Annotated in this window: 111 protein-coding genes (2 of these 111 cut by a window edge); 95 read left to right on the plus strand and 16 right to left on the minus strand. The window is 38.9% G+C overall.

The annotated features are described in order from the left end of the window. From purB to KQI66_RS03840, 13 genes are all read left to right on the plus strand, one after another. Positions 1–736, plus strand: the 3' portion of a protein-coding gene (gene purB / locus KQI66_RS03780; RefSeq protein ID WP_216427343.1) for an adenylosuccinate lyase. Its footprint begins 698 nt before the window's first position; the window shows 736 of its 1434 coding nt (coding positions 699–1434); its start codon lies beyond the left edge, outside the window; its stop codon occupies positions 734–736. A gap of 185 nt (positions 737–921) precedes the next feature. Next, positions 922–2196: an adenylosuccinate synthase gene (locus tag KQI66_RS03785; RefSeq protein ID WP_216427344.1), complete on the plus strand. Its 1275-nt coding sequence runs from the start codon at positions 922–924 to the stop codon at positions 2194–2196. 152 nt (positions 2197–2348) lie between these two features. Beyond that, complete coding sequence (locus KQI66_RS03790) at positions 2349–2690, plus strand: cupin domain-containing protein (protein WP_216427345.1); 342 nt, start codon at positions 2349–2351, stop codon at positions 2688–2690. 124 nt (positions 2691–2814) lie between these two features. Continuing rightward, positions 2815–3750 carry an S-layer homology domain-containing protein gene (locus tag KQI66_RS03795; RefSeq protein WP_216427346.1) on the plus strand — a complete coding sequence of 312 codons (936 nt, stop codon included), beginning with the start codon at positions 2815–2817 and terminating at the stop codon, positions 3748–3750. Positions 3751–3958: 208 nt separating this feature from the next. Beyond that, on the plus strand, positions 3959–4576 hold the full coding sequence (gene udk / locus KQI66_RS03800; protein ID WP_216427347.1) for a uridine kinase: 618 nt from the start codon (positions 3959–3961) through the stop codon (positions 4574–4576). A 147-nt stretch (positions 4577–4723) separates the two neighbouring features. Next, positions 4724–6955, plus strand: coding sequence for a DUF5050 domain-containing protein (locus KQI66_RS03805; protein ID WP_216427348.1), 2232 nt, complete (start codon positions 4724–4726; stop codon positions 6953–6955). A gap of 7 nt (positions 6956–6962) precedes the next feature. Further along, entirely contained in the window at positions 6963–7388 is a 426-nt protein-coding gene (tsaE, locus tag KQI66_RS03810) for a tRNA (adenosine(37)-N6)-threonylcarbamoyltransferase complex ATPase subunit type 1 TsaE (protein WP_216427349.1), read from the plus strand. Beyond that, a complete protein-coding gene (tsaB, locus tag KQI66_RS03815; protein ID WP_216427350.1) occupies positions 7388–8101 on the plus strand; it encodes a tRNA (adenosine(37)-N6)-threonylcarbamoyltransferase complex dimerization subunit type 1 TsaB in 714 nt (237 codons plus the stop codon). Before tsaE ends, tsaB begins: the two co-directional genes overlap by 1 nt. Then, positions 8094–8561 (plus strand): ribosomal protein S18-alanine N-acetyltransferase, encoded by a 468-nt coding sequence (rimI, locus tag KQI66_RS03820; RefSeq protein WP_216427351.1) that lies wholly within the window; start codon positions 8094–8096, stop codon positions 8559–8561. Before tsaB ends, rimI begins: the two co-directional genes overlap by 8 nt. 20 nt (positions 8562–8581) lie before the next feature. Further along, positions 8582–10972, plus strand: a complete 2391-nt coding sequence (locus KQI66_RS03825; RefSeq protein WP_330655002.1) for a Lon protease family protein — start codon at positions 8582–8584, stop codon at positions 10970–10972. A gap of 69 nt (positions 10973–11041) precedes the next feature. Next, positions 11042–11692: a YigZ family protein gene (locus tag KQI66_RS03830; RefSeq protein ID WP_216427352.1), complete on the plus strand. Its 651-nt coding sequence runs from the start codon at positions 11042–11044 to the stop codon at positions 11690–11692. A gap of 480 nt (positions 11693–12172) precedes the next feature. Beyond that, entirely contained in the window at positions 12173–13303 is a 1131-nt protein-coding gene (locus tag KQI66_RS03835) for a hypothetical protein (RefSeq protein ID WP_216427353.1), read from the plus strand. Between the two features lie 567 nt (positions 13304–13870). Then, positions 13871–15994 carry a DNA topoisomerase 3 gene (locus KQI66_RS03840; protein WP_216427354.1) on the plus strand — a complete coding sequence of 708 codons (2124 nt, stop codon included), beginning with the start codon at positions 13871–13873 and terminating at the stop codon, positions 15992–15994. A gap of 46 nt (positions 15995–16040) precedes the next feature. On the opposite strand, the gene KQI66_RS03845 is transcribed toward KQI66_RS03840, so the two are convergent. Then, positions 16041–17246, minus strand: coding sequence for a cation diffusion facilitator family transporter (locus KQI66_RS03845; protein WP_216427355.1), 1206 nt, complete (start codon positions 17244–17246; stop codon positions 16041–16043). A 156-nt stretch (positions 17247–17402) separates the two neighbouring features. On the opposite strand from KQI66_RS03845, the gene KQI66_RS03850 reads away from it, so the two are divergent. The 18 genes from KQI66_RS03850 (at position 17403) to KQI66_RS03935 (ending at position 34557) form a co-directional block, all read left to right on the plus strand. Further along, on the plus strand, positions 17403–18140 hold the full coding sequence (locus KQI66_RS03850; protein ID WP_216427356.1) for a DUF6904 family protein: 738 nt from the start codon (positions 17403–17405) through the stop codon (positions 18138–18140). A gap of 139 nt (positions 18141–18279) precedes the next feature. After that, positions 18280–18492 carry an alpha/beta-type small acid-soluble spore protein gene (locus KQI66_RS03855; RefSeq protein WP_216427357.1) on the plus strand — a complete coding sequence of 71 codons (213 nt, stop codon included), beginning with the start codon at positions 18280–18282 and terminating at the stop codon, positions 18490–18492. A 196-nt stretch (positions 18493–18688) separates the two neighbouring features. Beyond that, complete coding sequence (locus KQI66_RS03860; RefSeq protein ID WP_216427358.1) at positions 18689–19135, plus strand: DUF6762 family protein; 447 nt, start codon at positions 18689–18691, stop codon at positions 19133–19135. Continuing rightward, complete coding sequence (locus KQI66_RS03865) at positions 19125–20432, plus strand: hypothetical protein (RefSeq protein WP_216427359.1); 1308 nt, start codon at positions 19125–19127, stop codon at positions 20430–20432. The genes KQI66_RS03860 and KQI66_RS03865 overlap by 11 nt, the downstream gene beginning before the upstream one ends. Positions 20433–20438: 6 nt before the next feature. Continuing rightward, positions 20439–21314: a DNA-3-methyladenine glycosylase family protein gene (locus KQI66_RS03870; RefSeq protein ID WP_216427360.1), complete on the plus strand. Its 876-nt coding sequence runs from the start codon at positions 20439–20441 to the stop codon at positions 21312–21314. Beyond that, positions 21286–21702, plus strand: coding sequence for a hypothetical protein (locus tag KQI66_RS03875; RefSeq protein ID WP_216427361.1), 417 nt, complete (start codon positions 21286–21288; stop codon positions 21700–21702). Before KQI66_RS03870 ends, KQI66_RS03875 begins: the two co-directional genes overlap by 29 nt. A gap of 177 nt (positions 21703–21879) precedes the next feature. Next, entirely contained in the window at positions 21880–23295 is a 1416-nt protein-coding gene (locus KQI66_RS03880; RefSeq protein ID WP_216427362.1) for a sigma-54 interaction domain-containing protein, read from the plus strand. 509 nt (positions 23296–23804) lie between these two features. After that, complete coding sequence (rimP, locus tag KQI66_RS03885) at positions 23805–24275, plus strand: ribosome maturation factor RimP (protein WP_216427363.1); 471 nt, start codon at positions 23805–23807, stop codon at positions 24273–24275. Between the two features lie 46 nt (positions 24276–24321). After that, entirely contained in the window at positions 24322–25512 is a 1191-nt protein-coding gene (gene nusA, locus KQI66_RS03890) for a transcription termination factor NusA (RefSeq protein WP_216427364.1), read from the plus strand. A gap of 24 nt (positions 25513–25536) precedes the next feature. Then, positions 25537–25809, plus strand: a complete 273-nt coding sequence (rnpM, locus tag KQI66_RS03895; protein ID WP_216427365.1) for an RNase P modulator RnpM — start codon at positions 25537–25539, stop codon at positions 25807–25809. Beyond that, positions 25802–26104 carry a L7Ae/L30e/S12e/Gadd45 family ribosomal protein gene (locus KQI66_RS03900; protein WP_216427366.1) on the plus strand — a complete coding sequence of 101 codons (303 nt, stop codon included), beginning with the start codon at positions 25802–25804 and terminating at the stop codon, positions 26102–26104. Before rnpM ends, KQI66_RS03900 begins: the two co-directional genes overlap by 8 nt. Positions 26105–26144: 40 nt before the next feature. Further along, complete coding sequence (gene infB, locus KQI66_RS03905) at positions 26145–28565, plus strand: translation initiation factor IF-2 (RefSeq protein ID WP_216427367.1); 2421 nt, start codon at positions 26145–26147, stop codon at positions 28563–28565. A gap of 23 nt (positions 28566–28588) precedes the next feature. Beyond that, on the plus strand, positions 28589–28969 hold the full coding sequence (rbfA, locus tag KQI66_RS03910; protein WP_216427368.1) for a 30S ribosome-binding factor RbfA: 381 nt from the start codon (positions 28589–28591) through the stop codon (positions 28967–28969). After that, on the plus strand, positions 28962–29918 hold the full coding sequence (locus KQI66_RS03915; RefSeq protein WP_216427369.1) for a DHH family phosphoesterase: 957 nt from the start codon (positions 28962–28964) through the stop codon (positions 29916–29918). The genes rbfA and KQI66_RS03915 overlap by 8 nt, the downstream gene beginning before the upstream one ends. Before the next feature lies 1 nt (position 29919). Next, complete coding sequence (gene truB, locus KQI66_RS03920) at positions 29920–30831, plus strand: tRNA pseudouridine(55) synthase TruB (RefSeq protein ID WP_253287656.1); 912 nt, start codon at positions 29920–29922, stop codon at positions 30829–30831. Between the two features lie 12 nt (positions 30832–30843). Then, the gene (locus KQI66_RS03925; protein ID WP_216427371.1) at positions 30844–31821 is read left to right on the plus strand and encodes a bifunctional riboflavin kinase/FAD synthetase; all 978 of its coding nucleotides are present in this window, start codon (positions 30844–30846) and stop codon (positions 31819–31821) included. Positions 31822–31932: 111 nt separating this feature from the next. Further along, a complete protein-coding gene (gene rpsO, locus KQI66_RS03930; RefSeq protein WP_216427372.1) occupies positions 31933–32199 on the plus strand; it encodes a 30S ribosomal protein S15 in 267 nt (88 codons plus the stop codon). A gap of 246 nt (positions 32200–32445) precedes the next feature. Beyond that, a complete protein-coding gene (locus KQI66_RS03935) occupies positions 32446–34557 on the plus strand; it encodes a polyribonucleotide nucleotidyltransferase (RefSeq protein WP_216427373.1) in 2112 nt (703 codons plus the stop codon). A gap of 77 nt (positions 34558–34634) precedes the next feature. Here the strand turns inward: KQI66_RS03935 and KQI66_RS03940 are convergent, their stop codons facing one another. After that, on the minus strand, positions 34635–35279 hold the full coding sequence (locus KQI66_RS03940) for a YczE/YyaS/YitT family protein (protein WP_216427374.1): 645 nt from the start codon (positions 35277–35279) through the stop codon (positions 34635–34637). Positions 35280–35726: 447 nt separating this feature from the next. On the opposite strand from KQI66_RS03940, the gene miaB reads away from it, so the two are divergent. From miaB to KQI66_RS03980, 8 genes are read left to right on the plus strand one after another with little or no spacing between them, the layout of a single operon-like run. Beyond that, the gene (gene miaB, locus KQI66_RS03945; protein WP_253287657.1) at positions 35727–37163 is read left to right on the plus strand and encodes a tRNA (N6-isopentenyl adenosine(37)-C2)-methylthiotransferase MiaB; all 1437 of its coding nucleotides are present in this window, start codon (positions 35727–35729) and stop codon (positions 37161–37163) included. Between the two features lies 1 nt (position 37164). After that, entirely contained in the window at positions 37165–37557 is a 393-nt protein-coding gene (locus KQI66_RS03950; RefSeq protein ID WP_216427376.1) for a YlbF family regulator, read from the plus strand. A 49-nt stretch (positions 37558–37606) separates the two neighbouring features. After that, entirely contained in the window at positions 37607–40228 is a 2622-nt protein-coding gene (gene mutS, locus KQI66_RS03955; protein WP_216427377.1) for a DNA mismatch repair protein MutS, read from the plus strand. A 30-nt stretch (positions 40229–40258) separates the two neighbouring features. After that, complete coding sequence (gene mutL, locus KQI66_RS03960) at positions 40259–42238, plus strand: DNA mismatch repair endonuclease MutL (protein WP_216427378.1); 1980 nt, start codon at positions 40259–40261, stop codon at positions 42236–42238. Between the two features lie 9 nt (positions 42239–42247). Further along, a complete protein-coding gene (miaA, locus tag KQI66_RS03965) occupies positions 42248–43189 on the plus strand; it encodes a tRNA (adenosine(37)-N6)-dimethylallyltransferase MiaA (protein WP_216427379.1) in 942 nt (313 codons plus the stop codon). Between the two features lie 2 nt (positions 43190–43191). Next, complete coding sequence (locus KQI66_RS03970) at positions 43192–43614, plus strand: GNAT family N-acetyltransferase (RefSeq protein WP_216427380.1); 423 nt, start codon at positions 43192–43194, stop codon at positions 43612–43614. Positions 43615–43649: 35 nt separating this feature from the next. After that, a complete protein-coding gene (locus KQI66_RS03975) occupies positions 43650–44939 on the plus strand; it encodes a methionine gamma-lyase family protein (RefSeq protein ID WP_253287658.1) in 1290 nt (429 codons plus the stop codon). A 13-nt stretch (positions 44940–44952) separates the two neighbouring features. Beyond that, positions 44953–46386, plus strand: a complete 1434-nt coding sequence (locus KQI66_RS03980) for a D-alanyl-D-alanine carboxypeptidase family protein (protein WP_216427381.1) — start codon at positions 44953–44955, stop codon at positions 46384–46386. Positions 46387–46819: 433 nt separating this feature from the next. On the opposite strand, the gene KQI66_RS03985 is transcribed toward KQI66_RS03980, so the two are convergent. Next, entirely contained in the window at positions 46820–49846 is a 3027-nt protein-coding gene (locus KQI66_RS03985) for a PBP1A family penicillin-binding protein (protein ID WP_216427382.1), read from the minus strand. Positions 49847–49979: 133 nt separating this feature from the next. Here KQI66_RS03985 and yunB point away from each other — a divergent pair, with 133 nt between their 5' ends. Beyond that, a complete protein-coding gene (gene yunB, locus KQI66_RS03990; RefSeq protein WP_216427383.1) occupies positions 49980–50621 on the plus strand; it encodes a sporulation protein YunB in 642 nt (213 codons plus the stop codon). A gap of 1 nt (position 50622) precedes the next feature. Here yunB and KQI66_RS03995 read toward each other — a convergent pair whose 3' ends face one another. Next, positions 50623–51093 carry a YbaK/EbsC family protein gene (locus KQI66_RS03995; protein WP_216427384.1) on the minus strand — a complete coding sequence of 157 codons (471 nt, stop codon included), beginning with the start codon at positions 51091–51093 and terminating at the stop codon, positions 50623–50625. Positions 51094–51172: 79 nt separating this feature from the next. Here KQI66_RS03995 and KQI66_RS04000 point away from each other — a divergent pair, with 79 nt between their 5' ends. From KQI66_RS04000 to recN, 11 genes are all read left to right on the plus strand, one after another. Beyond that, entirely contained in the window at positions 51173–51598 is a 426-nt protein-coding gene (locus KQI66_RS04000) for a hypothetical protein (RefSeq protein WP_216427385.1), read from the plus strand. A 156-nt stretch (positions 51599–51754) separates the two neighbouring features. After that, positions 51755–52147 carry an Asp23/Gls24 family envelope stress response protein gene (locus tag KQI66_RS04005; protein WP_216427386.1) on the plus strand — a complete coding sequence of 131 codons (393 nt, stop codon included), beginning with the start codon at positions 51755–51757 and terminating at the stop codon, positions 52145–52147. Positions 52148–52204: 57 nt separating this feature from the next. After that, positions 52205–52705, plus strand: coding sequence for a transcription antitermination factor NusB (nusB, locus tag KQI66_RS04010; RefSeq protein WP_216427387.1), 501 nt, complete (start codon positions 52205–52207; stop codon positions 52703–52705). After that, the gene (gene xseA / locus KQI66_RS04015; RefSeq protein WP_330655006.1) at positions 52689–53930 is read left to right on the plus strand and encodes an exodeoxyribonuclease VII large subunit; all 1242 of its coding nucleotides are present in this window, start codon (positions 52689–52691) and stop codon (positions 53928–53930) included. The genes nusB and xseA overlap by 17 nt, the downstream gene beginning before the upstream one ends. Next, positions 53905–54153, plus strand: a complete 249-nt coding sequence (gene xseB, locus KQI66_RS04020) for an exodeoxyribonuclease VII small subunit (RefSeq protein WP_216427388.1) — start codon at positions 53905–53907, stop codon at positions 54151–54153. Before xseA ends, xseB begins: the two co-directional genes overlap by 26 nt. Beyond that, positions 54153–55037 carry a polyprenyl synthetase family protein gene (locus KQI66_RS04025; protein WP_216427389.1) on the plus strand — a complete coding sequence of 295 codons (885 nt, stop codon included), beginning with the start codon at positions 54153–54155 and terminating at the stop codon, positions 55035–55037. The genes xseB and KQI66_RS04025 overlap by 1 nt, the downstream gene beginning before the upstream one ends. A 26-nt stretch (positions 55038–55063) precedes the next feature. Further along, entirely contained in the window at positions 55064–56947 is a 1884-nt protein-coding gene (gene dxs, locus KQI66_RS04030; protein ID WP_216427390.1) for a 1-deoxy-D-xylulose-5-phosphate synthase, read from the plus strand. Beyond that, on the plus strand, positions 56937–57746 hold the full coding sequence (locus KQI66_RS04035; protein ID WP_216427391.1) for a TlyA family RNA methyltransferase: 810 nt from the start codon (positions 56937–56939) through the stop codon (positions 57744–57746). Before dxs ends, KQI66_RS04035 begins: the two co-directional genes overlap by 11 nt. 12 nt (positions 57747–57758) lie before the next feature. After that, positions 57759–58622, plus strand: coding sequence for an NAD(+)/NADH kinase (locus KQI66_RS04040; RefSeq protein WP_216427392.1), 864 nt, complete (start codon positions 57759–57761; stop codon positions 58620–58622). A gap of 2 nt (positions 58623–58624) precedes the next feature. Beyond that, complete coding sequence (locus KQI66_RS04045) at positions 58625–59077, plus strand: arginine repressor (RefSeq protein ID WP_216427393.1); 453 nt, start codon at positions 58625–58627, stop codon at positions 59075–59077. 14 nt (positions 59078–59091) lie between these two features. Then, positions 59092–60789 carry a DNA repair protein RecN gene (gene recN, locus KQI66_RS04050; protein ID WP_216427394.1) on the plus strand — a complete coding sequence of 566 codons (1698 nt, stop codon included), beginning with the start codon at positions 59092–59094 and terminating at the stop codon, positions 60787–60789. An 82-nt stretch (positions 60790–60871) separates the two neighbouring features. Here recN and KQI66_RS04055 read toward each other — a convergent pair whose 3' ends face one another. Beyond that, on the minus strand, positions 60872–61366 hold the full coding sequence (locus KQI66_RS04055) for a hypothetical protein (protein WP_216427395.1): 495 nt from the start codon (positions 61364–61366) through the stop codon (positions 60872–60874). 197 nt (positions 61367–61563) lie between these two features. Between KQI66_RS04055 and nifS the strand changes: the two genes are divergently transcribed. The 6 genes from nifS to groL all read left to right on the plus strand — a co-directional run bounded on the left by nifS (position 61564) and on the right by groL (position 66259). After that, on the plus strand, positions 61564–62745 hold the full coding sequence (nifS, locus tag KQI66_RS04060) for a cysteine desulfurase NifS (protein ID WP_216427396.1): 1182 nt from the start codon (positions 61564–61566) through the stop codon (positions 62743–62745). A gap of 27 nt (positions 62746–62772) precedes the next feature. Further along, on the plus strand, positions 62773–63213 hold the full coding sequence (nifU, locus tag KQI66_RS04065; protein WP_216427397.1) for a Fe-S cluster assembly scaffold protein NifU: 441 nt from the start codon (positions 62773–62775) through the stop codon (positions 63211–63213). A 68-nt stretch (positions 63214–63281) separates the two neighbouring features. Beyond that, a complete protein-coding gene (locus KQI66_RS04070; RefSeq protein ID WP_216427398.1) occupies positions 63282–63938 on the plus strand; it encodes an HAD family hydrolase in 657 nt (218 codons plus the stop codon). Positions 63939–63950: 12 nt separating this feature from the next. Next, positions 63951–64130, plus strand: a complete 180-nt coding sequence (locus KQI66_RS04075; RefSeq protein ID WP_216427399.1) for a FeoB-associated Cys-rich membrane protein — start codon at positions 63951–63953, stop codon at positions 64128–64130. Positions 64131–64315: 185 nt separating this feature from the next. Then, entirely contained in the window at positions 64316–64603 is a 288-nt protein-coding gene (locus KQI66_RS04080) for a co-chaperone GroES (RefSeq protein ID WP_216427400.1), read from the plus strand. 27 nt (positions 64604–64630) lie between these two features. After that, positions 64631–66259: a chaperonin GroEL gene (groL, locus tag KQI66_RS04085; RefSeq protein WP_216427401.1), complete on the plus strand. Its 1629-nt coding sequence runs from the start codon at positions 64631–64633 to the stop codon at positions 66257–66259. An 89-nt stretch (positions 66260–66348) separates the two neighbouring features. Here the strand turns inward: groL and KQI66_RS04090 are convergent, their stop codons facing one another. Next, positions 66349–67323 (minus strand): D-2-hydroxyacid dehydrogenase, encoded by a 975-nt coding sequence (locus tag KQI66_RS04090; RefSeq protein WP_216427402.1) that lies wholly within the window; start codon positions 67321–67323, stop codon positions 66349–66351. Between the two features lie 139 nt (positions 67324–67462). Between KQI66_RS04090 and KQI66_RS04095 the strand changes: the two genes are divergently transcribed. After that, positions 67463–67657: a hypothetical protein gene (locus KQI66_RS04095; RefSeq protein ID WP_216427403.1), complete on the plus strand. Its 195-nt coding sequence runs from the start codon at positions 67463–67465 to the stop codon at positions 67655–67657. A 24-nt stretch (positions 67658–67681) separates the two neighbouring features. Then, complete coding sequence (locus KQI66_RS04100; protein WP_216427404.1) at positions 67682–68797, plus strand: GNAT family N-acetyltransferase; 1116 nt, start codon at positions 67682–67684, stop codon at positions 68795–68797. 47 nt (positions 68798–68844) lie between these two features. On the opposite strand, the gene KQI66_RS04105 is transcribed toward KQI66_RS04100, so the two are convergent. Further along, positions 68845–69120 carry a hypothetical protein gene (locus tag KQI66_RS04105; protein ID WP_216427405.1) on the minus strand — a complete coding sequence of 92 codons (276 nt, stop codon included), beginning with the start codon at positions 69118–69120 and terminating at the stop codon, positions 68845–68847. Positions 69121–69519: 399 nt separating this feature from the next. On the opposite strand from KQI66_RS04105, the gene carA reads away from it, so the two are divergent. The 13 genes from carA (at position 69520) to KQI66_RS04165 (ending at position 82653) form a co-directional block, all read left to right on the plus strand. After that, positions 69520–70617 (plus strand): glutamine-hydrolyzing carbamoyl-phosphate synthase small subunit, encoded by a 1098-nt coding sequence (gene carA / locus KQI66_RS04110; protein WP_216427406.1) that lies wholly within the window; start codon positions 69520–69522, stop codon positions 70615–70617. Continuing rightward, positions 70610–73792 carry a carbamoyl-phosphate synthase large subunit gene (gene carB, locus KQI66_RS04115; protein ID WP_216427407.1) on the plus strand — a complete coding sequence of 1061 codons (3183 nt, stop codon included), beginning with the start codon at positions 70610–70612 and terminating at the stop codon, positions 73790–73792. Before carA ends, carB begins: the two co-directional genes overlap by 8 nt. 253 nt (positions 73793–74045) lie before the next feature. Beyond that, complete coding sequence (locus KQI66_RS04120; RefSeq protein ID WP_216427408.1) at positions 74046–74834, plus strand: YveK family protein; 789 nt, start codon at positions 74046–74048, stop codon at positions 74832–74834. A 1-nt stretch (position 74835) separates the two neighbouring features. After that, a complete protein-coding gene (locus KQI66_RS04125; RefSeq protein WP_216427409.1) occupies positions 74836–75651 on the plus strand; it encodes a CpsD/CapB family tyrosine-protein kinase in 816 nt (271 codons plus the stop codon). Positions 75652–75664: 13 nt separating this feature from the next. Beyond that, complete coding sequence (locus tag KQI66_RS04130) at positions 75665–76366, plus strand: CpsB/CapC family capsule biosynthesis tyrosine phosphatase (RefSeq protein WP_216427410.1); 702 nt, start codon at positions 75665–75667, stop codon at positions 76364–76366. Beyond that, entirely contained in the window at positions 76350–77087 is a 738-nt protein-coding gene (locus KQI66_RS04135) for a class B sortase (RefSeq protein ID WP_216427411.1), read from the plus strand. Before KQI66_RS04130 ends, KQI66_RS04135 begins: the two co-directional genes overlap by 17 nt. A 29-nt stretch (positions 77088–77116) precedes the next feature. Next, positions 77117–77884, plus strand: a complete 768-nt coding sequence (locus tag KQI66_RS04140; protein ID WP_216427412.1) for a hypothetical protein — start codon at positions 77117–77119, stop codon at positions 77882–77884. A 24-nt stretch (positions 77885–77908) separates the two neighbouring features. Beyond that, a complete protein-coding gene (locus KQI66_RS04145) occupies positions 77909–78925 on the plus strand; it encodes an LCP family protein (RefSeq protein ID WP_216427413.1) in 1017 nt (338 codons plus the stop codon). A 164-nt stretch (positions 78926–79089) separates the two neighbouring features. Then, positions 79090–79854 carry a hypothetical protein gene (locus tag KQI66_RS04150; protein ID WP_253287659.1) on the plus strand — a complete coding sequence of 255 codons (765 nt, stop codon included), beginning with the start codon at positions 79090–79092 and terminating at the stop codon, positions 79852–79854. Between the two features lie 388 nt (positions 79855–80242). Then, positions 80243–81526, plus strand: coding sequence for an O-acetylhomoserine aminocarboxypropyltransferase/cysteine synthase family protein (locus tag KQI66_RS04155; RefSeq protein WP_216427414.1), 1284 nt, complete (start codon positions 80243–80245; stop codon positions 81524–81526). 123 nt (positions 81527–81649) lie between these two features. After that, positions 81650–81775, plus strand: coding sequence for a hypothetical protein (locus KQI66_RS11400; protein WP_256441573.1), 126 nt, complete (start codon positions 81650–81652; stop codon positions 81773–81775). Positions 81776–81778: 3 nt separating this feature from the next. Further along, positions 81779–82336, plus strand: coding sequence for an AzlC family ABC transporter permease (locus tag KQI66_RS04160; RefSeq protein WP_256441575.1), 558 nt, complete (start codon positions 81779–81781; stop codon positions 82334–82336). Then, entirely contained in the window at positions 82333–82653 is a 321-nt protein-coding gene (locus tag KQI66_RS04165) for a branched-chain amino acid transporter permease (protein ID WP_216427415.1), read from the plus strand. Before KQI66_RS04160 ends, KQI66_RS04165 begins: the two co-directional genes overlap by 4 nt. A gap of 41 nt (positions 82654–82694) precedes the next feature. Here the strand turns inward: KQI66_RS04165 and bsh are convergent, their stop codons facing one another. From bsh to KQI66_RS04190, 5 genes are read right to left on the minus strand one after another with little or no spacing between them, the layout of a single operon-like run. Then, the gene (bsh, locus tag KQI66_RS04170) at positions 82695–83669 is read right to left on the minus strand and encodes a choloylglycine hydrolase (RefSeq protein WP_216427416.1); all 975 of its coding nucleotides are present in this window, start codon (positions 83667–83669) and stop codon (positions 82695–82697) included. A gap of 21 nt (positions 83670–83690) precedes the next feature. Further along, entirely contained in the window at positions 83691–84158 is a 468-nt protein-coding gene (locus KQI66_RS04175) for a pyridoxamine 5'-phosphate oxidase family protein (protein ID WP_216427417.1), read from the minus strand. Between the two features lie 5 nt (positions 84159–84163). After that, positions 84164–84808 carry an NUDIX hydrolase gene (locus KQI66_RS04180; RefSeq protein WP_216427418.1) on the minus strand — a complete coding sequence of 215 codons (645 nt, stop codon included), beginning with the start codon at positions 84806–84808 and terminating at the stop codon, positions 84164–84166. A 4-nt stretch (positions 84809–84812) separates the two neighbouring features. Continuing rightward, on the minus strand, positions 84813–85889 hold the full coding sequence (locus KQI66_RS04185) for a tyrosine-type recombinase/integrase (RefSeq protein ID WP_216427419.1): 1077 nt from the start codon (positions 85887–85889) through the stop codon (positions 84813–84815). Continuing rightward, positions 85882–86622, minus strand: a complete 741-nt coding sequence (locus tag KQI66_RS04190) for a tRNA 2-thiocytidine biosynthesis TtcA family protein (RefSeq protein ID WP_216427420.1) — start codon at positions 86620–86622, stop codon at positions 85882–85884. The genes KQI66_RS04185 and KQI66_RS04190 overlap by 8 nt, the downstream gene beginning before the upstream one ends. A gap of 213 nt (positions 86623–86835) precedes the next feature. On the opposite strand from KQI66_RS04190, the gene KQI66_RS04195 reads away from it, so the two are divergent. The 4 genes from KQI66_RS04195 to hisS all read left to right on the plus strand — a co-directional run bounded on the left by KQI66_RS04195 (position 86836) and on the right by hisS (position 92547). Next, on the plus strand, positions 86836–89058 hold the full coding sequence (locus KQI66_RS04195) for a RelA/SpoT family protein (RefSeq protein ID WP_216427421.1): 2223 nt from the start codon (positions 86836–86838) through the stop codon (positions 89056–89058). A gap of 13 nt (positions 89059–89071) precedes the next feature. Beyond that, complete coding sequence (gene dtd / locus KQI66_RS04200; RefSeq protein WP_216427422.1) at positions 89072–89521, plus strand: D-aminoacyl-tRNA deacylase; 450 nt, start codon at positions 89072–89074, stop codon at positions 89519–89521. A gap of 309 nt (positions 89522–89830) precedes the next feature. After that, positions 89831–91267 (plus strand): coproporphyrinogen dehydrogenase HemZ, encoded by a 1437-nt coding sequence (gene hemZ, locus KQI66_RS04205; protein WP_216427423.1) that lies wholly within the window; start codon positions 89831–89833, stop codon positions 91265–91267. A 14-nt stretch (positions 91268–91281) separates the two neighbouring features. Then, positions 91282–92547, plus strand: coding sequence for a histidine--tRNA ligase (gene hisS / locus KQI66_RS04210; protein WP_216427424.1), 1266 nt, complete (start codon positions 91282–91284; stop codon positions 92545–92547). A gap of 41 nt (positions 92548–92588) precedes the next feature. Here the strand turns inward: hisS and KQI66_RS04215 are convergent, their stop codons facing one another. Continuing rightward, positions 92589–93404 (minus strand): VanW family protein, encoded by an 816-nt coding sequence (locus KQI66_RS04215; protein ID WP_216427425.1) that lies wholly within the window; start codon positions 93402–93404, stop codon positions 92589–92591. A gap of 43 nt (positions 93405–93447) precedes the next feature. Beyond that, positions 93448–94143: a 5'-methylthioadenosine/adenosylhomocysteine nucleosidase gene (locus KQI66_RS04220; RefSeq protein ID WP_216427426.1), complete on the minus strand. Its 696-nt coding sequence runs from the start codon at positions 94141–94143 to the stop codon at positions 93448–93450. A gap of 93 nt (positions 94144–94236) precedes the next feature. Here KQI66_RS04220 and KQI66_RS04225 point away from each other — a divergent pair, with 93 nt between their 5' ends. The 4 genes from KQI66_RS04225 to KQI66_RS04240 are packed head-to-tail and all read left to right on the plus strand — an operon-like array spanning position 94237 to position 96882. Further along, positions 94237–94923: a gamma-glutamyl-gamma-aminobutyrate hydrolase family protein gene (locus tag KQI66_RS04225; protein ID WP_216427427.1), complete on the plus strand. Its 687-nt coding sequence runs from the start codon at positions 94237–94239 to the stop codon at positions 94921–94923. Further along, on the plus strand, positions 94924–95727 hold the full coding sequence (locus KQI66_RS04230) for a mechanosensitive ion channel family protein (protein WP_216427428.1): 804 nt from the start codon (positions 94924–94926) through the stop codon (positions 95725–95727). Between the two features lies 1 nt (position 95728). Next, positions 95729–95926, plus strand: coding sequence for a DUF951 domain-containing protein (locus KQI66_RS04235; RefSeq protein WP_253287661.1), 198 nt, complete (start codon positions 95729–95731; stop codon positions 95924–95926). A 14-nt stretch (positions 95927–95940) separates the two neighbouring features. Then, positions 95941–96882: an AEC family transporter gene (locus KQI66_RS04240; protein ID WP_216427430.1), complete on the plus strand. Its 942-nt coding sequence runs from the start codon at positions 95941–95943 to the stop codon at positions 96880–96882. 40 nt (positions 96883–96922) lie between these two features. Here KQI66_RS04240 and KQI66_RS04245 read toward each other — a convergent pair whose 3' ends face one another. Further along, positions 96923–97381, minus strand: a complete 459-nt coding sequence (locus KQI66_RS04245; protein WP_216427431.1) for a YaiI/YqxD family protein — start codon at positions 97379–97381, stop codon at positions 96923–96925. Between the two features lie 50 nt (positions 97382–97431). Beyond that, a complete protein-coding gene (locus KQI66_RS04250) occupies positions 97432–97767 on the minus strand; it encodes a helix-turn-helix domain-containing protein (RefSeq protein ID WP_216427432.1) in 336 nt (111 codons plus the stop codon). A 184-nt stretch (positions 97768–97951) separates the two neighbouring features. Here KQI66_RS04250 and KQI66_RS04255 point away from each other — a divergent pair, with 184 nt between their 5' ends. From KQI66_RS04255 to KQI66_RS04325, 15 genes are all read left to right on the plus strand, one after another. Further along, the gene (locus KQI66_RS04255; RefSeq protein ID WP_216427433.1) at positions 97952–100561 is read left to right on the plus strand and encodes an S-layer homology domain-containing protein; all 2610 of its coding nucleotides are present in this window, start codon (positions 97952–97954) and stop codon (positions 100559–100561) included. Between the two features lie 160 nt (positions 100562–100721). Beyond that, entirely contained in the window at positions 100722–101600 is an 879-nt protein-coding gene (locus KQI66_RS04260; protein WP_216427434.1) for a YicC/YloC family endoribonuclease, read from the plus strand. A gap of 9 nt (positions 101601–101609) precedes the next feature. Continuing rightward, positions 101610–101873: a DUF370 domain-containing protein gene (locus KQI66_RS04265; protein WP_216427435.1), complete on the plus strand. Its 264-nt coding sequence runs from the start codon at positions 101610–101612 to the stop codon at positions 101871–101873. A gap of 2 nt (positions 101874–101875) precedes the next feature. Continuing rightward, the gene (gmk, locus tag KQI66_RS04270; protein ID WP_216427436.1) at positions 101876–102487 is read left to right on the plus strand and encodes a guanylate kinase; all 612 of its coding nucleotides are present in this window, start codon (positions 101876–101878) and stop codon (positions 102485–102487) included. Beyond that, entirely contained in the window at positions 102484–102789 is a 306-nt protein-coding gene (rpoZ, locus tag KQI66_RS04275; RefSeq protein ID WP_216427437.1) for a DNA-directed RNA polymerase subunit omega, read from the plus strand. Before gmk ends, rpoZ begins: the two co-directional genes overlap by 4 nt. 58 nt (positions 102790–102847) lie before the next feature. Further along, positions 102848–105073, plus strand: coding sequence for a replication restart helicase PriA (priA, locus tag KQI66_RS04280; protein ID WP_216427438.1), 2226 nt, complete (start codon positions 102848–102850; stop codon positions 105071–105073). A 205-nt stretch (positions 105074–105278) separates the two neighbouring features. Next, entirely contained in the window at positions 105279–106334 is a 1056-nt protein-coding gene (locus KQI66_RS04285) for a PIN/TRAM domain-containing protein (RefSeq protein ID WP_216427439.1), read from the plus strand. 21 nt (positions 106335–106355) lie between these two features. Beyond that, positions 106356–107051, plus strand: coding sequence for a 2-C-methyl-D-erythritol 4-phosphate cytidylyltransferase (gene ispD, locus KQI66_RS04290; RefSeq protein WP_216427440.1), 696 nt, complete (start codon positions 106356–106358; stop codon positions 107049–107051). A 3-nt stretch (positions 107052–107054) separates the two neighbouring features. Continuing rightward, the gene (rnhA, locus tag KQI66_RS04295; protein ID WP_216427471.1) at positions 107055–107525 is read left to right on the plus strand and encodes a ribonuclease HI; all 471 of its coding nucleotides are present in this window, start codon (positions 107055–107057) and stop codon (positions 107523–107525) included. Positions 107526–107660: 135 nt separating this feature from the next. Next, the gene (locus tag KQI66_RS04300; RefSeq protein ID WP_216427441.1) at positions 107661–107861 is read left to right on the plus strand and encodes a cold-shock protein; all 201 of its coding nucleotides are present in this window, start codon (positions 107661–107663) and stop codon (positions 107859–107861) included. A 239-nt stretch (positions 107862–108100) separates the two neighbouring features. Then, complete coding sequence (locus KQI66_RS04305) at positions 108101–110599, plus strand: ATP-binding cassette domain-containing protein (protein ID WP_216427442.1); 2499 nt, start codon at positions 108101–108103, stop codon at positions 110597–110599. Between the two features lie 28 nt (positions 110600–110627). Beyond that, positions 110628–110957, plus strand: coding sequence for a cupin domain-containing protein (locus KQI66_RS04310; protein WP_216427443.1), 330 nt, complete (start codon positions 110628–110630; stop codon positions 110955–110957). A gap of 270 nt (positions 110958–111227) precedes the next feature. Beyond that, entirely contained in the window at positions 111228–113057 is a 1830-nt protein-coding gene (gene typA, locus KQI66_RS04315; protein WP_216427444.1) for a translational GTPase TypA, read from the plus strand. Between the two features lie 33 nt (positions 113058–113090). Then, positions 113091–114713 (plus strand): putative polysaccharide biosynthesis protein, encoded by a 1623-nt coding sequence (locus KQI66_RS04320; RefSeq protein WP_216427445.1) that lies wholly within the window; start codon positions 113091–113093, stop codon positions 114711–114713. A gap of 14 nt (positions 114714–114727) precedes the next feature. Continuing rightward, positions 114728–115343 carry the 5' portion of a TraX family protein gene (locus KQI66_RS04325; protein WP_216427446.1) on the plus strand. Its footprint extends 140 nt past the window's final position, so only the first 616 of its 756 coding nucleotides appear in the window; its start codon is at positions 114728–114730; the stop codon falls past the right edge of the window.

Genomic DNA, 115343 nt, shown 5'->3' on the forward strand with positions numbered 1-115343 from the left:
GACATATCCGAGAAAGCTTGATTCACAGGTGCTTAATGTACTTTCTTCCATTGCACAGAGTGCATATAAATTCAGCAATGATATAAGACTTTTACAGCATCTTAAGGAAATCGAAGAGCCGTTTGAGAAAAACCAGATTGGTTCATCTGCAATGGCTTATAAGAGAAATCCTATGAGATGTGAGAGAATCGGTTCTCTTTCAAGATATGTTATCGCAGATTCAATCAATCCTGCCGTAACAGCGTCCACACAGTGGTTTGAAAGAACACTTGACGATTCGGCAAACAAGAGAATTTCCGTTCCGGAAGCATTCCTTTGCATAGACGCAGTGCTTATACTTTACAGAAATGTTGTTGACGGACTTGTTGTATATCCTAAGGTAATAAATCAGCACCTTATGAACGAGCTTCCTTTCATGGCTACCGAAAACATAATGATGGATGCTGTTAAAAAAGGCGGAGACAGACAGGAGCTTCACGAAAGAATAAGACAGCATTCCATGGAGGCAGGAAAGCAGGTTAAAATGGAAGGCAAGAAGAACGACCTTCTTGAAAGAATTGCCGCTGACAGTATGTTCGGACTTACTATCGAAGAGCTTAATGCAATTATGGAGCCTAAGAATTTCGTAGGCAGAGCACCCGAGCAGACAAAGGAATTTGTTGAAGGCTATGTAATGCCGGTTCTTGAGGCAAACAAGGACTTAATCAGCGATACTGCGGAAGGTATCAGAGTTTAATATTTGAATTGTAAAGCTGTATTGCGGCAGATATAAATGCCGTAATATGGCTTTTTGTTTTTGTGATAATAATTTTATTTATAGCAAATATAAAAAATAGTTATTTTACTTTTGATATAAGCTGGGCTTATAATAAATCGTAAGTTGATTTCATTATTATATATCAAATAGGAGTGAACTGATAAATGATTAAAGCTATTGTTGGAGCAAACTGGGGAGACGAAGGTAAAGGAAAAATAACTGATATGCTTGCCGCTGAGGCTGATATAGTAATCAGATTTCAGGGCGGAAGCAATGCAGGCCATACAATAATCAATGATTACGGTAAATTTGCACTTCATCAGATGCCTTCGGGTATTTTTAACGAAAATACAGTAAACATCATCGGTACAGGCGTTGCTTTTAACATTCCTTATTTTGTTAAAGAGCTTAATTATATAAAGGAAAGCGGTATCAAAAATCCTAAAATTATGATTTCCGACAGAGTTCAGATATTAATGCCTTATCATGTGGACTTTGATACTTATGAAGAAGCAAGACTTGCCAATAAGCAGTTTGGTTCTACAAAAAGCGGTATAGCTCCTTTTTATTCAGATAAATATGCAAAAACAGGCATTCAGATCTGCGACCTTTTCTATCCTGAAATACTTAAGGAAAGAATTGAAGCAGCTTGCGAAATCAAGAATGTTCTTCTTGAAAATCTCTATCATATGCCTAAACTTGATCCTCAGAAGATTTTTGATGAGGTTATCGGTTATAAGGATATTGTTGAGCCTTATATTGCAAATACAGAGGAATATTTTTTCAAGGCAGTACAGGAAGGCAAGAATATACTTCTTGAAGGCCAGCTCGGTGCTCTTAAGGATCCCGACCACGGTATTTATCCTATGACAACATCTTCATCAACACTTGCCGGCTTTGCTGCAGTAGGAGCAGGACTTCCTCCTCACAAAATCGAAAAGGTTATTACAGTATCAAAGGCATACTCAAGTGCAGTAGGTGCAGGTGCTTTTGTAAGCGAGATTTTCGGCGATGAAGCACAGGAGCTTAGAGTAAGAGGCGGAGATGCCGGAGAATTCGGAGCAACAACAGGCCGTCCGAGAAGAATGGGCTGGTTTGACTGTGTTGCAACACGTTACGGCTGTATGCTCCAGGGAACGACAGATGTTGCTTTCACAGCTATTGACGTACTCGGTTATCTTGATGAAATCAAGGTTTGCGTAGGATATGAAATAGACGGAAAGGTTACAAAGGAATTCCCTGTAACACCTTTACTTGAAAAGGCTAAACCTGTTTATAAAACACTTCCCGGCTGGAAATGCGATATAAGAGGAATTAAGGAATATGATAAGCTTCCTAAAGAGGCGAGAGATTATGTTGAATTTATTGAAAAGGAAATCGGTTTCCCTATAACAATAGTTTCAAACGGTCCTAAGAGAAGCGAAATTATTTATAGATAATTTTATACGATAGACAAGGCAGAAAGCTCAACGAGATTTGGGTTTTCTGCTTTTTTTGTTCCGTATTGATAGAATACGGTTTTTGATGTATAATTATAGTGTATTAATTTATTTAATTACGATAACTTTTTTATACGAAGGGAGAAGAGTTTATGTTAGTAAAAAACGGTGAAGGTATGAAAGAATACACTGTTATCCAGAACGGTGTAGGAGAAATACTCAAGGTTAATAAGTTTGGTCCTGACGAAACAGCAAACAGATGTAAGATGGTAGCAGAACTCTGTCTTGAACCAGGTCAGTGTACAGGTTTACATGCTCATACAACAAATGTGGAGCTTTTCTATATGCTTGAGGGCGAGCTTGTATGTATTGAGGACGGCGAAGAGTTTATTCTTAAACCCGGTGACTGTACATCAACAGCAAACGGTGACAAACACCAGATTATTAACAGAAGTGATAAAGTTGCAAAGGTTCTCGCTGTTGTAATCAACTAAAATAGATATTTGTATGTTTTATGGGGTGATAAAAATTCTGAATGAAAAAAGCAGAAAAGTGCTGGTTTTAGTATTAAGTTTACTTATGATACCGACTCCGGTCTATGCTGAGAACGGAAGTAGTATGGAGATAACAACAAAATGGTACAGTGAAATAGTGAGCGATATGCTTGCGAAGGGAGTTATTTCGGATACGGCAGGATTAGAGGAACCGCTGACAAGAGGAAATATGGCAGATATTTTAATTGCTACCGATAAATTCTCCGGTAGTAGATATGCTGTTAATCCATTTTCAGATTTATCAACAAGAGATAAAGAGTATGACAATATTATTAGATTGTATAATTCTCATGTCTTTGTAGGCTCTGTTGATCAAAACGGCGATCTTGTAGCACAGGCTAATGGTTTATTAACAAGGGAACAGGCAGCCGCATTTATTGTCAGAGCGTTTAATCTTGAAGGTACAACAGAGAATCTAATCTGTAAATTTAAAGATAAACAGGATATATCGGAGTATGCCCTTGAAAATATTTTGATTTGTGAAAAGCTGAATTTAATTTCAGGTTATGAGGACGGCACATTTAAGCCACAAAATAATATAAGCAAGATTGAATTTCTTACTATATTAAATAAGGTGTTTGAATATGGCTTAGATTCTAATGTTAATATACAAAATCTGGAAACAACCTTCTATGATAAATATAAATCATCTGCGGTTGTATTAAATGCGGATTTAGATATAAAAAAGTTTAAGCTGAATTTGGAATTTGAAAATAAATCTGATTTTGTATATTCATATGGTATAGAATTTCAAATAGAAAAATTGGAAGAAGGCAAGTGGATTGTAGTTCCTTTTGAAAAGAGGAAAGACATAGATGATCCCGCATTTTTAATAAATCCAAATGCTAAAAAAACAGATACTGTTTTTCTTGAAGATTATTATAATGAATTAGATAACGGAACATACAGAATTGTATATGCGTTAGACAAGGAGATATACAGTATTAGGAAAACATTTTGCGATGTGGAATTTTGTGCCGCAGAATTTGAAATTCTGTAAAATAAGTCTATGATTGAGGGACGCCGAAACCGGCGTCCCTTTGTATATAGCCTTTTCTTAAAAAAGATGAACTTAATAAACCTTAGCCAATAGCACTGAAGCATTACGCAGCCTTCTTTTTGTCGTTTATGCTGATTTACAGTTTTGGTTTTGAGTGATAATATATAGAGTAAATAAAATGTATGTATCTGTCGAGTGGAGGATAATTATGGACGATATTTGTATAATCGGAATTGCCGGAGGAACGGCATCGGGAAAAACTACTATTGTAAATAAGCTTAAGGATTTTTTTGGAAATGATGTGGAGCTTATCAGCCATGACTGCTACTACAAAGCACATGACGATATGCCATACGAAGAAAGAGCAAAGCTCAATTATGACCACCCATCATCATTTGATACCGATTTAATGATAAAAGATATTATGGATCTTAAGGCAGGAAAAACAATATATCGTCCTGTTTATGATTTCAGTATACATAACAGAGTTCCGGAAACGGTTGAGGTTCAGCCTAAAAAAGTAATACTTATCGAAGGTATACTTATATTTGAAAATAAAGAGTTAAGAGATTTAATGGATATAAAGATTTTCGTTGATACAGATGCTGATGAAAGACTTATGCGAAGAATAATAAGGGATATGGAGTTCCGCGGAAGAACTATTGAATCAATTCTTACACAGTATAAGGAAACCGTTAAGCCTATGCATGAGGAGTTTGTCGAGCCTTCAAAAAAATATGCCGATATTATAATTCCAAGAGGCGGAGAAAATGTAGCGGCTATGTCGATACTTAAAGGTCATCTTAACATTATGTTAAATAAATAAGGATTTTGAAACGTCATAGGCTTTGGCTTATGGCGTTTTCTTAAAGTATCATTAATAATTTTCATATAATTTGACGATGAACTTTAGCAATGCTATACTAATAAAATACGGCAGTATTGAAAAAATATTAATTTAAAGGTGATACTAATGGATAACGAAAAAGATGAAAAGTTTTTAAATGACATTGGTTCAAATGATGATGAAAGTGCTGTTGAAGCCGAAAATTCTTCATCAAATGATGAATCAACGGAAGAAAACAAAGCTGAAAATTTTGAGGAAACTCCCGAAGAAGCTTCGTCAACTGAAACTGAGGAAACTCCCGAAGAAGCTTCGTCAACTGAAACTGAAGAAAAAGCTGAAGATACTTCGGCTGCGGAAGCGGATGTGGATAAAACAGAAATAACGGAAACGGAAGACAAAGAAAATACATCTGAAAAAAAATCTTTTGTCGGCAGATGGATAGAAAAAGAAAAGGAAAAAGAAAAAAATAAACGAGAACGAGAAAAATTAAGTGAAGAAAGAATGAAGCGTGTGCGTGAAGAACGCAGGGCGGCAATGTATGCTGACGGAAAAGAGCCTAACGCACTTCAGAAGTTCCTTATGTCCGAAGGAAAGTTCATTAACTATGAAAATAAAGCAATGGTAACATTTGCCGCTGTTATAATATTGGGAATCCTTGTATTTATAGCTGTATTCAGAGGCGGATATTTCTCAAAAGAAAAATTCGGACTCGGCGGAGATAAGAGCAGAGCTATTGTATATTCGGTAGGAAACGAGCTTTATTGCTACGACCTCAAGAAAGAGCCTGTGCTTATTTCAGATACGCTTTCTGCCGGCGGCTCTGTATCTTACAGCTATGTAGGAAACGGAATTACTGTTGCGAATGACGGAACAAGCGTATATTTTACTGATGAAGTCGGTGCTGACGGAACATTCAGATTAAATTATTATGAGGCTTCAAGCAGTAAAGAACCGGAAGTAATCGGTACATCGGTAAGCGATTATGAAGTAAGCAACATGGGTGACGGTGCTGTATATATTGTTGCCAATGAAACAGGAAACAGCGGTACTCTTTACGGATATGACAAAAAGAACAATAAATCAAGCGAAATAGCAAACGATATTGCGGTAAACAGCAGAGAATATGCAATATCATCAGACGGAAAAAAGGTTATATATATTAAAGAAGAAAATTCTTCAACAACACTTTATGTTGCTAATATTGACGGAACAGGCGAAACAAAGATTGACGGAGATATTGCACAGTATCTTGTACAGACAGAAGGAAACAGTGTTTACTATATTAAGGCTGTCGGAACTGATAACGGAACAAGTATGTACAGTGTATATGAGTACGACCTTTCAAACGGAAACAGCAAGCTTATAGATGAAGATGTTATCGCAGTAACACTTTCGCAGAACGAAAATGCTGTTATATATTACAAAAACAGCGGTAAAAAAGTAAAAGCATCAAGTGTACTCAATGATGACGGTGATGACTCTGAGAAAACAGAAGCACTCAGAAAAGAACTCGAAAACTATGAATTTAATGATATTACATGTGCATTATACCGCTATGAAAACGGCAAATCCGAGCTTGTAAATGACGAAATATTTACAGCAATGCCTACCGATGCGGACGGAAAATATATTGCATATACAGTTCCTTCGGGACTTGGAAAAATCAAAGTAAATCTTTCGGAAATATCATCTCCAGATGATTTAGTGGCTTCATATTATGAACAGGCTGCTGCGGCTGATGTTGATACATATATATATAAGACAAATGGCTTCAATGATTATGTTGTGTTTGACGGCTCATATATATATTCATATCAGAACTCCGGAAACAATGCACAGGTTGCCTGCCTTAAGGATTATGACAAAACAAATCAGAAGGGACAGCTTGTACTTTCAACATATGACGAAAACGGAATTAAATCCTATGCAGAGCTTGAAGATGATGTTGAATCCTTTGAGTTTATGGGTGACGGTTCAAGAATTGTATACCTCAGAGGTGTAGATGACAACGGCTTCGGAACACTTACTTATATTGAGAGCAATGTTCCTGATGAAGTAAGTACTTCCGCATACTATTATGAGGTAACAAAGGACTTTAACAGAAGCTTATTCTATCTTGATAATTATGATTCTTCAACATATGGCGGAACATTCCATTATTATCAGCAGGGTAAGGACACCGTTGTTGATGACGGAGTGTATATGTTTGCTTACAGAAATAACAACAATGCACTTTATATGAAGAATTATGACTCACTTACTGCAACGGGTGATCTTTACTATTTGAACGGAAAGACGTCTAAACTTGTTGCGGAAGGTGTTTCAAGCGTATTTGATTTTTATGATACCGGCAGGTGATAACGATATGATAAAAGAAACTCATTCAAGTGAAGAAACAGAAAAGCTCGGTTATGAAACAGGACTTAAGGCTAAGGCAGGAGATATATTCTGCCTTAGCGGCGATTTAGGTGTCGGAAAAACTGTTTTTACAAAGGGCTTTGCAAAAGGTCTTGGAATAGATGAGGATATAACGAGCCCTACATTTACGTTAATAAACGAATATAACGGAAGAATACCATTATATCATTTTGATGTTTACAGAGTAGGTGATCCGGAGGAAATGGAATATATAGGCTGTGATGAGTATTTCTTCGGAGAAGGCGTATGTCTCATTGAATGGGCAGAGCTTATAGAAGAAATGATACCGGAAAATGCGGTATGGATAAAAATAGAGAAAAACTTGGAAAAAGGAATTGATTACAGAAAGATTACATTCGGAGGTAAGGAATAATGAAGATACTTGCCATTGAGGCGTCCGGTTCTGCCGCAAGCGTTGCGCTTACGGAGGATAATGTACTTAAGGCTGAATTTACGCTTAACCATAAAATGACGCATTCGCAGACACTTATGCCGCTTATAGACGAAATCAAAAAATATCTTGAGCTGGATATGGACGACATCGACTTTGTTGCCTGCTCGGCAGGCCCCGGCTCGTTTACAGGTTTAAGAATAGGTGCAGCAACGGCAAAGGGAATTGCCATGGGCATCAATAAACCTATTGTACCTGTTTCAACACTGGCGGCACTGGCATATAATGTTTATATGACAGATGCAGTAATCTGCCCAATTATTGACGCAAGACGAAGACAGGTTTATACAGGCATATACAGATGGGAGTTCGGAAAGCTTGTCTGCGATAAGGAAGACGGCATAGAGCTTATAGACGATATACTTGAAATGGTAGAAAATTATGAGCTTCCCGTTATATTTGTAGGTGACGGAATACTTGCCTATAAAGATCTTATAGAAAGCTATGAGGACTTTATACTTGCTCCGGCGTCCTGCAATATGCAGAGAGCAGGCAGTGTTGCATCTATGGCATATGAGCTTGTGCAGGAGGAAAAGTACGTAAACAGCGGTGAATTTGTTCCTGTATACCTTCGTAAATCACAGGCTGAAAGAGAGCTTGAAGAAAAAATGCACGGAGCTGAAAAAGATGATTGATATTGTTCCTATGACGGAAAAGCATATTGATGATGTGGCTGAGCTTGATCAGATATGTTTCCATATTCCGTGGACAAGAGAAGATTTTGAAAAAGAAATAAAAGAAAATGACATGGCAATATATTTTGTTGCCGTCGATAATGATAAAGCAATAGGCTATGCCGGAATGTGGCACGTAGTAAATGAAGGACATATAACCAATGTTGCCGTTCTTCCGGAATACAGAAGACAGGGCATAGGCGACATGCTTATGGAGGCAGTAGATAAAAAAGCCGATGAGCTTGAAATAGAAGGAGTTACTCTTGAAGTGAGAATATCCAATTACGGAGCACAGAAGCTTTATACAAAGCATGGTTATAAGCCGGAAGGCTTTAGAAAAAAATATTATACGGATACAAACGAAGATGCAGTTATAATGTGGAAATATTATGACCGTAACAATAACAATACAGAAACATAATAAGAATGGAGGTGTCTGATGTGAAAACGGAATTAAATTACACTCAGCTCAATAACAGGGAAGATATAAATAAATTCAGCTTTAAAACCACTGATGATATTGAACCGTTTAAGGGCATAATCGGACAGGAAAGGGCTGTAAAGGCTTTTGAATTTGGCTTGAATGTAAAGATGAAGGGCTATAACATATATGTATCGGGTCCTTGCGGCTCGGGAAAAACAACCTATGCAAAGCTAAGTGCAAAGGAAAAGGCAAAAAACGAGGCAGTACCTTATGATTGGTGCTATGTATACAATTTTGATGATCCGAGAAGTCCGCTTTCACTCAGATTTGAGCCGGGAATAGGCAGACAGTTCAGAGATGATATGAACGAGCTTGTTTCCTTCTTTAAAACCGAGCTTACAAAGGCGTTTACTTCTGAGGATTACGACAAGGAAAAGAGCGATCTTTCACGTACATATGATGATAAAAGAGATGAGCTTATAAAAAAGCTTGATTCTGTTGCATCTGAAAACAGCTTTGCACTTAAAACCTCTAATTCGGGAATAATATTCCAGCCGATTATAGATAATGTGCTTATAACCGAGGAAAATTATGATTCTCTTGATGAAGACGTTAAAAACGGTATAAACGAAAGGCTTGAGTCCATGCAGGACGTTGTCAATTCGATTATGCGTGATATAAAGAATATTGATAAGGAATACCGTCAGAAGATGGATGATCTTGATTACAAAATAGGTATGTTTGCAATCGGTCATTATGTAAGTGCGTTGCAGGAAAAATATCAGTACAGTGAACGAGTTATAAAATATCTTGAATCTGTACAGGAGGATGTTCTTGAAAACATAGACCAGTTCTCTGAGCAGGAGCCGGATGAAGAGGATCCGGTTGCAGCTCTTCTGCCTAAGCTCGGCGGAACAAAAAACGATGATGCAACGCTTAAATACAGAGTAAATCTTATTGTTGATAATTCTAAAACCGAAGGTGCGCCCGTTATTGTTGATTATAACCCGACATATTATAACCTTGTCGGTGAGGTGGAATATGATAACGAATACGGAAACTTGACAACGGATTTTATGAAGATTAAGCCGGGACTTATGCACAGGGCAAACGGCGGCTATCTTATAATACAGGCACAGGATTTGCTGAGCAATGTACAGGCGTGGGAGGCTTTCAGACGTATAATAAAGACTAAAGAAATTACTATTGAAAACCTCAGAGATCAGGTTGGTGCGATTGCCGTAACAACGCTTAAGCCGGAGCCTATACCATCTGATGTAAAGGTTATTCTTGTCGGTGGAGCGTATTATTACGAGCTTCTCAGAGGCTATGATGAGGATTTCTCGAAGCTGTTCAAGATAAGAGCTGATTTTGATTATGAAATGGACAGAAATGATGAGAATATATTTAAGATTGCCGGCTTTATAAGCAAGTTCTGTGATAACGAAAAAACTCTTCCATTTGATTCCTCGGCTGTTGCATCAGTTATAGAATATTCGTCAAGATCGGTTGAAAGCCAGAAAAAACTTTCAACAAGGTTTAATCTTATTGCCGAAATACTTGCGGAATCGGCAACATGGGCACAGCTTGACAATGCTGAAATCGTTACTGCCGAATATGTTAAAAAGGCGGAAGAAGAAAAGGCATACAGATTGTCAATGTATCAGGAAAAAATGAATGAACTGCTTGATAACAACACTATTATGATAGCGACAGACGGATACTGTGTAGGAAAAATAAACGGCCTTGCAGTGCTTGATATGGGAGATTATTCTTTCGGAAGCCCTACAAGGATTACTGCAACAACATATATGGGCAAATCGGGAATAGTCAATATCGAAAAAGAGGCTGAAATGAGCGGCCCCACACATAATAAGGGTGTACAGATAATAACAGGCTATCTCGGAAGAATGTATGCACAGAAAATGCCGCTTTCGCTTAGCTGTCGAATTGCCTTTGAGCAGAATTATAACGGCATAGACGGTGACAGTGCATCAAGCACAGAGCTTTACTGTATATTATCAAGCCTTTCCGAGATACCTGTTAATCAGTCATTGGCTGTAACAGGTTCGGTAAACCAGTGCGGAGAGATACAGGCTATCGGTGGAGTTACTCATAAGATAGAAGGTTATTTTGATCTTTGCAGCAGAAGAGGACTTACTGGAAAACAGGGCGTTGTAATACCGGAGTCCAATGTAAACGATCTTGTGCTCAAGGACGATGTTATTGAGGCTGTTAAGAATGGAATGTTCCATATTTATTCAATATCGACCATTGACGAAGGTATTGAACTGCTTTTGGGAACGGAAGCCGGTATTATGGACGAAAACGGAGATTATCCTCCTGAATCGGTTCATGGCAAGGTAATGGCTAAGCTTAAAAAATTCAATGAATATAACGAAGATTAAATAAACAGAAAACCGATTTCAGATATTAAATGAAATCGGTTTTTTAGCATAACGAAAGGAGATTGGGATATGCTCGACGAATACAATACTATTCTGGATAGAGCTGAGGCTGAGCTCGTAGAAAAGAAATCAAGATTTATAGCAACGGTAAGCCCGGCAAAAACCGAGGAAGAGGCAAGAGCTTTTATTGCCGGAATGAAAAAGAAATACTGGGATGCAAGACATAATGTTTTTGCATATCAGATAGGCGAAAGAAACGAAATTCAACGCTCATCGGATGACGGCGAACCACAGGGGACGGCCGGCAAGCCTGTGCTTGATGTGCTTATTGGTGGAGATATAAAAAATACCGTAATAGTGGTTACAAGATATTTCGGCGGAATACTTCTCGGAACAGGCGGACTTGTGCGTGCATACGGAAAAAGTGCAAAACTCGGAATAGAGGCTGCCGGAGTTGCAAAAATAAAACACTATAAGGAATGCAGGGTCCTGACCGATTATACAACGGCAGGAAAAATTCAGTATGAAATAACAAACGGAGAGTATATACTGAAGGATACGCTGTACTCAGACAAGGTAGAATTTATTGTTATGCTTGATAAAGATAACGAAAATAATTTTATAAATGCGGTCAAAGAGCTGTCTATGGGCAAGGCAGAGATTGAAATTACGGAAGAAATTTACGGAGCATGGCTCAATAACAGAATGATTGTGATGTAATGACAATAGTAGTAAACAGATGTATGACGGCATACATAATTAAGCTGTTTTTTATGTAAAAAACAGCTGTTTTTACTGTAAAAGACATTGAGATAATGTTTATAAAAACTGTTTGTTTTAAATTTTGTTTTTTAGACACATTTTAATTATGTAACTACATAACAACAAATAATTTTATGAAAAAATTATAAAAAGCTTGACAAAAATAAGCTCCGATGGTATATTTTTAACATAAGTTATCCGTACGTGAATACATTATATATAAAAGAACATAAAAGCTGTATCGGCAAATACGGCATATCTGTTAAAGCCTATCGCAGAGATAGGAAGAAAAATGTGAGTTGTATGATGTGTGCTGATTACTTAGAGTATATTGGAGGGAGGCAGGATATTCGCATAAGTTTGTTTTGGTTTGGAGAAACCAATCGGAATTATAATTTCATATTTTAGGACGAAACAGTCAAAAGGGGAGGTTGTTTTATGTCAAGTTCAACAGCAAGCAAAGCCGGATGGGGTACAGCATTCAGCGTTGCATCAGTTTGGTTTGGTACACATGTAGGTGGAGGTTTCGCAACAGGAAACCAGGCAATTCAGTACTATGTTCAGTATGGTTGGATAGCATCTTTCCTTCCTATGGTAGCTATGGGTATTCTTGCACTTGTTCTTAAGGAACTTATGACAATGGCTATCACAAGAAAGATGTATACTTATAAAGAAGTATTTACAGAACTTTGGGCTCCTTATACAAAGCTTGAAATCAGTATGGAAATATTCAACTTCGTAATCATCCTTGCAGCCGTTGGTGGTGCTATCGCCGGTGCGGCTTCGTTGCTTACAAGTTATGGTATTCCTTACGGCGTATCAGTTTGTATCATCGGTGTAATCCTTGTATTCCTTGTAATCTTTGGTGTTCAGCTTATCGTTAAGGCTTCAGCCGTTATGTCGGTAGTTATCCTCGTTGCATCATTCACAATGTACTTCATAGCTATCCATAACCACACAGGAGAAATCGCTCAGGCATTCGCTACAAGCGATCCTAAGGTAGGTATCGGTATCTGGAAGACACTTGTTTACTCAGGTTTCCAGTGTGTTGCTGCTCCTTCAATGATCGCAGCATCATCAATCATCAATGTTAAGGGTGCTAAAAAAGCTTCATTACTTGGTTGGTTAATGAATGGTCTTGCTCTTTCAGTTTCATGTATCATGCTTCTCGGATATCATGCTGAAATTCCTGCAGACCAGATGACACTTCCTAATCTTTACATCTGTAGAACACTCGGAATCGGCGTTCTTTCAGTTTGCTACCAGGTTTCACTTTTCTTCGCATTTATTTCAACATGCGTTACAACAATATTCACAATGGTTCAGAAATACGAGAACAAAATATTTGCTAACTCTATTTCAAACTTAAAGATTAGACGTGTAATCGTTGCTGTTATCGTTATTATCGTTTGTATGTGTGTATCTATGATCGGTCTTACTAATATCATCAAGTATGCTTATGGCTACTGCGGATACTTAGGTCTTATCGCTATCACAATACCTGCATTAACAATCGGTCGTAAGAAAAACAAAGAATATATTGCAGCTCATCCTGAATCAGTTGAATAATCAGGACGGCAAAAATAAATTATTTAAACTATTATTTATTGACTCTATATGCGAAATATCTTAATATCTCCAGTCTATAATATGTAACATAGGTTACATCTCAGAGTAGGCAAACTCTGAAAGAGATCCCGGCTTTTTAAGCCGGGATTTTTTTAGGTGTCAGTTGACACCTAAGTCGAAATCTTGATTTCGACTTGATTAAATAGAGGCATAAACAAAAAGTTCCATCGGCTTAAAAAAGCCTTGAAACTATTGACCACGCAAGATAGCGTGGTGGCAAAGCCACTTTCGCCTGCGAAAGTCATGACCAAGCTGTTTTCCTCGATGGAAATGAATTCCGTCTATTGACCGCACAAGACAGTGCGGCGGCAGAGCCGCTTTTGCTTTAAAAAAGCAAAAGTCATGACAGGATGGATTCCACTTAGGAAACCACTGACTGTGCAAGATGGCACAGTTGCGAAGCAACTTTCGTTTACGAAAGTCATGACTATTGTTTCCCAAACTCTTCCGCTGTAAAATGATTTTGTCATAATCGAAATATATGCTATACTTTATTCAGGTGATTTTATGGGTAAAATTCTCGTTATAGCGGAAAAGCCTTCTGTTGCAAGAGATATTGCAAATGTGCTTGGATGCAATAATAAAGGCGAAGGCTTTTTGGAAAACGATAAATATATAGTAAGCTGGGCATTCGGACATCTGGTTACATTATGTGAGCCTGACGAATACGACAAAGCATTGAAAAGATGGTCAGCGGAAACACTTCCGATTATTCCTGAAAGCATGAAGCTGAAAGCAATAAGAGGAAACAAAAAGCAGCTTGATATTCTTAAAAAGCTTATGAATTCAAAAGGAACAGAGTTGCTTATATGTGCAACGGACAGCGGACGCGAAGGCGAACTTATTTTCAGATATATATATGAGTATAATAAATGCAAAAAGCCTTTTAAAAGACTGTGGATTTCGAGCATGACAGACCAGGCTATAAAAGAAGGCTTTGAAAGGCTCAAACCGGGAGCAGATTATGATATGCTCTATTCTTCGGCAAAATGCCGTTCGGAGGCAGACTGGCTTGTCGGTATGAACGCAACAAGAGCGTTTACTATAAAATACAATGCACTTTTGAGTATAGGAAGAGTACAGACACCGACATTGGCTATGATTGTGAAACGCCAGAAGGAAATAGACGAATTTGTTGTTTCGGAATATTACGAGGTCAATGCCGATTACGGAGACTTTAAAGGCATATGGACCGACAAAGACGGAAATACGAAATTCAAAACACTTGACGAGGCGAAGATTATATGCGATAAAGTAAACGGAAAAATCGCAGAGGTCAAAGAGGTAAATAAAACTGAAAATTCAACAAGACCGCCACAGCTTTATGACCTTACGGAGCTTCAAAGAGAGTGCAACAGAATGTACGGCTTTTCGGCACAGAAAACGCTTGATATTGCCCAAAGTCTGTATGAAAAAAGAAAAATGATAACCTATCCGAGAACTGACAGCAGGTATTTAAGCTCGGACATGGTTCCTAAAATAAAGGGTATAATGAAAAGGCTTGTCAATGCAGATATATTTGCAGGATATGCAAACAGTGTCATTGATATGGCAAAGCTGCCGATTACAAAAAGAATTGTTGATGATTCAAAGGTAAGTGACCATCACGCTATAATTCCTGCAGATAACAGTTACCGGAAGGACAGCCTTACAAATGATGAAAAGAAGGTTTTCGGGCTTATTGCAATAAGATTTATTGCTGTATTTTATCCTAATTACAGATATACATCAACAAAAATAACGGCGGTTTGTGAAAATGAAGGCTTTGTGTCAAAGGGAACAAGCGTAATAGATTACGGCTGGAAAAAGCTCTATAAAGAGGTTTATAAAAATAATAGAGAAAAGGAAGAATTTCTTCCCGATGTTAAAAAAGACGATTTGCTTAATATAATCAATGCAGAGGCGGTACGAAAGGAAACAAAACCGCCTGCGTTGTATAATGAGGCAACATTATTAACGGCCATGGAGAATGCCGGGAAAAATACCGATGATGAAGAGTTAAAAGAAAAGCTCAAGGAATTTGGCTTGGGAACTCCGGCAACAAGAGCGGCTATAATAGAAAGGCTTATAAAGGTTGGCTATATCCACAGAAAAGGTAAAAATCTTATGCCTGACGAAAAGGGTAAACAGCTTATAGCTGTTGTTCCGGAAGAAATAAAATCGCCAATAACAACAGGTAAATGGGAAAAAGGACTTGGTTCTATTGCTAAAGGCGATATGCAGCCGGAAAAATTTATGGGAAGTATCGATAGGTACGTAAGATTTCTTGTGGATTATGCACTTCATAGCTCGGCTGATATTCAATTTCCCGAAGAAAAAAGAAAGAAAAAGGCTGTCAGAGCAAAAAAGCTCGGTAAGTGTCCTTTGTGCGGTGCCGATGTATATGAAAACACAAAAGCATACTATTGTGGTGGTTGGAAGAATGATTGTAAATTTACAATATGGAAGAACAGCCTTGATAGATATGGAATAAAGATAGATTCAAAGCTTGTTTCCGAATTACTTAAAAACGGAAAGATTTCCGGAATTGATGTGGTAAAGGCACAGACCGGAGAAAAGTGTACGGCTGATTTGGTTTTTAATAAAGAAAAATCAATGATTGAAATAATGAATATGACAGTTGTAAAATAATAAAAATAATACTCAGCAATGCTTTTATGGCTGAGTATTATTTGCGTTAATCGGGATTTTCGTTTTCGTTATTTGTGTGAGGCATTGCGGCATAGCTTGCATCAAAGGTTATTACACAAAAATAGTTTTTATATTTGCTTTGAACAATGTTAGTTATTCTACGCTGTATTTCTGAAGGTGATGCAATCAGATTATACGGGATTACACAATCGAAAATAAGATTTGTATGTGTTGGACCGGGAATAACACGCAAGTCGTGAATGCTGAGTCCTGGATCGATTGTTTTAACCTGTTCGTTAAGCCAGCCTCGAAGATTGTTGACCATATCATCTTTTGTAACGATGGGGTCATAATGAATTATAAGATTGAGATTATCATGCTCAAGAAAATCATGTTCTATGTTGTCGAGTATGTCATGGCTTTTTAAAACATCGTCTTCTGCCGCCATTTCGACATGTACACTTGCAAATTGTCTTCCGGGACCGTAATCATGGATCATAAGGTCATGTGTTCCGAGAACACCGTCATAACTCATTATCTTTTTCTGTATATAGTTTACGAATTCCGGATCGGGAGCTTTTCCCAATAACGGACTGAGAGTATCTTTTATAAGACCTATTCCGCTGTAAAGTATGAACACAGCAACGGCAAGACCGATTATACCGTCCAGCTCTATACCGGAAAAATGAGATATTATTGATGCGATGAGAACGGCAAAGGTTGTAATAACGTCGTTTCTGCTGTCTGCGGCGGTAGCCTCAAGTGTTGTTGAATTTATTTTCTTTCCGAGCGATTTGTTGAAAAAAGCCATCCATAGCTTAACTAATATCGAAACAATAAGAATTATAACGACAATAATATTAAAGCTGACCTCTGAAGGGTGAATAATTTTTTCGATGCTTGTTTTGAAAAGTTCAAAACCGATTATAATAATAAGAACGGCAACGGTAAGGCCGGAAAGATATTCAAAGCGTGCATGACCGTATGGATGTTCTTTATCTGCCGGTTTTTCTGCCATTTTGAATCCTATAAGACTTATTACGCTTGATGCGGCATCGGAAAGGTTGTTTACGGCGTCGGCTGTTATAGATACACTGTGTGTAATTGTGCCTATAAACGCTTTCAGGGCAAACAGCAGCATATTGCAAAATATTCCGACCTTGCCGGAGAACTTTCCGTATGATGAACGTACGGAGGGTTCGCTTACGTTTTCATAATCTTTTATAAACAGTTTAACCAATAGATTTGTCATGAAATTACCTCCGTTTTAGATGTTATAAGAAATCATTCCTTGAAGTATATCATATAATTGAGAAAATCAAAACATATTTTTATATTAATATATGAGATTGATTAATTTTTGTTGTTTCGTTATAATTAAATATATATTTTTCGGAGGTGAATTGATATGCTTCAGATTTTACTTACAGAGGATAATACAGGCGTAAATGTCAGCGGTACATATGAAGACTTATTTGCGTTAAGAGAGGCTGTCAGCGATTTAATTGGCGATAAAAAGGATTATGAAGGATATGAATATGTGAATAATGTTATACAGAAATTTGCATATGAGCTTATTCACGCATACAGAGCCGAAAGAGAAAGCTTTATGACAAATTGCGATACACCGAGCTATAAATTTCCTATGCTTCTGCCGGAAATAATTTTTGTTGCCTGTGCGTTAAACGATTATATCATAATGGCAGAAGACGGAGACTTTTATATATATAATTCAAAATCGGTAACTCCGGCTATACGCCAGAAGATAGAAGAAAAATATTATATTGAAAAGGCTTATATAAACTTTTTCCAGTCTGCCGTATGGAATGCTGTTAAAGAGCTTATCGGAAGCGAAAAGTTTGATGAAATACAGCCGTTACGTGATTTTAATGCCATTTGTGCAAACGGAACGACAAGATACAGAGATTATTGCAGTGACTGGATAGATATTCTTAATATAAGGTACATAAATTGCGAATCCGGAAGAGATGATTATATTATTGAAATAATAGAGAAGCTTGCAGAACGTGATGATGAATATATGTCGAAGGAAAAAGCAATGAAGGAGCATATCAAGGACGGCAATATATCATTATATATGAATCTTCTTGATGAGCTTAATTATCCCGATGAATGGGATTGGTAACAAGTATTGAAATAAGCAAAACCAAATGATTTTTATTTCGGCAAAAACTACCTGTATTATTAAATTTTCTGCGTGTAATAATACTATCGTAACATAAAGTTACAAATAAAAATCGAAACAAAATCAGGAGGTTGATTATATGGCATCAGGTAAAAGTTCAAACCGAGCTGAAGTACCCGAAGCAAGAGAAGCACTTGACCAGTTTAAATATGAGGTTGCACAGGAGCTTAACATTCCTTTAAAGCGTGGCTATAACGGAGATCTTACATCTGCCCAGAACGGTTATGTAGGCGGATATATGGTTAAAAAGATGATTGAAGAACAGGAAAGACAGATGTCAGGCAGAAGATAAGCCTGCACTGTGGATTATTGGGACAGCCTTAACAGGCTGTCCTTTTTATCTGTGCATAAGTTTATATTTTTAAAGACCTTCTGTGGATTTCTTAATTAAATTGTAAATCTTATGAGGTTGCAATGTATATTCTTTTGGTTTATAATAAATTAATTAGTATAGTGGAATAAGTATGTGGTTTTATAAATATAAAGCTATGAAAGATGGTAGATTAAATATGGAAAATATTGATGAAACCTTTATTGTAATAATGTTGAAGGACAAAGAAACAGGCTTCCTTGAAAAAGAGCTCGGCAGCTATGCCGTTGATGACAAGGACGGTCTGATTTATAACACCTATGCTGTTGAGGAGGACGGAAAGCTGAATGTTTATGTCAGACTTACATGCGGCAGAGATGTTGAGGACTGGGAATATGACGCTGTTTTTGATTATTATGATCCCCAGACTGTTATGGAAGTGGCTGATTCCGTTGAAGAGGAGGACGGAGAATATAATCCTATGTGGATTGTAAAATTCCCGTTTGATGAAGATACTGATGTTATGGAAGAAAAAATGGAAAGGCTTCTTGCATTACATAAAAAGGAGTTGGACTCGGTTTATGAAACGATTGCAGACAAAAAGGACGAATACAGTGAAGATTAAAAACACAATGCTTAAGTCCTTTGTGGTTGTATGTACTGCCGGTTTGATGATTACGGGCTGTAACAAAACAGAGGAACCCGATAAAAACGATAATTCTGTTATAGAAGATAAAAAAGACGAAGAAAACGGTGAAAACATAGAAAATAATGAAAACGTTAACAACGGCGAGAATACAAATGGCGAAGAAAATGGCAAAAACACAGAAAATCTGCCTGACGACAAAATCGATGTTGAGGTGACTGTTCCGGAAAAGCCTATAACCAATCCGAACTATAATAAACCCTCTACAAAATCACAAACACCGTCAAAGGACAGTGAGCTTTCTTCATACTGGATCAAGCTTGAAAACTGTGCAAAGGCCGGACAGAATTATTACAGCGAATATTACACAAAGACAAGAGTAATAACAAAAGACGGATATTTATATAATTATGCGGCGAGCACGCTTATAAACGTAAGCTATCTTGCAAATGACGGAATGCTGGATTCTAAATATGCAACGTCCGATGTTTCTCTTCTGCTTATGTATGGAAGAGATGTTGCATCATACGGCGGAAGCAACATACATATTGTTTCGTCTGACAAAAATGAATTTACAGTGTTTGCTTTGATGAAGCACCCTACCGAGAATAAATATATTTTTACATCTGCCAACGGTTCTTATGGAACAATAACCGATACTGCGCATTCATCACTTATGAACCATTATTCGATGAACAACGGAACTGTTCAGAGATTGACTCCGTCAAACAATGAATATGACAGAATACTCAGCTGTATTAGAATGTATGAAAGTAAATATGAACAGTATTTTGTAAGAAGTATTACTACAGATGATAAATATGCGTTTGTTGTTTTGAGCGGACGAGCCAATGCGGCAACAATAAGAGAATATATCCTTAAATATGATAACGGTATATGGGAGGTTGTTATGGACAACCTTGAGCTTGAAAGCCGTCTGCCTGTTGTTGTTAATAAGGAATTGCCGGATTTCAATGTAAAGCTGCTGCCTAAATATTCACTTAAGGATTATAAGGGTTCTATGCTTAACGATTATACAGGCGTTATGGACGCACTTACAAAGGCAGGCTTATATGCAAAGGACGATACATTCTATTATTTCTGCGGAACAACCGATTACTGTTATATGATTACTGACAGCGGTAAGAGATTTTTATGCAGAAAGAACGGCTCAACATGGGACTGCTATAAGGTTCTGGATTATTATGATGCACTCTCGAGATTGCAGAACATGACAAATAATCCTCCTACATTTATACTGCTTGATTTGGAGTAACAGGTTATGAAATATTTTGTTAAAAACAATGATATAGTGCTTTATGAATACGACAGTTTTGTAATATCTCAGACACTTGAATGCGGACAGTGCTTCAGATTTAATTGCATAGGACCAGAAAATTATGTTGTTGTCGCTTTCGGAAAAGTACTCAATATTTATCAGATTGGCGACTCGATTATATTCAGCAATACGACTGATGACGATTTCAAAAATATATGGTGCAGGTATTTTGATTTTGACAGGAATTATTCGGAAATAAAGAAAAGCATTTCCGAAAATGACGAAATACTTACCAAAGCGGTTGAATATGCACCGGGAATAAGAATATTAAATCAAGAAAGATTTGAATGTCTTATTTCGTTTATAATTTCGCAGAATAACAGAATTCCTATGATCAAAAAGGTCATTGAAAACATAAGCAGAAAATACGGAAAGTACATAGATACATTTGAAGATGTGGAATATTATGCTTTTCCTACACCGGAAGAGCTTGCGCAGGCTGATGAAGCCGGCCTTATGGAATGCAAAACCGGTTTCCGTGCTAAGTATATAATTGATGCGGTTTTGAGAGTTTTAAAAGGCGAAATAAAGCTTGATGCAGATGATATGTCTACCGATGAACTCAGAAATATGCTTATGACAATAAAGGGTGTAGGCCCTAAGGTTGCAGACTGCACAATGATGTTTTCTTTCGGCAGATGCGAAACATTCCCGACAGATGTATGGGTTAAACGTATTATGAGCGAGCTTTATTTTGGCGGAAGAGAAGCCAGTGTAAAAGAAATACATCAGAAGGCTGATGAGTGCTTTGGCGAATATGCCGGATATGCACAGCAGTATTTATTCAATTATGCAAGACAATTTAAAATCGGAGCTTAAATATTATCCGGTGTTGGGGTTTTCCGATGCCGGATTTTTTAGTAAAAAGACATTGGGGCTTTGCCACAAACCACACAAAACTTTAATCATTCAGAACTTTGCTTTGCAAAGCGGCTATGCCGCCGCATCTATCTTCAGAACTTTGCTTCGCAAAGCGGTCTGCGACCGCCGCATCTTTCTTTGCGGTTCACTGGTCAAAGCATTTTGCTACGCAAAACGGTCTATTGTCAAAATTTTGCTACGCAAAACCGCCTATTCAGAACTTTGCTTCGCAAAGTGGTCTTCGACCACCGCATTTATCTTTGCGGTTCATAAGCGTCAGCGGTCTTCGCTGTTTTTGACCGCCCCGTTTTCTTCGGGGTGCATACTTTGCGGTTCATTGTTTTGATTTAAACTTCAATAAACTGCATTTTTTAAACGTAGTTTTGAAGAAAGATTATAATTAATCCCAAAAATCATTTTTAAATGATTTTTAATAAGGTTTAGGTAAACCCTTTTTAAAGGGTTTCAGGGTATGGGACAAAGTCCCATGGTTTTTAAAATGTATAATTTACGGAGGATGCTTATGGGGACGGAGTATTTTAACGGCGAGGAATTAAAGGAACTTCTGAATTACTATTATGGCAATATTTTTGTTGTGGACGGAAAAGGAAAAATTATTTATGCCAATGCAAGTGCGGCAGAATCCGTAGGCTCAACCATTGATGATATTACAGGCAAAAACTGCCAGGAGATGGAAATGGAAGGCTATTATGATAAAAGTGTGGCACTTGATGCAATACGTAAGAAAAAAAGAGTGCTTTCCGTATATAAAACAAGAATAGGCCTTAATGTGGTCTGCTCTGCAAATCCCATACTTGACGAATGCGGTAATGTGACCAGAGTTGTTGTATTCAGCCAGGATGAAGCTCTTATGCGAGAAATAATGAATGATGTTGAAGAGGAACGCAAGAAAAACATAAGTATTCAGCAGACATTATCTTATATACAGGAAAAAATGGCTTGTCAGAATATAGTGTCTTCAAGCCCGGAAATGGAAAGGCTTTTTAAAATGCTGTTGAATGTAGCAAGAACCGATACAACCGTAACAATATATGGTGAAAGCGGAACCGGTAAAGAGGTTTTAGCTAATTTTGTTCACCAGAACAGCATGAGAAGCAATAAGCCGTTTATACCGATTAACTGTGCGGCTATACCGGCAGAGCTTATGGAGGCTGAGTTCTTTGGCTATGAAAAAGGCTCGTTCACAGGTGCAAACAGGGAAGGAAAGGCCGGTCTGTTTGAAATGGCAGACCACGGAACAATATTCCTTGATGAACTTGGAGAAATGCCGTTGTCGCTCCAGTCAAAGCTTTTACGTGTTCTCGAAAGCGGAGAGGTAAAAAGAATAGGCAGCAGCAAAACAATAAAGACCGATGTAAGAATAATTGCGGCAACAAACAGAAATCTTACTAAAATGGTTGACGAAAAGACCTTTAGAGAGGATTTGTATTACAGACTTAACGTAATTCCTGTCAATATACCGCCGTTAAGGGAAAGACCGGAGGATATTGAGGCGTTGAGTGAGCATTTTCTCAATGAATTTAACCGTAAGTATGGTCGCAATGTGGAAATATCCGAGGAGGTTTTAAATAAATTTAAAAAATATTCATGGCCTGGCAATATAAGGGAGCTGAAAAACGAGATAGAAAGATATGTTGTTACCGAAGGTCAGGTAAGCTCGGTTCTAAATGACAATATAAGACATAGTATGACCGATGTTAATATAAAATTTACAAATAGTAATATTTCAAAAAATATTACGGTGAAAAATATACCACTTAAAGAGGTTATGGACAGATACGAGATAGAGTATATCAGACACGTCATCGACGACTGTGAAGGAGTGATGACGGAAGCCGCCAAAAGGCTTGGTATACACCGTTCGGCATTGTATAAAAAAATTGATAAATTCAAGGAGAAATATGACATAAAATTATAAAAGATTAATTTGATTAATGAAAAACGTATAGATTTTTGATTGAATTAGATTATATTTTATGTAAAAAGTCGATTGAAAATTTTCGGAAAAGTGATATTATAATAATCACGATGTATGATGTTGTATGTAGATGAGCATATACATATGTCGTGAATAATTATTTTCCTAATTTATATAACCCTTATAATTAATGCGTGAAACGCAAGCGATGTATCGTTAAGATTATAAATGGTAATCCCCAATACCCATAATTAATTCAAGTATATCGCACATAAAAAATTCGTACCTATTCGATTTGGTACGAATTTTTTATGTTTGCAATTAATTCCGGATATACAGTATAAGGAAAATAATTTATACAAAAGCTTGCAATAATACCGACGTAATGGTATACTAAATATGTAACTTATAGGCATTGGTGAGAAGAGTAGGTGAAAACCTACTCTTTGCTTTTGTAATAAACACAATTTTTGGTGCCTTAAATTTGTTTTTATAAAGGAGGTCAGAATATGGCAGGATCAGCAAATACCGAAAAAAGAATAGAGGAATTAATTCAGCCTACTGTAACGGAAATGGGCTATGAGCTTGTTGATGTTGAATTTGTTAAGGAAGGCCCGAATTGGTATCTCAGAATATTTATCGACAAGGAAGGCGGAGTCACTATTGACGACTGCGAGGCCGTAAGCAAAACTCTTGAAAAAATATTTGATGAAAAGGATCCTATCGAGCAGGCTTATTTCCTTGAAATCAGTTCTCCTGGTATTGACAGACCACTTAAGAAAAAAGAAGATTTTATTAAGTATAACGGTGAAATGGTTGACGTTAAGCTTTATAAGCCGTATGAAGGTTCAAAGGAATATACCGGAAAGCTTGTAGGATATGACGAAAACGACGGAACAGTAACCATTGAGGTTGACGATAAAAATATTGCATTTACAAAAAAAGAGATAGCAGGCATAAGACTTGCGGTTATCTTTTAAACATAAAACAGACGGTAAGCACAACAGTAAGGAGGATTTGTAAAAAATGGACAGTGCCGAATTTATGCAGGCCTTAAATGAAATTGTTAAGGAAAAGGGAATAGATAAAGAGGTTATTTTTGAAGCTATTGAAAGTTCTCTTGTATCTGCATGTAAAAAGAATTTTGGAACATCTCAGAATATTAAAGTAGTAATGGACAGAGAAACAGGGAATATTGATGTATATGCACAGAGAGAGGTTGTTGAAGAGGTTGAGGATCCTCAGCTTCAGATCAGCCTTGAAGAGGCTCATGTACTTAATCCAAGCTATAAGCTCGGCGATATGGTTGACTTTGTCGTAACACCTAAAAACTTCGGAAGAATTTCAGCACAGACAGCTAAACAGGTTGTTGTACAGAAGTTCAGAGAGGCAGAAAGAGAAATTCTCTACAACCAGTACATTACAAAGGAAAAAGAAATCGTTATTGGTATCGTTCAGAGAATTGAAAAGAAGAATGTTATTGTTCAGATTGGAAAAATTGATGCAATTCTTGCACCAAATGAACAGATTCCCGGTGAACAGTACAAATTTATGGACAGAATAAAGGTATACGTTGTTGAGGTTAAGCAGACAACAAAAGGCCCTCAGATTTATGTTTCAAGAACACATCCGGAGCTTGTTAAACGTCTTTTCGAGCAGGAGGTTCCCGAAGTATTCGACGGTACGGTTGAAATCAAGAGTATTGCGAGAGAAGCAGGCTCAAGAACAAAGATTGCTGTTTACTCAAAGGATCCCAATGTTGATGCGGTAGGCGCATGCGTAGGTATTAACGGCTGTCGTGTAAATATAATCGTAAGCGAGCTCGGTGGAGAAAAGATTGATATTATCAACTGGAGTGAAGATCCTAAGGAATTTATCGCAGCGGCACTCAGTCCTTCAAAGGTTGTTGCAGTCGCAATCAATCCCAACGAACAGAGTGCAAGAATCGTTGTTCCCGACCAGCAGCTTTCACTTGCAATCGGAAAGGAAGGCCAGAACGCAAGACTTTCAGCTAAGCTCACAGGCTGGAGAATCGACATCAAGAGTGAATCACAGGCTTATGAAACAGGCTTTATAACAGAGGACGGAAACTTCCCCGAAGAGGAGCTTGCAAAGGCTGAGGACGATATTGAGCTTGAGGACGAAATAACAGAAGCAGACGAGGCTGAGGTATCGGAAACAGAAGATCAGGAAACAGCCGAAACAACCGAAGAATAAAATTCAAAGGTGGGAACTGAGAAAATGAAACAGAGAAAAATTCCCTTAAGAAAATGTACCGGATGCCAGGAAATGAAAAACAAAAAAGAGCTTATAAGAATCGTAAGAAGCGATGAAGGCGAGTTTTCTGTTGACACAACGGGAAAGAAAGCCGGAAGAGGAGCTTATATATGTCCCAATGTCGAATGCCTTGAAAAAGCAAAAAAATCAAAAGGACTTGAACGCTCTTTTAAATCAGCTGTACCGGCAGAGGTATATGATAAGCTCAGAGAGGAGCTTGAAAACTTAAATGGATAAAAAGGTTCTTCAGATGCTTGGTCTGTGTCAGAGAGCCGGAAAGCTTTCAAGCGGAGAAACCGGCTGTCTTGCGGCAGTAAGAGATGGAAGTGCCGAGCTTATTATTGTGGCAGACGATGCATCGGATAATACAAAGAAAAGATTTGCAGATTCTTCTGCTTTTTATCATAAAAATATAATAACAGTCGGAGAAAAATCGGAATTGGGCAGGGCTATAGGCAAAGACGACAGATCGGTTTTAACGGTCAATGATAAAGGATTTGCCAAAAAGATAGCTGAAATGTTAAATAACTAAAAGGCTGAATGTCCGAAATATCAGTATGGAGGTGGAGTATTTGGCTAAGAAACGTGTATATGAAGTAGCGAAACAGTTAAATATAAGCAATAAGGATTTAATAGATAAGCTTAAAGGTATCGGCGTTGAGGTAAGCAACCATATGGCATCTATTGATGATGCAACCATTGAAAAGGTTACTGAGCTTTTAGCTCCTAAAAAGGAAGAGAAAAAAGCTGAGGAAAAACCTGCCGCTCCCGCAGAGGCAAAAAAGGCTGAACAGCCTAAGAATAACAACAATAATAACGGCAATAACAATAATAGCAACAGAAATCAGAAGAATAACCAGAACAATAACAGAAACCAGTTTGTAAAAAATGACCAGCCCAAGAAAAACGGACAGAACGGTCAGAACGGAAACAATCAGCAGAACAGAAATGACAACAGAAACGACAACAGATCAAACGGTTCTAACCAGAGAAATGACGGACAGCAGAAGAACAACGGTTCAAATGCCAACGTAAATAACGGCAACAATAAAAATAAAAACAAGAATAATAACAATAACAACAATAATAACGGTTTCAACAACAACCGCAACAATAACAACAAAAATAATAAGAACAATAACAACAATAACAACAATAATAAAAATAACGGAAAGAACAAAAATAATAAGCAGAATCAGGCTCCTAAGCCCGAACCTGTTGCAGCTCCCGAAGAGGACGAAATCAGAACAATGGAAATTCCCGAAACACTTACTGTTAAGGAGCTTGCCGAAAAAATCGGTAAATCCGGTGCAGAAATCGTTAAGTGTCTTATGAAAAAGGGAATTATGGCTGCAATCAACCAGACAGTTGATTTTGACACTGCGGTTTCGGTTGGTGAAGAATATAACGTAATATTTGAGCCCGAAGTTGAGAAAGATATTTTTGAAGAAGCCTTCAAGCAGGAAGAAGAGGACGAATCTGTTCTTGAGCCTAGACCTCCTGTTGTTGTTGTTATGGGACACGTTGACCATGGTAAAACATCACTTCTTGACGCAATCAGACACAGCCATGTAACAAGCCGTGAGGCCGGCGGTATTACACAGCACATCGGTGCTTATACAGTAGAAATCAACGGAAGTCCTATTACTTTCCTTGATACTCCCGGACATGAAGCATTCACAGCAATGCGTCTTCGTGGTGCAATGATTACGGATATTGCCGTTCTTGTTGTTGCCGCAGACGATGGCGTTATGCCTCAGACAATAGAGGCTATCAACCATGCAAAGGCTGCCGGAGTTGAGGTTATCGTTGCTATCAACAAGATAGATAAGCCTTCCGCAAATCCCGACAGAGTTAAACAGGAGCTTGTTGAATACGGTCTTGTTGCAGAGGATTGGGGCGGTGAAACAATCTGTGTTCCCGTATCAGCACAGACAAAGGAAGGTATTGATACACTCCTTGAAATGATTATCCTTACAGCAGAAATGAAGGAGCTTAAGGCTAATCCAAACAAGCCTGCGAGAGGTGCTATTATCGAGGCACAGCTTGATAAGGGCCGTGGACCTGTTGCAACAGTACTTGTACAGGAAGGTACACTTAATGTAGGTGATCCTATCGTTGCCGGAGCAGCTTACGGCAAAATCCGTGCTATGATGGACGATAAGGGCAGAAGAGTTAAAAAAGCAGGCCCTTCAAAGCCTGTTGAAATTCTCGGCCTTTCAGAGGTCCCTGCTGCCGGAGAAACCTTCTATGTTGCGGCTAATGAAAAACAGGCAAGACAGCTTGCCGAGTCGGTTATAGCTAAGTCAAGAAAGGATATGCTTAAGGACACACCTCAAAAGGTATCTCTTGACGACCTCTTTAACCAGATTCAGTCCGGTAACGTAAAAGAGCTTAATATTGTTGTTAAGGCTGACGTTCAGGGCTCGGTTGAGGCTGTAAAGCAGAGCCTTGAAAAGCTTTCTAACGATGAAGTAAGAATTAGAATTATCCATGGCGGTGTAGGTGCCATAACAGAATCAGACGTTATGCTTGCAACTGCATCAAATGCTATAATAATCGGTTTCAATGTACGTCCCGAGCCTTCAGCTAAGGCGTTTGCCGATGAAGAAAAGGTAGACGTAAGACTTTACAGAGTTATCTACAATGCTATTGAAGACATTACAGCCGCTATGAAGGGTATGCTTGATCCCGTATACGAGGAAAAGGTTATCGGTCATGCAGAGGTACGTCAGCTTTTCAAAGCATCAGGTGTCGGCGTTATTGCCGGAAGCTATGTGCTTGACGGTAAATTCCAGAGAAATGCACAGGCAAGAATTCTTCGTGACAATGTAGTTGTTTATGAAGGTGAGATAGAATCACTTAAGAGATTTAAAGATGATGTTAAGGAAGTAAATACAGGCTATGAATGTGGTCTTGTATTCAAGAAATTCAATGACATCAAGGAAGGCGACATTGTAGAAGCCTTCATTATGGTTGAAGTACCCAGATAATTTAATTGGGCAGGTGAGTTTTAATGAAAAATAATAACAGAATGACAAGAGTCAATGATGAAATAGCAAAGGAAATGGCTAATATCATCAGAGGAGAGCTTAAGGATCCGAGAATAGGAGTTATGACATCTGTTCTTCGTGTTGAAACAACACAGGATTTAAAATACTGCAAGGTATATATAAGTGTTCTCGGAAATGATGAGGAAAAGGCAAATGCAATGAAAGGTCTTAAAAATGCGGCAGGCTTTATAAGACATCTTCTTGCGGAAAGAATTAACCTAAGAGTTACTCCGGAGCTTATATTCAAGCTTGATGACTCGGTTGAATACAGTATAAAAATGTCTAAGCTTATTGATCAGATAAGCAAGGAACCTCCGGTAGGAGAAGGTGAGCCGCTTGAATAACAGTTTTGAAGAAATAAGAGAACATATAGATTCAGCGGAAAACATTGCCGTTGCGGGACATATAAGTCCCGACGGCGATGCCGTTGGCTCATGCTGTGCTTTGGCAATGGCATTGGTTAAGAAAAATAAAAATGTAACTGTTTTTCTTGAAGAAATACAGGACAAGCTCAAAAATATTCCGTATTCGGATAAACTTGTGCATGATACACCAAACGGTGAGTTTGATTTGTTTATATCTCTCGACTGTGGTGATGAAGGCAGACTCGGAAAAACGGCAGAGCTTTTGAAAAGCACGTATACAATAAATATTGACCACCACGTAAGCAATACTTATTTCGGAAATCTCAATTATGTTGACGGTGACGCATCATCAACCTGTGAGCTTGTATACAGATTGTTTGACGGCTGGTGCAGTATAGATAAAAATATTGCATATGCGCTTTATACCGGAATACTTTTTGACACAGGCTGTTTCAAGCATTCGTCAACAAGTCCGTTTACAATGAAGATTGCCGGTGAGCTTATGACATATAACATTCCGTTTACAAAAATACAGGAGGATATGTTTTATTTACGCTCGCAGACAGAGGTCAAGCTGCTTTCAAAGGCGCTTAAAGGACTTAAATTTGAATGTAACGGCAGACTTGCATATTCCAAGCTTTCCCTTGAAGAAATAGAAGGCTGTGGAGGAACACCGAAGGATGTTGACAGTATAATTCCGTTTATTAAAAATATTGATAACGTAAATGCGGCGGCATTCTTTTATGAGAAAAAGCCCGGTGAAATAAAAACAAGTCTTCGTTCCGATGAGGCAGTTGATGTATGCGAGATAGCAAAGAAGTTCGGCGGCGGCGGTCATGTAAGAGCAAGCGGCTGTACGCTTTTCGGAGCATTTGACGAAGTTATGCCCGGTGTTATTGATGAGCTTAAGAAGGCTCTGGAGGTATAAATTGGACGGAGTAATTAATGTTTACAAGGAAAAAGGATATACCTCGCATGACGTTGTTGCGATTGTCAGAAAGACATTGAACATAAAAAAAGTAGGTCATACCGGCACTCTTGATCCCGATGCGGAAGGTGTGCTTCCGGTATGTATCGGTTCGGCAACAAAGCTTGCCGATTATATAATGGCTGAAAGAAAAAGCTACCGTGCCGTTATGGCTTTCGGTGCTGAAACAACAACACAGGACGGCAGCGGAGAAATCACACAGAGGTTTGAGTATGATTTTGATGAAAGCAGGCTTATTGAGGCTGTTAAAAGCTTTATAGGCGAGCAGGAACAGCTTCCGCCAATGTATTCAGCTATAAAAGTAAACGGAAAAAAGCTCTATGAGCTTGCAAGAGAAGGCAAGGAGATAGAGCGTAAAAAAAGAAAAATAACTATTTACGACATAAGAATAGTGGATATAATGCCTCCCGACAGAGCGGTTATAGATATTGACTGCTCAAAAGGAACATATATAAGATCGCTTTGCTTCGACATCGGCAGAAAGCTTGGCTGGGGAGCTTATATGGCAGAGCTTACAAGAACCTCAACAGGAAGATTTAAGCTTGAAAATGCTGTAAAGCTTGATGAGTTTAAAAATGCCGCCGCCGAAGGAAATGCGGAAAAATATATTATTCCCTGTGATGATGTGCTTACGGATTATAAAAAGCTTTTTGTTGCAAAATCCGCAAATAAGTATCTCTATAACGGCGGAAAAATATATAAAAACAGGCTCAGCTTTGACGGAGAAGAACCGAAAATAGGCGAAACGGTTCTCGGCTATGACTGTGAAAACAAGCTTGTCGGAATTTACAGCTATTATTATGACGAAACAAAGGACAGCACTTTTATAAAACCTGTCCGACTTATGCTTTAAGGAGATTTAACTATGGAACACATAACAAGCACTGACATAGATCAGACGGTTGATACTGTTGTTACCATTGGAAATTTTGACGGTGTCCATATGGGACACAGAAAGCTTATCGAAACAGCTAAGGAATATGCGGAAAAGCTTTCGCTTAAGCTTGTTGTGCTTACATTCAATCCGCATCCGATGTTTGTTTTCGGTGACAGAAAAAATGCGGCACTCATAATGTCGCCGGAGGAAAAGTGCATAACAATGGAAAAAATGGGCGTTGATACATATATCGAATACCCGTTTGACAGAGAGTTTGCATCAATGTCGCCGGAGGATTTTGCCATAAAACTGCTTTTTGAAAGATTACGCAGTAAGGTGGTTGTTGTCGGATATGATTATCATTTCGGCAGCAAGCAGAAGGGCGACGATAAGCTTCTCGAAAAGCTTGGTAAGGAATACGGAGTTAAAACCGTATTTATTCCTAAGGTAATTTACGAAGGCAGCAGAGTAAGCAGTACACGCATAAGAGAGTGTATTTTAAACAGAGATATTGATTGTGCGGACAGACTTCTTACAGAGCCGTATTTTATTGTCGGAAGGGTTGAGAAAGGCAAGAGAATAGGAAGAACGATAGGTTTTCCTACCGCAAATATTCTTGCGCATCCCGATAAGCTTTTTCCGCCCAATGGAGTTTATGCAACAGCAACAGTTTTCAAAAATAAAGTGTATTACAGCGTTACAAATGTAGGATATAATCCTACGGTTTCCGGTGACCATAAGACGGTTGAAACAAATCTTTTTGACTTTGACGAATCTATATACGGTGAAGAAATAACAACATATTTCTTTAAATGGATAAGAGATGAAAGAAAGTTTGGCAGTGTTGAAGAATTAAGTAAGCAGATACTGCGTGACGCACAAAGCTCAAAGGATTATTTTGCATCCGATGAATACAGTTATTGGAAAGAAAATTTTGAGAAAGCCTATAAAACAGTTGAAAAATAAGGCTGACTGTGATACAATACAAAAGTTGATAACCTTGACTCAGCGGATGGACACTCCGACCTCGGCTTAGTCTTGGGCGATAATATTATATTTATTCAGGAGGATTTTAAAATGAAAGCAACTATCAACAAACAGGAAATCATCGAAAAATACGGCAGAACACCTAACGACACAGGTTCACCTGAGGTTCAGGTAGCTCTCCTTACAGCAAGAATTGACCTTCTTACAGAGCATCTTAAAGAGCATAAGAAAGATCATCATTCAAGAAGAGGTCTTCTTAAGATGGTAGGCCAGAGAAGAGGCTTATTAAACTACCTTAAGGATAAAGACATCGAAAGATACCGTGCTCTTATCAGCGAATTAGGCTTAAGAAAGTAATTTTGACAACTTGTAATAGAGAGGACTTGTCCTCTCTATTATTTTTGGAAACGGTTTTCGGAAGTTATGTTTCTCACATAAATTAGTTACAGCTTATGTTTTATGTTGCTGATGACACCATAAAAGAGATGATAAATATTGCTGTTACCGTCTGTTTTATGGTGTTATGGTTTAACACAGTCATGTTTATGTGGGTTACAGAGTGCTTCTTAAAATAAAAAATAATTTATGAAAAGGAGATAAACAATGTACAGAACATATTCAATGGAACTTGCAGGACGTACACTCTCTATGGAAATCGGTAGAGTTGCAGAGCAGGCAAACGGTGCGGTTCTCGTTCGTTACGGCGACACAGTGGTTCTCGTAACAGCAACAGCATCTGAAAAGCCCAGAGATGGTATTGATTTCTTCCCTTTAAGCATTGACTACGAGGAAAGACTTTATTCGGTAGGTAAAATTCCCGGAGGCTTTATAAAAAGAGAAGGCAGACCGAGCGAGAAGGCTATACTTACATCAAGATGTATAGACAGACCTCTTCGTCCGCTTTTCCCCAAGGATTACAGAAACGACGTTGCTATCGTTGCAACAGTAATGTCTGTTGATCAGGACTGCGCTCCTGAGGTTGCGGCTATGATCGGTGCATCTGCGGCACTTATTATTTCCGATATTCCTTTCACAGATACAGTTTCATCTGTAAGTATAGGATACTGTGACGGCGAATTTGTTGTTAACCCTAATGCTGAGCAGAGAGAAACAAGCAAGCTTAACCTTACTGTTTCATCAACAAAAGACAAGGTTATGATGATTGAAGCAGGCGCAGACGAAATTCCCGATGATGTAATGCTTGCGGCTATCAAGCTCGGACATGAGGTAAACGGAAGCGTTATCGACTTCATCAATTCAATCCATGAAAAAGAAGGAAAAGCTCTCCAGGAATATACAGAGCACGTTATTCCCGAAGATGTATATAAGCTCATTTCGGAATTCATCACAGACGAAGCAATGGAAACAGCAGTTTACAAAGAGCTTAAGCAGGAAAGAGATCTTGCTATAAGAGAAATCACAGCTAAAGTAAACGAAGAGCTTACAGATGCCATTGCGGCACTTGTAGACGAAGATACAGACATTGAAGCACTTATTGATGAAACAATCTATAAGTTTGAAAAGATGACTGTAAGAAGAATGATTTTAAGAGAGCACAAACGTCCCGATGGCCGTGGACTTGAAGAAATAAGAGAGCTTTCTGCCGAAGTTGATATTCTTCCCAGAACACATGGCTCAGCACTCTTCAAGAGAGGCCAGACACAGGCTCTTACAGTTACAACACTCGGCGCTATGAGCGAAATCCAGCGTCTTGATGGTCTTGATACATCAGAGGTTTCAAAGAGATATATCCACCATTACAATATGCCCGGATATTCAACAGGCGAGGCTAAGACATCAAGAGGTCCCGGCAGACGTGAAATCGGACACGGTGCTCTTGCGGAAAGAGCTCTTCTTCCCGTTATTCCCAGCGAAGAGGAATTCCCTTATGCAATCAGACTTGTATCTGACATTATGAGCTCAAACGGTTCAACATCACAGGCAAGTATCTGCGGCAGTACACTTTCTCTTATGGCGGCAGGCGTACCTATCAAACGTCCCGTTGCAGGTATCTCGGTCGGCCTTGTAACAGGCGACAACGATGATGATTTCGTAATGCTTACAGACATTCAGGGACTTGAGGACTTCTTCGGAGATATGGACTTCAAGGTTGCCGGAACAAAAGAAGGTATTACAGCTATCCAGATGGATATGAAGATACATGGTCTTACATTCAAAATCATTGAGCAGGCTCTTGCACAGACACACAGAGCAAGAAACTATATTCTTGATGAAGTAATGCTCAAGGCTATACCCGAACCGAGAAAAGAGCTTTCACCTTATGCTCCCAAGATGGCAACAATGACTATTGATGTAGACAAGATTGCCGCTGTTATCGGTAAGGGCGGAAAGGTTATCAAGAAGATTATCGAAGATTCACAGTGCAGTATCGATACTGAGGACGACGGTAAGATTTACATTAAGGGTACAAGCACAGAAAATATCCAGAAGGCTATTGATATGATTAACCTTATTGTACTTGATCCCGAACCCGGCAAGACATATGAAGGAACAGTAACAAGACTTATGACATTTGGTGCTTTTGTTGAGATTGCACCCGGTAAAGAAGGTCTTGTACACATCTCCAAGCTTGCCGAAAAGAGAACAGCTAAGGTTGAAGACGTTGTAAACGTAGGCGACAAGGTAAGAGTTAAGCTTCTTGAGATTGACGCACAGGGCAGACTTAACCTTTCAATCAAGGACGCAGACAAATAATTAAATAGACTATTATATGTATATAAAAAAGGTTCTCCTGCCGGTTTTGACAGGAGAACCTTTTGTGTCTGACGGTATTAAATTGCGTAATGATAATCCGAGCTGAAAACTCTTGCTTTTACAAAACGTCCGACAGTCTGGATAACAGGTCCGAGCATAAGAGAAGAGATAACAGTGATTGCTCCGATTTTTGCACCGAGAGCAAAGCCGATTGCCGCTGCGGCAATGTCCCATAATATTCTTATTGTGCTGAAGGATAATTTTGATGTTTTCTTTGATATTATAAAAGGCATTGCATCATAAGCTCCGGCACCGAGGTCGGCTGACATATATAATGCGGCGGCTATTATAAAAATAATCATTACCGGTATAAGTACGGCAATTCTTGTTGCTGTTGATGACTGTATTGCGGCAACAAAGCTGTCGGAATACATTGCGGTAAATAAATCCATGGAATATCCGACAATTAACATATTGGCGAGTGTTCCTATACCGATTTGTGAAACATCTGAGCGGATTATAAACGCAAAGAATATTATATTCACCAAAAGCTGCGCCGTACCAAAGCTTATTCCGAATTTATTGGAAAGTCCAAGATTAAGCAGTGAGCAGGCATCGGTTCCGAACTGTACTATGTTGAGCAGTGAAAGCGAAAAACCGATAATGACAGATGAAATAAGAACCATAGCAATACGTTTTGCTAAAAAACTTTTCTTAAACATTAAATTAAACTGATTTTTAAGGATTTTGTTCATATTTATTCCTTCTTTCTCCTTGCCTTCTTCAACAAGAATTTACATTGTAGCATACTTTGATATATTGTCAATACCTATGCTTATTAATATATATAAATGCTTAGATAATATATATTGGTTATGTTTTCGATTTTTAAGGTTTACGGAAGGCTCTGTTTGGTAAAAATAAAAGGTTTGACTGACAATTTATGTTTAAAGTCGTAAATAATTTATTATTAAGCCGGTTTTAAAAAGAAAAAATCAGTAAATACAGAGGTTTAAATAATTCCTATTAATTTAATATGAAATAATTTTAAAAAATATTGAGCTAAATAATTATCTGTGTTATACTGTAAAATAGCATATCTAAAGATAATGTCCGAATATGTGCTTTTACGGACATTTAAAGAAAAAATATTTGAGGTGTTAATTACATTGAGTGAAAGAACCGTAACTTCTCCGGCTCTGCATGATGAGGAGCTAAAAAAACAGGAGGACGCTATAAAGACAATTCGTGCTATTAATGACGAATATACTTTAAAAACAGGAAAAAAGAAAAAATACTATATACTTACAATGGGCTGTCAGATGAATGCACATGACTCGGAAAAGCTTTCCTTTATGCTTTCGGAAATGGGCTATGAGCATACAGATGTTGAGCAGGAGGCAAACTTTGTTCTTTACAATACCTGCTGTATAAGAGAAAATGCAGAAGAAAAGGTATATGGAAGACTTGGCTACCTTAAGCATTATAAAGAAATAAATAAGGACATAAAAATTGCCATATGCGGTTGTATGATGCAGCAGGATACTGTAATACAGAGAATAAGAAAAACATTCAAAAATGTTGATATTGTTTTCGGTACTTACAATATATATAAGCTTCCGGAGCTTATGCTTACAAATATGGAAACAGGAGATACGATTTTCGATATTTGGCAGGAGCAGGGCGAAATAATGGAGGATTTCCACAGCATAAGGAAAATTCCGTTTAAGGCATCTGTAAATATAATGTACGGCTGCAACAACTTTTGCAGCTATTGCATAGTTCCTTATGTAAGAGGAAGAGAAAGAAGCAGAAAGCCCGAGGATATTCTCAATGAAATAAGAGGATTGGCAAAAGAAGGCGTAAAAGAAATTATGCTTCTCGGACAGAATGTAAACAGCTATGGAAAAAACCTTGAAAAGCCTGTTACATTTGCGGAGCTTTTGAGAATGATAAACGAGATAGACGGCATAGAACGAATACGTTTTATGACCTCTCATCCGAAGGATTTATCCGACGAGCTTATATATGCAATGCGTGACTGCGATAAGGTATGCAATTATCTGCATCTTCCGGTGCAGTCCGGAAGTACAGCGGTGCTTACGGCAATGAACAGAAGATATACTAAGGAAAAATATCTTGAGCTTGTCGAAAAAATAAAAAAGGAAATACCGGATATACTTTTGAGTACAGATATTATTGTCGGTTTCCCCGGCGAAACCGAAGAGGATTTTCTCGAAACGCTTGATGTTGTGGACAAGGTTGGTTATTCGACCGCATTCACATTTATATATTCAAAAAGAACAGGTACGCCTGCGGCAGTTATGGAAAACCAGATTCCCGATGATGTTACGAAGGAACGCTTTAACAGACTTCTTGAGCATGTAAACTCCGGAGTTGAAAAAATAAGCGAAACGATGGTTGGAACAGTTGAAAATGTCCTTGTTGAAGAGATAAACAGACAGGATGAAACAATGCTTACGGGTCGTACAGAAAGAAATTCACTTGTTCATTTTAAGGGCAATCCCGATCTTATCGGTCAGATTGTTCCCGTTAAAATAAAAGAAAATAAGATATTCTATTTAATAGGAGAGAGGATGTTATAAAATGGTAGAAGATTTAGCAAGAAGATTATCAAATGAACTTATCGAGTCAGAATATGCTCAGAGACTTATCAAGGCTAAAAAAGCTTATGAGGCTGATTTTGAGGCACAGAAAATGGTTCAGGATTATGTAGATATGCAGAACCGTTTCCAGGCAAGACTTGCTTCAGAAGAGGTTACAGATGAAGAAAAGGATCAGTTCTATTTAGACATCAATAAGCTTAACAATGCTATCAAAGAGCAGGGTACAGCAGGTGAGCTTTATAAGGCTGAAAGCGAATTCAATGAATATATGACAAGCATTTTCGGTATTATAACAAATGCTGTTCAGAACGAAATTGCACCCGAAAACGGCGGTTGCTCAGGTTCATGCGGAACATGCGGAGGCTGCCACTAATCGGTAAACAAAAACATAGTGCATAAAAATGATTGAGAAGGGGATATAAATGGCAAAAGTAACACCAATGATGGAACAATATTTTGAAATAAAAAATAAATACAGACATTGTCTTTTGCTTTTTCGACTTGGTGATTTTTATGAAATGTTTTTTGAGGACGCAAAAATTGGTTCCAGAGAGCTTGGTCTGACATTGACAGGCAAGGACTGGGGACAGAAGGAAAGGGCACCCATGTGTGGTGTTCCTTTTCATTCTGCGGATGGATATATTGACAAGCTTGTAAAAAAGGGCTATAAGGTAGCCATTTGTGAACAGGTGGAAGATCCGAAAGCGGCAAAAGGACTTGTAAAGCGAGATGTAATAAGAGTTGTTACTCCGGGAACAGTCATTGATAAGGATGTTCTTGACGAAAACAAAAACAATTACATTATGTCGCTTTACGGTGATGAAAACGGTTATGCCATTGCGGTATGCGATGTTACAACGGGAGAATTTCAGACGGCAGAGTTTATTTCCGCAAATGCGGAGGAAAAGCTTTATGATGAAACGGCAAGATTTATGCCGGCTGAAATAATAATAAACGAAAAGTTTTCAAAAAGTGAATGTGCTGATAAAATTAGCCGGATTTTAAATTTAAGACTTACGGTATCAGAAAATTCACAGTTTGATTACAGAAATGCGGTCAAGGCCATATGCAGACATTTCGGTACTCTCGGTGTTGAAGGCTTGGGACTTGACGGAAAGAGATTTTCTGTATGTGCCAGCGGTGCATTACTGGATTATCTGAATGAAACGCAGAAAAATAAGCTTGAGCATATAAGTAAGATTAAGCTTTATTCGGCAAATGATTTTATGCTTCTTGACGCAAACACAAGAAGAAATCTTGAGCTTACCGAAACAATGCGAGAAAAGAACAGAAAAGGCTCTCTTCTCTGGGTTATTGACAAAACAAAAACGGCTATGGGAGCAAGACTTCTCAGAAAATGGGTGGAACAGCCGCTCATAAATTCAGCCGATATAAATAAAAGACTTGATGCGGTCGAAGAGCTTAAGGACGATTTATTTACACGTGAGGAAATAAAGGATGTTCTTTCGACTATGCACGATTTTGAAAGAATAATGAGCCGTATAGTATACAAAACGGCAAATGCCAAAGAGCTTGTGGCATTGAGAGATTCCATTGAAAATCTTCCTGAGCTTAAAAAAATTATAGGAAGATTGAAAAGTACATATTCACAGGAAATATTTGATGAAATGGATACGCTTGAAGATGTGTTTAATCTGATAAACAGTGCCATTACCGACGATCCTCCGTTTACGGTGAGAGAAGGCGGAATGATAAAGCACGGTTATTCAAATGAACTGGACACACTTTTTCAGGCAAAGGAAAAAGGCTCCGAATGGATAAAGGAGCTTGAAGCAAATGAGAAGGAAAAAACAGGCATAAAAACGCTTAGAATTAATTACAATAAGGTTTTTGGCTATTATATAGAGGTATCAAAATCTTATATTGGACAGGTTCCCGATTATTATATAAGAAAACAGACGCTTTCAAATACAGAACGATATACAACGACCGAGCTTGAAAAGCTTGCGGAGCTTATACTCGGTTCTGACGAAAAACGTATTCAGATGGAATATGATATGTTCTGCCGGGTAAGGGAAAGCGTTGCATCACAGGTAGACAGAATTCAGTTTACGGCATACATTTCTGCACTTATAGACGCACTTCAGTCGCTTGCTGATGCCGCACAGACACAGAATTATGTAAAGCCGATAGTAAACGACGGTGATGTAATAAACATAAAAGACGGAAGACACCCTTCTGTCGAAAAGATGATGTCGGATGGATTTATTGCCAATGACGTTTATCTTGATAATGAGGACAACAGACTGCTTATAATTACAGGCCCGAACATGGCAGGTAAGTCCACATATATGCGTCAGACTGCGATTATAACGCTTCTGGCACAGATTGGTTCTTTTGTTCCGGCGTCGTATGCGGAAATTGGTGTATGCGACAGAATATTTACAAGAGTAGGTGCGTCCGATGACCTTGCGTCCGGACAGTCTACATTTATGGTTGAAATGACCGAGGTTGCCAATATTCTTAATAATGCAACAAAGAAAAGTCTGCTTATACTTGACGAAATAGGACGAGGAACAAGTACCTTTGACGGACTTTCCATTGCATGGGCAGTTATGGAATATATTGCGGACAAAAAGCAGATAGGTGCAAAAACATTGTTTGCGACTCATTACCATGAGCTTACCGAGCTGGAAGGAAAGCTTTCCGGCGTAAAGAATTATTGCATAACGGTACAGGAACAGGGCGAAGATATTATATTCTTAAGAAAGATAAAAAGAGGCGGTGCAGACCACAGCTACGGTGTACAGGTTGCAAGGCTTGCCGGACTGCCTCAGAAGGTTATAAAAAGAGCAAATGTAATTCTCAAAAAGCTGAATGCCGCAGACATAACCAAGAAAACCAAAAAGCTTGCCGACGAGGCACAAAAGGCAGAGGAAGAAACGGCAATGCAGCTTGATATGTTCAATATGAAAGAAACACAGATTATTGATGAGATAAACAAAATTGATGTTATGTCGCTTACACCGATACAGGCATTACAGGTTTTGTTTGATCTTCAGAATAAAACAAAGGGTATGTAAAATGTAATGTAAATGAAGGAAGCGGATATTTTGAATCAGATAAAACTTCTCGATAACAATACAATAAACAAAATTGCCGCCGGAGAGGTTGTGGAAAGACCAAGCTCTGTTATAAAGGAGCTTGTGGAAAATGCCATTGATGCCGGAGCGGGAAATATTACGATAGAAATAAAGGACGGAGGCACAACCTTTATCCGAATAACCGATGACGGTAGCGGCATTCCGGCAGACCAGGTTAAGACTGCGTTTTTAAGACACGCAACAAGCAAAATTTCGGCTGTTGAGGATCTCGAAAGCGTATTTTCGCTCGGCTTCAGAGGTGAGGCACTTGCCAGCATTGCGGCGGTTTCCAAAGCGGAAATGGTCACAAAAACAAGGGACAGTGAACTTGGAACAAGAATAAGAATAAACGGCGGAATACTCGAAGAAATTAAACCATGCGGTGCCGCCGACGGAACGACAATAACAATTGAGGATATTTTTTATAATGTTCCGGCAAGACGAAAATTCCTTAAAAAACCGGCAACCGAAAGCGGTTATATATCCGATATAGTAAACAAATTTATACTCGGTCATCCGGAGGTAGCGTTTAAATATATAAATAATAACACTACCATAATACAGACATCGGGAAACAATGACCTTAAAACGGCTATGTTCCATGTCTACGGAAAAGATGCGGCAACAAAAATGCTTGAGCTTTCATCAAACGATAAGGAAATGAAGCTCAAAGGACTTATAGGCAAACCGGAGCTTTCAAGGGCAAACCGCACCTATGAGAATCTTTTTATAAACGGAAGATATATAAAGAGTGATGTTGTTGCAAATGCCGCGGAAGAGGCATACAAAACAAGACTTATGATAGGTAAGTTTCCGGTGTATGTCATGGAACTGAGCATTGATCCGTCACTGGTTGACGTGAATGTACATCCGGCTAAGCTTGAAGTACGTTTCAGAGATGATGATGCGGTTTATAATTTCGTTTATAACAGTATTGTAAAGACATTTAAGGATAAAATATTGATAAAAACAGCGGATTGGGAAAGCAAGCCGTCTATTGAAGTAAAGGAATTTAAAGAAAAGAATGTTACGGAAGAGCCTTTAATTACACAAAAGGAAAGCGAAAGCAAGTCAGTAATTGACATTGCCGAGCCTTATTTCGATGGAAAAAAGGTTTTTGACAATCAACCTAAAAAATCGGCAGACTTAAGAAGTGAAGCATTAGGCTATATGAATAAGCTTTCAAGCGGATTAAGTGAGGCTGAAAAGTTGAACGGAAGTATTCTTCTCGGAAAAGCCGATGAACCTACGGGAGTAAAGGAAGAGCACCGGAAATACGACACATCGGGATATACTAAAAAGCTTGATAATGTTGAGCTTTCCGAACTTAATGAAATTTCGGAAACAAAGACATATGACGAGAGCAAGCCGTTTTTCGATAATTACAGAATAGTCGGCCAGATATTCGGAACATACTGGATTGTTGAGCAGAACAAGAGCATTTTTGTAATCGACCAGCATGCGGCACATGAAAGAATATTGTTTGAGGAATTTTCCGATAAGTTCAAAAATGGAACAATGGTAAGCCAGAAGCTTTTTGATGCCGAGCACCTTGTTCTGAGCGAAACAGAGAAAAATATACTTGATGAAAACAAGGAGCTTTTTGAAAAATTCGGCTTTGAGCTTTCCGAAAAGGATAATGAATGGTATATGTCGGCAGTTCCTTACATATTCGATAAACCGGCAGATTCAGCCTTTTTAACGGACATGCTTGACATGATAAATACCGAAAAAATGGCTAATGTATATGACTCAAAGCTTTTGAGCATTGCGACAATGGCCTGCAAAGCGGCGGTAAAGGCAAGAGATTACATAAGCGTTAGTGAGGCCGAAGAAATGATAAAAAGGCTTTTAACTCTTGAAAATCCGTTCAACTGCCCTCATGGCAGACCGACAATAATAGAAATGACAGAATATGAGCTTGAAAAGAAATTTAAACGTATACAGTAGGTGGTAAAAATGAAAAAACCTCTGATAGTTATAGCAGGACCGACTGCCTGCGGAAAGACCGACATTTCTATTGACCTTGCCGAAAAAATCGGCGGAGAGATAATATCGGGCGATTCAATGCAGGTTTATAAATATATGGACATCGGTACGGCAAAGGTTACAAAAGAAGAAATGCGAGGAATACCGCATTATCTTGTTGATGAGCTTTATCCCGATGAGGAATATAATGTTATGCTGTTCCAGCAGAAGGCAAAGCAGTATATGGAAGGAATATATTCAAGAGGTCATATTCCGATAATTGTTGGTGGAACAGGCTTTTATATAAATGCACTTGTTTATGACAATGATTTTTCCGAAGAAGAGGAATCGGAGATAAGAAAAGAGCTGTACGCCGTTGCCGAAAACGAAGGAGCGGAAAAGCTCCATGCAATGCTTGCGGAGGTTGATCCGGAATATGCCGCAAATATTCATCACAACAATATTAAAAGAGTAGCCAGAGCATTGGAATATTACAGGCTGACAGGTGAAAAGATGTCTGAGCATAACAAAAATGCAAAGGAAAAGGAAACACCATATAATCTTGCGTTTTTTGTGCTGAACATGGACAGGGAAAAGCTTTATGAAAGAATAAATCTTCGTGTAGATATTATGATGAACAACGGTCTTGAGCAGGAGGTAAGAAAGCTCATTGAAATGGGATATTCACCTGAGCTTGTAAGTATGCAGGGCCTTGGATATAAAGAATTTATACCGTATTTTAACGGTGAAATATCTTTGGAGCAGGTTGTAGACGATATAAAGAAATACACAAGACGCTTTGCAAAAAGACAGCTGACGTGGTTCAGAGGTCAGACCAACGGAACGTGGCTTGATATGGGAACACTTTCTAAGGACAAAGCGTTGGAAATAATGCTTGATGAGCTTAAAACAAAGAAAATCATAGAAGGCTGAAAATGGATAAAGAAAAGATTTTAATTAAAAATACTATACCCGTAAAGGATTTCTGTAATTTAAGGGAATCGGTAAATTTTCAGAAATTGACCGAACAGCAGGCAGAAAAGGTTTTAAAGAACACGTCGGCTGTTGTTGCTGTTGAATATGAAGGAAAATATATCGGTTTGACCAGAATTCTTTTTGATTTCGGTACGGACGCATATATAACTGATGTTATCGTACACCCGGATTATCAAGGCTTTGGAATAGGCGGAATATTGATAGAAAATGCAATAGACTATCTTAAGAAAAATGCTGTCGAAGGTGTAAGGATAGCATGCAGTCTTTATGCAAATCCGGGAAAAGAGGATTTTTACGGTAAATTCGGCTTTGAAAAGCTTCCGAACAACAAATACGGATATGGTATGCTTATTGAAATATAAAACTTAGCACAAAAGATTTAGTATAGGAGAAGAAAATGTACGATAAAATGCTTAAAGGCTTCTTGAGAGATACTTATAAAATCTCCGACGATATAATGGAGCTTGCCGAAAAAGCGGAAAGTGAGCTTGCGGACAAGTTTCTCGAGGCTGACAAAATAACAGAATATAACCAGTATAAGGTACTCAGTTCAATGCAGAAAAACAGGCTTGCGGAGGTTCACTTTAACGGTACAACCGGATATGGCTATGACGATGTTGGAAGAGATACACTTGAAAAAATATATGCCGATGTTTTCCATACGGAAGCCTGCCTTGTAAGACCGCAGGTTATTTCCGGAACACATGCACTTACGGTTGCACTTGCGGGAAATTTAAGACCGGGCGACGAAATATATTCTCCGGTAGGATTGCCTTATGATACGTTACAGGGAGTTATTGGAATACGAAAGGAAAAAGGCTCACTTGCGGAATTCGGAATTACATACAGCCAGACAGAGCTTCTTCCGGACGGTTCATTTGATTATAAGGAAATAAAATCGGCTCTTGCAAATCCGAAAATAAGGCTTGTTGAAATACAGCGTTCAAGGGGATATGCTTGGCGTGAATCCTTTACGGTTGAAAAAATAGGTGAGCTTATAGCTTTCATAAAGGAAATTCGTCCCGATGTAATATGTATGGTAGACAACTGCTACGGTGAGTTTGTGCAGATGACCGAACCGACAGATGTCGGAGCAGACCTTTGCGTCGGTTCTCTTATAAAAAATCCCGGCGGCGGTCTTGCACCGATAGGCGGATATATAGCCGGAAAAGAAGAATATGTAGATAATGCGGCTTACAGACTTACAGTTCCCGGTATGGGAAGAGAGGTAGGAGCAACTCTCGGCGTTACAAAATCGCTTATACAGGGCTTTTTTATGTCACCTCAGGTAGTAAACGGCAGTGTAAAGGGAGCTATGTTTGCGGCAAAACTTTTTGAAAACCTCGGTTATGACGTTCTTCCGTCATCGGATGTTAAGCGTGCGGATATAGTGCAGTCTATCAAAATGAATTCAGCCGAAAAGGTAATAGCTTTCTGTGAAGGAATACAGAAGGGAGCACCGGTTGACAGCTATGTAACTCCGGAGCCTTGGGCAATGCCCGGCTATGACAGCGATGTTATAATGGCGGCAGGAGCATTTATACAGGGAGCATCAATAGAGCTTAGTGCGGACGCACCTATAAAGCCTCCGTATATTGTTTATATGCAGGGCGGTCTTAGCTGGCACCATGCAAAAATAGGAATAATGATCGGTCTTCAGACTATGAAGGATAAGGGCTTAATCTGAAAGGCGGTATAAGATGAAAATATTAAAAAAAGCTGTTGCGATGGCACTTATGCTGGCGGCATTGGTTGCATCAACGGCGTTTGCCGCCACAGATACTCCGAGCGTAAATGCGGCAAGTGCGGTGCTTATCAATGCAGACACAGGCAGAGTGCTTTATGAAAAAAATTCACATCAGAAGATGTATCCGGCAAGTATGACCAAAATGCTTACGTCAATGGTTGTGCTTGACAACATGGATTTAAACGAAACAATAACCGTTGATTCTTCGATAAACGAAATTCCATGGGATTCCAGTGTTGCAGGACTTGAATACGGAGAGATAATGACGGTTGAAAATCTTATAAGAGGCTTGATTATACCTTCCGGAAACGATGTTGCAGCTGCGGCGGCCTCAGCTGTTGCAAAGAAGAATCTTGGCAAAGAAGTTTCCTATTCGGAGGCTGAGCAGTATTTTGCCGGACTTATGAACGAGAAAGCCAAGGAGCTTGGCTGTACGGATTCAAATTTCGTAAATCCTCATGGATACCATAATGATAATCATTATACTTCTGCATATGATATGTCACTGATTGCACAGGCGGCAATGAAATATGACATAATAAAGACTGTTGCGGCAGAAACAAAGTTTTCGGGAAACAGTGCCGGAAAGCAGAAATATAATGTAAGCGGAAAAACCGTTGAGCATACATGGTACAGCCACAATAACCTTATTACAAACGGTGCGGATTATTATAAGTATGCAACAGGAATAAAAACAGGTTTTACGGACCAGGCAGGCGATTGTCTTGCGGCGTCGGCAACAAACGGAAATGAAAATCTTATTGCGATAATAATGAATTCGGAAGATCCGGGACGCTGGAACGATGCAAAAGCGCTGTTTGAATGGGCATTTGAAAAATATGATATGACTGTATACAGACAGGCTGGAGTTGTTGCAACTGCACAGCTTACGGGACATAACCGACTGAAAGGTGATACGCTTGATATATCTATAAATGAGGATTTGAGTGAATATCTTACGGCTGAGGAGGCTGCTTCGGTAGAAACAAAGGTAGTAAATGACAATGGCGGTGAAACAATAGAGGCACCTGTCAAGCAAGGCGATAAAGTAGCTACATTGGAGTTTTTACTTAACGGAGAGGTTATCGGACAGGCTGATGCTTATGCAACAAGAGATGTAGGTAAGGCAAATATATTTAATACTTCGGCTTACTACATAAAAGCTTTTTTTACTAAGGTCTTTTCTGCCGGAAATATAAAATACGGTATTGCTGTTATTGTTGTTATTCTGATTGTCATAGTTATTCTTATTTTAAGAAATAAACGTAAAAACAGATATAAAATAAAAGGAAATTATTCAAGTAGAGGAAAATATGATACAAGCAGAATAAATGCGAAAAAACGCCGCAGAAGAGGCGACAGAGACAAATATAATAAATACAGATAAAACAGAAATGCGTTCTTAACATAAAGTTGGAACGCATTTTTATATGTTATATTTTTTAAAAATTATAGGATTCTGTATAACACTATGAACCTCTTTAAAATATAAAATAAAGCTACATTCTTTAGATGTGATTTATCAGAAGTTTGAATCAAAACAATGAACCGCAAAGTATGCACCCCGAAGAAAACGGGGCGGTCGCAGACCGTTTTGCGTAGCAAAATGCTTTGACCAGTGAACCGCAAAGAAAGATGCGGCGGTCGCAGACCGCTTTGCGAAGCAAAGTTCTGAAGATAGATGCGGCGACATAGCCGCTTTGCAAAGCAAAGTTCTGAATGATTAAAGTTTTGTGGGGTTTTGGGCAAAGCCAATGAGGTCTTTAAGATATAAATAATGCCGTTCGAAAATTAAATTCGAACGGCATTTTATGGTTTGTTTAATTTGCACCGATTATAATATCGTGTCCGTCGTCACTGCTGCTGTCGTTGTTACTGCTGTCAGAGCTATTATTTCCTGTTATATTATCAAGCTGATAACCATGGTCATGATTATTGTCACTTCCGATTACATCATCATCGCCGATTATGGGAATATGATTTTCGGTGCATGTCGAGCTGAGATCTATATAAAGAAGTCCTCGCTTTGCACATTCCTCACGTGAAGGTCTGTTAACAATCTGACCGCCTACAACAGCAAGAGAAACACTTCTGACATTGTGACATCCGGGTCCGGCAAGCTTTCCGGAATCAGCACATATGCTGTACATGCCATGTGCTGTACATTCGGAATGCGCGGCTGTTGCTTGTGTAGCATAGTCGGTAGAAACCATATTTCCGTAATATCCGGCACCGTAATAGTCATTTGCGCATACACCTGAAATAGGTATTCCGTTTGTTACGGCACAATAACTGCTTGTTATAATACCGTCGGGCTTTTCAAATTCCTTATATGCAAGGTTATCATGGAGCTTATCCATAACAGTACGCCATACTATAAGATGATAGCTCTTATCATAGCTTATTTTCTTAGGTGAGTCATAACCCATCCATATTCCGGCTACATAATAAGGTGTGTATCCGGCAAATGTAAGGTCTTTATCGTCTGTTGTTGTACCGGTTTTACCTGCAACAGGCATTCTGTTGGACTGGAATCTTGCAAGTCCGCCGGTTCCGCCGCCGGATATAACGTCTTCCATCATATCGGTAAGAAGGAAGGCTGTTGTTTCCTTTAACACTCTCTTGCCTTCGTAGTCATATTCAAGAAGAACATTTCCGTCATGGTCAAGAACCTTTGTATAAGGCGTAGGTTTCATATATACACCGCCGTTGGCGATTGTTCCGTATGCAGCTGTAAGTTCAAGAACCGATACACCCTCTGTAAGACCGCCGAGAGATATGTTGGCATTCATATCTTCTTTTGCATCAAGTGAAGTAAAGCCGAAATTAAGAAGATACTGATAAGCATTGTATATTCCTACGTTTACAATAACCTTTGCGGCAAGTATGTTCATTGAATCTCGTATACCGTCACGAACGGTTGCATATCCTCTGTAACCACTGGTCCACCAGTTTCTCGGTGACCAGTCGCCGACTGTGTATTCTTCATCACGTATGAAGCTTCCGGCCGAATATAAATCGGAATCGATAGCCGGAGCATATGCGGCAAGAACCTTGAAACATGAACCTGGCTGTCTGTAAGCCTGAGTTGCTCTGTTGAATACAAGGTCACCGGATTTCTGTCCTCTACCGCCGACAATGGCTTTTATTTCGCCTGTGTGATAATCAATGATTACCATTGCCGCCTGAAGAGAATTGGAAACGGCAAGATTATCGAGAACCATTGTATGGGTTGCATCAACGTATTGCTCCTTGACCTCCTGTGCGAAGGCTTCTGCCTGATCCTTTGAAGAAACAGTTTTGCTTTCCGAATGATGCTCCTGTTCGTCTGTTTCCGTATTAAGTACAGAAATGGTATATGTTGCATCATATGTTCTGTCTGAAGGAGGAAAGAGCGAATCGTCCATAAAGGCATCTTCCAGAGTTCCCTGTATGCTCTGGTCAACAGTTGAATAAATCTGAAGACCGCCACTGTAAATGAGGTTATAGGCCTCCTGCTTTGTCATGTTTTTCTCCTGCATAAGGTCGTTTGCAAGAGTGACAATAAGGTTATCAATAAAGTAGCTGTGAAGTGCTACCGAATCTTCATCGTCCTTAGTACTGCCGACAAGGTTTGCATATATGTCCTCCGCAAGAGCACTGTCATGCTCCGACTGGGTTATATAGCCAAGCTCAAGCATTTTGTCAAGTACCGTTGTCTGACGTTTTTTGTTTTCCTCCGGATTACTTATCGGTGAATATCTCGAAGGATTTTTTGTTATTCCGGCTATACTTGCACATTCCGCAAGGTCAAGCTCGGAAACCTCTTTGCCGAAATAGAATTCGGCTGCAGAGCCTACACCGTTAAGACCGTGGTTAAGACCGATTGTGTTGAGATAAAGCTCAAGTATATAGTCCTTTGCCGCTTTTTTACTGCCGAGAGTTTTTTCAAGCTCGGCTTCGTATTTAACCGCAAGATACTGCTCCTGTATTTTACGGACAATGGTCTTTTGGTTTGTAAGCATTTCGTTTTTAATAAGCTGCTGTGTTATTGTACTCGCACCCTGTGAGAAATCACGCTGTCTTATGTCGATAACGAGAGCACGCATAATACCCTTTATGTCTATACCGTTATGCTCATAGAAACGCTCGTCTTCTATGGAAACAACAGCATTTTTGAGATCATCGGGTATAAGATCGAATGTAACATATTCTCGATTTTCTTCGCCATGGAGCTTATCAATTTCTGTACCGTTATTGTCATATATTATCGAAGTATAATTGCTCGGTACAATATCCGATGTATTAAGTGTAGGTGCACTCTTTATTATTGTGATATAAACGCCTATTGCAAGGCCTGCGGCAATCAGTATAAGTATACCTATTATTATTAAGAATACCTTTAAGCAGCCGCCTCTTTTTTTACCGTGTTTTTTCTTTTTAGAGTGTTTTGCGGAATGATGTATGGCAGGAGAAGTTTGTTTTCCGACAGCAGGAAGCTGTTTTGACGTACTTCTTGATTTTGACTGCGCCTGTCGGCTTTCTTCTGAGTTATGTCTTGGCGCGGATGCTCTTGACGGAGCAGATGAAACATCTCTGCGAGTATTTCTCAGCTGTTCCTCCGGACTGTGTTTTCTTTCGGAAGAACGGATTTCGTCGGACATACGTGGCTGAGAAGGCCTTTCAGATGTGCGTCTTTGAGCTACGTTCCTTTCTTCTGTGCTTCTTGATGTTGATTTATGTTCGGCAGGCGTTGTCTTACGTCTTTTTACAATATTTCCGTTTTCGTCAACATAAAAAACACGACCGTTTTCATCGGTATATTTATATATTTTATGTTTGTTTTTATTGGGTTCAGAGTAATCCATTCTTAATCCTCCCTATTCAGAATATATTATAACAGATAGGTACTTGATAATAAAGGTAAATTACATATTATTTTTTTAATTTAATCTTACAAAATACTGAAATTAGGCGAAATCTGTTGGATTTTAATAAAAAGTGGAGGACAAAACCATTAAAAAACGTGTATTTAAAAAGCTTGTGGTGACGATAACAGTTATCGGCATAATATTGTCGGTAGTTATATTTGTGTATTCTGTCGAAAAATATGTTATGCCTGTTGCGGCAGAGCTGTGCCTTAATAATGCAAAAAGCCTTGCAAATGACATAATAAATGAGGCTGTTAGAACGGTATTGGCAAAGCATGAAGAGGAATTTAAAGAGATATTCAGAATGAATAACGGAAATTCGGTGACAATGATTACGGCCGATACAAAATTTGTGAATGCAATATGCACCGAAATAAGCGATTATATAAACAAAGAAATGTACGATCTTGATAACAACAATGTGAGTGTGCCATACGGAGCGGCTTCAGGAATATCCTTTATGGCAAACAAAGGACCGAAAATAGTTTTTGAAATAATGCCGGACGGCAATAGTGAGGTTGATTATGAAACGGAGTTTGTTTCTGCCGGAATAAACCAGACCAATTATAAAATATGGCTTACGGTTGAAATATCCGTAAGCCTGATAAATCCGATATACGAGAAAAACATGATTATGGCAAGAAAAATAATGCTTGCCGATATGGTAATAAACGGAGAAGTTCCCGATTATTACAACAGATTGACGGAATAGCTTATTCCCAATCCTTACATATATCAATCCATTTTACTGCATTTGAGTATTCGAAAAGCTCATCACAGGTAACTTCTATGGCAGAGTTTGAGCTTCCGCAGGCAGGGAAAACTGTATCAAAGCGTTTCATTGAAATGTCACAATAAGCTTTTACGCCTTCGGGAAGAGTAAACGGACATACACCGCCTACGGCATGGCCGGTCATTTCGAGTGTTTCCTCGGGAGAAAGCATTTTTGCCTTAAAGCCGAATTCGGTTTTGAATTTTTTGTTGTCGATTTTTCCGTCACCTGCAACAGCGATTACCATACAGCCGTCGCCGTCCTTAAGAGCAAGAGTTTTTGTTATTCTTGCCGGAATTACATTGAGAGCTTCTGCGGCAAGCTGAACCGTTGCGGAAGAAACGGGAAATTCGAGAATATCATTTTCTCTGTTAAACCGGGTAAGATATTTTCTTACGTTATCTATTGACATGGCTTACCTCCAAAAAACATTTTATATAGACTATAAAACGAATTGCCTTATTTTGCAAGGCGGTATTTGTATAAAGCAGTTGAATAAGAAAGAAAAAAATATTATTATATGCTTTAACGGAGATGATCTTATGTACAACAGGACAATAACCGAGGACAGACGGGAGATATATACGGTACTCAAAAGCTTCGTAAACAAAGACTATGAAGCAAGAAAATTAATATATAATCATGTTTCATATTCCAATATTGAGGGAACAATATATGATGTAAAAAGATATACCGATGAGCTTACGTTTACATCGGCCGGAAGATTGTGGCTTGTGAGAACTCTTGAAAGCTTTAAAAGCGATTTCAGCACCGAAAGCATGGAGAATATACATAAAAGAGTATCCCAGGGCTGTGTTAAGCCGGACGATTACATCAATGAAATATGCAGTTTTCCGTTAAACGGGGAGCTTGAAATAATCGGAGAGTACCGAAAAAATGAAAAAAGTTCAGAATAAGGTTTTATGCAGTATTGATGTATAAAATTTGTATAATCCGATTGCAATATGTGAAATATCTGTTATAATAATTTAATAGAGTATTTATAACTCTTCATTAGAGGCGGTATTGTTTCGGGGTTATGATTAAAAAATAAAACAGGAGGATGACAGAATATGATAGAAGAAAAAGAAGCAAACGGACAGATTCAGATTTCAGATGAGGTTATTTCAATAATTGCAGGAACGGCAGCGGCTGAAACAGAAGGTGTTTCACTTCCTTCTTCGGCACCTGTAAGCTCTGTTAAAGGATTTTTCGGAAAGAAAAACCAGTCTAAGGGAGTTAAAGTAACTGTTGAGGAAAATACTGCACTTATTGAGATTGAGGTAGTTGTTAAGTTTGGTATAAACATCAAAAATGCCTGTGAAGAGGTTCAGCAGAAAGTTAAAAACGCTGTTGAAACAATGACGGGTCTTACTGTTTCGGGCGTAAATATCAATGTAACAGCTATTATGGTTGAAAAAGAACAGCCTGCACAGGTTGATATTGAAGAAGAAACAGAAGAATAAGGAAAATATATCAGGATAGCTTGACAGGAATACGGTCGTTTAGGCTGTGGTTTTCCGATGAGTCTGCCTATAATAACGGCTGCCCGGATAAACGGCAGCCTTTTTAAATATTTGGAGGAAGAAATGGGACGTAGAAACGCAAGAAAGCTGGCATTCTATCTTCTTTATCAGTATGATTTTGCAGAAGATGCCGTTGGAGAAATCGAAAGCAGATATGATGAAATAAGAGATACTTTTTTTGAAGAAAATGCGGAAGAAATGAATGATGATGACAGAAAATATGTACTCGGAACAACAAACGGAGTTCTTGAGCATATGGCCGAAATCGATAGCATGCTTGACAGCTATGCAAAGGGCTGGACAGTGGAAAGAATGTCAAAGGTAGACAAGGCTATTCTCAGACTTGCCGCATACGAAATAAAATATTCGGCAGATGTTCCGGACGGAGTTGCCGTAAACGAAGCTGTCGAGCTTGCAAAGACTTACAGTGCGGATGAAGCACCGGCTTTTATTAACGGTATACTCGGCAAGGTGGTAGAAAGTGTCGGCAATAACTGAACCGAGAATATACTCGGTATCAAAAATAAACAGCTATATAAAGGCAACGCTTGAAAATGATTTTGTGCTGAACAGCGTATGGGTTACCGGAGAAATCTCTAACTTTAAATATCATTCGTCGGGAAATATGTTTTTTTCGCTTAAGGATAATGACAGTGCTATTTCCTGTATTATGTTTAAGGGTGATGCATATGCACTGCCGTTCATGCCGGAAAACGGAATGAATGTAGTTATATGCGGATATGTTTCCGTATATGAAAAGAGCGGACAATATCAGCTTATTGCTGAGCTTATGAAGCCGGACGGAGTAGGAGAGCTTACAGTAGCTTTTGAACAGCTTAAGGCAAAACTGCTCGCCGAAGGGCTTTTCGACGAGGATTACAAAAGAGAGATAAATACACATCCGCATAATATCGCTGTCGTAACATCGCCAACCGGTGCGGCCGTAAGAGATATAATAAAAATTGCCGGAGCAAGGAACAAAAATGTTTCAATAACCGTTATACCTGTTCTTGTGCAGGGCGATAATGCGGCATCTTCCATTGCGGAAGGAATAAGGCTGGCAAACAAGCTCGGAAAAGCCGATACGATAATTGTCGGAAGAGGCGGCGGCAGTATAGAGGACTTATGGGCATTTAATGATGAGAGAGTTGCAAGAGCTGTTTTTGCGTCCGAAATACCGGTTATATCGGCAGTTGGACATGAAACGGATTTTACCATAACCGATTTTGTAGCGGATATGCGTGCATCTACGCCGTCGAATGCCGCTGAATTGGCGGTAAATGACGAATATGCAGATAAAAAGAAGGCAGAGTATTTAGTCGAAAGACTGAATACCGCTTTTGAAAATATAATAAACACAAAAAGACGAAGGCTTAAAACGACTGTTGAAAGACCGGACTTTAAAAAGCCCTGGTTGAGTATGGAAGAAAAACAGAGAAAAATAGATTATCTGACCGAAAAAATGGAGTATGCGGCAGAAAAAAGCAACACCGCATATGAACACAGGCTTGCGGCGGCAGCGGCAAAGCTGGACGCACTTTCTCCGCTGAATGTGCTGAAAAGAGGCTATTCCTTTACGGAGAATGCAGAAGGAAAGGTTATAACTTCGGTCAATGATGTTGAAAACGGCAGCATGGTAAGCATAACACTCAATGACGGTATGTTAAATGCCGTTGTTAAGGATAAGGTGATTTTTGATGGCAAAGAAAAAACAGAGCTTTGAAGAGGCTCTCGAAAGACTTGAGGAAATAGTCCGAAATATGGAGGCCGGCGAGCTGACACTTGATGATACGGTAAAGCTGTATAAAGAAGGCGTGGAGCTTGCATCGTTTTGCGGAGGAAAGCTGAACGATGCTGTTCAGCAGGTAAACATATTGAGCACAACTCTTGACGGACAGCTGGAGGAAAAGCCTTTTGTAAATATTGAGCAGACGGAGGAAGAATAATGGATTTTAAGGATTTATTGAAGGAAAAAGTTAAAACAGTTGATGAATATCTGGAAAAGTATCTTCCCTCTGAAAAGGAGTATCCGCAGATAATCTTTGAGGCAATGAGATACAGTGTTTTTGCCGGAGGAAAAAGATTAAGACCGATTATTGTCATGGAGGCATGCAAGGCATTTGGCGGTGATGTTGAAAAGGCTATGCCCTTTGCGTGCTCAATAGAAATGATACATACTTATTCACTTATACATGACGATCTTCCTGCTCTTGACAATGATGATTACAGAAGAGGAAGACTTACGAGCCACAAGATGTTCGGTGAGGATATGGCTATTCTTGCCGGTGACGCACTTCTTCATCATGCTTTTGAAACTATGGCAAGAGCCTGTGTTGAGCAGGGTGACATAAAGGCGTCCAAGGCTATGCTCGCCATTGCGGAAGGTGCCGGAGTGCATGGCATGGTAGGCGGACAGGTTGTTGATGTAATAAGCGAAGGAAAGCCTATTGATAAGGAAACTCTTGATTTTATACATAAAAACAAAACAGCGGCAATGTTAATCGGCGCACTTAAATCCGGTGCTGTACTCGGAGGAGCAACCGAAGAAGAAATAGCAAAAATTGAAAGAGCTGGAGAACTTATCGGTGTTGCATTCCAGATTCAGGATGACATTTTGGACGTAACAAGCACATTTGAAAAGCTCGGAAAGCCCATTAACAGTGATGAAAAGAACCATAAGGTTACATATGCGACAATGTTCGGAATAGAAAAAGCATCGGAATTTGTTGAAACAATGTCGGACGAAGCAATCGACATCTTAAAGAGCATGGGAGAAAAGACAGATTTTCTCGTTAAGCTTACGGAATATTTAATTAAGAGGGAAAACTGAGTTTTTTGGTGAAAGCGGTGGAGTTTTTGAAGTATGTACTTGATTCGGTAAATATGCCGGAGGATATTAAAAAACTGAATATAGGTCAATTAAACAGACTTGCACTTGAGCTGAGAAGCTTTGTTTTGGAAAATGTATCGAAAACAGGTGGACATCTTGCCTCAAATCTCGGAATAGTCGAGCTTACGCTGGCTCTGCACTATTGCTTTGATGCACCTAAGGATAAAATTGTATGGGACGTAGGACATCAGGCATATATCCATAAAATACTTACAGGCAGAAAAGATAAATTTACTACATTAAGACAGCTTGACGGACTTTCCGGATTTCCAAAGCCTTCCGAAAGCGAATACGATACGTTTACGGCAGGACACAGCTCAACATCAATATCAATAGCACTCGGTTTTGCCTGTGCAAGAGATATGCGCGGTAGTGACGAAAAGGTTGTCGCTGTTATCGGTGACGGTTCACTGACAGGCGGAGTTGCCTTTGAGGCATTGAACAATGCCGGAAGATCAAACAGCAATATTATTGTTGTGCTTAATGACAACCAGATGTCTATTTCCGGAAATGTAGGTGCATTAAGCAGACATTTGGGTGAGCTGAGAACGGAACGAGGCTATATAGAGGCTAAGAATGACGTTAAAAAGCTTCTTAATAGATTTCCGGACAGCGAAAAAATGGTGAACAAGATAAAAAGAACCAAAAACAGAATAAAATATCTGTTTATTCCCGGAGTTATATTCGAGGAGCTTGGTTTTAAATATATAGGGCCTGTTGACGGCAATAATATCGAAAGCCTCATTGAGGTTATAAACAGGGCGAAAAACATTGAAGGTCCTGTGCTTATCCATGTTAAGACGAAAAAAGGAAAAGGCTATAAATATGCCGAAAACAATCCTTCCGCTTATCACGGTGTAAGTGCTTTTGATCTGTCAACGGGAGCATCAATTAAAAAATCAAATAAGCCGACATATTCCGATGTATTCGGAAAAACAATGTGTTCAATGGCTGATGAGGACGATAAGATAGTTGCGGTTTCTGCGGCAATGGGCAACGGAACGGGTTTAAGCAAATTTATTTCAAAGCACCCATCAAGATTTTATGATGTAGGAATAGCCGAACAGCATGCAGTGTCTTTTTCTGCGGCATTGGCAAAAAGCGGATTCCGACCCGTGTTTGCTGTTTATTCCACATTTCTTCAGAGAGCCTATGATGAGATAATGCAGGACGTATGTCTGCAAAATCTACATGTGGTTTTTGCCGTTGACAGAGCCGGAATAGTCGGTGCGGACGGGGAAACACATCAGGGCATATATGATATATCTTATTTCACACATATGCCGAATATGACGGTTATGATGCCTAAAAACGGTATTGAGCTTGAAAAAATGCTCAGATATGCGGTTTACAACATAGACGGGCCTGTTGCGGTAAGGTATCCGAGAGGTAATATATCCGATATATATTCAGAAAATACGTCGGAAATAGAATTTGGAAAAGCCGAATTGCTTGAAGACGGAGAAAAAATTGCCGTTATTTCAGCCGGAGCGGTCTGCGACAATGCCGCAAAGGTATGCGAAATGCTTAAGAATGACGGATATAATCCAATGCTTATAAACATGAGATTTGCAAAACCGGTTGATAAGGAAATGCTTAAGCTTGCCGCCGAAAAATGTGGTTATATATTTACGCTTGAGGATAATGTTATCGACGGTGGAGCAGGAATGGCTGTTCTTGAGGCTCTTAACGATATGGAGCTTATGAATGATGTTAAGGTTCACAGCTATGCTTTTCCGGATAAATTTATTGAACATGGTACAAGAGATCAGCTTTTTGAAAGATATAAGCTTGACAGTGAAAGTATTTACAAAGATATAAAGGAACGGATTGATATAAATGGCAGATAAAGAAAGGCTTGACGTCCTTATGGTCAACAATGGGCTTGCCGCATCAAGAGAGCTTGCAAAGGCTTACATAATGGCAGGTGATGTATATGTTGACGGAAATAAAGAGGATAAGGCCGGAACAAAGGTAGACGTAAATGCAAATATTGAGCTCAGAGGAAAGGTAATGCCTTATGTCAGCAGAGGCGGTTATAAGCTTGAAAAGGCTATGGAGGTTTTTCCTGTAACAATCGAAGGAAAGATTTGTATGGATATAGGCTCTTCGACAGGAGGCTTTACCGACTGTATGCTCCAAAACGGTGCATCAAAGGTATACTCCATAGACGTAGGATACGGACAGCTTGCATGGAAGCTCAGAAACGATGAAAGAGTCGTTTGTATGGAAAAGACAAATGTGAGATATATAACCGAGGAGCAGGTTCCTGATAAACCGCAGTTTGCTTCGGTTGATGTTTCCTTTATATCGCTTACGAAGGTTATTCCTCCTGCACTTAATGTTATGAGTGATGATGCACAGCTTGTATGTCTTATTAAGCCACAGTTTGAGGCCGGAAGGGAAAAGGTCGGCAAAAAAGGCGTAGTAAGAGATAAAAAGGTACATGAGGAAGTAATATTGAAAATAATTGATTTTGCCTTTGAGATAGGCCTTAATGTTATAGGAATTGATTTTTCACCTATAAAGGGTCCGGAAGGCAATATAGAATATTTGATAATGCTTGACAGAAAAAATGAAGGATTGACTATTGAGGAGGCACATAAGGCGGCACATGACATAGAAGAACAGTCGCATGAGCTGCTTTAAGGTGAAGTGAATATGAAAACGATAGGAATTGTTCCTAATTATGATAAACCTGCGGCAATGGATTTTGTTAAGGACATTGCCGAATATATAAAAAGCAAAGGCTGTAAACCTGTGCTTGCTTATAATATAGCCGAGTTCACAAATTTACAAGAGTTCGGAGTAAGCAAATATGAGCTTTATTCCAAATCTGATTTTATTATAGTTCTCGGCGGTGACGGCACTTTGCTGAATACGGGAAGAAAGGCGGCTAAATATGGCACACCTCTTCTCGGAATAAACATGGGTACGCTCGGATTTCTTGCGGCGGCAGAAGGAACCGATGCACATGAAACCATTGATAAAGTTTTAAACGGCGAATATAAGCTTGAAAAAAGACTTATGCTTGAATCGGAAATATTATCGGCGGACGGTGATGCACCGAAAACATATAAGGCAGTCAATGATGTATGTATTTCGAGAGGTGTCTTTACGAAGGTAACGAGCTACAGAATATATGTAAATGATGAATATGTTGCCACATTCCGTGCAGACGGAATGATTGTTTCAACACCAACAGGCTCAACGGCATATAATCTTTCTGCCGGAGGCCCTGTGCTTAAGCCGGATATAGCCTGTATGGTAATAACTCCGATATGTGCACATTCACTGCATTCAAGAAGTATAGTTGTTTCTGCCGATGATGTTATAAGAATAGACGCAAGCTTCGGTGCCAACGGCGATATAATAATGTCGATGGACGGACAGACGAGCGTAATACTTAATAACGGAGATTCGATTTGTGTTAAAAAATCTGAATATGATGTAAATATAATCAAAACAAATAAGATTGGTTTTTATGATATTCTGCGAAAGAAACTCATTTCTAAGGGGGAATAAGAGTGAAAGTATCAAGACATACAAAGATATTAGAGCTTATAGAAAAATACGATATTGAAACTCAGGACGAGCTTGCCGCAAAGCTTAGGGAAGAAGGCTTTGATGTTACACAGGCAACTGTTTCAAGAGATATAAGAGAAATGCGTCTTACAAAAATCTCGCTTGAAAAAGGAAAGCAGAAATATGTTGCCATGACAAACAGTGATAATGAAATTTCCGACAGACTTATAAGAGTTTTTAAAGAAGCTGTTGTTAAAATGGACTATGCCGGCAATATGGTTGTTATAAAGACTCTTGAAGGAATGGGAATGGCTGTCGGAGTTGCACTTGACAATATGCAGAACAGCGAGATCCTCGGAACGATAGCCGGAGATGATACCGTTTTCTGCGTAATCAGAGGAAGCCACCAGGCGGCAGAGCTTATAGAAAGACTTTATCGAATAATACATAGCTGACAGGGGGCGTTAAAATGCTCGAATACATGAACATAAAAAATATAGCGCTTATTCAGGAGGCAGAGGTAAATTTCGACAAAGGTCTTAATGTGCTTACCGGAGAAACAGGTGCCGGTAAATCACTTATTATAGATGCACTCGGTTTTTCTCTCGGCGGAAGGGCAAATAAAGACATTGTCCGAAGAGGCGAAGAACAGGCTGTTGTTGAGGCTGTTTTTTCAATAGAAGATAAGCGTATTGAAAATATACTTGATGATATGGGGATAGAATACGGTGAAGACAAAACAATCGTTATAAGGCGTATTCTCCATATGAACGGCAAAAGCATGTGCAAGGTGAACGGCACAACGGTAACGGTTGGACAGCTTAAGGAGCTTTCGGAAAGTCTTGTGGATTTTCACGGACAGCATGAGCACCAGTCGCTTATGAACAGTGCAAAGCACATAATGCTTTTGGATAAATTCTGCGGAACGGAGCTTGATGCGGAAAAAGCAAAGCTTACGGAATTTCTCAGAAAATATAAAATGGTCATGAAGGAAATGAAGGCTATTTCCGGAAATGAATCCGAAAGAGAAAGAAGAACAGAAATAATATCATATCAGATAAACGAGCTTGAGGCTGCCGGAATAAAACCGGGAGAGGAAGAAGAACTTGCGGAGAGAAAGAAAATACTCCAAAACAGCGAAAAAATGCGTGAGATGGCAGGAAAATGCGTAAATCTGCTTTATAACGGAGTAAACGGACTTCCGGCAAGCGATATGGTAACGGAATCTGCCGATACACTTAAACAGCTCAGTGATATTGATATTTCGGTAAAATATATATATGAAATTGTCAATTCTGCCGCAATTCAGCTCCTTGAGGCCGAACGAGAAATGAAAAAATATTATGAGGATATAAATGAAGAAGGTGAAGAGCTTGAAAAAATTCAGGAGAGATTAAGCATTATATATTCTTTCAAGAAAAAATATATATGCACCTCCGATAAGCTTTGCGAAAAGCTGGACAGCTTAAGAAGCGAATACGATATGCTTATGCACTCAAGAGAGCGTATAGAAACGCTTGAAAAGGAAAGAAAAGAACTTTTTAATCAGATGGTTGAAGTTTGCAGAATTATGACGGCTATCAGAAAGAAAAAAGCCGAAGAAATAGGTGCGGAAATACAGAAAAACCTCAGAGAGCTTGAGATGGCATCTGCATGCTTTGAAATAAAAATTGAGCAGAAAAACCAGCTTGGAATTGATGGCTGGGACGATGTTGAGTTTATGTTCAACGCAAACGAAGGCGAAGAGCTTATGCCGCTTTCAAAGATTGCCTCCGGCGGCGAGCTTTCAAGAGTAATGCTTGCGCTTAAGGTAGTTCTCGGAAATGCCGATTCAATAGGCACATTTATATTTGATGAAATAGATACCGGAATAAGCGGAAGAACGGCACAGAAGGTTGCGGAAAAAATGCAGCAGGTTTCCAAAACAAAGCAGATAATCTGTATAACTCATCTTCCGCAGATAGCCGCTATGGCAGACAATCATTATATGATTGAAAAGATTTCCCAGAAGGGCAGAACAAAAACCGCAATAAGACTGCTTAAACGCAGTGACGCCATAAGAGATGTGGCAAGGCTTATGTCCGGTTCACAGGTGACAGATGTTACGGTAAATGCTGCAAGAGAAATGAAGGATATGGCAGATACATATAAGAGCCAGAACAGATAAAATATACTTCATAAATATTTTCGGGTTTTGCCCCAAGGTGTTACGATAATTAAAATAATCCGGCGGATTTAGGTCTGCCGGATTATTTTTTGTCATTTATATTTTTGCTATCGCTTTTGTTAGTGTTATCTTTGTTGTACTTTGTTTTAGGTTGAGCAATTTTTACTATTGGGCTGTTGTTGGAAATATGATATGCTTCGCTGTCATCAATATATACTATTTCCACGTCATCGGAAATTGAATGGTTGTTAATACAAATATCTTTGAGCTGTACGGTGTATTCCGAAAGATATTCCATATATTCGTCGGATAAATCTGCTGTGTCTGAAATAATTTTCATAAGCGTAGCTGTGCGGCTGTCAATATCTGTTTTATCCGTATCATTATGTATATACTGCGGAGATATACCGAGCTTATCGGATAGAAAGGCAGTATCCCATGTATTCAGAAAGCCTTTTTCGGAATATTCAGATAATATGCTTATCATTTTGTCAGTATCGCTGTCAATACCGTTTGTTTGTGCGTATTGTGTAATAAGAGTTTCGAGTTTTGAAATTATAGATTCTTTGCTTTTCATAGGTTCACCTGTGTATATTTTTGTCTTTAGTATAGCATAAATAATAAACCCGATACATTAATATTTTAATTTTATATCATACTAATTTGGTATTTTTTATTGACAGATAGTTTTTGCCGTGCTATATTATGAATGTCCAAGTAACATGGTAGGTTTTATAGAAATTAAAATTTTTATATATAAAGGAGTAAACAGAAATGAAGGAATTAATTTATTTTGATAATGCAGCCACAACTCCGATAAGACCGGAGGTATATGAAGAAATAAAGCCCTATATTGAAGAGCATTTCGGAAACCCTTCAAGCATTTACAGCATTGCAAGAGACAGCAAAAAGGCTATTGACAAAGCAAGACAGCAGGTAGCAGACGCTCTTAATGCTCAGCCGGCTGAAATTTATTTCACAGGCTGTGGTTCGGAAAGTGATAACTGGGTGCTTAAAGGCGTAAGCTCAGCACTTAAAAACAAAGGTAACCATATCATCACTACATGTATTGAACATCACGCTATTCTTCACACATGTGAATATCTTGAGAAAAATGGTTTCGAGGTAACATATCTTCCTGTTGATGAATACGGCAAAATCAGCCTTGACGACTTAAAGGCTGCCATCAGACCCGAAACAATACTTGTAAGTGTTATGTTTGCAAACAACGAAATCGGTACAGTTGAGCCTATCAAGGAAATCGGCGCTATCTGTCATGAAAAAGGAATTTACTTCCATACAGATGCTGTACAGGCATTCGGTCACATTAAAATTGATGTACAGGATATGAATATCGACTTCCTTTCTATTTCGGGACACAAAATCGGCGCTCCTAAGGGAATCGGTGCTCTTTATATCAGAAAAGGCTGTAAGATTGATAACCTTATCCATGGTGGTCAGCAGGAAAGAGGCAGAAGAGCCGGCACAGAAAATGTTATCGGTATAGTTGCTCTCGGTAAAGCCGCAGAAATGGCAATGGCAGAAATTGACGAGGTTACAGCAAAGCTTACTTACCTCAGAGATAAATTAATCAACAGCTTACTTTCTAAGATTGATTATGCAAGACTTAACGGACATCCGGTTGACAGACTTCCCGGAAACGTAAATATATCATTTGAATTTATCGAAGGCGAATCAATGCTTCTTTTACTCGATAACTATGGAATTTGTGCATCAAGCGGTTCGGCTTGTACATCAGGCTCACTTGATCCTTCACATGTTCTTCTTGCAATCGGTCTGCCTCACGAAAAGGCTCATGGTTCATTAAGAATTTCACTTGGTTACCAGAACACAGAAGAACAGGTTGATAAACTTATAGAGGTGCTTCCTCCTATCGTTCAGAGATTAAGAGATATGTCACCCCTTTACGAAGAAATCAAAAACAAGAATAAGTAATAAAACGGAATTGCGGAGGTAATAATTATGGAATACAGCGAGAAGGTAATGGATCATTTCATGAATCCCAGAAATGTCGGCGAAATAGAAGATGCAAGCGGCGTTGGTACAGTAGGTAATGCCAAATGCGGAGATATTATGAAGGTATATCTCAAGATTGAAGACGGCATTATTAAAGATGCTAAATTCAAAACATTCGGCTGCGGTGCCGCAGTTGCAACAAGCAGTATGGCAACAGAGCTTGTAAAGGGCAAAACAATTCCCGAAGCACTCGATATAACAAACAAGGTTGTTATGGAAGCACTTGACGGTCTGCCTCCTGTAAAGGTTCACTGTTCATGTCTTGCAGAGGAAGCTCTTCATGCAGCTCTTTGGGATTATGCAGAAAAGAACCACATCGTTATTGACGGCCTTGAAAGACCTGTAAACGACATCGGAGAATTACATGAAATTCCAGATCAAGACTAAATGAATTAATGGAAATAACAAAACCGATTTCAGCAATGAAATCGGTTTTGTTGGAATGAGAGGAAAATATGAAAGAGATAACTGCCGTAATTTTCGACATGGACGGCGTTCTCATTGACAGCCAGCCATTGCATTATATGGCCGATGTTGAGTCGATGAAAAAATACGGTGTATACAAAGAGCAGGAGTTTTACGAAAAATATGCCGGAACAACAACGCCGGACAGAATGAGAGCTTTAAACGAATTGTTTAAATTAAATGCCGATGTTGACGAAATGGTCGCTGTACGTGAGCAGATGATACTCGATATAATGAAAAAAGAAGAAATTTCTCCTGTCAGAGGAATACCGGAGCTGCTTAAGAGCATAAAATCAAAAGGAATGACAACTGCCGTTGCATCATCGTCGGGATATGAGCTTATAAATATGGTTCTTGAAAAACTTGGCATAGCACAATATTTTGACTGCATTACGTCCGGAATAGACGTTAAGCACGGCAAACCGGCACCTGATGTGTTTTTGCTTGCTGCCGAAAGGATAAACAAAAGCCCGGAGGAATGTGTTGTTGTTGAGGATTCCGAAAACGGTGTTAATGCGGCTGTTGCCGCTGGAATGAAATCGGTTGGCTATATAAATCCCACAAGCGGAAAACAGTGCCTTGATAAGGCGAATATAGTTATTGATGATTTCAGAAAAATTGATGCAGATGTTATATATAAGCTGTAAGAAGGTGAAAATATGATTAAGTGGATTATTCTTCTTGTTGTTATCGTTATTATTCTCGGATATACGCAGAGCAGAAAGCTCAAAAACGGCAAAAAAGATGAAAATTCGGAAATCGGAGGCTGTGGCAGTTCATGCGCAGGCTGTGCAAACAGGTCTATGTGCCATCCGGATGAAAATAATGAGAAAAAATGAGAAAAGAGAAGAAAATAAGAGATAAAATTTGATTTAAATATAAAATATAGTTAAATTACTCTTAAATACTTTAAAACGATATTTGCATATATTACCGTATAAAAGTAATATATATTCAATGATTAGCACTCATGCAATGAGAGTGCTAACAAAGAAAACCCAGACATTTGAAGGAGGAAATAAATATGAAACTTGTACCACTTGGAGATAAGGTTGTAATTAAACAGTTAGAAGCAGAAGAAAAGACAAAATCAGGTATTGTTTTACCTTCACAGTCCAAGGAAAAACCTCAGATGGCAACTGTAATCGCTGTTGGTCCCGGAGGATATGTTGACGGAAACAAGGTTGAAATGACGGTAAAAGAAGGCGACAAGGTAATCTATTCAAAATACTGCGGCACAGAGGTTGAATGTGACGGAGAAAAGTTACTTGTTGTTAAACAGAATGATATTCTTGCAGTAGTAGTTGACTGATTATAAATACTTGGAGGTAATGTTATTATGGCTAAAGAAGTAAAATACGGAAATGACGCCAGAAAAGGTCTTGAGGCCGGCGTAAATAAACTTGCAGATACAGTAAAGGTAACACTCGGACCTAAAGGACGTAATGTTGTTCTTGACAGAAAATACGGTTCACCGCTTATAACAAACGATGGTGTTACAATCGCTAAGGATATTGAATTTGAAGATCCCTATGAAAACATGGGTGCTCATCTTGTAACAGAAGCCGCTACACAGACAAACGATGTTGCAGGCGACGGTACAACAACAGCAACAGTTCTTGCACAGGCTATGATTCAGGAAGGTCTTAAGAACATTGCGGCAGGTGCTAACTCAATCATCCTTCGTAAAGGTATGAAGAAAGCAACAGATGCAGCAGTTGAAAGCATCAAGAGCATGAGCCAGGTTGTTTCAACAAAGAACCATATCGCAAGAGTTGCAGCTATTTCATCAGGTGATGACGAAGTCGGCGAAATGATTGCAGACGCTATGGAAAAGGTAACAAACAACGGTGTTATCACAGTTGAAGAATCAAAGACAATGAACACAGAGCTTGAAATGGTTGAAGGTATGCAGTTTGATAAAGGTTACCTTTCACCTTATATGTCAACAGATATGGAAAAGATGGTTGCAGTTCTTGATAACCCTTATATCCTTATCACAGACAAGAAAATCAGCAATATCCAGGAAATCCTTCCTATTCTTGAACAGCTTGTACAGACAGGCGGCAAGCTTCTCATAATCGCAGAAGATGTTGAAAGCGAAGCTCTTGCAACACTCGTTGTAAACAAATTAAGAGGTACATTCACTTGCGTTGCCGTTAAGGCTCCCGGATATGGCGACAGAAGAAAACAGATGCTTGGGGATATAGCAGCTCTTACAGGCGGTACAGTAATTTCGGAAGAAGTTGGTATCGACCTTAAGGACACAACACTTGATATGCTCGGCCGTGCTAAGACAGTAAGAGTAGAAAAAGAACTTACTATCATTACTGACGGTGCAGGTTCAAAAGAAGATATTCAGGGACGTATCGCACAGATTAAGCTTGCTCTTGAAAACACAACAAGCGAATTCGATAAAGAAAAACTTCAGGAAAGACTTGCTAAACTTGCAGGCGGTGTTGCAGTAATCAAAATCGGTGCAGCAACAGAAACAGAAATGAAGGAAAAGAAACTCCGTATGGAAGATGCTCTCGCAGCAACAAGAGCAGCCGTTGAAGAAGGTATCATTGCCGGAGGCGGTACAGCTTATATCCATACAGTAGAAAAGATTAAAGGCCTTCTTACAGAGCTTACAGGCGATGAAAAGACAGGTGCCGAAATCGTTATTAAGGCTCTTGAAGCTCCTATGCGTCAGATTGCGGCAAACGCAGGCCTTGAAGGTTCAGTTATTGTTAACAAGGTAAAAGACATGGCAGACGGCGTTGGTTTTGATGCCCTTAACGAAAAATATGTAGACATGGTTGAAGCAGGTATTGTCGATCCTACAAAGGTAACAAGAACAGCTCTCCAGAACGCTACATCAGTTGCATCAACATTCCTTACAACAGAGGCTGTTGTTGCAGAACTTCCCAGTAATGAGCCTAATCCTGCAGCAATGGCAGGCGGCGGAATGGGCGGCATGATGTAATTAATCAAAAATTAAATTAATTAAAAATCAAATAGTCCACACACAAATAATAAAGCGGTTCGTCTTGAAGGCGAGCCGCTTTTGTCATGTTACTTTCTGAATTTTTTAAAATCTATTACATTTATTAAAGGTTTGTTATTAATATAATTGCTTATATTTTCCGCACAGATTTTATATATTTTATCTGTTATTGATTTATGGTGTCCGAAGCTTTTTCCGGATATATGCGGTGTTATGACAAGGTTTTCGACAGACCAGAGCTCGCTTTCCGGTGGTAAAGGCTCCGGCTCGGCAACATCAATAACAGCTCCACTCAAATGACCGGATTTTAATACATCAATCAAATCCTTCTGGATAACCAGAGCACCTCTGCCTACATTGACAAATATTGCATCGTTTTTCATAAGCATAAATCTGTGTTTATCGAATAAATGATATGTATATTCCGAATTAGGTATGCAGGCAACAACAACATCTGCGAGAGGCAGCTGTTCGTCAAGCTCGTCTAATGTGTGCATTTCTGCAAAATACGGAGGCATGTTGTTTATATTTCTTCGTATTCCTATTGTTTTTGTATTGAATACAGAAAGCTTTTTTGCGATATTACTTCCTATATCGCCGGCACCGACAATAAGCACGCGCTTTCCTTCAAGACCGATTTCAAGACCTTCGTCATGCCAGAGATTTTTGTGCTGATTATCTCTGTATTTATAAAATTTGTGGCATATATTCAAAATGCCGCCGATAACATATTGGGAAATAACCTCGCCGAAAGCACCGGAGGCATTTGCAAGAACAACATTCTGCGGATATTCATAATTCTTTGTGTATTTATCCGTTCCTGCCATTGTGAGCTGTAAAAGCTTTAAATTTTTTGCATTTTTAATTGCGGATACATCGGGTTCACCGACAATTATTTCTGCTTTTTCGATTTCGTTTTTAAGAATATCTTCAGAAACAAAGCGGCTGTCGGCATATGTAAAATTGCAGGAAGAACCTCCGGCTGTTTCCAAAAGCTTTTTGTATTCCTCATCACAGGGAGAAGTAACGAGTATATTTATCAATTATATCATCTCCTAAAAAGAGTATTATTAATGATTTTAAGGCGGTGAAGTTTGAAAGTCAATACGAATTTATGATTTGCCTTGTTATATGTTTTGTGGTAAAATTATTAAATAAATAACGGAAAGGAAATGTAAGATTATGGCATGGAATCCTGAGTATATGGAAAAACTTAATGCACTTATGAAGGCATGGGACGACGAAATACAGGACGAGCTCAAGAAAAAAGCTCCCACAAGAGGTCTTGCTGCCGGAAGTAAGGGAAAAACAGACATGATAAATGACAGATACAGAGAAATGCTTGCAGAGCTTAAAAAGGAATACGGAGTTAAATAAATTTCAACAGGAGGTGACTGATACATGGCAGTTCAAAGAATATGCACTATGGAGGATAAGCCTTATTTAAGAGCTTTATGGCAGAGCTGTTTCGGAGACAGCGATTCATTCCTTGATTATTATTTTGAAAAAAGATTTATCCCTGAATATACTGTTTGTACTATTGAGGATGATGAGCTTGTAAATGCTATGTATTCGTATCCTGTGAATATGTGTATCAGAAATTATATTGTTCCTTCGGCTATGCTTGCCGGATTTTCAACCGACAAGAGATACAGAGGAAGAGGATATATGTCAACAGCGTTTAAAATACTGTTGACAAAGCTATCCGATGACGGCATTGCGGTTGCACCGCATACACCCGTAAAGCATGAAAGTTATTTTCCGCTTGAAAATTATACGGCAACAGACACAAGCTTTATCAGCGGCACTGCCGATAAGCCGAAAATAATGCCGGCATCGGTGAATTTCGGAAGAATGTCAGATATAGGTAAGCTTTATGCGGCATATACTTTATTTGCTTCTAAATATTCCGGAATTCTTGCAAGATCTATGGCTGATTTCAGACTTAAGTTTGCTGATCTTATATCGGACGGCGGAGAATTTATTATTTGCGAAAAGAACAATGAGGTAAAAGGCTATGCACTGTATTTTAACGGTGTAAACGGACTTACCGCCATTGAGCTGATATATGATGATGAAGAAACCGCACAGAGCCTTACAACTGCGCTTGCATTTATTGCGGATAATAAACCGATAAAAATTAAACTTCCGCCCGATTGCGGAGCTATGCTGGAAGGCTGTGATAAAGAAACGATAAGACACGGTGTTGCGGCACTTGTTAACGTAAGAAGGCTTATGAAAATAGTATTTGCCGAAGAAACTGCTGTTATAAAGCTTTCTGACAGCGTAATTGACAACAATAACGGTGTTTTTCATTTGAACGGAGAAACGGCAGAGGATAATACCGAGGCTGATATTGAAATAAATGCAGGACATTTTCTTCAGTTTGCCGAAGGCTATAAATCATTGGCAGAGCTTGAAAGTGAAGGTAATGCAATAGTAAACAACAAAGCTGTTGCGGAAAATTTGGATAAGCGTTATCCTAAGATGAAATGCTATATTTGCGATGAATATTGATTTAGACAAAACTGCCGAACTTATTAAGTACGGCAGTTGGTTTATAATCAGTTTTTAAGCTCTTCTATTTGTTTATTAAGTTCGGAAATTTCTTCTTTGAGAGTATCAATTTTTTCGACAGTTTCGGAAAGCTCTTCCGGTAATACATCTCGATTGTTTTCGTAAACGAATTTGCCTATGTTTATATAGAGCTTTTCTATTTCCTTTTCCTTTGCACCGACAGAGGCAGAGAGCTTTGTTATATTGGCAAGATCTTTAGCCTTTGTTCCTGCTTCGCCTGCAACAGTGCCGACCTTTTTTGCAACATCATTAAATAATCCCATGAATATTACCTCCCTCTGATATTTTATGATTAAATTTTATCAGCTTTTGAGTGTAATGTCCATATATGTTCTTGTAAAAAATTACAGTTGTACGGAAATGTGCTTAAATAATTATAATTAATATTGATTAATTTATATACAATGCTTTTTATATAATATATGCTTAACTTTTATTGACAACGGTAGTTACAAATGTTAAAATACTACCCGATATAAAAAACGGAGGTGCTTTAATATGATTATCAATTCTGCAAAAATTGCATATTTATTTACAAAGCTTCCTCATTTTATAGATTTCTTTTTAGATTTTATTATAATGGTAAATCATTTTTCTTCGCCGGTAATGCAGTAGAATTTTTATTGCATTTGCCGGTTTTTTTATAGAAAGGATAAAAGGCTATGAAAGACGATTTTAACAGAAAAATAGTTCTCGAAGACGGCAGTGAGTACTATGGTTACGGTTTTGGATACCACACAGACAGAGTTTGTGAAATTGTGTTCAATACTTCTATGGTCGGTTATCAGGAAATTGTATCCGACCCTTCATATACCTATCAGATGGTAGTTATGACATATCCTCTTATAGGTAACTATGGTATAACAGATGAAGATTTTGAAACAAAGGTTCCTACAATCGGCGGTCTTGTTGTAAGAGAATATAACGACCTCCCCAGCAACTTCCGTTATACAAAAACACTTTCGGAAATTCTTGAGGAAAACAAAATTCCCGGAATATGGGGTGTTGACACAAGAAAGATTGGCAGAAGTATAAGAGATCTCGGAAGCAGACGAGTATATATAACAGATATTGACACACCTAAGGAAGAGGCACTCAGAATAATAAAAGAAACACCGATTCCGAAGGACGCTGTATCAAAGGTAAGCTGTAAAAAAAGATGGTATTCAAGAACATCAAATCATCAGTACAATGTTGTTGCTATTGACTGCGGAATTAAGCTCAACATTGTAAGAAGTCTTAATGCAAGAAGATGCAACGTAACGATTGTTCCCTGGAACACAACAGCGGAAGAGATAGAAATGCACACTCCGGACGGAATATTCCTTTCTAACGGCCCAGGAGATCCCGAAGATGTTCAGCCTGTAATCGAGCTTGTTAAAAAGCTTAAAGGAAAATATCCTATCTTCGGTATCTGTCTTGGACACCAGATGATTTCGCTTGCATACGGTGCAAAGACATACAAGCTTAAATTCGGTCACAGAGGCGGAAACCACCCTGTTAAAAACCTTGAAACTGGCAAGATTGAAATAACAAGCCAGAACCACAGCTACGCTGTTGACATGGATTCACTTAAAAATACAGAGCTTACGGCAACACATATCAATCTTCTTGACAACACTGTTGAAGGCGTTGAATGCAAGAAGGACAAGGTATTCAGTGTTCAGTATCACCCGGAAAGTGCTCCCGGACCTCAGGACAGTGCATATCTTTTCGATAAATTTATAAATATTATGAAGGAGAATAAGGAAAATGCCTAAGAGAACGGATATTAAAAAAATACTTGTAATCGGCTCAGGTCCAATCGTAATCGGACAGGCTGCAGAGTTTGACTATGCGGGAACACAGGCATGCCTTGCTCTTAAGGAAGAAGGCTACGAAGTAATTCTTGCCAACTCAAATCCCGCAACAATTATGACAGACACAACTATTGCGGATAAGGTTTACATGGAACCGCTTACACCGGAATATGTTGCAAAAATAATAAGAATGGAACGTCCCGATGCACTTGTTCCCGGTATCGGCGGACAGACAGGCCTTAACCTTGCTATGGCACTTGCGGAAAACGGCGTTCTTGAGGAATGCGGAGTAGAAATGCTCGGAACAAGCAAGGAAAGTATTGAAAGAGCCGAAGACAGAGAAATGTTCAAGGAGCTTTGTATATCTCTCGGCGAGCCTGTACTTCCTTCACAGACTACTCATTCAATGGAAGAAGGTCTTGCGGCTGCCGCAGAAATAGGTTATCCTGTTGTTCTTCGTCCTGCATTCACACTCGGCGGAACAGGCGGCGGATTTGCCGATAACGAAGAAGAATTCAAAGTAATTATGAAAAATGCTCTCCAGCTTTCACCTGTGCATGAGGTACTTGTTGAAAAGAGTATTAAAGGATATAAGGAGATTGAATACGAAGTAATCCGTGATGCAAATGACACAGCAATCACAATATGTAATATGGAAAACATAGATCCTGTTGGTATCCATACAGGTGACTCTATCGTTGTTGCACCTTCACAGACACTTACAAACAAGGAATATCATCTTCTTCGTGACAGTGCACTTAAATTAATAAGAGCACTTGAGATAGAAGGCGGTTGTAATGTTCAGTTTGCACTCGATCCCGAATCCTTCAGATATTATCTTATTGAGGTAAATCCAAGAGTTTCACGTTCATCTGCGCTTGCGTCAAAGGCAAGCGGCTATCCTATTGCAAGAGTTTCCGCAAAGATTGCGGTAGGACTTCATCTTGATGAAATACAGATTGCAAACACACCTGCAAGCTTTGAGCCTGCGCTTGACTATGTTGTAACAAAAATGCCGAGATTCCCGTTTGATAAGTTTGCATCCGCATCAAACAAGCTCAGCACACAGATGAAGGCAACCGGTGAGGTAATGAGCATAGGCAGAACAATAGAAGAAAGCCTTCTCAAGGCAGTTCGTTCTCTTGAAATAGGTGTATGCCACTTATGGATGCCCAAATTTGATGACAAATCAAATGAAGAACTTCTTAAATATATTGAAATCGGAACTGACGACAGAATTTATGCCATTGCAAAGCTACTCAGAAACGGCATTGATCCCGGTATGATATGCAATGCAACACAGATAGATATGCTTTTCCTTGAAAAGATTAAAAACATTGTGGATTTTGAAAATGTAATCAAGGAAAATAAGGGAAATACAGACATTCTTTACAAAGCAAAGAAAATGGGCTTCTCCGACAAATATATCGGTATTCTTTGGAACATGAAGGACGCAGAGGTTTATGCTTTAAGAAAAGAAAATAATATATTCCCTGTTTACAAAATGATTGATACCTGTGCATCAGAGTTTGACAGCTATATTCCTTATTTCTACTCAACATATGAAGAGGAAAATGAGTCAATAGTAAGTGACAAAAAGAAGATTGTTGTTCTCGGTTCAGGTCCTATCCGTATCGGACAGGGTGTTGAGTTCGACTATTCAACAGTTCATGCAGTAAAGACAATAAAGGAAAACGGCTATGAGGCAATAATCATCAACAACAACCCAGAAACAGTTTCAACAGACTATACAACAAGCGATAAGCTTTATTTTGAGCCGCTTACTCCGGAAGACGTTATGAATGTAATAGAGCTTGAAAAGCCTATCGGAGTAATCGCATGCCTTGGCGGCCAGACAGCAATCAATCTTGCAGAGCCCCTTATGGAAAGAGGAGTTGAGATTATCGGAACGGACTGCGAGGCAATCGAAAAGGCGGAAAACAGAGATTCATTCGAGAAGGTTATGCAGTCACTTAACATTCCCCAGCCTAAGGGTGTTGCGGTAACAAGTCTTGAGGCAGGCTTTAAGGCGGCAGAACAGATTGGCTATCCTGTTCTTGTTCGTCCAAGCTATGTTCTCGGCGGCCGTGCAATGCAGATTGTATCTAAGGAAGAGGACTTAAGAGAATATCTTAAGACTGCTGTTGAAGTAAACGAAGATCAGCCTGTTCTTGTAGATAAGTATATAACAGGAAAAGAGCTTGAGGTTGACGCAGTATGTGACGGTAAGGATGTATTTATACCGGGAATTATGGAGCTTGTTGAAAGAACAGGTATTCATTCCGGTGACAGTATAAGTGTTTATCCTACATTCAGCGTTTCACAGAAGGCAAAAGATAAAATAATTGAATATACAAAGAAGCTTGGACTTGGAATCGGTATCATCGGTCTTTACAATATCCAGTTTATTGTAGACAAGAATGAAGACGTATATGTAATCGAGGTTAATCCACGTTCGTCAAGAACAGTTCCTTTCCTTTCAAAGGCAACAGGATACTTCCTTGCTGACATAGCAACACTTGTTATACTCGGTGTAAGCCTTAAGGAACAGGGCTTTACAGAGCTTTATGCAAAGGAAAAGGACAGCTGGTATGTAAAAGCTCCTGCATTCTCATTCTCGAAGATAAGCGGACTTGACGCATATCTTTCACCGGAAATGAAGTCAACAGGTGAGGCAATCGGATATGATAAGAAGCTTACAAGAGCTATGTATAAAGCACTTCAGGCATCCGGAATTGCCCTTACGGATCACGGTACTGTGCTTGTAACGGTTGCCGATGAGGATAAAGCAGAAACATTCCCGCTTGTAAAGAGATTTTATAACCTCGGATTCAATATTGTTGCTACCGAAATGACAGCCGAATATCTCAAGGAAAGAGGTATCAGAACAAGAGTTTACGGTAAGATATGCGAAGGCAATGATGAAATACTTCGTGACATAAGAAGTGGAAAGATAAATTATATTGTAAACACAAGAGCGATACTTTCCGGACGTCATTACGAGGACGGATATATTATCAGAAGATGTGCAGTTGAAAACAATGCAACAATGTTCACATCACTTGATACAGTAAGAATGCTTCTCGAGGTTCTTGAGGAAATGACAATAGGCATTTCAACAATAGATGCACAGTAATAAATAAGTTTTTATATACTGCTTTTAGACAAGTGTTTGAAAGCAGTATTTTTTGGTTATTGATTATTGTTTTCCGTATTACGCAAAATCTTGTATTTATTTTGTGAAAATCACCTATAACTTATATAAAATGTATTATATTTTTGGTTTATAGTAATGTTGACAGCTTTTTACAAATATAATACAATCTTAAATGGAGGATTAATGTTTTTTAAGTTTGTATAAGAAATAAATAAGAACATTATAAATAATTATGGCAAAATATTTAAAAGAATATAATAAAATGGAAGACGATGAAATTGAAATCGACTTAATTGCCTTGGCTAAGGCGTTGTGGCACAGACTTTGGGCAATTATACTGGCTGCGGTCGTTATCGGTGGTGCAACATTTTCCTATGCGAGATTTTATATAACACCTATGTATAGAGCAGAAGCACTTATGTATGTAAACAACAGTTCATTTTCTGTGGGAAGTACGTCGTTTTCTATTTCTTCATCGGAACTTACTGCGGCACAGAGTCTTGTTGAGACATATATAGTAATACTTAATACAAGAACAACACTTAATGCAGTTATCAAAGATGCAAAGCTTGATTATACATATGAAGAGCTTAAGAATATGATTTCGGCCGAGGCTCTGAACAATACCGAAATATTCCGTGTTGCTGTTGAATCGGCAGATCCCGAGGAGGCAGAGGTTATTGCAAACAGCATAGCCAAGATACTTCCGGATAAAATTGCTGATATAGTTGATGGTAGCTCGGTAAGAATTGTTGACCATGCAATTGTTCCGAGTGAAAAGGTTTCACCAAACATAACCAAAATGACGGCAATAGGCTGTTTTGTCGGTGCATTTATTGCAGCAACCATTATTGTAGTTCTTACATTACTTGATACAAAGATACATGATGAAGAATATCTTCTTCAGACATATAATCTTCCTGTTTTAGCAGTAGTACCTAATTTATATCGAGTTAATGAATCATCATCATACTACGGAACCTACGGTTCTTCTAAAAAAGAGAAAGATGAGGTGAAATAAGGTGCTGAAAAAACAGGAAAAGAAATATTTTAATAACCAGAATAATGCTAAGAAAAATTCTTTTCAGGATCAGAAAAGAATAGTAGGAAAAAGATTGAGCTTTGCGGCATCGGAGGCATATAAGCTTCTGAGAACAAATCTTATGTTCAGCATGGCTGATGAAGGAAAATGCAAGGTAATCGGTGTAACAAGTGCGTTACAGGGCGAAGGAAAGAGCACAACCTCAATAAATACAGCTTATACACTTGCCGAAACAGGCAAAAAAGTACTTCTTATTGAAGGTGATATGAGACTTCCGGTTGCAGCTAAGCTGCTTCAGCTCAAGACCGAGCTTGGACTTTCACATGTTCTTGCAGGTATATGTGAACCTAAGGACGCTATTTCCGTTTCGGTTGCCCTTAAGAATCTAAACGTTCTTGCCGCCGGAGAAATTCCTCCGAATCCTTCCGAACTTTTAACATCTGAAAGAATGAAAAGTCTTATTACAGGATTATCCGAAATTTATGATTATATAATTATTGACCTTCCACCGATTACAGTTGTAAGTGACGGCCTTGCAATCTCTGATTTGCTAAGTGGTATGATTATTGTTGTACGACAGGATTATTGTGACCAACGTTCACTTGCTGAAACAATGCGTCAGATGGAGTTCCTTAATGTAAAGGTGCTTGGATTTGTAATGAACTGTTCTGAAGTAAGCAAAAAAAGCTATAAGAAATACGGAAAAGGTTATGGTTATGGTTACGGATATTCTTATTCGTATTCACAGAAGTATAAAGAAATGCTTGACAAAGTCGAAAGTAATTCCAATAATTAATGAGGTGAGATAGGTGTTTGATATTCATTCACATTTTTTGCCTAAGCTTGATGATGGAAGCAAAAGCGTTGAGGAAAGCGTAACTATGCTTAAAGAAAGCTACAGACAGGGTGTTACGGATATTGCGGCTACTCCGCATTTTTATCCTTCTGTGCATAACCCAAAGCAATGGTTTGTGGCAAGAGATCATTCCGTACGGAGGCTTATTCCGTATCTTACGGAGGATATGCCGGATATATGGCTCGGTGCAGAGGTACATTATTACGACGGTATATACAGAAGTGAAGAAATATTGGATTTCCGTATCGAAGATACGGAGCTGTTATTGCTTGAAATGCCGGAAACAAAATGGACTTCACGTATGCAGGACATAATATTAAAGCTGAATGACAGAAAAGGCATTAAGGTTATGCTTGCACATATCGAAAGATATTTCCGTTTTCAAGACACCGATACTTGGAATTATTTAAGAGAAAATGGCATTCTTATGCAGGTCAGTGCCGAATATTTTATAAGGCTGATGAGCCGCAGAAAAGCAATAAATATGTTTAAAAACGGCGAAATAGATATGATTGGCTCTGACTGCCACAATATGGAGAGCAGACCGCCGAATTTCGGAACGGCTGTTTCAATCATAGAAAAACATCTTGGCAGAGGCGGAGTGAGAACGCTTCACTGTAGAGAAAAGAGGGCTTTATATGGGCCGAAAAAATAAAAATATCTTAATTATTTGTATTATGGCGGTTATTGCCGTAATACTGGTTTTGCTATTAAAAACACCGAAAAATGAGGCTGTTGAAAACAAACCTGAGGAGATAAATGAAGAAACAAATACGGTTGATGAGAAATATAAAAGTCCTATTGATTTTGATGAATTGAAAAAACAAAATCCTGATATTTATGCGTGGATTGAAATACCGGGAACAGAAATAAGCTATCCTATACTTCAAAATGAAGATGATGACAGCTTTTATCTGAACCATGACGTTGACGGCAAAAAGAATTCTGCCGGAAGCCTGTATACTGAGCATGAATATAACAGTAAGGATTTTTCCGATATAGTTACAATGATTTACGGACATGATATGCTTGACGGCAGAATGTTCGGAAAGCTTCAGGAATACTATTCTGATTCGGATTTTTTTAAAAGCAATAATGAAATAGATATATATATGCCGGATAAGGAACTGCATTATACAATATTTGCGGCAGTCCCCTTTGAAAAATGGCATATTTTATATAATTACGATTTTTCTAACAGCAGAACATACAGAGTATTTTTTGATGATATAATGTCTGTTAGGGCAATCGGAGCAAATGTAGACGAAAATGCTTCACTTGAGCCGGAGGATAAGGTAATTATTTTATCTACATGTCTTAAGGGAAACAAAGATAAGCGCTATTTGGTATGTGCAAAGCTTGTAGGTAACGAATAACGTAATTACCATATTTGGGAGGAATGTATATGTTAAAGAAAGTTTTTGCAATGTTAACAACAGCAGTAATTTTTACAGCAACGGCAAGCTTTGCTTATGCCGCTGACTTTACACCGAGCGTTGAAAGAAAATCGGAGCCGGCTGTTATACAGACTACAAATAAAGACGGTGCAAGTGTTGACGCTGTTATAAGAGATAAGGATGGCAATGAAATTGCATCAATACCCGGCGGAAGCTTAGTGGTTACACCTTATTCAAAAAGAGACCAGGCTGCCGATAACATCAAATTATATCTTAACACAGCTTTTGGTCAGCTTTCGGATAAACAGCTCAGCGAGCTCACAGCAAATATAAATGATTACCTTTCAAAAAATTCTGACGGATTAACAGAAGAAGATGTAGTAATACGTGACCTTTTCGATGTTACTATGGATCAGACATATCTTGATTATCTCAATACAGAAGGCAACACAATAACAATAACATTTGATACCGATTATGCGGCAGATATGTTTTTAATGGTTATGACAAACTGTGATATTACAAACGGCGATGACTGGAACATTATACCTGCTGAAAATGTTAAACGTAACAGCGACGGTTCTGTAAGCGTTACATTTGACAAAATGTGCCCCGTAGTATTTGTTTCCGATGGCGGACAGGTTGCAATCGATCCCAACGGCCCTTCTTCACCTCAGACAAGCGATGATATGAACATGGGAATCATGGCAGTTGTATTCATTGTTGCAGCCGCAGGCGGTGCTTTTGTAGTTAAGAAAAGCAAAAAATCATTTTAATCAAGCTTAGCGGATGTATAGATAATGAAGATGAAAGAAAAGAAAAATAAATTTCCGGCTATAATTGCTGTTATAATCATTGTAATAGTTATTATTGCCGTGTTTAAATCCATGTCTGTATGGGAACATAAGAACAGCACAGTTAGTGCAGGCGATACAGAGCAGACTGAACAAACAGATGATGTTGATACTGTTTATTATGATGGTAAGTTATATGCACAAAGACAGGATTTAGAGTCTGTATTAATAATGGGCGTTGATAAATATGAAGATCAGATGAATGATGAAGGTTACAGCAATAACCAGCAATCTGATTTTATAATGCTTCTTGTCATGGACAAAACAAATAATTCCTATTCGGTTCTTCATATAAACCGAGATACAATGACGGATATTCCTACATTAGATATTTACGGAGATCCTTCCGGAAGTGTTTATGGACAGCTTGCTCTTGCCCATACATACGGCAAAGGCGGAAATGATAGCTGCCGAAACAGCGTCAAGGCAGTTTCTAACTATCTGTTTGGTGTTAATATCGACCATTATATTGCACTTACAATGGATGCTGTTCCGGAACTTAATGATCTTGTCGGAGGAGTCACTGTTAAACTGCTTGATGATTTTACAAAATATTATCCGGAAATGACGGAAGGCAGTGAGCTTACGCTCAACGGCGAAGAGGCTCTCGCTTATGTGCGTTACAGAATGGATATAGGTGATTCAACAAATATAAACCGTATGGAACGCCAGCGTCAGTATATGCTTGCATTAAAGGATAAGTTTGCCGAAAAAGTAAATTCCGATGATAATTTTATGCTCAATACTATCGGAATTTTGTCTGACTATATGGTATCGGACTGTACGGCAGACCAGCTTTCTTCCATATGCAATACGTGTATGGCTGATAAGGACAACGGATTTGTGGAAATTCCGGGCGAAGCCGTTAAAGGCGAAGAATATATGGAATTTTATGCCGATGAGGACGAGCTTATGAAAACGGTTATTGATCTTTTTTATGAGCCTTATACAGAAACAAAATAATAAAATACGGAATTGTTTTATGCGGATAGGTTTGACTTATCCGCATTTTTTATGAGTAATTTCTTGTCAAAACCGATAAAAATATGTCCGATTGGTTATTGATACATTTGTTGCATATGAGTAGTATATATGTTAGCAAAAGCTAACTGAGGAGGATAATATTTATGGAGAAGAACAAGTTAATAGGAATGTTTTTAACAATGGCATTGTCGGTTTCAATGCTTGCAGGCTGTGCCGGCAATTCACAGACAACTGACAGCAATGCGGAAGAAAACCAACAGGAAACAGAACAGCAGACAGAGGACACAGCAAATGATGATGCGGCTGCGGCAAATCAGCTTATGATTGATTTAACGGGAAAATATCAGCAGTTATGGCCCGTATTGCTTGCAGACGATTACAAGCAGGTTTGGCTTGACGATTGTGCAAAAATAGTCGGAGAAGAGAACGCAGAGACAGCGGCAGATCAGCTTATTTCATCTGTAACAAGTGATATTTACGGAAAGGACGCCGAAGGAGTTTATACAAATGAGTCATTTGCGTTCTATTGTGCTTTCACAAATGATATGGACACTGTTGAATTCGATGGAGAAAATTCTGTAATCAAAGGCTATGACAAAGACGGAAATGAGCTTTTCTCACATAAATATGATTATGTAGGTTTAGAGGAATCATGGGGAATGTATGAATTTAAGAGCGAAGATAAAGATTCGGGAGAATTTACATATTTCTTTATCGCACCCGATACATCAGCATCAACATATCATATTGAATTCAGATACGGAAGCGATGAAGATGCACTTAAGGAATATTTTTCGGGCGAATACGGATATTGGATGGCTTCCGGTATTTCAACAGAATGCGACCAGACTATGATTGAAAACTGCATTGAACTTTTCTGCACAGAAAATCTTGCAGAGGAAAATTGATCAGTAATTTATATTTCGGCTCCGGGCTTTAAAAATGCTCGGAGTTTTTGTATAATAAAGAAAATAAAAAAATTAAATAAAAATCCTATAAACCTATTGACAAGGTTGGTAAGTAGGTATATTATACTAATAACGAATTTGAGATATGTTTTTTGAAAGGGGTGAATGATATGATGTATAATAACATGAATATGTTTTGTGAAGTCATGTGTGGTTGTCGAATGTCATTCTCCCGGGCATATAATAATGGCGGTGTTTATTAAATAATAATAACACATTGTGAGTATATTTGCCATTTGCCCGGGAGTAGAAATACAATCCCGGATTTTTTTTACTCAAATTCATGTACAAGTCAAAATAATAAAAAATATGAAAAGAGGAATTAATAATGAGCGAATATAAATTTGAAACACTTCAGTTACACGTAGGACAGGAAGAGCCGGATCCCGCAACAGATTCAAGAGCAGTACCCATTTACCAGACAACATCATATGTTTTCAAAAACTCAGCACATGCGGCTGCACGTTTTAACCTTACAGACGCAGGTAATATCTACGGCAGACTTACAAACTCAACACAGGACGTATTTGAAAAGAGAATAGCAGCACTTGAAGGCGGTGTTGCAGGTCTTGCGGTTGCATCAGGTGCAGCAGCTATTACATACGCAATCCAGGCACTTGCTCCTGACGGAGGACATATTGTAGCACAGAAAACAATATATGGCGGAACATATAATCTTCTCGAACATACACTTCCTCATTACGGAATTACAGCAACTTTTGTAGATGCACATAACCTTGAAGAGGTTGAAAACGCAATTCAGGACAATACAAGAGCAATCTATCTTGAAACACTCGGAAATCCCAACAGCGATATTCCCGATATTGATGCAATAGCTGAAATTGCTCATAAACATGGACTTCCTTTAGTAATTGACAATACATTCGGAACACCTTATCTTATTCGTCCTATCGAGCATGGTGCAGATATTGTTGTTCATTCGGCAACAAAGTTTATTGGCGGTCATGGTACATCATTAGGCGGTGTTATCGTTGATTCCGGTAAATTTGACTGGAAAGCAAGCGGAAAATATCCCGAAATAGCAGATCCAAACCCCAGCTATCATGGTGTTTCATTTGTTGATGCGGCAGGCCCGGCGGCTTTCGTAACATATGTAAGAGCTATATTGCTTCGTGACACAGGTGCGGCAATTTCACCCTTCAACGCTTTCCTTCTCCTTCAGGGCGTTGAAACTCTCTCACTTAGACTTGATCGTCACGCAGAAAATACAAAGAAGGTAGTTGAGTATCTTTCAAAGCATCCTCAGGTTGAACACGTAAATCATCCTTCACTTCCTGATCATCCTGACCATAAGCTTTATGAGAAATATTTCCCCAACGGCGGCGCTTCAATTTTCACATTTGAAATCAAAGGTGGACAGGAAGAAGCTCATAAGTTTATCGACAACTTAAAGATATTCTCACTTCTTGCAAATGTAGCTGATGTTAAGAGCCTTGTTATTCACCCGGCAACAACAACTCATTCACAGCTTACAGAAGAAGAACTTCTTGACCAGGGAATCAAGCCCAACACAATCCGTCTTTCAATAGGTACAGAGCATATTGATGACATTATTGCGGATCTTGAGAACGGATTTGCAGCAGTAAAGTAAAAAGGGTGTGTACGCCCTAAGTCGAAAACAATGAGAGCTTTCGATTTGCTTAAATTAAGGCATGAATGAAATACGGAGGCATATTTTATGTCTCCGTATTTCGGCGTATATAGGAGTAAATAAATGATACAGAAGAAAGCTTTAAAAACTGCATTTATCAAATCCATTCCGATATTATGCAGTTATATTTTTGTCGGCATTGCATACGGAATTATGATGGAGAATGCCGGATTTGCATGGTATTATTAATTACTGGCAAGTTTTGGTGTATACACCGGAGCTTTTCAGTTTGTTCTTATAACGCTTATGAGCAGTGGTGCATCAATGGTAACAATAGCGCTTACGGCTCTTTTGATGAGCAGCAGACAGACATTTTACAGCATTACATTTTTGAAGGACTTTAAAAGCATGGGAAAAAGAATGCCATATATGGTGCTTACTATGTCTGACGAAACCTATGCGGTAAACTGTTCTCTTGATATAGACGATGATAAGGAAAGAAAGGACACAATGTTCTGGGTGGCAATGTTCAGCAGAATTTATTGGATGGCAGGCTCGGTAATTGGCGGCGTTCTCGGACAGCTTATTCCGTTTGAGCTTGAAGGAATAGATTTCTGCATGACTGCGCTTTTTGTAACCATATTTATTGACCAATGGGAAAAGACCGACCGACACACTCCGGCGTTGCTCGGAATAGCTGTCGGCATAATATGTCTTGTTATATTTGGTCAGGGAAGCTTTATGCTTCCGGCACTTCTTATTGCATCAGCAATATTAATTATGATGCAGAGAAAGGAGCAGACTGAATGACAAAATATATTATTACGGCAATAATTGTTTCCGGCTGTTGCACGGCTTTTCTGCGTTCACTTCCGTTTATAGCGTTTAAGGGCGAAAGGAAAATGCCTGTATGGCTTGACAAGCTGGGACAGATACTTCCGTCCACAATAATGGCGGTGCTTATTATATATTGTCTTAAGGACGTCGGAGATGATTTCGGAAGAATAGGCATATCTAAAATACTGGCGGTAATTGTTGTGGCGATTACATATAAGTGGAAACACAATACATTCATAAGCATAGGTACTGGTACGACATTTTATATGTTTATGTTATACTTATTATAAAAATAAGTCGTATATTCAAAACGAGTATACGACTTTTGTTTTTAATTCTGGAAATTTATATTTTGATTGAGTATTATCGGGTATCTTACAAGTTTATCCGAATCAAGGTTTTCTCTGTGCATATCTACTGCCGAAATCTGATGATTGTTATAGGTTGTGTAATAATAAATGCCTTTATCAAGGTTACAGCATGAGGTGTAGATAGTTATTTCATATTTTCCGTCATGTACCTCACAACAGCCTCTCTGCTGGTCAACCGAGCCGAGAATATGGAAAAACTGGCTTACACTTTCTTCCTCGGAATCACCGGAAACAGAGTTCATTTTTGTAAATGCGGCCTTTGCAAAACGAGATGCGGACGACAAATCTCCCGGCAGACCGATTGCACCCATTCCACGGCTGTAAGGGTGGAGCGGCAGCTTGTCCGAAAACTTATTTTCGGGATTTTTCGGCGATAAATTCATATAATTATTCAAAGAAAACATCTGGATATTAAACGGCGGATTATTTGTAAGTATTCCGACCGGATTGTCATATATATGAAGTCCGTCAGCCATAGATTCAACTGTAATCGCCTCGTCTTTATCGGATATTATCCAATGGAGCTGTGCAAGCGGCAATTCGGCGTTGAATGGAGTATCAATTATATTAATGTTGTCGAGCAATGCTTTTGCGTCTTTTACTGTACTGCATTGGCCTAAAATCCATGGTATAAGCTCAAACTGGGCAATGTTGGTTTTGTTCTCGACAGGCTTATTGTATGCGGCATTTCCGACAAAGTTAAGTCCGGCAATGCCAAGGCCTTTTTCGTTTATGGCATCATAATAAAGCGGATAGTTTCCTGCAACGTATGCCATTCCTATTATTGCATAATGGGTATTCATGCTTTCGGTATTTCTGAAATTAAACTGATAATTTCTCGGTGTTATTGTAATTTCATCACCGTAGGAAAATTCATAATCAAGAGTTCTTCCGAAATAACCGTCTTTCGTCTTGTATGTTGCGGCTGTACACATATTAATTCATCCTTTTTACTTTTATTTGTTTGCTTTTCCCGTAATATATTCGGGAGTTATTTTTATTACAGATGCAGGCATTTTTCCGCTTTCTATACAGCTTTTTCCTTTTTCGACAAAGTCGGGAGCAAGCTTTTCAACAAGCTTTAGTAAAGCGGCTTTAGCTTCTTCGCCTTCCGCTAAAGAGGCTTTTCCGAAAACAATAACGCTTGAATATCCGGTTGTGAGATTTTCAGGTATAATTTTGCTGTCTGTAACAACTGTGAAGCTGATGTTTGGATTATATTTTATATTTTCAAGCTTATGTCCGACATTTGATGCACAGTGAAAATATATATTTCCGTTATAAAATACATAGTTTACGGGAACACCATAAGGATAACCGTCTTCACCGATTGTAGAAAATACTCCATATTCGGCTTTATTAAGAATTGTTTCGGCCTCTTCATTGGTGAGCATTCTTTCTTTTCTTCTCATTTCATGAAACATAAGTATCACTCCTTATTAGTATTTATTAAATAGCATAAATTATTTATCATTCTTGCTGTTAATCCCCAAATAACTTTGTCTTTGTAGAAATAAAACAATTCGGACTGTTTTCCGTGGCTCCAGCCGTAACTTCTTCCACCGACAATATGATCAAAGGGAAAATCATCGGGAATATCAAATTTTATGTTTATATTATGTACTTCGGGTTCGGTTTCAAGGAAAAATTTCAACGGTACTGTAAATACCTCTGATACCTCATCTGAATTTATTTTAAGCTCCGATATATCTGTGTTTTCTATGAGTGCGACAAACGGACTGATTATTGCTTTGTAGGCTGTCACAATATAATCAAGACAGCCAAGAATTTTTATGTTTGAAACATCAACGCCGATTTCTTCATGTGCTTCTCTTATGGCTGTTTCAACCGCACTTTCATGCTGTTCACGTTTTCCGCCGGGAAAACATATGTCGCCGGGCTGTCTTTTTAAATCCATAGAGCGTTTGCTGAAAAGCAGCTCAGGCCCGCTTTCTGTAACAAATATAGGCAGGACAACGGAGCTGTATTTGAATTTTCCTTCCGGCCTTGGTGTATGACTGTCAAGTATATGCTTGATTTCGGTTGTGTTTATATCAGAAATATGGTTTTCCATGCTGTCAATCCTTTCTCAAATGTATTTTTCTTGCGGCTTTTCGCTTAAGGTCAATTTCTGTTGCGGCATAATGTTTTCTTGTTGTGTTTACATCGGCATGACCGAGAACATCGGCAACCAAATAAATATCTCCTGTTTCAAGATATAGATTTGTGCCGAATGTACTTCTAAGCTTATGTGGTGTAATTTTTTTTAGCTTAATAACAGCTTGGGAGTATTTTTTTACAAGTAACTGCACTGAGCGTACATTTATTCTTTTTCCCTGACCTGATAAAAATAAGGCTTTGTCGTTTTCGTCCTTAGGCGGATGCTCATTACGGTATTTAATATAGTTTTCCAATGCTTCGGCAACCTCATCGCCGAAATATAAAATAGCCTGTTTTCCGCCTTTTCGTGTTATTGTAAAGCAATAGCTGTCAAAATCAATATCGTCCACATTTAGCCCGACACATTCGCTTACTCGTATGCCTGTACCGACAAGAGTTGTAATTATCGCAAGATCTCGGAGCTTAGTTTTTTCGTGAAAGCATTTTTGTCTGTCTGTTAGATTTTCTCCGCTTTCTACCTCGTCAAGAAGGTCGGCAACCTCGTTTGCCTCAAGACGTATTATTGATTTTTCATGTATTTTCGGTGTGCTTACAAGTGCGGCAGGATCAATTTTTATATACTGTTTTTGCAGAAAATATTTGTACATGGAGCGGATTGCCGCAAGCTTGCGAGATTTTGCGTTTTCCGCATTGAAAAGAGCTGTGTTGTTTATGCAGTCCTCTTCGGTATCTCGGAAAGGAACATAGCTTGTCACATAATCGAGAAATTCTTCTATATCCTGCGGAGTAATTGTTTCAAGCATGGAAACCTCTATGTTTTCGAAATCAACACCTATAAAGTTATCGTTTTTTTCACAGAGAAAATTGAAAAAAACCTTAAGGTCATAGGCATAGCCTATACGTGTTTTTACGGAAGTGGTCTGTGCAATACCTCTGAAATAAATAAAAAGAAAAGGCGGCAACTGCTCAAGAAGTCCCTTTAGATGGGCGGAATCACGTATTTTTTCTTCTTCTTTATAGGTCATTTTAGGCATTGAAATCACCTCTGCCGTTGTTAAGATTCCAGTCGGGAAGACATCTGGTTATCGCACCGAATATTTTCTGCGAAAGATTGGGATATGTTTTATTTAATGAAAGAATAAGCTCTTTTATTTCCTGTCGTTTTGTATTTCCACTGGCAGGACACGGGTTTTTAACAATCTGTGTATCAAGAGAGTTTGCAAAGCTCTTTGCCTCATATTCCTGAACATATATAAGAGGGCGGATTGAATAAAGCTTTTTGCGTTCAAGAAAGCTGACAGGTGAAAAACAGCTTATTCTGCCTTCAAATATAAGTGACATGAGAAATGTTTCTATGACATCATTTTTATTGTGGCCGAGAGCGACCTTATTACAGCTGAGATCATCTGCGGCATTATTGAGAGCTCCCTTACGCATTTTGGCACATAATGAGCATGGATTTTCCTCTTTTCGTCCTTCAAATACTATTTCTCCGATTTGGGTATCTACAACGGTATAGTGGACACCAAGCTCGTCACAGAGCTTTTGTATTGAGCTGTAATCCGGATTTCCCAGACCGAGAGAAACAGTTATAGCCTCGATATCATATTTTTTGGGATAAAAACGGCGCATTTCGGCAAGTGCATAAAGCATCGCAATGCTGTCCTTTCCGCCGGAAACGCCTACGGCAATTTTATCGCCTTCTTCTATCATATTGTAATCATCAACTGCTCGTCTTACATAGCTTAATAATTTTTGTGTTTTCATTTTACAACTCCGATTTAAGATTTATTCGCTAAATATTAGTATACTACAAAATATTGACTGTGAAAAGTCGCAAAAACGGAACATGACCTATTGCAAATGAATTTGAAAAAACTTATAATAGAAGTTATATTTTTAATATGGAGCAGTGTCTGAAAAGACTGAGTAATCCGAAGCACAACGGATTGCTGCAACAGGAGCAAGGAGCTGACAGCAATGGAAACACCCGATGAATTATATAAACAATTAGTTGACAAAATAAAAGAATATCATCCGACGGATAACTTTGAAATGCTTGAAAAGGCATACAATGTTGCAAGAGAGGCACATAAGGAGCAGAAAAGAAAATCCGGTGAGCCTTATATAATACATCCTCTTAAGGTTGCTTATATTCTTGCGGAGCTTGAGCTGGATATGGAATCGATAGAGGCAGGTCTCCTACATGACACAATAGAAGATACACCTTATACCTATGAGGATATTTCCAACATATTCGGCGAAGAGGTTGCTGTTCTTGTTGACGGTGTTACAAAGCTCGGTAAGCTTTCATATACAACAAAGGAAGAAATTCAGGCAGAAAATTATCGAAAGATGTTCCTTGCCATGGCAAAGGATATAAGGGTTATTCTTATCAAGCTTGCCGACAGACTTCACAATATGCGTACCCTCAACTATATGACAGAGGCAAAGCAGCAGGAAAAGGCACAGGAAACACTGGATATATATGCTCCGCTTGCTCACAGACTCGGTATTTCAAAAATACGCACAGAAATGGAGGATTTGTGCTTTAAATATCTTAATCCCGATGCGTATTATGACCTTAAGAGTAAAATAGAAAAGAAGAAATCCGAAAGAGAGCAGTATGTAAACCGTATTGTTAAGGAAATTGATGCTAAGGTAAAGGAATCCGGCATAAAGGGAACGGTTTACGGAAGAAGTAAGCACTTTTTCAGTATATATAAAAAGATGGTCAACCAGAACAAAACGCTTGACCAGATTTACGATTTGTTTGCGGTTAGAATTATTGTGGATACGGTAAAGGACTGCTATGCAGTTCTTGGTATTGTGCATGATATGTATAAGCCTATGCCGGGACGCTTTAAGGATTATATAGCGATGCCTAAAACAAATATGTATCAGTCGCTCCACAACACACTTATTGGCCCTACAGGTGAGCCTTTTGAGGTTCAGATAAGAACATGGGAAATGCACCGTACAAGTGAATACGGTATTGCTGCCCATTGGAAATATAAAGAAGGCAGAGGCGGAGAGGTAACACAGAACAAGGAAGAGGAAAAGCTTGCATGGTTAAGACAGATTCTTGAGTGGCAGAGAGATCTTTCCGACAACAAGGAGTTTATGACAACACTTAAATCCGACCTCAATATTTTCAATGACTCGGTTTATGCGTTTACACCTCAGGGCAAGGTTATACCACTTCCGAATGGTTCAACGCCCATTGACTTTGCATATTCCATTCATTCGGCAGTCGGAAACAAAATGGTCGGTGCAAGAGTAAACAACAAAATAGTTACATTTGATTATAAAATACAAAATGGTGATATTGTCGAGATTATAACATCACAGAACTCCAGAGGCCCGAGCAGAGATTGGCTTTCGCTCGTAAAAAGCTCAACGGCAAGAACAAAAATCAATCAGTGGTTCAAGAAGGAATTTAAGGAAGAGAATATTGTAAAAGGCAAGGAGCTTATTATTGCTGATTGCAAAAAGAAGAATTATTCATTCTCGGAGCTTTCAAAGCCCGAATGGCTTGAGATAGTTGTAAACAAATTCGGCTTCCGTGACTGGGACGCTTTGTGTGCAGCTGTCGGACATGGCGGTGTTAAAGAAGGTCAGGTCACAAACAGACTTATTGAGGAATATCTCAAGGAGCAGAAAAAGAACCAGACAGCGGTTGATTATCTCAAAAAGCTTGAGGAAAAAACAAACGCAAAGGAAAGAAAAAAGAGCGACAGCGGTGTTATCGTTAAAGGCATAGGAGATGTAAGCGTAAGATTTTCGAGATGCTGTAATCCGGTTCCCGGTGACGAGATTATCGGATTTGTTACAAGAGGCCGTGGCGTTTCGATACACAGAACCGACTGCGTTAATATAATCAACCTTTCGGAAGAAGAAAGAAACAGACTTCTTGAGGCAGAATGGGAGATTGACAGAAAGGACGGAAACGGTCCTAAGCTTGCATTCCAGGCAGAAATACGACTTCTCTGCACAGACAGAAACAATATTATACTTGATTTGAGCCGAGTTCTGTCTGAGGAAAATCTGCCTGTTAAATCCTTCAATGCAAGATCAACAAAGGACATGCTTTCGATAGTCAATATAGTTCTTGAAATAACAAGCAAGGATCAGCTTGAAAAGGTATGCCAGCACCTTAAGAATGTAAAGGGCGTTGAAGATATAGAACGAGTAAACTCATAATGAGGTAAGAATAATGAGATTTGTTATACAGAGAGTAGAAAGAGCGAAGGTTACTGTAGAAGGAAAGGTTTCCGGAGAAATCGGCAACGGCTATGTTGTGCTTGTGGGACTTCTTCCTACCGATGACGACAAGGTAATGGATTATATGCTTGATAAGCTTGTCAATCTCAGAATATATGAAGATGAAAACGATAAGCTTAATCTTTCGCTTAAGGATATTGGCGGAGAGATACTTATAGTTCCTAACTTCACTCTTTACGGCGATGCAAGAAAAGGCAGAAGACCGAGCTATGCAAAGGCGGCGCCTCCCGATGAGGCAGAAAAGCTTTTTGACAGATTTGTTGAAAAGGCCAAAGAAACAGGACTCAACGTACAGACAGGAATATTCCGAACACATATGAAGGTTGAACTTGTCAATGACGGGCCTGTGACGATACTATTGGATAGCGAAAAGAATTTCTAAAGGGTGTTATACACCTTAAGTCGAAAACAGGTTTTCGACTTGTTTAAATTAAGGTATGAATTAAAAATTTTAATAAATTCTAATGACTAAATTTTTAAAATTTTTAATTCTCCTCGACGGAAGTGAATTCCGTCTATTGACCGCACAAGACAGTGCGGCGGCAAAGCCGCTTTTGCTTTTACAAAGCAAAAGTCATGACAGTATGGATTCCATTCGGAACGCTTGCAGCTTTCCGAACCTTTCCGCTTATTAATTTAAGTTTATTGACAGTCTGGAAGGGTGTGATACACCCTTTTTTGAGGTAATTTTATGATTTATATTTATTTGGACGGGCATACAAAAATGAACGATGTTCAGACGGCAGTTCAGATTTTTATGCCTAATGAAAAATATAAGCCGGCAGAAGGTATTACGGACGAAAGCATAACCGTAAGAAGTAAGCTTAAGGACGATTGTGCCGTTGCATATATATATGAAAACGGAAAAGAGATATGCTCCGAAAGCTATCCTTATACTGCGGACGAAAGCGGAAAGTCTGCGAGATATGCAATCAAAGCGGCTGTATACTATATGCTGAAAAAAAAGACAGGTATTACAGTTCCATGGGGAATGATGACAGGCATACGTCCGGCAAAAAGAATAAACACATATATTGACGAAGGCATGACTGCGGACGAAGGAGCAAAAAAGCTTATCGAGCTTTATGAAATGAAGCCGGAAAAGGCAGAGCTTGCGAAAAGAGTTGCACTTGCCGAAAGAGAAATACTTTCCAAAGCAGACAGCGACGGAGTAAGCTTATATATAGGTATTCCTTTCTGTCCGACGAGATGTTTGTACTGCTCATTTACGTCATATCCGCTTGGAGTATATAAAAATAAGGTTGACGGATATATTGACGCATTGATAAAGGAGCTTTCGTATATAGGCGAGAGCATTAAAGGTAAAAGACTGGATTCAATATATATCGGCGGCGGCACACCTACATCGCTTACGGCAGAACAGCTTGACAGGCTTATGACAAATGTCGGAGAAATATTTGACCTGTCGGCTCTTATGGAATATACTGTTGAAGCAGGAAGACCTGACACTATAACAGCAGATAAGCTTAAGGTCATAAAAAACAACGGTGCAGGAAGAATTTCCATCAATCCGCAGACTATGAACGACAAAACGCTTAAGCTCATAGGCAGAGAGCATACCGTTGATGATATAAAGCGTGTATATGCCGAGGCAAGAGAGGCCGGACATAAAAATATAAATATGGATCTTATACTCGGTCTTCCGGGAGAAGGCACAGCAGAGGTTGAAAACACCATGGCTGAAATAGAAAAACTTGCACCGGAAAACATGACAGTCCATACGCTTGCAATAAAGAGAGCGTCAAGGCTGAGAGAACAGCTTGAGGATTATGATCTGGCAAAGGCTGTGCTTATGGAAAAGCTGCTCGATATTTCGGCATCAACAGCTGAAAGAATGAACTTATCTCCGTACTATATGTACAGACAGAAAAATATGCTTGGCAGCTTTGAAAATGTCGGTTATGCAAAAAAAGGCTGTGAAAGCGTTTACAATATAGTTATAATGGAGGAAACGCAGAGTATCTATGCGGCAGGAGCAGGAGCCTCCACAAAGCTATATGACAAGGAAACAGGAAGAATTGAACGGGTATTCAATGTTAAAAATGTTGATGAGTACATTGCCCGTATTGATGAAATGATAGAAAGAAAAAGAAATATGAATATCTGACAGGAGGAAGAAAAATGCTTACTGAAGCACCTAAGGGAACAAAAGACATTTACGGCTCATACATGGAAGAATGGCAGAGAGTTGAACAGGTTATGAGAGAGCTTTGCAGTGATTTCGGAATTAAAGAAATAAGAATTCCTATTTTTGAGCATACAGAGCTTTATTTAAGAGGTGTAGGAGAAACAACCGATATTGTTCAGAAGGAAATGTATACATTCAAGGATAAGGCAGACAGAAGCATTACACTTCGTCCCGAAGGTACTGCCGGAGTTGCAAGAAGCTTTATCGAGCATGGTATGTACAACAATCCTCAGCCTACAAGACGTTTTTATATCGGACCTATGTTCAGATATGAAAATACACAGAAGGGCAGACAAAGACAGTTCCACCAGTTTGGTGTTGAAATGCTCGGCTCATATTCACCGGCACTTGATGCGGAGGCTATTTCGGTTGTGGCAGAGCTGCTTAAAAGACTCGGAATAAAAGATGTTGAGCTTAGAATAAACAGTCTTGGCTGCAACGAATGCAGACAGAGATATAACACAGCTCTTAAGGAATACATTGGCAGCAACATTGATAAGCTTTGCGATGACTGCAAATCGAGATTCGACAAAAATCCTCTTCGTGTGCTTGACTGCAAGGAGGAAAGTTGCCAGAGAATCATTGCGGAAGCACCGGTTGTTCTTGATTATCTTGATGATGAATGCAAAGAACATTTTGAGACAGTTAAGGCAATTCTTGATGATATGGGAATTAAATACACTGTTGATGAAAAGATTGTAAGAGGTCTTGATTACTACACAAGAACTGTATTTGAATTTGTTGCAAACGGCATAGGAGCACAGGGAACTGTATGTGGCGGCGGCCGTTACGACAACCTTATTGCGGAATGCGGAGGACAGCCGATGGGCTGTGCCGGATTTGCGGTCGGCATTGAAAGACTTCTTCTTATGCTTGAGGCACAGAACGGAGAATTTAAGGAAACAAACGAAATGGATATATATATCGGTTCAATCGGTAAGGAAGGCCTTGTTAAATCACAGGGAATTGCATACCGTATGCGTTCGGAAGGCATAAGAGCAGAAGGTGACAGCGTTGGCAGAAGCGTTAAAGCACAGATGAAATATGCAAACAAGATTGGTGCTAAGTATTCTGTTATTTTAGGCGATAACGAAATCGCAGAGGATACGGCTAATCTTAAAAATATGGAAACAGGTGAACAGGAACAGATAAAGGTTTCCGAGCTTGTTGAAATAATGAAAAAGAAAATAAACGGATAAAAATAAATGGGTGTGTTCGGATTGAACACACCCTGTTTGTTTTATTTATATGAGCTTTTTGTTGAATACTCCGCAACGCCGTTTACATAGCGATAAAGAGTATATACTCCGTGGTCATTGAATACCTTTACATCGATATTTCCAATATACGGATTTTCGGGAGAAAGGAAGCTTACGGTTATAACGCCGTTAGAGGCCGATGCCTGTATTTTTACCGGCTGAGTAAGGTCGTTTCTGAATCGGAAGTCAACCGAGCCCCATGAAACTGTGGCGTCCATTCCGGCAGGAACATAGCCGACACGCATTGAATGGCATCTTCTCTGTGTTATTGTCATTTTTGAATACAGAGCCGCATCAAAAAGTGTTGTTGATACCTGACATATACCGCCGCCGATACCTGTTGTTACACGACCGCCACTGAATACTCCGGCAGGTTTATAATCGTTTTTGGGATTACGCTTGCTGAGTAGTGTGTCGTTGTATGAAAATTCCTGACCGGGAGCGAGTATCGTTCCATCGATTGCCTTGCAGGCAAGCTCCATATTGAAGTTTCTGTTGGCATTTCCGGCATTCTGGCTATATTTGGTCGAATATGTGGAAATGGTATATTTATAGTCGAGATTTTCAGGGTTTTTCTTTGCCTCTTCTTCAAGACGCTGTCTTTCTGCCTCTGCGGCGGCAGCCTCTTCTTCAAGGCGCTTCTGTTCGGCAAGACGTTCTTCTTCTGTCGGACCAAAGGCGAGTGTTCCGTTGGATTCAATATGCGGTATGTAATTCGAAGTATCCTCCGGAAGTGCTGCAGGTGTTGCACCGCTGAGTGCGGTTGTAATGATAAGAGCCCCAATTAATCCGTTCATAATAATATTCCCCCTGTAATACTGTATTTGTAATAGTATAGGTTTAGATATTTTTCATCATTTCAAGAACTATTTTTCCTGAATGAATAACAGCCTCTTTGCAGAATTCAACAAATGATACGTCCGCACTGCCATCGGCAGAATCGGAAATGTTTCTGATTATAACATAAGGAACGCTGTTCATATAGCATATATGTGCTATTGCGGCACCTTCCATTTCAGCACAGCTTCCGTTAAAGTTTTTAACAAGCTTGTCCTTAACTTCTTTGCTGGCAATAAACTGATCTCCGCTTACAACTCGTCCTGTTAAGGTTTTGCCACTGATAACCTTTGATGAAGCGTCAAAAGCAAGCTTAACAAGTCTTTCATCAGCCTTGAAAATGCTTTCCGGCATTCTCGGAATAACGCCAATCGGATCGCCTAATGGTGAGCAGTCCATATCGTGCTGAAGTGCATCCGATGAAATAACAACATCGCCTACGGTGATTCCTTCGGCAACCGCACCGGCAACGCCTGTGTTGATTACTGCATCAACATTGAATAAATCAATTAAAATCTGCGTACACATTGCGGCATTTACTTTGCCTATTCCACAACGTACAACAACTGTGTCTTTTCCTTCTATCTTTCCTACAAGAAAAGTACAGCCAGCTTTTTCGACTGTGTTTTCTACACTCATTGTGCTTTTTATGAGCTCAACCTCTTCGTCCATTGCACCGATGATACCTATTTTTTTCATAATATCTCAACTCCAAAAATAAATTAAATTAATATGTATTTTACCATATTTTTATGCTAAAATAAAGAATAAATAATAAGGAGTTTTTGTAATATGAAGCCATTAGTTGCTGTTTCACCGTCCGTCAACATGAATGAAGATGAAATAATGCTGAAAAGGGCTTATTTTTCAGCAGTTTTCAATGCCGGAGGAATACCGATGGCTACTGATTTGAGCGGTGCAAATGAAATAATAAAAAATGCCGACGGAATAATATTATCTGGTGGAGGCGATATTGATGCAGAGCTGACAGGCGATGTTGCCGACAAGGCTACGCAGGGACAGGTATCACGATTAAGAGATGAATATGAATTTGAGCTTATGAAATATGCAGTGAAAAACAATATTCCTGTTTTGGGAATATGCCGAGGTATGCAGGTGATAGGAGCGTATTTCGGAGCACATATTATTCAGCATATGGAAGGACACAAGCAGAAAGAAGAAAAAAATGTGCCTTCACATTTTGTGAATATAAAGGATGGAACTGTTTTGCATAAAATTATAGGAGAAAATAGGCTTAAGGTTAATTCATATCATCACCAGGCAGTAGGAAAGGGTTTTAGAGGAACAATATCCGCAGTTTCGGATGATGGCTTTGCAGAGGCAGTTGAGCCGGACGGCGAGACCTTTATACTGGGTGTTCAGTGGCATCCGGAGCTTTTGACGGAATATAGGGAGCATCAAAGAATATTTTCTGAATTTATAAAGGCTGCGGCAATAAAAAGGAGGATTGCTTATTAAATGAATATCTATTTAAAAAAGGCTATTTACTGCATAGTTGTTGCGATCATATGCTATATGGCTACAAGAATAAGTAAATGGCTGACAGAAAAGATTTTCTCGAAAAAAAGTATTATAGTTAAAAATCCGAGAAGAGCCAACACGTTTAAATCTGTTGTTTCAAATATGCTTAAAGTTGCTATATATTTTATTGCAGTATTAACAATATTGGCGGAGCTTGGGGTATCAAAAACATCATTAGCGGCTGTATCAGGTTCTATTGCAGTGGCAATAGGTCTTGGCGCACAGAACCTCGTTTCTGACATGATTTCCGGTGTATTCATACTTCTTGAAGAACAGTTTCAGGTTGGAGACATAGTTACGATAGCGGGATGTACAGGAACTGTTGAAAGTGTAACAATGAGATGCACAAGGTTAAGAAATGCGGACGGAACAGTTTATATTGTACCTAACGGAACTATTACAACAATAACAAACAAGTGCAAGGAGTTTATGAACGCCAGCGTTGATGTCGGCGTGGATTATGATGAGGATATTGATCACGTTATTGACGTACTTAAAGATGAGATGAATGTAGTTTTCAATGAAGTAAAGGGGCTTAAGGAAGTGCCGGAGGTATTGGGAATAGTAGGACTCGATGATTCTGCTGTTACGATAAGAATAGTTGCAAAATGTGATATAAAAGAGAATTTTCCGGTAGAAAGAGAAATAAGAATTCATATAAAGAGAAGATTTACAAAAGAAAACATTTCAATACCGTTCCCTCAGAGAACACTTCATATAATCAATGAAAAGGGTGAATAATATGGAATTTTCCGTCGGAGATATTGTACAGATGAAAAAAACGCATCCATGCGGCTCAAATGAATGGGAAGTATTAAGAGTCGGAATGGATTTCAGAATGAAATGCTGCGGATGCGGACATATGGTTATGCTGCCAAGAGCAAAATTTGAAAAAAGTGTTAAAAAAATAGTTAAGACTGTAAGAGATACAGAAAAATAATCAGAGGAAGAATTATGGATTTTCAGGGAATAGTTTTACAGCAGATAATATACTTTGCCACGATTTTATTAATAGGGTTTATTGCATCGAAAACAAATTATATAACAAATGAATGTGTTACACAGCTTCAGAAGTTTATGATGAAGATTGCATTGCCGTTTCTGATTTTAACGGGCGTTGCGAACGGTGGCACAAGAACGGAGCTTATAAAGATGTGGCCGTTTGTAATAGAAATGTTTTTTATGTTCGGATTGTCGATAGCAATAGGCTTTGTTACGGGAAAAATATTGAGATTGAAAAAGCCGATTATTAATTCACATATCTGTTCGGTTTCGTTTATAAACAGTGCACTGGTCGGCTTTCCGATAATAACGGCGGTTTTTCCGGAAAGAAGCGGATTATACATTGCGGCTTATATGATAGTCGAAACTGTTATGACATGGACAGCCGGAGTCGGAATACTTTCTTCGGCAAGTGGAAAGGCGCAAATCAGCTTCAAAAAGATGATTACGCCGTCAACAATAGCACTTGTTATAGGTTTGGTTATGATTTTTGCGGACATACACCCTAAAAACATTGTATGGGACGCCATAACAGGAGTAGGTACATTGCAGAAATATATCGGACTTATTTATATTGGAGCGGATATAGGCAGAAGAGGCTTTAAAAAGCTTTTTGAAAATCCAAGGGTTCTTGTTTCTGTACCGATTAAGCTTGTGATAATTCCCATAGCATTTTTCTTTATATTAAAAGCAACAGGTCTTGTAAGCGATGAAATGCTTCTTGCCGGAACAATATTTGCAATGCTTCCGTCAATGCTTATTATTTCAGTGCTTGCGGATGAATATAATGCGGCACCGGATTATTCGGTAGCGTCATTAATAGCGACAACAGTATGCTGTCTGTTCACAATGCCGATTGTTTTCTCATTCCTTGCAGGCTTTTGTACATTATAATAAATAATAACTGAATAAAAAGTAAATCTCCTTCGGTAGCTTATTCCTTAGGAGATTTTTTATTTAACAGCTTTTGTATTACCGACTCAAGGCATTTTTCAAAGCGTTCATCATCTTCACGCTTTCTTGCGTTTATATGACCGGAGCGTTTTCCGCTTCTGCGGAGCTTTCCGGAAATATGACGGCGCATAAGCAGAGAATCAATGTTATCATCTGTATAAATAAATCTGTTCTGGTTTAATACAACAGCACCTTTAGCCATAAGCATACAGGCAAGTCCGTAATCCTGTGTTACGGCAATATCGTCCCTGTGAATGCGGTTTGCAATGGCAAAATCGGCAGAATCATGGCCTTTGTCAACGGTTATTATCGTACAGTCATATTTATCTGTAACATGGCTTGTATCCATGAACATTGTTACCGGAAGGCTGTATTTCTTTGCAATTTTTAATATTATGCCGTTTACCGGACAGGCATCTGCATCAACAAGTATATTCATATGGTGTTACCTCCTGTGGGTATTTTAGCATAAAATAAACGGTATGGATATTATTTTGTGCTTATCAGGTCTATATCACGAAGAATACGGTATATTATTTCCTGCTGAGGCTTATCCTTGCCGCTTATTAATGTATAGCATTTAGACGCAATGCTTTCCCTTGAATCCCTGGAATCGAAATGCTCGAAAAACTCCGAAAACGGCACATCGAGAGCCTCAAGTATTTTCTCCATGCTTGTTATAGTCATGTTTTTTTCGCCGCGCTCAATCTGGCCTATATATGTTGTGTGTAAATCGGCTTTTTCCGCCAATTCTTCCTGAGTTAATCCCCTGCGTATTCGAAGGACACGAATTCTCTGTCCAACATCAACCGCTATATTATTCATTCATATCACCTCAATATAAAGCCTATAAGTATTCTTTTGTTAAATAAACAGACTATTGACTTTTTTATTGCGCAAATATATACTATAAATATGATTTTGGCTAATAATAATATTTATAGTATTTTTAGGAATGGATATTGTTTTAGTCTGTAAAAATATGTTTAATTAAAGGGAGGAGTTTAAGATGTTTAAGAAAAAACGAAGAAAGGTGAAGCCGTTTGGTCTGATATTGGCAATCATTATGGCTTTGCAGATGATGGGTACAACTGCATTTGCATATTCAGCAAGAACTACGGCACCGGCTGCAAACAATAGCTATTATTATTCAAGTGCTAATCCGTTTTATTCAGCCGGATTTACAGGAAATTGTACTTGGTATGCTTGGGGAAGAGCGTATGAAATACTCGGTACATCACCAAACTTGAGTAGGCATGACGCTAATACATGGTATTCATATAATGCAAGCTATGGATATTATAATTATGGCACAGAGCCTAAAGTAGGTGCGATTGCATGCTATTTCAAAAATGGAAATAACCACGTTGCGGTTGTTGAAGAAATTACTGATGGTGTAGCATATGTTTCTGAGTTTAATCAAGGTGGTGACCACAGTTTCCATTATAGAATTTATAATGCTTGGAATGCACCGCCCGACGGATATATTTATTTAGTAAATGATATGCCGGTTACACCTCCTGCCGCACCTGATATAACAAAGGATTACTTAAGTGGAAATATTAATACAACATCAAATATGGAATATAGTTTAGATGGCGGTAATACATGGCGTGATTGTAGTGGAACTTTAAATGTTAGTAATTGGTATGATATTGATTTTGTTAATATAAGATATAAAGCAAATGGAAACACTCCCGCAGGTTATCAGACGGTAGTTAATATAAACCGTTACTCAAAACCAAATGCTGCTGTTGATTATTATAATGAAACTATATCAGCAACAAACAAAATGGCATTTACTACAGCAGGCGGAAGCGGAGATTGCTATGACAATATGAGTTTGAGCTCATTATATTGGAACGGCAGTGAAATGTATGCTTATATCTGGGTTAAAGCAAGTAGTACGGCATTTAAGAGTAATTATCAAACTGTATATATTCCTGCAAGACCTGTCGCACCTGTCGGCATCGGTAAAATTGACGGAACAAGTGCAAACAGCGGAAAACTTACAGGTGTAAGCGATACAATGCAGTACAAAAGTGAAAATGGAAGCTGGACTGACTGTGACGGCAATGAAGTTATAGGCTTAGCGGCAGGTACATATTATGTACGTTACAAAGCAACAAATTCAAGCTTTGCAAGTGAAGCGGTAACATTAACTATCGAAAATAAAACAGTTTCCGGCGAAAGCAACCTTGAAATAACTGTACCGAGCTTTTCAAGTGTAGAGGAAGGCTATGAACGTCCCGAAGCCAAGGCAATAACAATAAGCAACACAGGAGATGCAGATGCGGAAATAACAAGTGTAGAGGTAGACAACACAGAAGCATTTGAAATCAGCGGAAACGGAACAATGGTAAGAAGTAATGACAGTATTGATACATACACAATACAGCCAAAAGAAGGACTTTCAGCAGGTACATACAACGGAACAATTACAGTAAAATATGACAATAACAAAACGGCTACATATGATATTTCTTTTGTGGTAACCGAAAAAGCGATTGTAGGTGAAAGTAAGCTTAATGTGATTGCACCGAGCTTTTCGAGCGTAGAGGAAGGCTATGAACGCCCCGAAGCCAAAGCAATAACAATAAGCAATACAGGAGATGCAGATGCGGAAATAACAAATGTAGAGGTAGATAATACAGAAGCATTTGAAATTAGCGGAAACGGAACAACGATAGGAAGCAATGACAGTATTGATACATACGCAATACAGCCTAAGGAAGGACTTTCGGCAGGTATATATAACGGAACTGTAACTGTTGAATATGACAACGGAAAGACTGCAACAGCCAAATTTACTTTTACAGTAACGGAAAAAGGCATTGTTATTGAAACTCAGACACCTCCGTCAGCACCTAAGCTTGAGAGCAGAACAAAGACAAGTATTACACTCAAGAAGATAAAAGACAATGAAAACGGCGCTAAGGCTGAATACAGAATAGACGGCGGAAAGTGGCAGTCAAGCAATGTATTCAAAGGACTTGAGCCGGATACAAAATATGTATTTGAAGCAAGATATGCGGCAGTTGATAACTTTGAGGCTTCGGAACCGAGTGAGGCTGCTAAAATAAGCACAGCAAAAAAGTCAAGTGGAGGTTCAGGCCCAAGCTATACACTTGATAAGGTAGAAAACAGCAACAGCAATACAAATAAAAATGACAAACCGGAAACAAAGCCGGAAGAAACAAAGAAATCAATATTTGCTGATGTAAGCCTTGATAATCCCAATTATGATGCAATAGTAAAGGCATATGAAAAAGGATATATGGTAGGAACGAGCGAAAATACTTTTGCTCCGGACGGATTCCTTACAAGAGGCATGGCTGCACAGATTATATGGAATATTGCAGGTAATCCCGAACCTTCCGATGTAAGTCCTTTCCTTGATGTCACAAGCGATATGTATTATGCAAAGGCAGTCGCTTGGGCTTATGAAAGAGGAATCGTACTCGGATATGACATAACAAAATTTGGTCCTGATGATTTTGTTACGATAGAGCAGTTTGACATAATGATGGCAAAATATAACAGCGAGGCGGCAGCACCTTATACAGGTGTATCTCCTAATGCCACAAGAGGTTATGTTGCATCAAGAATAGCTTTATAAAATTTATAAACGGAATTTGCACTTTCTTATTTTAAGAGAGTGCATTTTTCTTTTCCGACCAATAAAGTTTGTATTTGGCTATTGACGGAAACATGCCTTTTTAATATAATTATAAGTTAGTATAGTATGTCATTTATGTTAGCGATAAAGGGATGATTTTATGATAAAAAGTATGACCGGATACGGAAGAGGCGAGCATGAAGCCGACGGACGAAAGTTCAGTGTTGAAATAAAGGCTGTGAACCACAGATACAACGATATTTCAATTCGCCTTCCGAGATCAATGAACTACCTTGAGGACAAAATAAGAAAAACTCTCACAAAAAAGATTATGAGAGGCAAGACAGATGTATTTATTACATTTGAGTCATTTTCGGAGGACGATGTTAATATCAAAATAAACGAACCTCTTGCAAAGGCATACTGTGAAAAGCTTGAATATTTAAAGCTTAATTACGGTCTTACCGGAGATAATACACTTGATCTTGTTGCTAAGTTCCCCGACATTATCACTGTGGAAAAGGTTCAGGAGGACGAGGATACAATATGGAATGCTCTTCTTCCGGCTCTTGATGACGCACTTAACAGCTTTATTTCTATGAGAGAAATCGAAGGTGAAGCACTTAAGAAGGATATTCTTAAAAAGGCTGATGTAATTGAAAACTATGTTGCGGAAATAAAGGAAAGAGCACCGCTTGTTGCAGAGGATTACAGACAGCGTCTTACAGACAGACTTAATGAGCTTCTTGCAGACACAAGCATTGACGAGCAGAGAATATTGACAGAGGTAACAATATTTGCCGACAGAGCGTGCATAGACGAGGAAATAACAAGACTTACAAGCCATATAAGCCAGCTCAGAAGCATTTTTGCAAAAGACGAGCCTATCGGAAGAAAGCTTGATTTCCTTGTGCAGGAGATGAACAGAGAGGCAAATACAATCGCATCAAAATCAAACGATATTAAGATTACACAGATTACCGTTGAATTAAAGAGTGAGATTGAAAAGATAAGAGAACAGATTCAGAATATTGAATAAGGAGTAATTATGGGTACGGTAAGATTTATAAATATCGGATACGGAAATGTGGTATCCTCTGAAAAAATAGTGGCTATTGTACTTCCGGACGCCGCACCTGTTAAAAGACTTGTACAGGATGCAAGGGCAAACGGAAACATAATAGATGCAACATGCGGAAGAAAGACAAGAGCGGTTATAATAACCGACAGCGGTCATGTTGTGCTTTCTGCACTTTTGCCGGAAACAATATGTGCAAGAGTACAGAATTATAAGGATACGGAGGAAGAATAGAAATGGCTAAGGGTGTTCTGCTTATTATCTCTGGACCTTCCGGTTCGGGAAAGGGCACAATAGTTGAACAGCTTGTTTCTGAGCTGGGATACTGCGTTTCGATTTCGGCAACAACAAGAAATCCGAGACCGAATGAAAAAGACGGAATACATTATTTCTTCAAGACAAAAGAAGAATTTGAAAAAATGATAGACAACGGTGAACTGCTTGAGCATGCGGCTTTCTGCGGAAATTATTACGGAACGCCTAAAAAATATGTTGAAGAGCAGCTTGAATCCGGAAAAAATATAATACTTGAAATTGAAGTTCAGGGTGCACTTCAGGTTAAGAAAAAGTATAACGATGCGGTGCTTATATTCACAATGCCGCCGACACTTACAGAGCTTAGAAGACGACTGGAGTTCAGAGGAACAGAAACAAAAGAGGTTATTGACGCAAGAATAAATCGTGCGGAAGAAGAGCTTGAATTTCTTCCGGATTACGATTATATTGTAATAAACGATACAGTTGATGAGGCTGTAAAAGATGTTGACTGCATTGTTAAGGCAGAAAGAATGAAATGCAGCAGAAACCCGGAATTGAAAAATAAATTTAAAGGAGTTGTTAATAAATGATACATCCGTCATACACAGAACTTATTGATGTAATCAGCAAGCAGGAAGGCATGGACGATGCTATGCTCAGCAGATATACAATTATAATTGCAGCAGCAAAGAGAGCAAGAGAGCTTACGGACGGTAAACCTCCTCTTGTTACAAATGTTAAGGTTCAGAAGCCTGTTTCTATTGCAGTAAACGAAATTTATCAGGGAAAGATAAAAATTATCTGCCACAATCCCGATAATGATGAGGTTCAGGAAGAACCCGAAAAGGTTGTTTCGGAAATCAGCCTTGATAACTACGGAAACGAAGAATAAAAAATTTAAAGCACTGGTCTGATGACACAGTGCTTTTTTGAAATAAGCAGGTGGTTTGATGTTTGCACAGGTTATTTTGAGCATATCCCATAATGACATAGACAGAGTTTTTGATTATGTCGTCCCGGAAAAATTTGAAGGAAAAGCAAAGCTTGGCATGCGTGTAAGAGTGCCCTTCGGAAAAGGCGGAAATATAACAGAGGGCTATATTGTCGGTTTAAAAGACACTACCGATGTTCCGGAGGACAAAATAAAAAATATTGTATATATGCCGGATGATTTTCCTGTGTTTAATGACACTATGTTAAAGCTTGCTTATTGGATGCACAGGAGATATTTCACAACACTTTCAAGGTGTATTCAGACAATAACGCCCAGCGGCATAAAGGACAAAACCGATTACTATAAAAATGTTAAATATATAAAAATTGGCGATAATTTTGCTGATTCATTGATTAAATACGAAAACAGCAAAAAGAGCGAAAAAAAGCGTTTGATTTTAAAATATGTGCTTGAAAACGGAGAAATGCCGCTTTCTGTACTTAGAAACAGCATAAATAGTGCGGATTATGCAATTAAAACGCTCAGAGAAGAGAAAGCACTTGAGGTATATGACAAAAAGGTTCTTGCTGAGCCTTATATAAACAGCCTGAATGAAGAAAGCTCGGTTGTAGAGCTTAATGATGAGCAGAAAGCCGTCATAGATAAATGGGACAAAGAGCGTATTGCTGAAAACAGGCCGATACTGATTCATGGAGTGACGGGAAGCGGAAAAACCGAAATTTATATGAATATGATTGAGAAAATTATTTCGGAAGGCAAACAGGCGATAGTACTTGTACCGGAAATATCGCTTACTCCCATGATGACAGGAAGATTTATGAAAAGGTTCGGAAACAAAGCCGCAGTTACTCACAGCAAGATGAATTTCAGAGAAAGATTTAACTGTTGGAAAAGAGTACAGGACGGTAATATATCGGTTGTAATAGGGCCTCGTTCAGCTTTATTTATGCCATTTGAAAGGCTTGGAATTGTTATAATAGACGAAGAGCACGAAAAAAGCTATGTGTCAGAAACTTCTCCGGCTTATGATGCGGTTGAAACTGCGGAAAAGCTATGCAGTTTTACGGGAGCATCGCTTGTTATGGGTACGGCTACGCCATCTGTAAGAACATATTACAGATGTACGGAAAATAAGGTTGTGTATATTCCGCTTGAAAAAAGAGCGGTTAAGGGCAGCAGACAGCCGGAAATAGAAATAGTCGATATGCGTAAGGAGTTGGAGGAAGGCAACAGAACGGTATTCAGCAGAAGTCTTTTTGAAAAGATGACCAAAAATCTGGAAAACGGCAGACAGACAATGCTTTTTATAAACAGAAGAGGATATTCAACCTTTGTTTCGTGCAGAAGCTGTGGGTATGTTATGAAATGTACTCATTGCGATGTATCATATAAATATCATGCAACAAGCGGAAAGCTTGTGTGCCACTACTGCGGAGAAACCGTAGCAAGGCCGGAGGTATGTCCGGTATGCGGTTCAAAATACATCAGATATTTCGGTACGGGAACGCAAAAGGTTGAGGAAGAGGTCAAAAAGTATTTTTCGACAGCAAGAGTGCTGAGAATGGACATGGATACCGTGAGCGGAAAAAACGGATACTCAAACATACTGAATAAGTTTGCCGACGGTGAAGCTGATATACTTGTCGGAACACAGATGATTGCTAAGGGACATGATTTTAAAAATGTAACGCTTGTCGGAATACTTGCAGCAGATATGTCGCTGAATACCGGTGAGTTTGATTCCGAAGAAAAAACATATCAGCTTATTACGCAGGTTGCCGGAAGAGCCGGAAGAGCAGAGTTGGAAGGAAAGGTTGTTGTGCAGACATATTCACCGGATAATGAGGCGATAAAGCTTGCCGTAAAAGGAAATGCAAAAGAGTTTTACGAAAGAGAGATTAGCTTCAGAAAAACTCTCGGTTATCCGCCATGCAAAGCAAGTATTTATATAGAATTCAACGGAAAAAATCAAAAGAATACAGCCGAATGTGCTGTTATGGCGGCATATGAATTCAGAAAAAACGAAGAATTTGAGATTCTCGGGCCTGTTCCCGAATATATATCTAAAATAAAGGACGAGTACAGATACAGGCTCATAGTTCATTCGGCAGATGATTTAATGTTAATGAACAGAGCAAGAGAAATATACGATAAACTCAGAGATGAATTTGAAAATCTCGGTGTATATATGAAGCCGAAAACAGAAGGAATAAGGATATGAGCGAATTGCCGCAGTGTTTAAGCTGCGGCAGTTTTTGTATGAAATATATTTAATCAAAATGTAATATTATTTTGATTGCTTATTATTGGAAAATATGATATTATTTTAGTATGGTATCATAGCATTAATAGTATTTTAAGTCGGGTAAAATATGGAATTGATGCTGTAAATACCGTTAATAACGGTTTAAAGGAGGTGTGAAATTATGATGAAAAATTTGTTCAGATATGTTATTACGCTTGTTGTTATGACGATTGCAGTTGTCCTTTTATATTCATTATACAAAGTAAACTTATGGGGAATGCAGAATTATATCGCTGATTATGTTGTAATTCTGTTAGGCATTTTTATCGGAATCATATACTATATATTATTTTCGGACGTTGCTGCTGATGCCATAATGAAACAGCTCGGCATAGCTGAGGGCAAACTTGTAAAAATGGACATGAAAGAGCTTGCGAGCGGTGTTGCAGGTGTTGTTGTAGGTCTTATTATAGCAAACCTTATCGGCATGTCACTTAACGGTTACGGTGTTGTCGGAACAGGTATCACAGTTATACTTAATGTCGTTCTCGGTTTTCTCGGTTACAGGGTTGCAACACGTAAGCGTGACGAAATGGATCTTCCGATGTTTAAATCAAATCAGTCCAAAAGCTACAGCGGACGACCTAAAATTCTTGATACGAGTGTAATCATTGACGGAAGAATACTCGATTTGTTGCAGACGGGATTTATTGAAGGAAAAATAATCATTCCGACATTTGTTCTTGACGAGCTCAGACATATTGCGGACTCTTCCGATTCGCTTAAAAGAACAAAGGGAAGAAGAGGCCTTGACATTCTCAATGAAATACAGAAACAGCTTTCTGTACCTGTTGTGATAAAAGAGTTTAATACAAAGGAAAAAATTGAGGTAGATTCAAAGCTTCTTAAAATGGCTGAAAAGCTGGACGCATTTGTTGTTACAAACGATTATAACCTTAACAAGGTTGCAGAGGTTCAGGGCGTTAAGGTGCTGAACATAAACGAGCTTGCCAATGCAGTTAAGCCTATGCTTGTTCCCGGTGAAGAAATGACTGTTACGGTTATAAAGGCCGGAAAGGAAAACGGACAGGGTATTGCTTATCTTAACGACGGAACAATGATTGTTGTTGAGGGCGGTTCGGGAAAAATCGGCGAAACGCTTAAGGTTGTTGTAACGAGTGTATTACAGACAGCAGCCGGAAGAATGATATTTACAAAAATAGTACCGGAAAAATAATTCGGTTTTGAAGGTGATTTTATGTATTCCGATATGTTTTGCTCGGCAATAATTGTTGCCGGAGGCAGCGGAAAAAGAATGGGAAAGCCCATAGCAAAGCAGTATCTTGAACTTTGCGGAGAGCCTATAATAAAGCGTACGGTTGATGTTTTTTTAAACAGCGGTGCTATTGATGAGGTTATATTGGTTGTTCCGGAAGGCGATGTTGATAAATGCAGAGAGATTTTTGATACAGCCGATAAAATTAAAATCACTGCCGGAGGAAAAGAAAGATATAATTCTGTGTATAATGGTGTTACAGCTGTCAATGACAGCTGTAATATTATTTTGATACATGACGGAGTGAGACCGTTTGTTACGGAAAGTATAATAAACAGTTCTATTGGAAACGCTGTTAAATACGGTGCAAGCATAGCTGCGGTAAAATCCAAGGACACAGTGAAAATATGTGATGAAAACGGATTTGTTGTTTCAACACCGTTAAGGGAAAATGTTTACAGCGTACAGACTCCGCAGACCTTCAAAAGAGAAATAATAGAAAAGTCTTTTGAAAAAGCATTTGAAAGCGGAGTATTCGGAACAGACGATGCAACTCTTGCGGAAAATGCCGGATACAGGGTTTTTATTACGGAAGGCAGCTATGAGAATATTAAAATAACTACTCCGGAGGATTTGATTATCGGTGAAAAAATACTGGAGAGCAGAATGGAGGCATAAGCCATAAAAGAGGTTGATATATATACGGACGGTGCCTGTTCGGGCAATCCGGGAAACGGCGGATACGGCGTTGTTATGCTGTATAACGGAGCAAGAAAAGAGCTTTCGGCGGGTTACAGCAAGACAACGAATAACCGAATGGAGGTACTCGCCGTTATAAAAGGTCTTGAGGCACTTAAGGAAAAATGTGCTGTTAATCTTTACAGCGATTCAAAATATGTTGTTGATGCCATAAACAAAGGCTGGGCGAGAAAATGGAAAGCAAACGGCTGGCGTAAAGCAGACAAGAGCCGGGCACTCAATGTTGACCTTTGGGACAGACTGATAAAACTGCTGGATTTCCATGAGGTAAAGTTCATATGGGTGAAGGGGCATGCCGACAACAAGGAAAACGAAAGATGTGATTTTTTGGCAAGACAGGCGATTTCGGGCGGAAATCTTCTTTCGGACGATAACTATGAACTAAACAGATGATTTATAAGTTTTTTGCAAATAATTAAATGGAAAAAAATTACTTTTATTTATAAATATTTGTTGACATGATTTCCAAAGTATGTTATTCTTCACTTGTAACATTTTATTTATTTACTTTTAGTAGGAGGATTCAAAATGAAAAAAGGTACAGTTAAATGGTTTAATGCAGAAAAGGGATTCGGATTTATCTCAGTACCCGGCGAAGACGACGTATTTGTACACTTCTCAGCTATCCAGGCAGATGGATATAAGACACTTGAAGAAGGACAGGAAGTTGAATTCGAAGTAGTACAGGGTGCTAAAGGTCCCCAGGCTGCTAATGTAACAAAGGCTTAATCTAATATTAGTATCCAGACGACTGTTTAACGGTTTTTGAATATATATATGTAAGGTTATGCTGACATCGGAGATTGCCGATGTTACGAAAATACAACCAAAACGAAAAGACGCTTGAATTTCAAGCGTTTTTTTGTTGTCTATAATGTACCTTTTATGCTGTTGATAATACCTTGCCGGTATAGTAAAATATTCAAGAACAACATAATTAAGAATAATAAAAGAAAGACGGTATACAGATGGACGAAAAATACATAGCACCGGAGAAGATAAAAGTAAGAGGTGCAAGAGTACATAATCTGAAAAATATAAATGTAGACGTTCCGCTGAACAGAATAGTAGGAATTGCCGGAGTGTCCGGTTCGGGAAAGTCCTCTTTGGCACTTGGAGTGCTTTATGCGGAAGGCTCAAGAAGATATTTGGAATCACTTTCGACATATACGAGAAGAAGAATGACAGGTGCGGCAAAGGCCAATGTAGATGAGGTTCTGTATGTTCCGGCGGCACTGGCACTGCACCAAAGACCGGGAGTGCCGGGAATAAGAAGCACCTTCGGAACAGGAACAGAGCTGCTTAACAGCCTAAGGCTAATGTTTTCAAGGCTTGCAAGCCATAGATGTCCGAACGGACATTATGTTCCGCCTACGCTTGCGGTAGCGGCCGAACAGGATATATTCTGTCCGGTTTGCGGCGAAAGAGTAAATCCGCCGGGAGCAGAAGACTTGGCTTTTAACAGCCGTGGAGCCTGTCCGAAATGCAGTGGAACCGGTACGGTAAGAACAGTAGACCGTTCAACTCTTGTGCCCGATGAATCATTGAGCATTGACGAAGGTGCGGTAAGACCTTGGCAGACATTGATGTGGTCGCTTATGAAGGATATTGCAAGAGATTTAGGAGTCCGCACCGATGTACCGTTTTGTGAGCTTACCGATAAAGAAAAGGATATAGTTTTCAATGGCCCGGCAATCAAAAAGCATATGATTTATCAGAACAAAACAAGCGGTGCCGCCGGAGAAATGGATTTTACATATTTTAATGCGGTTTATACTGTTGAAAATGCGTTGTCAAAAGTCAAAGATGAAAAGGGCATGAAACGTGTTGAAAAGTTTCTTAAAGAAGAAACCTGTCCCGAATGTGGAGGTACAAGACTTTCGGAGGCGGCAAGAGCACCGAGAATTATGGGAATAGGTCTTGCGGACGCCTGCAAAATGACGCTTTCGGAGCTTATTGAATGGGTTAAAAAGGTTCCGTCATCTCTACCGGAGGAAATGCGTCCGATGGCGGAAAATATATGCGAATCGTTTTTATCGGTGGCAAGAAGACTTATGGATTTAGGCTTAAGCTATATAACGCTTGACCGTTCTGCATCGACATTGTCAACAGGTGAAAGACAGAGAATGCAGCTTGCGAGAGCGGTAAGAAACAGAACGACAGGAGTTCTTTATGTACTTGATGAGCCGTCAATCGGTCTGCATCCGTCTAATATAGTCGGGCTGAATGCGGTTATGCACGATCTGATTGCCGACGGAAATTCTGTTCTGCTTGTTGACCACGATACACAGGTTTTGAAGGAATCCGACTGGATAATAGAAATGGGGCCGGAGGCAGGGGCAAACGGCGGCTATGTTATTGCGGAAGGAACTATCGGAGATATAGAAAAAAACGAAAAATCAATGATAGGCGAATTTTTATCCGACCATGCCGATACAACGGCGAGAAAAAGATGCAGCTCGGAAGATATGTTCAGCATAGGAAAAATTCATTTATCTACAGACAAAATTCATACAGTAAAGTCATTGGAGGTTGACATACCGAAGGGCAGGCTTACTGTTGTAACAGGTGTATCAGGTTCGGGCAAAACCACACTTATTCTTGAAAGCCTTATACCGGCTTTACAGGCTGAAATAGATGGAACAAAGCTGCCGGAGCACGTTAAATCCATATCGGCAGACGGCATCAACCATGTAAAGCTTATAGATGCAACACCTATCGGAATAAATGTACGTTCAACGGTGGCAACCTATGCAAATGTGCATGATGAGCTGAGAAAGATATTTGCGAAAACAGAGGACGCAAAGAAATCGGAGTATAAAGCCGGAGATTTCTCCTATAATACGGGAAAGCTCAGATGTCCGGTATGTGATGGAACAGGAGAGATAAGTCTTGATGTTCAGTTTTTGCCAGATGTTGATGTGCCTTGTCCGGAATGCAAAGGTTCAAGATACGCAAAAGAGGCATACAGAATACACTATAGAAACAAAAAGGACGAAAGCTATTCGCTTCCACAGTTAATGGAGATGGACATAAATACGGCAATAAAAGCCTGTATCGATTTGAAAACCGTACGCCAAAGACTGGAGATACTGAAAAATCTCGGACTCGGATATTTGACACTCGGAGAGGAAACACCGAGCCTTTCCGGAGGAGAGGCACAAAGACTTAAGCTTGCCAGCGAAATGGGAAAGGGCCAGGAGGATTCTGTATTTATATTTGATGAACCGACAATAGGACTTCATCCGCTTGATGTAAGAACGCTGATAAATGTGTTCCAGACACTTGTTGATAACGGAGCAACGGTTATAGTTATCGAACACGATATTGATGTTATGAAAAACGCAGATTATATAATAGATATGGGCCCGGGCGGCGGTGAAGCCGGAGGAAAGATTGTTGCTGTCGGAACACCGGAGGATATTGTTAATAACAAAAACAGCGTTACCGGAAAATATATAAAGTAATATCATAAACGAAAAACGGAGGAAACATATGCTTATTGATTTTAATAAAAGCAGAGAGATAACTTTACCGGGAATGAACAATGGAACAGGCACGATGTCTGCAAAAATGTATATGGACGAACAGGGAAAAGTTATAATCAGCTCATTGCATGCAGGCGGTTCAATAGGTTTGCACAGACATGAAACAAGCGATGATATTAATTATGTGTTGTCCGGAAAGGGAAAAGCTGTCTGCGATGGGAAAGAAGAATATCTTAGTGCCGGTATGTGTCATATGTGTAAAAAAGGTTCTGAACACAGCATTATGAATATCGGTGACGAAGATTTGGTATTGCTTACTGTTGTTACAGAAAGATAGAATAATGTTGTAATAATAAAGGAAAAGATACGGAACGGCTTATTGACGGAGATAGGCTGTTTCTGATTTTTATGTGGAATATAAACCGTATAATTGTTGAAAACTAAAATAAAACGGCGGTATTTTGTGCAAAAGAAATATTTATTTCTGACATTGAGCAATAAGTTTGTTTATATGCTCATTGTAATGATAAAACTAATGTGATAAAATAATTCAGTTAAGTATTTGTAGATAAACGGTATAAAATGTAAATATTGAAGGAGCAGCAAAATGAAAAAAGTTAGAGAAGACATCAGAAATATTGCCATTATCGCTCACGTTGACCACGGCAAGACAACACTTGTCGATGAGCTTTTGAAACAGAGCGGAACATTCCGTACAAATCAGGTAGTCCAGGAAAGAGTAATGGACTCCGGCGATATAGAAAGAGAAAGAGGAATTACAATACTTTCTAAAAATACAGCCGTACATTACGGAGATATTAAAATTAACATTATAGATACACCGGGACATGCAGACTTCGGCGGAGAGGTTGAGCGTGTTCTTAAGATGGTAAACGGCGTTGTACTTGTTGTTGACGCATTTGAAGGCCCTATGCCTCAGACAAAATTCGTTCTTCAGAAGGCATTAAGCCTTGATCTTCCCGTTGTTGTCTGTGTAAACAAAATCGACAGATTTGAAGCAAGACCGGAAGAGGTTGTTGACGAGGTTCTTGAACTTTTCATGGATCTTGATGCAAATGAAAAGCAGCTTGATTCTCCTTTTGTATTCGCATCTGCAAGAAAAGGTACATCATCACTTGATCCTATGAAGCAGAACGATACAATGAAGGATCTTTTTGAAACAATTATCAACCATATTCCCGCACCCGAAGGAGATGAAGACGAACCTGTACAGGCTCTTATCTCCACAATCGACTACAACGAATATGTCGGAAGAATCGGTGTAGGTAAAATCGAAACAGGTACACTTCATGTAAATGATGATGTTGTACTTCTTAATATCCACAATCCCGAATATAAGCAGAGAGTTAAGATAAGCAAGCTCTATGAATTTGAAGGACTTCAGAAGGTTGAAGTAAAAGAGGCTAAGTTTGGTTCAATCGTTGCTATTTCCGGTATTACAGACATCAGCATCGGTGACACAATATGTTCACCTCTTAAGCCCGAAGCACTTCCTTTTGTTAAGATTGAAGAGCCTACTCTTAGCGTAAACATCAGTGTAAACGACGGTCCTTTCGCAGGTCAGGAAGGTAAATACGTTACAAGCCGTCATATCAGAGACAGATTATATAAAGAGCTTAACACAGACGTAAGCTTAAGAGTTGAAGACACAGAAACAACAGAAACATTCAAGGTAAGCGGACGTGGAGAGCTTCATCTTTCAATTCTTATCGAAACAATGAGAAGAGAAGGTTATGAATTCCTTGTTTCAAAACCTCAAGTTCTTTACAAAGAAATCAACGGAAAGAAATGCGAGCCTATGGAACAGGTGCTTATTGATGTTCCCGATGAATTTGTCGGAGCTGTTATCGAAAAGCTCGGCAGACGTAAGGGAGAAATGACAAACATGACTCCTTCTGCAAACGGAGGACATACAAGACTTGAGTTCACAATTCCTTCAAGAGGTCTTATCGGATATAAAAACGACTTCCTTACAGACACAAAGGGAACAGGTATCATGAACACAATTTTCAGTGGTTATGAGCCTTACAAAGGAGAAATTCCTACACGTACACAGGGTTCTCTTGTTGCATTCGAGGACGGAGATGCGGTTGCATACGGTCTTTTCAATGCACAGGACAGAGGCGACTTATTCATCGGTGCGGGAGTTAAGGTTTACACAGGCATGATTGTAGGAAGAAACTCAAGAGCAGACGATCTTGATGTAAACGTATGTAAGAAAAAACAGCTTACAAACATGAGAACATCAAGCTCTGACGAAGCACTTAAGCTTGTACCTCCAATCGAAATGAGCCTTGAGCAGTCACTTGAATTTATTTCGGACGATGAATTTGTTGAGGTTACACCTTTAAGTATAAGAATGAGAAAAAGAGTTCTTGATCCCGGCTTAAGAAGAAAGATCAGAATTCACGGCTAATGAAGGCTTATATGCCTTAAGAAGAGGTGTAGAATGTCAGCTAAAAAAACTAACAAAGACAAAAAAGGTTCGTTTATTATACAGGCTTCCGTCCTTGCGGCGGCAAGCCTTATAGTAAGATTTATCGGATTTCTTTACAGACTTCCGCTTACCGAATTAATAGGCGACCGAGGAAATGCCATATACAGTGCCGGATATTATATATACACATTTCTGCTGATACTTTCGTCTGCAGGACTTCCGGCGGCTATATCAAGACTTGTTTCCACAAGAATAGCCAAGGGTGAATACAGAAACGCACAGAAGATATTCAGAGTATCTATGATATTTGCCGGAGTTGCCGGTGCAATAGGTATGCTTGTGCTGTTTTTCTTTGCCGAACCGATAGCGAAAATGGTTGATTCACCGAACAGTGTATATTGTCTTCAGACTTTGGCACCGACATTGCTTATTGTAGGCGTTATGTCGGTATACAGAGGTTATCTCCAGGGTATGAATATAATGACGCCGACTGCCGTTTCACAGATATTTGAGCAGGTATTTAATGCTGTATTCAGTGTATATCTTGCATGGGTATTGGTAAAGCAGAGTATTCCTCTCGGAGCTGCCGGAGGTACAGCAGGAACAGGCATCGGTGCACTTGCCGGCCTTATTGTTGTTATGATTTTTTATAACAGAATGAAGCCGGAAATAAGACATAATATGCGTATTGAAGAAAAGGGCATATACCAGGAAACGACAGGAGAAGCCTTTAAAAAACTTGTTGTTACAGCATTTCCTATTATTGCCGGAACAGCCGTATTCAGCATGACAAACCTTATTGACATGAAAATGGTTATGTCCGGACTTATGAGCTCAGGTGCTTTTACAGAAGCAGAGGCAGAGGTGCTTTACGGACAGCTTTCCGGTAAATATGTTACGCTTACAACATTCCCTGTTTCCATATCATCTGCAATGGCTACTGCGGCAATACCGAACATTGCCATGGCAGTTACGGTCGGAAACAAAAAAGAGGTTAAGAGAAAAATAAATACAGCATTAAAGCTGGCAATGATTATATCAATACCTGCGGCAGTAGGTATAGGCGTTCTCGGTGACCAGATACTCAGTATGCTTTTCCCTTCATATCCGGAAGGCGGTGTTCTGCTTAAGGTAGGAGCTATATCAATAGCATTTCTTTCCTTCTGCCAGATAGTAACCGGTGTTCTTCAGGGAATAGGAAAGATACAGGTTCCGGTTATCGGTGCATTACTCGGTGCGGTTGTTAAAATAGCACTCAACTGGATTCTTATAAGAATACCTTCGATAAATGTTGTCGGTGCGGTTATATCAACAGATGTTTGCTATCTTGTCGCCTCAATATTCAATGTTATTATGCTCATGAGGTATACAAAGACGAGAGTTAATTTCAGCGGAGTTCTTATTAAGCCGACAATAGGCTCGATAATAATGGGAATCGGCTGTGTTATCGGTTATAAAGTAATTTCTTTAGTATTCGGCAACACAATATCAACATTGCTTACTATAATCGTTGCTGTAATAATCTATCTTCTTGTTATGATATTCATAAGAGGCATAACCGAAGAGGATTTATTAAGTATTCCGAAGGGAAGAATACTTGTAAGAGTATTTAAGAAAATAGGATTGTTAAAATAAAAGGTTGGTTGCCTATGGAAAAAGCAGTACGGAAGACGCTTAACGCAAATCAATTAAAGCTGATAGCAATGGCCGCTATGACGGTGGACCATGTAACATGGGCAGTATTTCCGGGCTATCGGACCGATTGGTATATTATATTATTACATATAATCGGCAGAATGGCGGCACCTATATTCTGGTTCTTCGTTGCAGAAGGCTATCATTATACACATGATGTAAAGAAATATACTTTACGTTTGTTCTTGTTTGCGATTATTTCGCATTTTGCATATACTTTTGCTTTTGGTATACCGTTTGTTCCGTTTAGGACAACGGTGTTTAATCAGACAAGTGTTATATGGGCTCTTGCTTTGGGACTTGTTTCACTGTCGATAGTTGAAAATCCAGAAATAAAGCAGTGGCAGAAAACGATTCTTATAATATTGATTGCAGTTATAGCCTTTTGTGCCGATTGGAGCAGTATTGCCGTGCTTGCTATTACAGATATAGGAACAAACAGAGGTAATTTCAAAAAACAGATGACGAGAATGATGATATGGGTTGCAGTATACGCTGTTGTATATGCAGTATTCATCAGTCCTGTTTACGGAATCGTACAGATGTTTACTGTGCTGACAATTCCGCTTT

It is taken from the genome of Anaerotignum sp. MSJ-24, from assembly GCF_018918145.1.
Lineage (GTDB): Bacteria > Bacillota > Clostridia > Lachnospirales > Anaerotignaceae > Metalachnospira.

Coding starts and splice junctions, on each gene's coding strand:
- KQI66_RS04195 (WP_216427421.1), top strand. CDS start 86,836: ATGGAAACACCCGATGAATTATATAAACAATTAGTTGACAAAATAAAA.
- rimP (WP_216427363.1), top strand. CDS start 23,805: ATGGCAGGATCAGCAAATACCGAAAAAAGAATAGAGGAATTAATTCAG.
- rpsO (WP_216427372.1), top strand. CDS start 31,933: ATGAAAGCAACTATCAACAAACAGGAAATCATCGAAAAATACGGCAGA.
- nusA (WP_216427364.1), top strand. CDS start 24,322: ATGGACAGTGCCGAATTTATGCAGGCCTTAAATGAAATTGTTAAGGAA.
- KQI66_RS11400 (WP_256441573.1), top strand. CDS start 81,650: ATGATACAGAAGAAAGCTTTAAAAACTGCATTTATCAAATCCATTCCG.
- KQI66_RS04285 (WP_216427439.1), top strand. CDS start 105,279: ATGATGAAAAATTTGTTCAGATATGTTATTACGCTTGTTGTTATGACG.
- KQI66_RS04240 (WP_216427430.1), top strand. CDS start 95,941: ATGGATTTTCAGGGAATAGTTTTACAGCAGATAATATACTTTGCCACG.
- KQI66_RS04145 (WP_216427413.1), top strand. CDS start 77,909: ATGAAGATGAAAGAAAAGAAAAATAAATTTCCGGCTATAATTGCTGTT.
- KQI66_RS03785 (WP_216427344.1), top strand. CDS start 922: ATGATTAAAGCTATTGTTGGAGCAAACTGGGGAGACGAAGGTAAAGGA.
- KQI66_RS03840 (WP_216427354.1), top strand. CDS start 13,871: ATGGGTAAAATTCTCGTTATAGCGGAAAAGCCTTCTGTTGCAAGAGAT.
- KQI66_RS03845 (WP_216427355.1), bottom strand. CDS start 17,246: ATGACAAATCTATTGGTTAAACTGTTTATAAAAGATTATGAAAACGTA.
- KQI66_RS04260 (WP_216427434.1), top strand. CDS start 100,722: ATGATAAAAAGTATGACCGGATACGGAAGAGGCGAGCATGAAGCCGAC.
- KQI66_RS03830 (WP_216427352.1), top strand. CDS start 11,042: ATGCTCGACGAATACAATACTATTCTGGATAGAGCTGAGGCTGAGCTC.
- KQI66_RS04080 (WP_216427400.1), top strand. CDS start 64,316: ATGAAACTTGTACCACTTGGAGATAAGGTTGTAATTAAACAGTTAGAA.
- KQI66_RS03995 (WP_216427384.1), bottom strand. CDS start 51,093: ATGTCAATAGATAACGTAAGAAAATATCTTACCCGGTTTAACAGAGAA.
- rpoZ (WP_216427437.1), top strand. CDS start 102,484: ATGATACATCCGTCATACACAGAACTTATTGATGTAATCAGCAAGCAG.
- KQI66_RS04040 (WP_216427392.1), top strand. CDS start 57,759: ATGAAAACGATAGGAATTGTTCCTAATTATGATAAACCTGCGGCAATG.
- KQI66_RS03970 (WP_216427380.1), top strand. CDS start 43,192: ATGGATAAAGAAAAGATTTTAATTAAAAATACTATACCCGTAAAGGAT.
- KQI66_RS03805 (WP_216427348.1), top strand. CDS start 4,724: ATGGATAACGAAAAAGATGAAAAGTTTTTAAATGACATTGGTTCAAAT.
- KQI66_RS04185 (WP_216427419.1), bottom strand. CDS start 85,889: ATGCCTAAAATGACCTATAAAGAAGAAGAAAAAATACGTGATTCCGCC.
- KQI66_RS04305 (WP_216427442.1), top strand. CDS start 108,101: ATGGACGAAAAATACATAGCACCGGAGAAGATAAAAGTAAGAGGTGCA.
- KQI66_RS03935 (WP_216427373.1), top strand. CDS start 32,446: ATGTACAGAACATATTCAATGGAACTTGCAGGACGTACACTCTCTATG.
- KQI66_RS04135 (WP_216427411.1), top strand. CDS start 76,350: ATGGGCCGAAAAAATAAAAATATCTTAATTATTTGTATTATGGCGGTT.
- groL (WP_216427401.1), top strand. CDS start 64,631: ATGGCTAAAGAAGTAAAATACGGAAATGACGCCAGAAAAGGTCTTGAG.
- KQI66_RS03880 (WP_216427362.1), top strand. CDS start 21,880: ATGGGGACGGAGTATTTTAACGGCGAGGAATTAAAGGAACTTCTGAAT.
- KQI66_RS04095 (WP_216427403.1), top strand. CDS start 67,463: ATGGCATGGAATCCTGAGTATATGGAAAAACTTAATGCACTTATGAAG.
- KQI66_RS03940 (WP_216427374.1), bottom strand. CDS start 35,279: ATGTTTAAGAAAAGTTTTTTAGCAAAACGTATTGCTATGGTTCTTATT.
- tsaB (WP_216427350.1), top strand. CDS start 7,388: ATGAAGATACTTGCCATTGAGGCGTCCGGTTCTGCCGCAAGCGTTGCG.
- KQI66_RS04310 (WP_216427443.1), top strand. CDS start 110,628: ATGCTTATTGATTTTAATAAAAGCAGAGAGATAACTTTACCGGGAATG.
- carA (WP_216427406.1), top strand. CDS start 69,520: ATGAAAGACGATTTTAACAGAAAAATAGTTCTCGAAGACGGCAGTGAG.
- KQI66_RS04100 (WP_216427404.1), top strand. CDS start 67,682: ATGGCAGTTCAAAGAATATGCACTATGGAGGATAAGCCTTATTTAAGA.
- KQI66_RS04035 (WP_216427391.1), top strand. CDS start 56,937: ATGGCAGATAAAGAAAGGCTTGACGTCCTTATGGTCAACAATGGGCTT.
- KQI66_RS04235 (WP_253287661.1), top strand. CDS start 95,729: ATGGAATTTTCCGTCGGAGATATTGTACAGATGAAAAAAACGCATCCA.
- xseB (WP_216427388.1), top strand. CDS start 53,905: ATGGCAAAGAAAAAACAGAGCTTTGAAGAGGCTCTCGAAAGACTTGAG.
- carB (WP_216427407.1), top strand. CDS start 70,610: ATGCCTAAGAGAACGGATATTAAAAAAATACTTGTAATCGGCTCAGGT.
- KQI66_RS03980 (WP_216427381.1), top strand. CDS start 44,953: ATGAAAATATTAAAAAAAGCTGTTGCGATGGCACTTATGCTGGCGGCA.
- rnpM (WP_216427365.1), top strand. CDS start 25,537: ATGAAACAGAGAAAAATTCCCTTAAGAAAATGTACCGGATGCCAGGAA.
- udk (WP_216427347.1), top strand. CDS start 3,959: ATGGACGATATTTGTATAATCGGAATTGCCGGAGGAACGGCATCGGGA.
- miaA (WP_216427379.1), top strand. CDS start 42,248: ATGAAAAAACCTCTGATAGTTATAGCAGGACCGACTGCCTGCGGAAAG.
- KQI66_RS03790 (WP_216427345.1), top strand. CDS start 2,349: ATGTTAGTAAAAAACGGTGAAGGTATGAAAGAATACACTGTTATCCAG.
- KQI66_RS04150 (WP_253287659.1), top strand. CDS start 79,090: ATGGAGAAGAACAAGTTAATAGGAATGTTTTTAACAATGGCATTGTCG.
- bsh (WP_216427416.1), bottom strand. CDS start 83,669: ATGTGTACAGCCGCAACATACAAGACGAAAGACGGTTATTTCGGAAGA.
- KQI66_RS03950 (WP_216427376.1), top strand. CDS start 37,165: ATGGTAGAAGATTTAGCAAGAAGATTATCAAATGAACTTATCGAGTCA.
- KQI66_RS04220 (WP_216427426.1), bottom strand. CDS start 94,143: ATGAAAAAAATAGGTATCATCGGTGCAATGGACGAAGAGGTTGAGCTC.
- KQI66_RS04075 (WP_216427399.1), top strand. CDS start 63,951: ATGATTAAGTGGATTATTCTTCTTGTTGTTATCGTTATTATTCTCGGA.
- recN (WP_216427394.1), top strand. CDS start 59,092: ATGCTCGAATACATGAACATAAAAAATATAGCGCTTATTCAGGAGGCA.
- KQI66_RS04215 (WP_216427425.1), bottom strand. CDS start 93,404: ATGAACGGATTAATTGGGGCTCTTATCATTACAACCGCACTCAGCGGT.
- KQI66_RS03870 (WP_216427360.1), top strand. CDS start 20,439: ATGAAATATTTTGTTAAAAACAATGATATAGTGCTTTATGAATACGAC.
- KQI66_RS04105 (WP_216427405.1), bottom strand. CDS start 69,120: ATGGGATTATTTAATGATGTTGCAAAAAAGGTCGGCACTGTTGCAGGC.
- KQI66_RS04155 (WP_216427414.1), top strand. CDS start 80,243: ATGAGCGAATATAAATTTGAAACACTTCAGTTACACGTAGGACAGGAA.
- KQI66_RS03855 (WP_216427357.1), top strand. CDS start 18,280: ATGGCATCAGGTAAAAGTTCAAACCGAGCTGAAGTACCCGAAGCAAGA.
- hisS (WP_216427424.1), top strand. CDS start 91,282: ATGCTTACTGAAGCACCTAAGGGAACAAAAGACATTTACGGCTCATAC.
- KQI66_RS04165 (WP_216427415.1), top strand. CDS start 82,333: ATGACAAAATATATTATTACGGCAATAATTGTTTCCGGCTGTTGCACG.
- nusB (WP_216427387.1), top strand. CDS start 52,205: ATGAGTCTGCCTATAATAACGGCTGCCCGGATAAACGGCAGCCTTTTT.
- KQI66_RS03900 (WP_216427366.1), top strand. CDS start 25,802: ATGGATAAAAAGGTTCTTCAGATGCTTGGTCTGTGTCAGAGAGCCGGA.
- KQI66_RS04180 (WP_216427418.1), bottom strand. CDS start 84,808: ATGGAAAACCATATTTCTGATATAAACACAACCGAAATCAAGCATATA.
- KQI66_RS04175 (WP_216427417.1), bottom strand. CDS start 84,158: ATGTTTCATGAAATGAGAAGAAAAGAAAGAATGCTCACCAATGAAGAG.
- KQI66_RS03925 (WP_216427371.1), top strand. CDS start 30,844: ATGGAACACATAACAAGCACTGACATAGATCAGACGGTTGATACTGTT.
- KQI66_RS04025 (WP_216427389.1), top strand. CDS start 54,153: ATGGATTTTAAGGATTTATTGAAGGAAAAAGTTAAAACAGTTGATGAA.
- KQI66_RS03850 (WP_216427356.1), top strand. CDS start 17,403: ATGCTTCAGATTTTACTTACAGAGGATAATACAGGCGTAAATGTCAGC.
- KQI66_RS04250 (WP_216427432.1), bottom strand. CDS start 97,767: ATGAATAATATAGCGGTTGATGTTGGACAGAGAATTCGTGTCCTTCGA.
- KQI66_RS04055 (WP_216427395.1), bottom strand. CDS start 61,366: ATGAAAAGCAAAGAATCTATAATTTCAAAACTCGAAACTCTTATTACA.
- gmk (WP_216427436.1), top strand. CDS start 101,876: ATGGCTAAGGGTGTTCTGCTTATTATCTCTGGACCTTCCGGTTCGGGA.
- rimI (WP_216427351.1), top strand. CDS start 8,094: ATGATTGATATTGTTCCTATGACGGAAAAGCATATTGATGATGTGGCT.
- priA (WP_216427438.1), top strand. CDS start 102,848: ATGTTTGCACAGGTTATTTTGAGCATATCCCATAATGACATAGACAGA.
- KQI66_RS04120 (WP_216427408.1), top strand. CDS start 74,046: ATGGCAAAATATTTAAAAGAATATAATAAAATGGAAGACGATGAAATT.
- ispD (WP_216427440.1), top strand. CDS start 106,356: ATGTATTCCGATATGTTTTGCTCGGCAATAATTGTTGCCGGAGGCAGC.
- KQI66_RS03795 (WP_216427346.1), top strand. CDS start 2,815: ATGGAGATAACAACAAAATGGTACAGTGAAATAGTGAGCGATATGCTT.
- hemZ (WP_216427423.1), top strand. CDS start 89,831: ATGATTTATATTTATTTGGACGGGCATACAAAAATGAACGATGTTCAG.
- KQI66_RS04255 (WP_216427433.1), top strand. CDS start 97,952: ATGTTTAAGAAAAAACGAAGAAAGGTGAAGCCGTTTGGTCTGATATTG.
- rbfA (WP_216427368.1), top strand. CDS start 28,589: ATGAAAAATAATAACAGAATGACAAGAGTCAATGATGAAATAGCAAAG.
- dtd (WP_216427422.1), top strand. CDS start 89,072: ATGAGATTTGTTATACAGAGAGTAGAAAGAGCGAAGGTTACTGTAGAA.
- KQI66_RS04190 (WP_216427420.1), bottom strand. CDS start 86,622: ATGAAAACACAAAAATTATTAAGCTATGTAAGACGAGCAGTTGATGAT.
- KQI66_RS04225 (WP_216427427.1), top strand. CDS start 94,237: ATGAAGCCATTAGTTGCTGTTTCACCGTCCGTCAACATGAATGAAGAT.
- nifS (WP_216427396.1), top strand. CDS start 61,564: ATGAAGGAATTAATTTATTTTGATAATGCAGCCACAACTCCGATAAGA.
- KQI66_RS04265 (WP_216427435.1), top strand. CDS start 101,610: ATGGGTACGGTAAGATTTATAAATATCGGATACGGAAATGTGGTATCC.
- nifU (WP_216427397.1), top strand. CDS start 62,773: ATGGAATACAGCGAGAAGGTAATGGATCATTTCATGAATCCCAGAAAT.
- KQI66_RS03835 (WP_216427353.1), top strand. CDS start 12,173: ATGTCAAGTTCAACAGCAAGCAAAGCCGGATGGGGTACAGCATTCAGC.
- KQI66_RS04140 (WP_216427412.1), top strand. CDS start 77,117: ATGTTAAAGAAAGTTTTTGCAATGTTAACAACAGCAGTAATTTTTACA.
- typA (WP_216427444.1), top strand. CDS start 111,228: ATGAAAAAAGTTAGAGAAGACATCAGAAATATTGCCATTATCGCTCAC.
- KQI66_RS04245 (WP_216427431.1), bottom strand. CDS start 97,381: ATGAATATACTTGTTGATGCAGATGCCTGTCCGGTAAACGGCATAATA.
- KQI66_RS03860 (WP_216427358.1), top strand. CDS start 18,689: ATGAAAGATGGTAGATTAAATATGGAAAATATTGATGAAACCTTTATT.
- KQI66_RS04300 (WP_216427441.1), top strand. CDS start 107,661: ATGAAAAAAGGTACAGTTAAATGGTTTAATGCAGAAAAGGGATTCGGA.
- KQI66_RS04320 (WP_216427445.1), top strand. CDS start 113,091: ATGTCAGCTAAAAAAACTAACAAAGACAAAAAAGGTTCGTTTATTATA.
- KQI66_RS03985 (WP_216427382.1), bottom strand. CDS start 49,846: ATGGATTACTCTGAACCCAATAAAAACAAACATAAAATATATAAATAT.
- KQI66_RS04005 (WP_216427386.1), top strand. CDS start 51,755: ATGATAGAAGAAAAAGAAGCAAACGGACAGATTCAGATTTCAGATGAG.
- KQI66_RS03975 (WP_253287658.1), top strand. CDS start 43,650: ATGTACGATAAAATGCTTAAAGGCTTCTTGAGAGATACTTATAAAATC.
- KQI66_RS04230 (WP_216427428.1), top strand. CDS start 94,924: ATGAATATCTATTTAAAAAAGGCTATTTACTGCATAGTTGTTGCGATC.
- tsaE (WP_216427349.1), top strand. CDS start 6,963: ATGATAAAAGAAACTCATTCAAGTGAAGAAACAGAAAAGCTCGGTTAT.
- KQI66_RS04070 (WP_216427398.1), top strand. CDS start 63,282: ATGAAAGAGATAACTGCCGTAATTTTCGACATGGACGGCGTTCTCATT.
- KQI66_RS03875 (WP_216427361.1), top strand. CDS start 21,286: ATGCAAGACAATTTAAAATCGGAGCTTAAATATTATCCGGTGTTGGGG.
- mutS (WP_216427377.1), top strand. CDS start 37,607: ATGGCAAAAGTAACACCAATGATGGAACAATATTTTGAAATAAAAAAT.